The sequence below is a fragment of the Maricaulis sp. D1M11 genome (assembly GCF_047308265.1).
Classification (GTDB): domain Bacteria; phylum Pseudomonadota; class Alphaproteobacteria; order Caulobacterales; family Maricaulaceae; genus Maricaulis.
The window spans coordinates 55,503-167,630 of record NZ_JBKQWY010000005.1; the positions used below are offsets into that span (position 1 = coordinate 55,503).

Sequence of the window (112,128 nt, forward strand, 5' to 3'; positions counted from 1 at the left end):
CGCCCTCATACTGGTGCACAATCACCCGTCCGGTGATGCCACACCTAGCCAGGCCGATATCGACATGACCCGCAGCCTGATGGAGATCTGCCGGCCCTTCGATATTGTCGTCCACGATCATTTGGTGATTGGGCGAGAAAACACGTCCAGTTTCAAAACCCTGGGATTGATGTAGCCGCATGTATCGCTAGTGTGTCGCGATGATACGTGTCTTTGTCCTGTCCGCCCTCGCCGTCCTGATCGGACTTGTTACAATCGGTCTCCTGCTCGCCCGTTCGCCCGGACAGGTCGAGCACCAGGTGTTTTATGGCGGCCAGATTCTTCTGCCCGATGGCGAAACCGTGCAGGCCCTGCACGTCCATAACGGCCGGATCGCTGCACTGGGCGACGCCGACACCCTTATGAGATCCGTGCCCTGGGGGACACGCCGGATAGATCTGGACGGTGCGGTCCTGACCGCCGGACTGATCGAACCTCATACCCACCCACTGGCGACCGCCCTTCTGGGCGCGGCCACCGATGTCAGCGGGATTACCCATGCCGACCGCACCTCGATCATGGCCGAGCTCGAGACCGCCGCTCAAAGCTCCGGCCCCACACCCTGGGTCATCGCCTTTGGCTGGGATCCGGCCATGATGGATGGTCTGGACGCCCCAAGCCTTGCGGAACTGGACTCGCTGAGCCCCGACCGCCCGCTGATCATTCTCACCCAGATGATGCATGAGGCCTTCATCAATAGTGCGGCCATAGAGGCCGCCGGACTGACGGCGCAGACACCCGACCCGGAAGGTGGGCATTTTGATCGGGACGAGACCGGAGCCCTGACCGGACGCATAGTGGAGGTGTCAGCAATCCAGGCCGTTATGGCTGCCGCGCCCGAGGCCCCTGATGCCGCCTTGCGCTTCTTGCTGTTCAACGCGTTCAATGCCTATGCGGATGCGGGATACACCACGATTGGAGCAGCCTCCCTGGTCGGACGGGCGCGAGACCCGGTGGCGCTTTATGCCGCCGAGGCGCTCGCCGAACGGGCCGTCCTCAACACCGTGCTCTACACCGCTCCTGAGAACCGCCAGCACGCCCAGGACATGCTGGACACACCCGCACAATCCAACGCCGTGGTCCGCCTCGCCGGGATCAAGTTCTGGATGGACGGCTCCCCCTATGTCGGGGGGGCAGCACTGGCCGAACCCTATACACGCTCCCCCTTCACCGACACGGTGATCCATCTGCCTCAGGGGTGGCGCGGCTCCCTCCTGACGTCTGCGCAGGAGGCGCAGGATCTGATCACAGCGGCCAATGCGGGCGGATACCAGGTCGCCATTCATGCCCAGGGCGAAACCGCCATTGATGCGGCCCTCGATGCCATTGAAGCCGCGGGCGGTGGGCCACATCGCCTGGAACACCTCGCCCTGATCACCCCGGAACAGATCGAGCGCGCCAATGAGATGGGCGTGTCGCTGAGCTTTTTTATCGATCACATCCGGTTCTACGGTCATATGTTGCCGGATCTGGTCGGAGAGGCACGCACGGCGCGCTACATGCCCGTCGGTGCCGCGCTCGCCCAGGCCGAGACCGTGACCCTGCATGGAGATCATCCCGCCACGCCCATCAACGCGCTTCGCGTGATGGAGACGGCCACGGCGCGTCAGGCCCGGTTGGGCGGGCGGGTTTTGGCCCCCGATGAACGGATTTCGCGTCTGGATGCCCTGAACATGATGACCCTGTCCGCCGCCCGCCAGCTGGGGCTGGAGGATGAGACCGGGTCGATCGAACTGGGCAAGCGCGCTGATCTGACCTGTTTCACTGAAAATCCGCTCGACGCCGAGTTCGCTGACATCGACATCTGCGGCACCTGGATTGGCGGGCGCAAGACCGATACCCGATCCTGGTCGCTGCGCGCGACCGGACGAATGCTGTCTGCAGCGTGGGCGATGAGCTTTGGTTAGGTCGGTTCAATCGGCTGCCACAGCTCGATCTTCACGCCGTTCGGGTCCATGATCCAGGCGAAACGGCCATAGTCGAAATCCTGCGGCTCGCCCTCCAGCGCAATGCCCTTATCCGCAAGACGCGCCAGCATCGACTCCATATCGTCGATCATCAGATTGATCATGAAGGGATGGGATGAGGGTTTGAAATAATCCGTACCCGACTTGAAGCCTGAAAAAATGGTCCGCGCGCCCATCGGGAAGGCCCTGGCGCTGTCGGCATGCACAAAATCAGCACCACCATAATCATTGATGGTCAATCCGAGCACATCCTTGTACCAGGCCATCAACCCGTCCGGATCGACACACTGGAAAAAGACGCCGCCGACCCCGATCACATTTGCCATTGCCCACTCCCTATCTTTTCAAAGCAGATTAAGCTGTGAACCGACAGATTGCACGGAGAAACCACCATCATGCCCGCCACCTATTATTCGCATCTGGAATGTTCCGAGACGGGTGAGATCTTCGCCAAGGAGCAACCGCACAATCTGTCGGACACGGGCAAGCCCCTGCTCGCGCGTTATGATCTGATGCATGCACGCGAGGAGATTGACCGCGATGCTATCGCGGCCCGCCCGGGCGGGTTCTGGAAATGGCGCGAAATCCTGCCGGTGGCGCGGGATGAGGATGTGTGCGCGTTGGGCGAGATCGACACACCGCTGATCGAGACCCCGGCGACCGCCCGGGCGTCGGGCGCTACGGGCCGGGTCTGGGTCAAGGATGAAGGGCGCCTGCCCACCGGGAGTTTCAAGGCGCGCGGTCTGGCGCTGGCCGTCGCCATGGCGCACAGTTTTGGCATCAAGCGCCTCGCCATGCCCACCAATGGCAATGCCGGTGCAGCCCTTTCCGCCTATGCCAGTCGACTGGGCATGGAAAGCTATTGTTTTGCGCCGGACGACACGCCCGAAGTGAATATTCGCGAAATGGCACTGCAGGGCGCGCAGGTGTTCCGGGTCAATGGCTATATCCATCACTGCGGAGCGCTGGTCGGGGCCGGCAAGGAGGCCATGGGCTGGTTTGATGTCTCGACCCTGAAAGAGCCCTTCCGCATTGAAGGCAAGAAAACCATGGGGCTGGAACTGGCCCATCAGCTCGGTTGGCGCCTGCCGGACGCGATCTTCTACCCCACCGGCGGTGGAACGGGTCTGATCGGCATGTGGAAGGCATTCGACGAAATGGAGAAGCTGGGCTGGATCGGTCCGGAACGCCCTATGATGATCGCCGTCCAGGCCGAAGGCTGTGCGCCCATCGTCAAGGCCTGGAACGAGGAACAGCCCCATGCCGAGGAATGGCTGGATGCGCAGACATCGGCCATGGGTATTCGTGTGCCCAAGGCCATTGGCGATTTCCTGATCCTGCGCGCCTGTCAGGAAAGTGGCGGATTTGCCATATCTGTCTCGGAAGACCAGATCGAGACCGCCCGCACCCGCTGTGCCCGCGAAGACGGTCTTCTGCTCTGCCCGGAGGGCGCAGCCACACTCGCTGCGATGGAAAAATCAATCGCGGACGGGCTGATCGAGGCCGATGCAGAGTGCGTTCTGTTCAACTGCGGATCAGGCCTGAAATACGCCATGCCGGATACCTCACGCACGCTGGACCGGCATCAGGAGATTGATTGGGGGTCGCTGTGATCCCCAAATCCCCGTTCACTCATCTGCCGAACTCGCCCGGAATTTATTGGTGATGGGATAGCGGCGATCGCGTCCGAAATTCTTCGATCCGATTTTCACCCCCGGCGGAGCCTGGCGACGTTTGTATTCGGCGAAATAGAGCAGGTTCTCGACGCGCTTGACGGTCGCGGCATCAAATCCGGCATCAACCAGTTCGCGCGCGCTTTTTTCATCCTCGATGAGGCCTGTCAGAATGGCATCGAGAACATCATAATCCGGCAGGCTGTCCTGATCGGTCTGGTCTTCGCGCAATTCCGCACTGGGCGGTTTGGTAATGATACGATCGGGGATGACAACACCGCCCGGCCCCTCGCCCACACCCTCCACCTGTTCATTGCGCCAGCGCGCCAGGCGGAACACATCGGTTTTATAGACGTCCTTGAGCGCGTTATAGCCGCCATTCATATCGCCATAGAGGGTCGCATACCCCACAGCCATTTCGGACTTGTTCCCGGTGGACAGGACCATCGGACCGAATTTGTTGGACAAGGCCATCAGGATCACACCCCGGGCGCGCGATTGAAGGTTTTCCTCCGTCGTGTCCGGTTCGGTTCCGCGGAACGGTGTCTTGAGCACGCTGTCGAACCCGGCAATCACCGGTTCCACATCAATGATGTCATACCGCACACCCAGCGCCCGGGCGCAGGCCTCTGCATCGTCCAGACTGTCCTGGCTGGTGTATTTGGACGGCATCATCACGGCCCACACCTTGTCAGGGCCCAGCGCATCCACAGCGATCGCCGCGCTCAATGCGCTGTCGATACCGCCGGACATGCCCAGGACAACACCGGGAAATCCGTTCTTGGTGACATAATCACCCAAGGCCCGGCTCATGGCTCGCCAGTCGGCGTCCAGCCCCGTGCGCATCGGTTCGCGGGATGCGCCGTCGCACACCCAGCCCGTCTCGGTCCGCGTCCAGTGTGCAACGTCCATCTGCGCATCAAAACCGGCCAGCCGTTGGACTTCATCCCCTGCGGTATCGCGCGCAAAACTAGCCCCGTCGAAGACGAGTTCATCCTGTCCGCCCACCTGGTTGACGAAGACCAGAGCCTTGTCGCCCGACCAGCTCTCATACCAGCGCGAAAACGTGTCCCAGCGTTCTTGCTCGATCGAACGGCGCCAGGGGGAGCCATTGATGGAGATGAAGAAATCCGCACCCTGATCGATCAGGGCCTGGGGTACGTGAGGCAGCCAGATATCCTCGCAGATCGGCAGGCCCAGCTTCAGGCCGCGCCAGTTCACAATCTCCGGCAGAGGGCCGGCATCAAATACGCGTTTTTCGTCGAAGACCGCATAATTGGGCAGGTCGTGCTTGAACCGGAGCGCGAAAATCCGCCCCTCATCCAGCAGGGCCACAGCATTGTGGAGCTTGTCTCCCTCGCGCCACGGCGTGCCGATGAGAATGGCCGGTCCCTCACCTGCACTCAGCGGCGCCAGCGCGTCCAGGGCGGCGTGACAGGCGGTAATGGCCGCGCGTTTGAGCACGAGGTCTTCCGGCGGATAGCCCGTCAGAAACAGTTCGGGGAAGACAATGAGATCCACACCGCGGGCGCGCGCTTCCGCATGCGCAGCCTTGGCCATGGCAAGATTGCCCGCGATATCTCCGAGAACCGGATTGAGCTGGGCAGACAGGATGGACAAACGATCGCTCATGCCCGCCACTTAGTCCCAAGTGACGGGCGGCGCAAGAGATCGGGCAATCTCTAGCTGCCGTAAACGCGCTCGCCATCCACGGCCCGGGCGGCATCCAATGCGCGCAGGCCGGCGATCCCCGGGACCACGACCGGCGATTTATTGATCACCGAGTCGAGAAAGGCCGAGACATTGGCGCCCAGGCTGTCCTTAGCGCGTGGATCCTCGCCAAAGTCCGGATTGAGGTCGTGCGGCGTATTATTCACGAAGGTCTTGGCGACGAAATCAATGTCCAGCGTGCCGCTTTCATATTCGACATGCATGGTGCGCGCCCGGTCGTCATGGACCCGGCTGGAGGTCAGCTCGGCCACACAGCCGTTCTCAAAAGTCAGGACGGCCTTGGCGATATCAGGATGACCGAAACGGCCTTCATCCACCTCACCCTCGACACTCCTGACCGGCGCTCCGGCCAGCGCGATGGCCAGATCGAGATCATGGATCATCAGATCGAGCGTCACAGAGACATCGAGATTGCGGTCCGATGGCGGCCCCATGCGCTGGGCAATAATGCGCTTGGGTTGCTCGGCGACCCGCATCAGTCCCATCGCCTCGAACACGAAGCGTTCTTGGTGTCCCACTTGCAGCACGCAGCCATGGCTGGCGGCCAGGCCGACCATTTCCCGGGCTTCTTCCACACTCGCCGCCACAGGTTTTTCAACCAGGACATGACGCCCCCGCGCCAGCGCCGAGGCCGCGGCCTCGAAGTGATAGATGGCCGGGCTCGCCACAGTGATCACATCACAGTCGAGAATCAGCTCCCGCGCCGTCTCATAGGCGCGACCCCCAAATTTCTCGGCCAGCGCAGCGGCCTTGGCCAGATCCGGATCAAAGACCCCGACCAGTTCAGCCCGCGGCTCGGCCGCATATTTGGACGCGTGATAACCGCCGAAGACACCTGCTCCGACAACGCCCGCTTTCACACTCGTGATGTCGGATGTCATGTGCTCATTCCTGAATTTTGTTCGGTGCATACAGGAACCGGTTTCAGGATCAAGAAATTAGACCATCACCTCTTGTTACGCGGCATTGCGTGCCCAGCCGAACGCAGCGAGTGCTTGCACCTTGACGCGGGCGGTTTACCATCCCGGGCAAGAGGGGAGATCATCGTGTCTGACGCGAACGCGCATTCCAAGCCGGACCATTCCAAGTCGGACCATTCCAAGTCAGACGATGACACACCGCGCCTTGCAGGCCGCGGCAAAGCTGGCATGTCTGAGCCATCCCAAACCCCGTCCTCATCTCCGTCCAACCCGGGAACCGAGAACGAGGCTCTCGATGCGGTGACGATTGCTGCTTTCGATGTGGATGCCCGCATTTTCCGCACACTCTGGCACAGCCTCATCATGCCGCTCGACGTCGCCCATGACTGTCTGCGGGGTGATTTCACGCGCTATATCTCGCCGGTCCGGGTTTTTCTGGCGCTGTTCGGTCTTCAATTCACGGTGGCGGCCATGTTCGGCACCCCGCTGACGCCGACGGTGGACACGCTGACGCTCAATCTCAGCCCTGACGCGTTCGAGACCTGGTTGGCAGGCGTGCCACGCAGCGAGATCAATATCGCCCTGGACCGCTGGTTCGGTGCCTTGATGATGCCCATCATGATCCTGGCCTCCCTGCCCTACCTGGTGCTGTTGAAACTCTTTCGAATTCCGATCAGCTGGTGGGGGCATGTGACGCTCTATCTGATACCCACCAATGCCAGCCAGATCATCATGGTGGCCTTCCTCCCGCTGGGCATGTTTGACGTGATGTTCTTTCTGCTCGCGACGCTGATCGGCATGGTCGCCTTTTTCATGGTCCAGGGCCGCATGATCGCCCGCTATTATGCGCGCACCGCCTGGGGGGCGAGCTGGCGCATCACCCTTCTGGTTTTGCTGTTGCCCATATCCATGTTTCTCACTCTGCTGTTCCAACAGATCGCCATTGCGCTCATTCTCGATCGCAATTTCGACCTTTCGCTTCTAGAGCTTTATCTTCTCGAACTTGACCACGGAGACCCGCAATGAAATCGCGCGAAGTCCATCTGAACGCCTATCTGCAAGGCGAGCCCAAGCCGGAAAACTTCTCAGTTGTCGAGGCCGACCTGCCCGCACCGGACATCGGTCAGGTTCGAGTCCGCAACACCTATATCTCGGTTGATCCTTATATGCGGGGCCGGATGAGTGGGCGCCACACCTATATCGCCCCCTTCGCCATCGGTGCCGTCATGGAAGGCGGTGCTGTGGGCGTGGTCGCGGACAGCGAGTTTGATGGTCTCAATCCCGGCGATCATGTGATGTCGATGTATGGCTGGCGTGAAGGTTATACCGCCGCGGGCAATACGGTCATGAAGATCGACACGCAAAGCCTGCCGGAACAAGCCTATCTGGGCATTGCCGGTCTGACCGGGTTGACCGCCTATGTCGGGCTCAAGCGCATGATCGACCTCAAGGAGGGCGAGACCGTGTGGATGTCCGCTGGCGCAGGCGCTGTGGGCTCGGCCGGCATCCAGTTTGCCAAGGCCATGGGCGCCACGGTCATTGCCACCGCTGGCGGCGCCGAGAAATGCGAGTATGTCAAATCCATCGGTGCCGACCATGCCATTGACTACAAGGCGACGGATGATCTTGCCGCGGCCATCCGGGCTGTCGCACCGCAGGGTGTGGATGCCTATTTCGAGAATGTCGGCGGGACGCACTTCACCGCCGCTCTGGAGGTGCTGAACCCACGCGGGCGCATCGCCGCCTGCGGCATGATCCAGCGCTATAATGATGCCGAACAAGCCTCCATCACGGACAATCTCACCATGATTGTCGGCAAGTCGCTGAATATTCGCGGCTTCATCGTCTCTGACCACATGGACATCCAGGGCGATTTTGTCTCTGACCTCACAAGCTGGATGATGGCTGGCAAGATCCAGCCCGCCGAGACCGTGCTGGACGGGATTGATCAAGCACCTGCGGCGTTCATGGGCCTGTTTGAAGGTCGCAATACCGGCAAGATGCTGGTGAAAATCTGATCAATGGTGCGGGCCGCTTCGGCGGCCCGTTCTCGACGGGGGAAACGCGTGGATACTGGGATTGAGCAGGACCGCAAGGCGGCCCTGAACCGAGGCGATATGGAAAGCCTGACCGAGGAGGTTCTCGGTCTGAACTATCGCGGCATGCGTACGTTGTGGACGCTTGTGATCTTTCCCCGCCGAGTGTTCAAGGCATTCATGACCCGCGATCTGGTGCCCTATACGCCCCCTCTGCGGATCTGGCTGACCTTGATGAGTCTCGGTGTTCTGCTTTCTGTCCTGTGGGGTGGATATGGCGGCATGCTTCACGAGCAATTCATTCCCGCAGGCTCACCCCTCAACGCGTTCGACTACGTCCCACCCGAAGACAGTCCCGAATTGCCTGGCTGCGCCCGGCTCGACAACGCCATCGGCTCCTTTCCGGCAACGATCCAGAAGCTGACGGGCAAGTGTTTTCTCAATTATGCCGAGTCCTATGGCAACTGGGCCGCTGTCCTCCACGCCCCGTTGATTGGTGCCATCAGCCTGATCAACATTTTTATTCTGGGGTGGATGACCCGGGATGCCCACTGGCGCAGTCTCTGGAACATTGTGTTCGGCTTCCAGGTCGTCGCTTCGTTTGTAGGTGTGACAATTGGCACGATCTTGATGTCTCAAGGTGTGTCGCCGATGATCACACCGCTTATTGTGCCCCTCTCAACCCTCTATGTCTTCCTCCGTGGCGGTTATGGCATCTTTGCGTCGACATGGGTCGGGCTCGTGGTGAAGAGCCTGCTCTTCGCCTTCTGCTGGATGATTATCCTGATGCTGGGCAGCATGTTGATGACGACACTCGCCATGGTGGGGCCGTTGATCGTCATTTTTATCCAGTACGGCTAGGTCAGGCGTCTTCCGGTCGACGCGTCAGCCGACCAAACAGCCAACCGGCTCCAATCGCCGCGACAAGTGCAGATCCGGTCTGTCCCAGACCGATCTGGTCTGCACCCCAATAGACACCGAACGCGACCAGTAGAAGCAATGGTAGCAAGCGAATCGACCGAATCGTCATGTCTGTTTTCATGATTGGTTCACCCTGAAACATGTGGATTACTGGTCGCAAACTTCGGGCCGACACCCCAATTCGGGGGTTTTCCAAGGGAAAATGCAGTGATTCCGGCCGGAATCTCCTGATATAGCTTGCCAATCCACTCTCTTCTTGGCCTTCATTGTCCGGTCAATGAACTGGCAGCTGCCGAATGGTCGAAAGGTGATCGCTAGGCCCTGCTCAACAACCGGGGGGAACCCTATGAACAAGTCTGATCTCGCCAAGGCCGTTGCCGACAAGACCGGCCTGTCCCGCACCCAAGCTGGTGAAGCCGTTGATGCTGCTATCGAAGCCATCATCGATGCCGTCAAAGAAGATGACAGCGTCCAGCTGGCTGGCTTTGGCACCTTCCACGCCAAGCATCGCGAAGCCCGTGAAGTGCGTAATCCGCGCACTGGCGAAAAAATGATGTCCAAGGCCCGCACGCAGGCGGCTTTCCGCCCGGCCGCGGCTCTCAAAGACATCTAATCAGTCCTATCAGGGTTCTGATGAAGCGCCGCCCGCATACCGGGCGGCGTTTTTTATGGTGCAACAGCGTGACACAACACCAACCCTGTCTGACTTGAGCCCTGTCACGACACACAAACGGCCCGCTGCGAGAGCAACGGGCCGTTGTGTCTTCAATACCGGCTGGTGGCCGGGCCTCTAGGCCGCGTTGATCGTGTTATTGCGGCGCACGCGCTTGATCGACTCGGCAATCCGGAAGGACATGTCCAGCGCCTGATCGGCGTTGAGGCGCGGATCACAATGCGTGTGGTAACGCGATTCCAGATCGGCCTCGGTGACCGGGTTGGCACCGCCCACACATTCGGTCACATCCCGTCCCGTCATCTCGAAATGCACACCGCCCGGATGCGCACCTTCGGCGTAGAGCACCTCCATAAAGGTCTCCAGCTCGGTGAGGATCTTGTCGAACTCACGGGTCTTGTAGCCGTTATCCGTCTTGACGGTATTGCCGTGCATGGGATCAGAGGACCAGACGACCTTGCGGCCCGCTTGCGTGACCGCCCGGGCCAGTGCCGGCAATTTCTCGCCGATCGTATTATGTCCCATACGCGTGATCAGCACGAGACGGCCCGCTTCATTGGCCGGGTTTAGCGCATCGATCGTCGCCAGCAATTCATCCGGCGTCATGCCCGGCCCGCACTTCACCCCGATCGGGTTGGAGATGCCACGCGCATACTCGAAATGCGCACCATCGAGCTGACGGGTCCGCTCACCGATCCAGATCATATGGGCCGAGGTCGCATACCAGCTGCCCGTATTGGGATCGCGACGGGTCAGCGCCTCCTCGAACGGCAGGTGCAGGGCTTCGTGACTGGTAAAGAAGTCGACCGACTCCAGGGCCGGAGCACTCTCGGCCGTCACACCACAGGCCCGCATAAAGGACAGGGCCTCGCTGATACGGTCAGCCGTTTCAGCGTAAAGCTCGGCGGCAGGACTGTCCTTGACGAAGTCCAGTGTCCACTGGTGGACATTCTGCAGGTCGGCATAACCGCCTGACGCAAAGGCACGCAACAGGTTGAGGGTCGACGCCGACTGGTCATAGGCACGCAGCAGGCGCTGCGGATCCGGCTCGCGCGATTCCGGCGTGAAGGCGACGCCGTTCACACTGTCGCCGCGATAGCTCGGCAAGCTCACACCATCAATGGTTTCCATGTCGGACGAGCGCGGCTTGGCAAACTGCCCCGCCATACGGCCCACTTTCACCACGGGCTTGCTGGCTGCAAAGGTCAACACCACCGCCATTTGCAGCAAAACGCGGAAGGTGTCGCGCACGCCTTCCGTGGAGAATTCACGGAAGCTTTCCGCACAATCCCCGCCCTGAAGGAGGAAGGCCCGGCCGGCTGCCACATCGGCAAGCTGACGACGCAGGCGTCGTGCCTCGCCGGCAAATACGAGTGCCGGGCGATTGGCCAATTCCTCGGTGGCCCGCGCCAGGGCGAGCTCATCCTTGTATTTGGGCATTTGCTGGACAGGCCGGGCCCGCCAGGAATTCGGAGTCCACGTCATTTCAAGGCCGCTTTCATCATCTTGCAGCTTACTGCTCGGGCGGTGTCCATTTCTCCTTCATGGTCACCAGTTCTTCCGCACTCGTCGGGTGTACGGCACAGGCTGCATCATACTGATCCTTTGTCAGCCCCGCCTTAACGGCGATGGCGGCCAGCTGGATCATTTCCGGTGCATCCGGTCCGACAATGTGCACACCCAGCACCCTTTGGGTCTCACCCTCGACCACCAGCTTCATGAGCATACGGCTCTGCTGGTCTCCGAGGGTCTGCTTCATCGGGCGGAAGCTGGTCTTGTACACGTCGACGCTTGCATGTTTTTTGCGCGCATCCTCCTCAGACAGCCCCACGCTTCCAACGGGAGGCTGTGTGAAGACGGCTGACGCAATATCATCATGGTCGAAAGCCGTCGGCGTGTCACCATACACTGTTGCAGCAAAGGCAGCACCTTCGCGTATGGCCACCGGCGTCAGATTGACGCGATTGGTGACATCACCCACCGCATAGATGTGGTCAACGCTGGTTTTGGAATACTCATCCACACGAACCGCACCCTTGTCATCGATCTCGACGCCCGCAGCATCAAGCCCCAGACCCGCGACGGCGGGCACACGGCCGATGGCATACATCACGACATCGGTATCGATATGCTCGCCATTGGTGAGGTGGACCCGCTTGCTGCCGTCCTCGAGCTGTTCGATGCGCTTGAACACGGTGTTGGTCTTGATCTCGACACCGGACATCTCGATTTCCTTGTGAACATGCTCACGCACATCCATGTCGAAACCGCGAAGCACCGGACTGCCCCGATAGACCTGGGTGACCTTCGACCCCATGCCGTTGAAGATCTGGGCAAATTCGCAGGCAATATAGCCCCCGCCCGCAATCACAACACGCTGAGGCAGGCTGTCGAGGTGGAAAGCCTCGTTTGACGTGATACCCAGCTCATACCCCTCGATATCATCGGGCACATAGGGCGTTCCGCCGGTGGCAATGAGGATGGTCCGGGCCGTGACCGTCTTGCCGGAATTGACCAGGCGCAGGGTGTGCGCATCCACAAACTCGGCGCGATCGGAAATCGTTTCCACCCCGGCATTGCCCAGAATACGACCATAAATGCCTTCAAGCCGGTCGATTTCCTTATCCTTGTTGGCAATCAAGCTTTCCCAGCTGAAGGTCGTCTCCCCCACGCTCCAGCCGAAATCCTCGGCGAGCTTGAAGTATTTGGGAAATTCACTGGCATAGACGAAGAGTTTCTTCGGCACACAGCCGCGGATCACACAGGTCCCGCCATAACGAAACTCCTCGGCGATCGCCACCTTGCCTGCTCCGTGCTGACGCGCCATGCGGGCCGCACGCACACCGCCGGAACCGGCACCAATAACAAACAGGTCGTAGTCAAATTCGCTCATAATCTGTGTCCTTGCGGCAGGCCCCTCGCGTGAGGACGGAGGCCGTCAATCTGGCTGGCAAGCTGGGGTGTGGACCGGCGACATGGAAGACGCAGAACTTCACAATTCCATCACGCGCGCCTGATGATCCTCACCCACAATCACCACACGGGCCATGTTGAGGAACAGGCCGTGCTCGACAACACCGGGAAGATCCTTGAGGCCCACATCCACCGCGCTGGCATCGGGGATTTCACCACAGCCACAATCGAGAATGTAGTTTCCGCCATCGGTGATAAAGGGATCGAGCCCGTCACCCTTGCGGCGCAATTGCACGTCCGGCTTGCTGACACCGGCCTTGCTGAGGGCCTGATAGATCTGGCGCGCCGTGATGGAGAAGCCGAACGGGTCGACCTCCACCGGAAGCGGGAACTGCCCCAGTGTCGAGACCAGCTTGCTCTCGTCGACGATCACCACCATCAGATCGGACGCCCGGGCGATGAGTTTCTCGCGCAGATGGCGTCCGCCGCCCCCCTTGATGAGCTGGAAACGCCCGTCGACCTCGTCGGCCCCATCAATGGTCACGGCAATCTGGTCGACATGGTCAACATCGAGAAGCGGGATACCGACATCACGCGCCAGATCGGCGGTCTGATCAGAGGTGGGCACACCCTTGATATTGAGCCCGTTGCGGACCCGTTCGCCCAGCATGCGCACAAAAATCTCTGCGGTCGAACCGGACCCCAGACCCAGCGTCATGCCCTCTTCGACATAATCAAAGGCGGCGGCTGCCGCGTGAGTTTTCTGACGATCACTCATGTGTCCACTCCCCCCAGAAGCACATATTTCAGCTCGGTGAATTCCTCGACACCCCATTTACCGCCCTCGCGGCCAATGCCCGATTCCTTGACTCCACCGAACGGCGTTGCGGCCGAACCGACCATGGGCGCGTTGACGCCGATCATGCCGTAATCCAGGCCTTCGGTCATGCGATGCACCCGGCCAATATCGCGCGTGTACAGATACGCGGCCAGGCCGTAGGGCGTGTCATTGGCAAAACGCAGGATTTCGGCCTCGCTGTCCATTTTGTAGACGCTGGCCACCGGGCCAAAAATCTCGAAACAGGCCAGGTCCATCTCCGGTGTTCCGCCCTCGATCAGGGTCGGCGCATAAAAGGCACCGCCCAGCTCATCGACCAGAGAGTGTCCACCGGACACAATGCGCGCACCGCCATCCACGGCCCGGCGCACCAGCCCATCCACGCGCTCTACAGCCTGGGTGTGGATCAGCGGCCCCAGATCCGTATCCCCCGCGAAACCATCACCCACCTTGAGAGCGTCGACCTTGGTTTTCAGGGCTGCCAGCAGGTCGTCATAAATACCCGGCTGGGCAATGATCCGGTTGGCCGACACACAGGTCTGTCCGGAGACGCGGAATTTCGAGGCCACAATGCCCGCGGCCGCGGTGTCCACATCGGCATCATCCATGATGATGAAGGGCGCATTGCCGCCCAGTTCGAGAGCGACGCGTTTCACGCCATCTGCTGCCTGGCGCATCAGCAGCTTGCCCACCGGGGTCGAGCCCGTGAAACCGATCATGCGGACTTCGGGCGCGCCGGTCAGTACCGGCCCGATTTCCTGGGCATCGCCGCACACAATGTTGAACACGCCCTTGGGTACGCCTGCCTCCTCGGCCAGCTCAGCCAGAGCGAGTGCAGAGAGCGGGGTTTCCGGCGCAGGCTTGATCACCATGGTGCAGCCCGCCGCCAGGGCCGGAGCACATTTGCGGGTGATCATGGCATTGGGGAAGTTCCATGGCGTGATACACGCCACAACACCGATGGGCGCGCGTGTCGTCCAGCCACGTGAACCAGGAAACGGCGGCGTCAGGGTTTCGCCATGAATACGCTTGGCCTCTTCCGCCGACCATTCGATGAAGGCCGCGCCGTAGACGATTTCGCCCCGGGCCTCGCGATAGGTCTTGCCCATTTCCGCGGTCAGGATGGTCGCCAGATCATCGGCATGGGCGAGGATGAGATCATGCCAGCGCATGAGGATCTTGCCGCGCTCATAAGGCGAGACCTTTTTCCAGCGTTCAAACGCGGTCTGAGCGGCCTCGACCGCGCTGCGCGCGCCCTCCGCGCCCACATCCGCCAAATGTGCGATATCCTCACCCGTGGCGGGATTGTTGATCACCAGCGAACGCGGCCCCTCCACCCAGGCGCCATTGATATAGGACTGGTGGCGCAGAAGACGGGGTTCGGACAGTCTGGACGCCAGGGTGTCAGCGGTCAAAGTGGTCATGCGCATCAGTCCTTCTTGCTTTTGCGGGCGGTTTTCACCGTGCGAAAACGCTCGGCCCAGCCCTCTTTATTACTCTGTTCTGCCCGGGCCAGAGCCAGCGCGTCCGCCGGCACATCACGGGTGATGACCCCGCCCGACCCGGTAAAGGCCCCCGCTCCCACCGTGACCGGCGCGACCAGAGCCGTGTTGGAGCCGATGAACGCGCCCTCACCGACGACGGTGCGATACTTGTCGAAGCCATCATAATTGCAGGTGATCGTACCCGCGCCCAGATTGGCCGAAGCTCCGATATCTGCATCTCCCACATAGGAAAGATGGTTCACCTTTGCACCGGGGCCGATCTGCGCTTTTTTCACCTCGACAAAATTGCCGATCTTGGCGCCCTCGCCAATTTCCGCCGCCGGACGCAATCGGGCATAGGGACCGACCACCGCCCCCGAGCCCACACGCGCACCTTCCAGATGGGAAAAGGCACGAATACGGGCGTCTTCGGCGATCGTTACTCCGGGACCAAACACGACATGCGGCTCGATCACTACATCGCGCTCGATCGAGGTGTCCCAGGCAAAATGCACACTTTGAGGATCCTGCAGCGTGACACCGGCCGCCATCATCTCCTCGCGCTTGCGCGACTGGAAAGCGGCCTCGGCGGCAGCCAGGTCAAGACGCGAGTTCACACCGAGCACTTCGTCAGACGGCGCCACGACCACAGCGGCATCCAGCCCGCGGGCCCGCGCCAGCCCGACCACATCGGTCAGATAGTATTCGCCATTGGCATTTTCATTGGTCACTTCGGACAGGAGGTCGAACAGGAGCGGCGCCGGCGCGGCCAGCACTCCCGAATTAACGAGGCCAACGGCCAGTTCTTCGCGGCTCGCATCCTTAGCTTCGACAATCCGGTCAAGCCCGCCCGCCGCATTGGTGATCAGACGACCATAGGCCGCCGGATCCGACGGTTCAAAGCCCAGCACCGCCACAGATGCGCCTGCATCCAGGGCCTCAAAGACGCGCTCCAGGGTCTGTTCACGGATCAGCGGCGTATCGGCATAGAGAATGACCGCATGCCCCTGGAAGCCCTCAAGTGCCGCCTGGGCGGCCTGAACCGCATGGCCCGTTCCCTGGGGCGGGTCCTGGAGCGCCGTCAAAGTGCCCGCTGCTTCAGCCGCGACCCGCACGGCCGGAGAATGCGCGCCCCACACCGTAACGGTCTTTTCAGCGCCCACCTGTGCGCTCAGATCCACCACCCAGTCGAGCATGGGCCGGCCGCCCACGGCATGAAGGACCTTAACGGTCTTGGACTTCATGCGTGTGCCCTGGCCCGCGGCAAGGATGATGGCGGCACGTTTGGCGGTCATGGTGAGATTCCCTGATTAGTCGACGGCTGCAATTCCACGAGTCGGCGCTATAGCCTATCGGACAAGAAGACGCGACCATGGCAAAAGGCAGTCGCGATTGCACGGGGAAAAGGGCATGATATCCACGGACATGGCAGAGGTATTCAGTCAGGCCTCCATCGCTTTCGACCTGGATGGAACGCTGGTCGACACGGCACCGGATCTGGTCCGCGCTCTCAACGCGGTCATCGCCCCGCATGGCCTGTCCCCCATTCCCGTGGCGGATGTGCGCCTTATGGTGGGTCGCGGAGCCGGAGCGCTGATCCGCCGGGCGTTTGAGCGCCATGGACATCCACCGTTATCAGAGGCTGCCCTGACCGAGGAGATCGCGCGCTTTATCGAGATCTATAATGCCGACATCGCGGCGCAGAGCCGCCCGTTTGATCAGGTCGAGCCCACTTTAATCGCGCTGCGTGAGGCCGGAGCCCATCTCTCCGTTTGCACCAACAAACCCAGCCTGCTCGCCGACAGCCTACTCAAGGCGCTGGAGCTGGATCACTATTTCGAACGCATTCTCGGACCAGAGCGTACGCGAGCCAAAAAACCGGCCGCCGATCATGTTCACGACGCACTGGACCCGAGCCGTCGGTTCACGGCGCTGATCGGGGACAGCGAAACCGATACGCTGGCCGCCCAGGCCGCCGGAGTGCCCGTCATTCTCATGACCTATGGCTATAATGAAAAGCCGGCCAGCTCTTTGGGAGCTGACCGGCTTTTATCTCGGTTTTCCGAGGTCCCTCTGGCTCTCACCCAAATCTGGGCGGAACCGGACGGAAATTAGGCGCTGCGACGCTCGCTGCCCGTATCATTGGCGGCGCGACGCGGCATGCCATTGACCATGTTGGAGCGCACATCGGTACGAGCCGAGCGCATGGCCGGCATAAAGCCAGCGTCAACCAGGTCAATATTCACGTCGTAACCGCGCTCAGCCCAATAGGCTTCGATACGGGATTTGAGGCGACGGGCACCTTCCGGGGTGCAAAGATCGCTTTGCATAGACAAAACCTCCATAGCGGCCGGAACCATCCCGGCCGGGTACGCACTAAAGCGGATGTGAATTTGGTCGGGATCACGTTGTGCTGATCACCGGTCGGAGGGCTGATATAGGGAAGCGGCGTTTATGACGAGACCATGAAGGTGTGGCAAGTTGTCGCACCCCAAGAAAATGACAGCTGCGGAGCGCCAGCTACCAGTGCTTGACCCCACGCATTGCCCTGCGTATACGAGCGCCTTCCGGAATTGAGGGCGATTAGCTCAGCGGGAGAGCACCTCGTTCACACCGAGGGGGTCACTGGTTCAATCCCAGTATCGCCCACCATCTCTTTTCCGGCCTTTCTCACCCCAGATTGCAATCACCCCGCACGGCTCTACCGTCACGTGTCTGTCAACGAATCGGTGTCTACTGAAACCTTTCTCCAATCATTGAGGTGGTATCGTCCCGTCCGGGGTTCGACCTGGGTCCAAGGCAGGCCCTTAGCACGTGAACCGGATTTGACTTGCGACGCCGGGACGCAGGTTTTTCCTGCTCACCCCTCTTGTTTTGAGAATTATTCGCAATAAACTCCGGTCACATTCTGATTTCTGGAGCTTCCATGTCTTCCGCACGCTTGATTCTGGCCGCATCCCTTTTCGCGGTCGCCTGTTCCCCGGCCTCTGAAACCCCGTCTTCGACGGCAGACAGCGCGCCCGGTTCCGATGCCGCACCGCGCGTCGTCAATGTCTACAGTGCCCGTCACTATCGCTCTGACGCGTTCATCTATGAACTCTTCACCGAGCAGACCGGAATCGAGGTCAATCTCGTCACGGCCAGTGGCGATCAACTGATCGAACGTGTTCGTGTGGATGGTGAGCGCAGCCCGGCCGATGTGATCATCACTGTGGATGCGGCCCGTCTGCACCGGGCGGAACAGGCCGGCCTGTTCGCCCAGACGGACTATGCCAGCTTCCTGCCGCCCATCGCTGATAATCTGGTCGATCCGGACGGGTATTGGGTCTCCATGTCACTGCGAACCCGCGTCATCGCCCGTTCGACCGACCGCGTGGCCGAAGATGCGGTGACATCTTATGCCGATCTCGCTGATCCGCGCTGGCAGGGCCGCGTGTGTACGCGTGGTGCCGGCAGCCCGTATAACCAGTCCCTGCTGGCCGCCCAGATCGCTGAGAATGGCGAGGACGCTGCCCAGGCCTGGGCTGCAGGCATTGTGGCCAATTTCGCCCATGATCCGGTCGGCGGTGATCGCGACCAGTTGCGGTCCGTCGCCGCAGACGAGTGTGATCTGGCGATCACCAATCATTATTACTACCTGATGCTGGCCAATTCGGACAATCCGGCCGACCAGGCCGTGGCTGCCGCCACCACCCTGGTCTTCCCGGACCAGGCGGGCATGGGGGCCCATGTCAACGTGTCCGGCATCGGCATCGCCGCCAATGCCCCGCACCCGGATGAAGCCCGCGAACTGGTATCCTTCTTCTTCTCCGAGCCGGCCCAGCGAGCCTTTGCCGAGCTGACCAATGAGATCACCGTGGTCGAGGGCGTGGAGTGGGATAATGCCAATCTGGCAAACCTGCTGCCGTTCGAAATGGATGACCGCAATGTCTCCGAACTGGGGGATCACAATGAAACGGCCCAGCGCATTTTCGACCGGGTTGGCTGGCAATAGACCGTGACACCTCCCACCGGACGGCAGAACAGCTTTTCAACCGGCGGCCGGATGACGTTGATCGCGTCTCTGGCCGCTGGCCTGTGTGCGGCCCCGATACTGGCGGTCGCCTGGCTGGCGCTGACCCAGACGTCCGGTGATTATCTCGTCCATCTGGCCCAGACCCGCCTGCCACTCTATGCGTGGACCTCGCTCAAGGTCGGCGTGATCGCCGCCCTGGGTGCAGGTCTGATCGGAACTGGGCTGGGCTGGATCATCGCCCGGATGGAGTTTCCCGGCCGCGCCGTCCTCAGCTGGGCCCTGGTTCTGCCTTTGGCCGTGCCCGCCTATGTCGCGGCCTATGCCTGGCTTGATCTCAGCCATGTAGCCGGACCGCTCAAAGCGTGGAGTTTCGGCCTTTTCCCCACCGTTCGCGGATCCTGGGGGGCCGGTGCCATGTTCGCGCTTGTTCTCTACCCTTACGTCTATCTACTGGCACGCAATGCCTTCTCCGGTCAGTCCGCAGACATGTTCGACGCGGCGCGTACGCTGGGCGCGGGCCCCTGGACTGCGTTTCGACGCACCGCCCTGCCCCTGGCCCGCCCCTCGATTGCCGCCGGTATGGCGCTGGTCGTCATGGAGGCGCTAGCCGATTACGGTACCGTCTCCCATCTGGGCGCCCCCACCCTGTCCATCGGTCTGATGCGGGCCTGGAGCGGCGCTGGATCCCTGGTGGACGCCGCTCGGCTGGCCCTGGTCCTTGTGACTGTCTCGATGATCGTCTTCGGCCTTGAACGCGCCCAGCGCGCCCGCGCCCGCTCTATCCAGGCATCGGGCAAGCATCGCCCGCCTGTTCGCACGCGCCTGACCGGCCTGCGCGGATGGGCACTGACCGGCCTCGCCCTCCTGCCGCTTGTGCTGGGCCTTGTCATCCCCATGGCACGAATGGGCTGGCGGGCGCTGTATGAATTGCCGGCCCCCGGGCTTGTCGACGGCACATGGCACAGCCTGGTTCTGGCCACGAGTGCCGCCCTGATCGCCGCAGCCCTTGGTCTGGGCGCTGCCTATGCCCTGCGCGCGGGCAATCCCTTCGGTGTCATGGCCAGTCGTGCCGCGGGACTGGGATATGCCGTGCCCGGCGCCGTGGCAGCCGTCGGCGTGATGGTCCTCCTGTCGGGCCTCCAGAACCTGATCGATCCGGCCTGGCGCCAGCTGACAGGCGAGGTTTTTCCGATCCTGCTGACCTCAACCGCCTTCGCTCTGATTCTGGCCTATCTGTCGCGTTTTGCCGCCGCGGCGATCTCACCCGCCGAAACCGCCCTGGCGCGCGTGACACCCTCGCTGGATGGCGCTGCGCGGACCCTCGGTGCGAACCCGTCCAAACGCTTCTGGCGGGTCCACTGGCCGCTGATCGCGCCGGGCGCCTTGTCCGCCATGCTGCTGGTCTTTGTCGAAGTGCTCAAGGAATTGCCCGCCACGATGATCCTGCGGCCGTTCAACTTCGATACGCTTGCGGTCATCGCCCATAATTTCGCGTCTGATGAACGTCTGGGCGAAGCCGCCCTGCCCGCACTGCTGATTATTGTCACAGCCCTGCTTCCGATGATCGTGGCGGCCCGCTATCTCTCTTCACGGGATTTGGAAGGATAGATCACGTGGCCCAGATGCGCCCCGACACTGCTCTCATCACGGTACGTGGTGCCGCACGCGATTACGGGCGGGATGTCCCAGCGCTGATCCATGCCGACCTCGATCTGCACGCCGGCCAGATCTGCGCCCTGCTCGGTCCGTCCGGCAGCGGCAAGTCGACCCTGCTGCGTGCAATTGCCGGGCTGGAACGTCTTGATGGCGGACAGATCCAGTGTGGCGAGAGCCTATGGTCGGCACCCGGCATCCATGTCCCGCCTGAAGCCCGGCAGGTCGGCCTTGTGTTTCAGGACTATGCCTTGTTCCCGCACATGACCGCGCTCGACAATGTGGCCTTTGGCCTGACCGGGCCGGACAAGAAACACCGCGCGCTGGACGAATTGACCCGGGCCGAGCTGGGCGACAAGGCGCGCGCCTATCCGCATGAATTATCCGGCGGCGAGCAACAACGCGTCGCTCTGGCGCGGGCACTGGCGCCCAAACCGGACATCGTCCTGCTGGATGAACCCTTTTCCGGCCTCGACCGTCGTTTGCGGGCCGATGTCAGACGACGCACCCTGTCGGTTCTGCGGGCCTCGGGTGCCGCCGTGCTCTTTGTGACCCATGACGCCGAGGAAGCGCTGGAAACAGCCGATACGCTAGCGCTGATGCAGGCGGGGCAGATCATCCAGTCCGGCCCGCCCCAGCACGTCTGGTTCAATCCGGTGAGTGCCGATGCGGCGCGCCTGGTGGGGGATATCAATGTCTTGCCTGCGCGCGTCGACGCTCAGACAGTCGATACCGTTCTCGGACAGTTCGAAGCGGCAAGCCTGGATGATCAGAGCGCCGTCGATGTGTTGATCCGTCCCGAAGGGCTGGGGGTGCGCGACGGCGATCGTTTCTTAGTGATTGACCGGGCCTATGCCGGGGCCAGCGTCCGCCTGACGGTGGAAGACGAGACGGGCCACCTCTGGCACGCCATGGCGGCGCACACAGATGCGCCAGACCTGCGCTCCCGTGTCGATCTAGCGCTGGACACACGCTTTATGCGGATCGTACTGCGTCGCTGAACAGGCCCTTGAGCAACAGATCGAGATTGGCCTGCACGGTCACCCAGATACACGATCGCCCAGAAACACGATCGCCCGCATCTGACGATGCGGGCGATAATGTCGGCTCTCAGTCCTCCCCGACCGGGCCGGTAGTGCCATCGCTTAAGCGATTTCTGTTTCTTTTACAGACTTTTTGTCCTCAATGCGAGTCCGAGCGATCTCATCCGCGATCAAATTCGACGGACGGCCTTCTTTGTCAGACATATCAAGGATTTCGCCGAGCGTATTTTCCAGGCCAACCAGTTTGGAACGGACCCATTCCGGTTCATATGAGCCCTGGATCTCGCCAACGACATTGATAATTCCACCCGCATTGAGCACGTAGTCGGGCGCGTAGATCTTGCCGCGCCGTTGCAGCTCCGCCCCCATCTCGCGAGAGGCCAGCTGATTGTTGGCCGCGCCGGCAATGACTTTCGCCCGGATCACGTCGATCGTGTCCGGATTGATCACTGCGCCCAAGGCACACGGTGCGAACACATCAACGTCGAGACCATAGATTTCATCCAGGCCGACAATCGTCGCGCCGTGCTTGGCCTTGAGGTCCTGCAGACCCGCTTCATTGATATCGGTAATGAACAGCTCTGCACCGGCTTCAGCCAGGTGTCCGGCGAGGTAGGCTCCGACATGACCCGCAGCGCCCTGGATGGCCACTTTCACGCCTGACAGGTCAGACTTGCCCAGCCCACGCTCGACACAGACTTTCATGCCACGGAACACGCCTTCTGCCGTCACCGGCGAAGGATCACCGGATGCGGCCTTGCCTTCCGGCAGACCAACAACGTGCGCGGTGCTGCGGCGCGCATACATCATATCATCAGGAGAGACGCCCACATCTTCAGCCGTGATATACATGCCATTCAGGCTCTCGACCGCGCGTCCAAAGGCTTCAAACAGCGCGACCCGGTCAAAATGGCCCTCAGGCTTCATGATCACCGACTTGCCCCCGCCGATCGGCAGGTCCGCCATGATGTTCTTGTAGCTCATGCCCTGGGACAGACGCAGGACATCGGTCAGCGCCGCATTCGAGTCATCATAGGTCCACATGCGGCAGCCGCCACAGGCCGGACCGCTGGCCGTGGAGTGCACGCCGATAATGGCCTTGAGGCCGGTTTTATCGTCCGTGGCAAACAGGACGCGTTCATGATTGTCGAAAGCAACGTGTTCGAAAACGCTCATCTGTGCGAAGCCTCATCATGGGTGGGGCAGCTGTGCTGCGAACTCGGCGCACGGGATACCCTTTCCAAGCGGCGCAGACAAGCGACAGAAAACACCCAGAATTAGCGCGATTATAACAATTCTTTTATGCGGCAGCGCAGCATGGGTAGAATTTTTTCCTCAAACCACGAATTCCGCTTCAACCATGCATTATTTCGCCAGGAGGGGTGAGGAAGTGGCAGAAATTCCGGACCGTATTGATCGGCATGACGGACCGTTTCGGTCAGGGTCTTGTATCGCTTTGGCCCGAGGTGAAAGCGCTGAGCGTATTGTCCGACCAGAAGGGTGAGCTGCACATGGGGCAGGGCTGAGCGCAATCGCGCCTGCCAGAGCGGGGCGCATTCAGTGCGCGGCGGCAAATCCCCGCCCTTGTCATCAAGACCTGGAAAACACAGCCCCATGGGCAGGATGGCCAGCCGGGACGGGTCATAAAAGCTCGCCTCATCCATCTGCAGCCAGTCGCGCAATCGGTCACCGGAGGGATCAGTGAACGGCCGCCCGGAGGCATGGACGCGGGTCCCCGGAGCCTGACCAATCAGGAGAATACGTGCCCGTGGATCCAGTTGAAACACGGGCCGTGGATCATGGGGCATGTGAGCGGCGCAAACCCGGCAGCCTCGCGCCTCGTCAAGCAACGCGGCAATGTCCGCCTCAGGCGCGGCCAATCCGGTAGACCCCTTTGAACGTGTCCACATCCTCAACCGGCTTGCCCTTGCGCAGGATCGTCACCCGCCCGGCCCGGGCCAGACGCACCGCGGCCTGTCTGACATGACCAAAACGCTGATGGTAATTGTCCGGATCGATGGCCTTGGCGACATCGGCAGGGGCGATTGATCGTCCCTCTGGTGCGGCCCCGACAAGTTCAAGAATGGAGGCCTCAATCGGATCGATCTGGATATCGTCTGTCATTGCCCTGTCCTTCGCTCCTGGATGTGTGCCGCTTTTGAATGTGGGCCAGGCTTGGATCTAGTCCCGTCCCGCCGGGTCCAGCCGCGCTCTATCGACCTATTTGTTGACCTGATCAAGGCACGCGACAAGCCCGGCGCAATCAGATCAGATATCGGCGAGAGTGAAAATGCCCGATGGAGAGCTGAATGCGCCGCGATCATCGCCCCTACTGGATGCACAAGCTGTGGGAGGATTACGAGAATGCCTGGGCGCGGCACTTTCTGACACCGCATTTTGATGCCCTGGGCCGCAAACCCAAGATCGTCCAGCCCTGGCATGTGGAGGTTTTTGGGCCCAATATTCGCGCGGGAGACCATCTCCATATCATTGCCAGCCGCGCCGAGCCTGTCCGTCTGACCGTCTGGTCGCCCCAGGATCAGTCCGGCCAGATCACCCTGGGCGACAGCGTCTTCCTGGCCGGAGGATCACGCCTGCTGGCCGCCGGGAACATCGAGATCGGAGATGGCGCGCTCATCGCCCGTGCCGTCACGATCACCGATTGCGACTGGCACGGCCTGTATGACCGCATTGATCCGGCTCCGCCGTTCAAACCGGTCCGTCTGGGCCAGAATGTCTGGATCGGCGAAGGCGCCTTCATCGGCAAGGGTGTGACGATTGGCGATCATGCCGTGATCGGGGCGCGGGCCGTTGTGACCAAGGATGTCGAACCCTATGCGGTAATGGGCGGCAATCCGGCTCGTGTCATCAAACATCTTGATCCGGACGAACCCATGCGCACACGCCTGGACATGGCCGAACGCGAGGACGAGCTGGACCGGTTTTTCGACACGGCCTATCGCGAGGCGCTCAAACCCAATTCAACGCCGGGCTGGCTGCGCTCCCGCCTCTTTCCCCGTCGGGGCGATTGAGATACGCGGCCAGGCGCTAGAGCCCGAACAGGCTCATGGGCAGAACACCGATCGCGGCGCCCGTCATCAAGGTCGCCATTGTGCCCGAGATCAGCGCGCGCGGTGCCAGATTGAGGACGTCCTCGCGACGCGACGGGACAATCGCTAGCAGCCCGCCGGTCAGAATGCCCAGGCTGGCCACATTCGCGAATCCGCACAGAGCATAGGTCATGATCAGTGCGGTACGCGGCGACAGATCTCCACCGATCTCGGACAGGCGGTCATAGGCGATCACCTCGTTGAGCGCAGTCTTGAGACCCATCAGCGAACCGGCATCCACGGCCTCATTCCAGGGCACACCGGCAATCCACACGACCGGTGCAAACAACCAACCCAGGATGAGCTCGACACTAAGGGCTTCACCATTGGGTCCGGGGAACAAGCCGAGGATGACATTGACCAGGGCGATCAGCGCCGTGAAGACGAGCAGCATGGCCACGATATTCACAAACAGGCGCACCCCATCGGCCACGCCCGTGGTCAGGGCATCCATGGTGGAGTGATAGATAGTGGTGGGGATTTTCTCGCCGGTTTCCTCGGTGTCGGTCGCTTCTGGCGGCATCATCAGCCGCGCCAGCAGAACGGCGGCGGGAATGGAGATCAGCGAGGCCGTGAAGATATGCCCGGCCGCACCGTCGATCACATCCGACAGCTGGAAGACATAAAGCGCCATCACCGAACCGGCGACAGTGGAGAAACCGACGGTCATGATCAGGAAGAGATCCGACTTGCTCATCTCCGGCAGGCGCGGGCGGATGAGAACAGGGCTTTCCGTCATGCCCAGAAAGATATTCGCCGCCGCGCCCAGGCTCGCCGAACCGGACAGGTTGAGAATGCGCTGGAAGACAAAGGCAAAACCACGCACCAGGAATTCCAGAATTCGCCAGCGCCACAGAACCGCAGAGAGGGCTGAGAGCACAATCACCATCGGCAGGGCCTGAAACGCGAACAGGAAGGCATTGTCGGCTGTTTCCGGATTGACCACGAAGGGCGCTTCGGCGCCGGCCAGATAACCGAAGACAAATTGCGTGCCCTCATTGGTCACCTCTTGCAGCACGGCGACCATGCCGGTCAGTGACTGAAGAAACGCCCGGAAGGGCGCCGCTGCGTAAAGCAGCCAGGCGATCGAGATTTGCAGCACAATCGCGGCCAGTGTGAAGACCACCGGAAACTTCCGGCGTGGTCCCAAAACCCAGGCCAGGCCCGCAAAAACAAACAGCCCGGCCAGGCTGCGCAACTGCAACAGCAAGTCTTCCATTCAATATCCCCGGTAGAACTTGCGGGGCACCCTATTCCGGCTACAAGCCTCGCCGCAAGCACTTGCTACAACACGCACTGCCAGATATCTGATTTTGCATGAGCCAAAAGCCCATCACCACACCCTGCGTCAAAGTCTGCTTTGTGGATCCCAAGGCCGCGATCTGTGTCGGCTGTTTTCGCACAATGGAGGAATTGGGACGCTGGACCCGTTATAGTGAGGCAGAACGCTCGGCCATTATGGATGCCCTGCCCGACCGCGAGCAGGCCTATCTGGAAAGCCGGGCCGGATCGCCGAGCGCCTGACAAAATCTGAACAGACAAATCCTGAACAGACCCGCCACGGACAGAAAAGATCCCGCCATGCGTCGCATTATCGGACTTCTCGCGCTTCTTGCCATTCTTGTTGCCGTTGTGATGATCATTGTGCGCTTTGCCAATCCGGACGCGTTCAGCGACAGTGATACGGCCCTGCGTCTGGTCTATGCGGCCGGGCTCATCACCTTGATCGGAGGCGGGATTGTCGGCGCCTTTGCGTCCCGCCCCAGCGCCTCCATTCGCGACTTCGCGATCTGGGCCGCCCTGTTCCTCGTCGTTATGACGGGATATGCGCTGCGCCATGATTTCGCGCTGATCGGCAGTCGCATGGTCGGTGAACTGGCACCGTCACACGTCCAGGAAGACGAAAACGGTGTCCTGACCCTCTATCGGGCCGATGACACTCATTTCTACCTCGATGCACAGATCAGCGGCCAGCGTGTGCGTTTCCTGGTTGATACAGGTGCCACAATCGTCGCCCTGACCCAGGCCGATGCCCGCCGGATCGGCCTGGCACCGGAACGCCTCACCTTCAACAGAGCGATCAATACAGCGGCCGGGCAGAGCCTGGCGGCCGCCATCACCCTGCCCGAACTGCGCATTGGAACCACGGTCCTGCGCGATGTGGAGGTGTTGGTGATGCGTGACGGCGGGCGATCCCTGCTGGGCATGAATGCGCTCAATGCGTTTGACCGGATCGAGGTTTCAGGTCGCACCCTGACGCTTTATCCGCGCGGACGCTAACCCCAGACCGCCTCGCGGATCAGCATGCCGCCCACCAGCACCAGCCCGACCGCAAAAAAGCGCTTGAGCTGGCGCTCGGGCAGGCTGTGAGCGAGATGCGCGCCCACCGGGGCCACAAAAAAGGCGGAGCCGGCCAGAATGGCCAGACCGGGCAGGCTCACAAAACCCAGCGACAGCGGCACCGGGCTCTGGCCCCAGCCATTCACAATATATCCCACTGCGCCGGGCACACCGATCGCCACACCAAATCCGGCGGCGGTGGCCACCGCCCGGTGGATTTTCACACCGCACAGGGTCATCAGTGTCACGCCGAACACGCCCCCACCAATTCCCATGAGTGCGGACAAGGATCCGATGAGTGAGCCCAGACCGGCCCGCAGCACACCGCCGGGCATGCTCTCTCGCAGGCTCCAATCGGGACGACCGAAGAAAAACTGGGCCGAGAGAATGACCGCCATCGTCCCGAATATGCCGGTCAGCGCCCGCCCCGGTATCATCGCCGCGAGATAGCTGCCGATCAGCGTGCCAAGGATGATCCAGGGCACCCAGCCCTTCAGGATGTCGAAATCCACTGCGCCCTTCTTGGCATGGGCCGAGACGCTGCGCAGCGAGGTCGCCACGATCACGGCCAGGGAGGTGCCGATCGCCACATGCATGACCGGACCGTCCGAATAGCCCAGCGACTGGAAGGTATAATACATGGCCGGCACCATCACGACGCCGCCGCCAATGCCAAACAGGCCGGCAATCAGACCGGCAAAGGCTCCGGCCGCCGCCAGGGCCAGGATCAAGGGCAGATATTCCAACATGATGTGATTATCCCGTGGCCTTGCGCGCTTGATGCGCCGCAACATCCTCTGCCGCCTGACGCACCACGTCCAGCGCCTCATCCAGCACGTCGAGCCCGGCCCCGCGCCGGGGGGCTTTTTCCGAGAGGACCCGGCGCCATAAACGCGCACCGGGCAAGCCGGTAAACAGGCCGAGCATGTGGCGGGTGATATCATGCAGACGTGTGCCCGCACTCAGCTGTGCTTCGATATAGGTGCGATAGCGTTCCACGGCTTCAAACCGGTCCGAAACCGGATCGTGAGCCTCGCCGAACACGAGACTGTCAGCACGGGCCAGGACAAACGGGTCATGATAGGCCACACGGCCCAGCATGAAGCCATCGAGCGGCCCGCTTTCCCCAATCCCGTGTTCGAGGCTGTCCAGCCCGCCATTCAGGATGATTTCCAGATCGGGTCGCGCGGATTTCAAGCGGCGCACCAGATCATAATCGAGCGGCGGAATGGTCCGGTTTTCCTTCGGGCTGAGCCCTTTCAGCCAGGCCTTGCGGGCATGGACCGTAAAACTGGTGACCCCGGTCGCACTGACACGATCCACCAGCTCGAACAGCGCCACGTCCGGATCCTGCTCATCCACACCGATGCGGCATTTGACGGTGACGGGTACGCTGACGACATCCTGCATCGCCTTCACACAATCGGCGACCAATTGCGGCTCTTGCATCAAACACGCGCCAAACCGGCCCGACTGGACCCGGTCCGAAGGGCAGCCGACATTGAGATTGATTTCCCGATAGCCGAACGCCTCCCCGATCACCGCGGCCCGGGCCAGGCTGTCGGTCTCTGAGCCGCCCAGCTGCAAGGCGACCGGATGTTCCGCAGGGTCAAACCCGATCAAACGCTCCACATCCCCGTGGATCACCGCCTTGTCGACCGCCATCTCCGTATACAACAGGGTCCGGCGCGTCAGCACGCGGTGGAAGGCTCGGCAATGCCGGTCCGTCCAATCCATCATGGGCGCAACCGACAGGCGGCGCGACAGGGGCACGGCGTGCGCGGTCTGCGACGGATCAGATGAAATGTGCGGGCTCTGGGTCATGCCGGGAAAATAGTGTCTGCACGCGCGCATGCAAAGCCGGTCGGCAGTCACATGCTTTACCCCCGCATCTGATAGATCGCAAACCGAAACGCGAAATGCGACCGCCCCCTCGTCTGAGCACGCGCACCTGAGAAATAACAGCTCCGGGCTCAGAAACGACATTGACCCTGACGTTAGTGTCAAAGCGCTAGTCCTGCCTGCCATCAGTATCGAATGTTTCGAAGGTCGGAGACCAAACGACATGACAAGTAACAGTGTATGGCAAGGCAAGGTGGCCATCGTCACCGGAGGCAGCTCGGGCATCGGCAAGGCCACAACGATCCAGTTGCTGGCGCAAGGTGCAAACGTCCTCGTCACGGGCCGCAATGCGGAAAAACTGGCAGAAATGGCCGACACAAATCCCAATATCGAGGCCTTTCAGATCGACAGTGCCGACCCGGCCAGCGGGACACAGATCGTCGAGGCTGCCCTGTCCCGTTGGGGCCGTATTGATCTGATTGTGAACAATTCCGGTGCGGGCCAACCCCTGCCGGTCGAGGCGTACGACCCCTCGCTCATCGCCAACATGTCGGCGGTGAACATTGTCGCGCCGTCCCAGCTGGTGAACGCGGCGCATGCGGCATTGAGGGAAAGCAAGGGCGCCATCGTGAACATTGGCACAGCGGTGTCACGAAACGCCGCTCCGATGCTGGCCCATTATGGAGCAACCAAGGCAGCGCTGGAGCATTTGACTCAGTCCTGGGCGGTTGAACTGGCGAAGGATGGCATTCGGGTCAACGCAATCTCCCCCGGCCCGGTCAAAACCGGCGCCTTGACCGGAATGATGGGTCTGCCCGCCGAGATGGCCCAGCAGATTGAAGAACAGGAAGCCGCGCAAATCCCTCTGGGTCGGCGGGGCGTGACCTCCGATATCGTGCCCTGGATCCTGCGCCTTGGAAGCCCCGAGAACGCATGGCTCACCGGTCAGATCCTGACCATTGATGGCGGTTGGTCGCTGCGGGGCTGATCCGATGCGGACCGGGTGGCCGAACGCATCCATCCGGTCCGCCCTTGATTTTTGCCGGCCTCGTTGACACGTGTCGGGCTTTGCAGAGGATATCTGACATGCAGGCGAAGGAAGCTGCGGACCGGCTGGGGATCACGCAACGCATGTTGCGCCACTACGAGAAGGAAGGCCTTCTGGAGGTCGGGCGGGCGCTGAATGGCTATCGCAGTTATAGCGAAGCTGATCTTCGCCGGGCCGGCCGCATTCGCGATTTTATCGCGACGGGATTTTCAACCCGCGAGATCCGCGCCATGAGTGCGTGTCTGTCAGACGAAGGTACGGGCCCGTGTATCGAGGGTATCGAGAAGCTGACACAGAAGCTCGAGCATATCGAACGCCTCAGAGCGGAGCTGGACGAGAAACGAAGCGCTGTTCTTGCCAAGCTTGCCAATCTGAATGAAGGCTTGTCCGCTCTAAAATCGACGCACGACCTTACGACCGCTTGAGTGTTCGCCGGGCCATCCACAGATTGAGCGCCCCGTAACGACGATCACCGATCAAGCGCTTCAACCGCGGCAGAATGTGCGAGTCAGGTGTTGTCTTGTAGACAGCCTTGGGACGACGCGCCTGAACGGCCCGGACAATGGCGCGGGCCGTGCTTTGTGGACCCGGGCTGGATGCGTACATGTTCCGTGTGGCATTGCTCATGCCTTCGATCAGCGGATCGTAATCCGCAGGCGTATCGAGGGTCTCCATCGAGGCAAACGCGACCGCCTCGAACCCGGTCCTGACTGCACCCGGTTCAATCGCCACCACGTCGATCCCCAAATCCCGTACTTCCATACGCAGTGCTTCTGTCATGCCCTTGATCGCGTGTTTGGTCGCGGCATACCAGCCCAGGAGTGGTGCGGAGACATGGCTGACGATCGACGCCAGATTGATGATCTTGCCAGACTGCCTGTCCCGCATGTGCGGTAACACCGCCTGTTGCAGGCGGTGCATACCGAAGACGTTTACATCAAACTGGTATTTGAGCTGATCTTCGGACACGGCTTCGACGACACCATACTGTCCAAACCCGGCATTGTTCACCAGAACATCAATCCGGCCCTGTTCCGCGATGATCTGGGACACCACGCGTTGGACCTCTGCCGTATCGGTCACATCGAGATGGAGGGTCTGGGCACCCTGTTGCTGCAGATCACGCATCCGATCAACCCGTCGGGCGGTCGCATAAACGACATGGCCTTTCGCGAGCAGTTTTTCGGCCGCGAGATGTCCAAAACCATCTGACGCGCCGGTTATCAGGATCACTTGAGACTGTGTCATTGGGGGGCTCCTTCTGACTTCCAGATTACCCCGGACGCGAAGGCGATAAAAATCAGATCCCGCCATTTCGAAATCCATTTCTGCCAGACACAGATCCCGCTCTGATCGCTGGCATGATGCGCCTCCCGAGTGTCACCGGCCCGAACGATCGGGCCGGTCCACCCGTCTCATCGTTTCCGATGGATCAGACCCAGGATTACACCAAACACGCCAAACTGGATCGTGCTGGCCGTGGCTTCCACCAGCATCCAGGCCGGGATGGAGGGGGCGGCGTATTTGGCCGGCTCGGCGAGCACGATATAAGATGCGAGGAACAGGCCGAAAACGCCCGAAACCCCGATCCCGTCGCGCAGCGTGGCCCCATTGGGGAAGAACCGGGACATCACCATTCCCATAATCAGGCTCTGGACAAGCATGGCCGCAAATCCCATCGGCATGACCGGGTCGGGACGGGCAAACCGGATTTGCGCATAGTGATCTACATTGATCACAAAATGGGACAGGCCCTGGACACCAAATGTAATCGCCATAAAGGCGAGAGCCGTCAGGATCAGACGTAACATGGCCTATTCACCGCTCGCCCGTTTCCACAACGCCATCGGCGCTCCACCTGGATCACGAATAAAGGTCGCGATACCCGCAGGGCCTTCCAGGTTTTCCGCTATGACCGTCGCGCCATGGGTTCGGGCCTGAGCCACCGCGTCCTCCAGCCGGTCGACCTCGATATAGGGGACCCAACCGGTGATGCCGTCCACCGCATCACACGTGGCCGCAAACGGGGCGTCTGCCCCATCAAACAGAAATGTCATCGGGCCGATATCCTGGTCCGTCCAACCGAATGTCTGCGAAAGAAACTCTGTTGTTCGGGATCGATCAGATCCGACATTGTCGAACCATACAAAGGGATGTGCCATGCGCGCTCTCCATTTAACTTGCATTTTGCAAGTGAATTGTTATCGAGCGCACTTGTGATTTGCAAGTAAAAAAGAGGCACCCTATATCTTGGGCATGGTGAAACAGCCCAAACCGCCCTGGGCCGGATGTCCCGTCCGCTATGCTGCCGGGATATTTGGTGACAAGTGGAGCTTCGTCCTGCTCCGGGACATGCTCTTGCATGGCAAACGCTATTACGGAGAATTCCTGGCGTCTGAAGAAGGGATCTCGACCAATATCCTGGCCGACCGCCTGTCCAAGCTCGAGCTCGGCGGCATGATCACGCGTCACACCGACCAGGCCAAGAAAAGCAAGATCTGCTACCTGCCCACACCCAAAGCCCGGGCGCTACTGCCCGCCTTCCTGCACATGATGGTCTGGTCCACCGTGTATGATGAGGCCACAGAGGCCCCCGCATCCTTCGCGGCCGCGTTCAGGGAAGATCCCGAAGCCACTCTGGCGTGGTACGAAGCCGAGATCGACCGGGTCAACGAGACAGTGGGCCAGGCGCGCACACCCTCCTGACCTTATGGCCCTGAGAGCGAGGCCACCATTCCGGCATGAAACGGTCCCGGCATGAAAACAGGTCCGGCACAAAAAGGGCGAGGCACACAGCATGCCCCGCCCGTCTCGATGGCCGTCCCGTAACCGGAGGCTTTGTGACGATCAGTAGCGCGTGCCGACCACGTCCACCTGATCCAGCTCGTCGGCCAGTTCCGCAACCAGATCGCCCAGATCCAGGGCTTCTGCGGCGATATTCTGTTCGAGATAGGCGATCCGCTTGGTGCCCGGAATCGCGGCAATATCCTCACCTCGCGAGATGACCCAGGCCAGGGCAATCTGGGCCGGCGTCACTCCCCGTGCATTTGCAACGGTTTTGACTCGATCCACAATCCGCGCATTGGCCGCCAGGGCCTCGTCTGTGAAACGCGGATTATCGAGTCGCCAATCGCCCTCGTCCAGATCATCGCGTGAGGCGATCCGACCCGTCAGGAAACCCCGCCCCAGCGGGCTGTAGGCCACAAAACCGATCCCCAAACGGCGCACTGTGGGCAGGATTTCGGCCTCGACCTCCCGCGACCACAGGGAGTATTCCGTCTGCAGGGCGGAGATTGGATGCACGCCATGCGCACGCTCGATGATGTCCGGCGTGGCTTCGGACAGGCCGAGATAGCGCACCTTGCCCGCCTCAACCAGCTCCGCCATCGCACCGACCGTATCCTCGATCGGCACATCGGGATCGACCCGGTGCTGGTAGTAGAGATCGATATGATCGGTCCCCAGACGTTTGAGGGAGGCATCACATGCCGCCTTCACATAGTCCGGACGACCATTAATGCCGCGCCAGGACGCATCGGCCTGGCGCTCGATCCCGAACTTGGTCGCCAGAACGACCTGCTCACGGCGCCCCTTCAGGGCCTTACCCAATAATTCCTCGTTGGTGAACGGCCCATACATGTCGGCCGTGTCCCAGAAATTACAGCCCAGTTCCAGGGCCCGGTCGAGCACAGCGAGGCTGGATGCCTCATCCGTATCGCCGTAGAATTCGGACATGCCCATACACCCCAGCCCAACGGCGGGAACACTCAGGCCCTGCTGGCCCAGTTTGACGCTCCGCATTGTCATGCTTTGCTCCTTTGACGATGAAACGGATCAGATGAGACGGATCAGATGAGACGGTGGCCACCATCGACGACCAGGGAAATGCCGCTGACAAATCCGTTATCAATCAGGAAGGCGACAGCCTTGGCAATATCGTCCGCGGTGCCCACACGGCCGACCGGCAGAACACTGGCAAAATCACTCATGGCGGCCGCGGCGGCCTCTTCACCCATGATACCGCCCCAGACCGGAGTTTCGATCACGCCGGGCACAATCGTATTGACGCGCATCGGCGCCAATTCCATGCCCCAGACCCGGCCGGCCGCTTCGCTGGCCGCGCCGACGGAGGCAAAAATACTACCGCCCGGCAGCGGTTTCTGCGTCACCGTGCCGGAGAACAGTGTGATCGAGCCAGTCTTGGACATCTGCTTGATGCCATAATACACGCAATAGAGCTGTCCGAACTGTTTGGTGGTGACGAGATCCCGCGCCGCCTCAAAATCCATCTCCTGGATCGGAGCAAACATGCCTGTCGCAGCCGGTGTCACCAGGTGATCAAACGGCCCCACAGCCTGGAAGAAGGCCTCGATGGACGCCGGGTCCTTGAGGTCCATCACATATCCGCTCGCATCGCCGTCCAGTCCGGCAAGGGCGAAGTCCAGCTTCTCCTGGCTACGGGCCGAGACGATGACCCGGGCCCCCTGGCGCAGCAGACGCTGAGCCGTCGCCTGGGCGATGCCGCCCGTAATTCCTGTGATGACGACGGTTTGTCCCTGAAGAGTATTGGTCATTTCGCGCTCCTTTATGAATTGACCTGAGCGCTGCGGCAGGTAGGAAGAACCGAAACATTCACCAATGGAATAGATGGAAGTTCGAACATGACAGATCGGAATACCGATCGACTGAGCCTGCTACTGACCTTCAAGGCTATTCTCCAGGAGGGAACGCTGGTCGCCGCCGCCCGGTCAAGAAACCTGACCCAGTCCGCCATCAGCAAGCATCTCGCCAAGCTGCGCGACTGGTTGCGCGACCCGCTCTTCGTGCGCACGGCGGAGGGCATGCAGCCCACGCGCAAGGCCCTGTCGATGGTGGAGACGGTGGAGACGATCCTGCAGGGCACGGACCGCCTGGTGTGTCACGCCCCGTTCGACCCGGCGGCACTACGCGGCAATGCGGTGATCGCCACGACATCGGAAATCCGCAAACGCCTGCTCAAGGAATTGCTTCCCCGTCTGTCCCGCGAGGCTCCGGACCTGCGTCTCAGCCTGATTTCGCTGGAAACAGATTACTCCCACCAGCGACTGGCAGCCGGTCAGGTCCAGCTGGTATTAAGTGTGAACTGGCATGCCCCCGACACGCTGATGCAGCGCAAGCTCTATACAGACCAGTTCGTGTGCGTGATGCGGAAGAGCTATGCCGAGGAAATGGGCCCCCTGACACCGCAAAGCTATGCGGCCTCACGGCATGTCTTGGTTGCACCGCTCGGCCTGCCGCGCAGCCAGATCGACGACACGCTTGAACGCGATGGCCTGTCCCGACATATCCGGTTGAGCGTGCCCGATTTTCACGACATCAAACCCTGTCTGATCGAACATGGCGACATCATCACCCTGCCCAGCCATGTCGCGCATGACCTGCTGGTGGACGACGCCCTGATCGCCCGAACCCCACCCATCGTGACGCCGGAGATCGACTATTTTATGTTTTGGCATCGCAGTTTTGGACAAGACCAGACAAACCTGTGGCTTCGCGAGATCCTGTCGGAGCTGTTCCAGTCAGAGCCCTGGTATCTACCGAGTTCATGAAGTCTCTGCGGGAAGCTTCAAATTCTACAGACCGTGTTTAACCCATCTCAATTTGAGCGTGCTTTCCTGTTCATCGAGGGAGGCCCGTCATGGCAAAAGCTGTTTTTCACAAACACCAGCGCGTCTTTGTCCGTCCCGTCGGCACCTGGGCGCTGATCGAACACGTCAAGCCGCAATGGGTGAAGGATGTCGAGGAACCGGTCCGCATCTTTTATGATTGCGGCCTCGGACGCGATTTCACCACCGATGAACTGGCAAGCGAACAAAGCGACGCGCCCCAAACGGGCAGCTGGCGCCTGTTGCGCGCACGCAATAAATGGCAATCCGCCGAAGAATGCGCCCGCCATCCCTTCCCCGGCACATTCCCGGTCGTGGTGACCGACAAGATGGACTGGGGCGGATGGCGCGTGCCGGCCGCCGAGTATGATCGCGATCCCGACCGGATCGAGGCCCAGGCCCGCCTGATGACCCAGGCCCCGCAATTGCTGGATGTCGTTCGCAATCTGATCGCCCAGACCGAGGGCGATGCGGACCTTCCCGCCCCCCTGGCCGAACTCAGCGCCCGGGCGCGCGATATCCTGCGTGTCGTCGACACGCGCCCCCAACCCGGCAAGGCCGTGCCTCAAAGTAAGGCAGCGTGATCGAGAGTTTAAGAGCGTCCTAACGAATTTGATCGAAAACTGCGGATACGACTTCATTTGCCGGATCCGCAATGTCTCTGATTGAACAAAGAAACCGCTTCCTGTCCTTTGCATTTGCTGCATCGGATATACTTGTGGAGACGGACCTCGACGGTGTCTCTCTTTATGCGGCGGGTGCGGCAGGCATTCTAGGGGAACCCAGCCTGGATGCCTGTCAGGCCAACTTCATCGATCGTCTGGACCACACCTCCCGCCCCATCGTGCGTGCGCTGCTGCGTCGTGCCCAGGCCAATCGCCGGATCGGTCCCGCCCGGGTCACCACCCAGGGGCGTGAGGCCACGCTGAGCGGCTGGATGCTGGACGCGAACGAAGGGCGGATTCGCTGGACTTTGAGCTTCGATGCCCTCGATGCCCCGGACGAGCTGGAACCGGAACGGTTCGAGGTGTCTGCAGCGGATGCCCTCAAGGCGTCGCGCGAGCAGGGTCTGGACATGCGCATGTCCGTCCTGCGGCTCAAGGGCGCAGAAGGCCTGTCAAAACGGGTCGGTCAGGCCGCGGCGAGCCGCCTCTATACGGCCATCCAGGGTCTGGCTCTGGAAATGGTGGGGGATCACGGTGTCGCGCGTCAGGTGGAAAGCCTGCGATACGCGCTGATCCACACCAAGCGCGCTGATACGGACGGGCTGGTCCGGCAGGTCAAGGACGTGCTGGCCGCAGAGGGCATCGACGGCGTCACACCGGAAATCGAGACCGTGCGGGATGCACCGGATCTGGAACCGGGTCTGACGGTTCAGGCTTTCCTCCATGCCGTCAACACAGCCGCCGAAGACAATGGCAATCTGGACATACAGAGCCTGCAAAGCGTCGCCGAATCCATGATGGCGGAAACCACGCGTCGCATGGCCGAACTGCGCACCACGATCGCCGGGCGGGTGATGGAACCCTACGCCCAGCCGGTTGTCGATCTGACCACTCGCGAGGTCCACCATTACGAACTCCTGCTGCGACTGCCGGGCGGTACACCGCTGCAGGACGATGTGGGTTTTGCCGAAAGCACTGGTCTGATCTACGAAATCGACATGTCGATGACCGAGATCGCCATCTCCTTCCTGCGCGAGGATTTCGATCGCCCGTCCCTGGCCGTGAACCTGTCGGGAAAAAGCCTGTGCAATTCGGCCTTTGGCAAGCGATTCCTCGCCCTGTTGGCCGATGCAAAAATCGACCGTTCGCGGCTGTGTTTCGAGATCACGGAAACCGCGAACATCACCGCGACCCGCACCGCCAACACCATCATCCAGCGCATTCGGGAGCGCGGCCACGCCGTCTGTCTTGATGATTTTGGTGCCGGATCTGCCGGCTTCCACTATCTGCGTGATTTCGAGGTCGACCAGGTGAAGATTGACGGTCACTACATCCGCGAAATGAGCAATTCCCAACGTGAACGCGTCATTCTCCAGCATATGATCGGCATGTGTTCGGATCTGGGGGCGGAGACTGTCGCCGAGATGATCGAGACCGAGGACCAGGCCCGCCTACTCAAGGGCATGAATGTCACTTATGGACAGGGTTATCTGTTCGGTCGCCCGCAACCCCTCAAGGATCTGGCCAAACCCGGCGCAAATGCCGGCCGGGCCGCTTAGGAGGACAGATCATGGCCGTTGATTTCAGCCGCGTCCGCGTCCTCATCGTCGACGATAATAACCATATGCTGACCCTGATTCGAACCATCCTCCACGGGTTCGGAATCAAGCAAATCCTGGAAAGCCGAGATCCGGCCGATGCATTCGACATGGTGCGTTCAGACGCCGTCGACATCATCATCACCGACTATCAGATGGAGATCCTGGATGGGCTCGATTTTGTCCGTCTGGTGCGCACGGCGGACGACAGTCCGAACCCGCTGATCCCGATCATCATGCTGAGCGCCTATTCCGAGCGCTCGCGTGTGGTTGCCGCGCGTGATGCGGGCGTGACGGAGTTTTGCTGCAAACCCATCACCGCGAAGGAAATGTTCTCCAAAATCGCGTCAGTGATCAATGAACCGCGCCCCTTTGTGCGGATCAAATCCTATTTTGGCCCGGACCGTCGGCGTCACGAGGATGAGGGGTATAAGGGGCCGGAGCGACGCAAAGGTCGCAAAAAAGACAATGAGGGTGAGGAAAACTCGAGCGACGGGGGCGAAACGCTCGATATATCCACGGATTAATCCGCTCCTGCGGGGCTGGAACCAGCTTGTCTGGTCGACAGCCCAGCCGGGCACACCTTAACGTGACCACATGACTCGCACCGCCTCATCCAAGCGCCCGGACAGGGACAGCGCCACGCCACGCCCCTCGCCACAACGCGAGACCGGCCAGACGGGAACCACCCGCAGAAAATCGACAGGCGCCCTGTGGATCGGCTTGATCATGGGCCTATTCACCCTGGCCTATGGCAGTGTCATCCTGGTCAAGCTCAACCAGGAACATCAGACCTTCATCCGTGAAGCGGAAAGCTCCCAGGCCCGCGCCTCGGCCTTCCTCGCCGAACGTGTGGTTGGCCGGTTGAGCGAAGTGCGCAATGGCCTGGCCTTTGCCGCCGCCGATCTCAGCGACGCCCCGATTGTCCAGCTCCCCCGTCTGGGTCAGGGCCGGGTTGACGCCCTGGCGCTCAATGAGCGCATCGACCAGATCGGACTGCTTCTGCCCGGACAGAGCCTGATGTCAGCGGGAACCGAGCGCGAAGGGCTGCGTGACATAGCGGGGCGGGCGCTGGACCAGTCCGGCGGGATGATCGCCGAGATCCGAGACGATGCGAGCGCTTTCCTGGTGGTTACACAGCCCGTACCCCTGCGCAATGGCACAGTCGGCGCGCTCGTCGCCCGCGTGCCAGCCTCATCCATCCTGCCGGAATGGGGCGAAAACCGCGTCGTAGCGCTGGCGGATACGGACGGCCAGATGCTTGCCCTGCGCCCCTCCCTGCCCGGTGTTCGTCCCGGAGTACCGCTCGCCTCCCGCTTCGGACTGGAACGGGCTGACATCAACCGGCTGGTCAGCGGCGGTGGCGGAGCCACATCCCAGGCGCGCCTGGGCGACGACCAGGTCACATTTGCTGTGGCGCCAATCGAGAATGCCGGGCTGAACGTCTATGCCCTGGGCGGAATGCGCATTGACCAGAATGCCTGGTATCGCACCCTCTCCTTCTATTTCCTTCTGTTCATTGCCCCGATCTTCGTGGCTGGCGGCCTCTGTGCCCTGGTCTTCATGCAGATGAAGCGCTTGCGCGATACCCGAGAACAGCTTGCTGATAGTGAGGAACGCTTCCGCTACGCGATTGAAGGCGCACGCTGCGGCGTGTGGGACTGGGATCCCGAAAGCGAGAGCGTCTATATCACCGAGTCCCTAGCCCGCATGCTGGGACTTGAAAATGATATCCGCTGCACGACCCAGCAATTCCTGTCCCTGCTCACCCGCGCTGATCGAGAGCGCATGCGCGCGGCCATGCGCGGGGCGCCGTCAGGGGGTGAGGTGGATCTGGAAGTGCTCGCTGCCAATGCTCCGGTCTGGATGCATATGCGCGGACGCCCGTGGGCTGGCCCGGACGGTGTCCAGTCCAAGCGCATTATCGGGGTCGCGATTGATGTGACCGAGCGCAAGGGAGCCCAGGCCCGTGTCGCGGCCGCCGAGAACCGGCTGCGCGCCGCTCTGGAATCCATGACCGAGAGTTTTGTGCTGTGGGACAGTCGCAAACGCCTGATCCTGTGGAACCGCAAATTTCGCGATTTCTTCGATTTTGGCGAAGGCGCACTGAAATACGGCATGCCCTATGGCGATGTCGAAAAATCCGCCGCCCGGGCCATCGCCGCCGTGCATGGTGAAGCCGATGATGGCGCCTATGATATCGAACTCGCGGACGGACGCTGGCTGCACTATTCCGAACGCTCCACCGCCGATGGCGGTCTGGTCAGTGTGGGCGCTGATATCACCGAACTCAAACAGTCTGAAGGTGCCCTGCGCGAAAACGACGCGAAACTTCGCAAGACCGTTGAGGACGTCAAGAAATCCCAGGCCCGCATTGCCGAACTCGCCCGTAAATACGAGAGCGAGAAAATCCGGGCCGAACAGGCCAACCGGTCCAAGTCGGAATTCCTCGCCAACATGTCCCACGAATTGCGCACACCGCTGAACGCCATCAATGGCTTCTCGGAAATCATGTTGCGCGAAATGTTCGGTCCGCTCGGCGATGAACGATATGTGGGCTATATGAAGGACATTCTGGGATCGGGTCAGCACCTGCTGGAATTGATCAATGATATCCTCGACATGTCCAAGATCGAGGCGGGAAAGATGCAGCTCCAGCACGAGCCGGTCGAACCGGCCGACATGGTGGAGCAATGCCTGCGCATTATTCGCGGCCGGGCCGACGAAAAACGCCTCGTCCTGCGCACCGATGTGACCGATCTGCCGGAAATGGAAGTCGATCCGCGGGCGTTCAAACAGGTGATGATCAACCTTCTGTCCAACGCCGTGAAGTTCACACCCGAAGAAGGCCGGATCAATATTCGCGGCTTCCTCTCGGGTTTTGGCATTGTCTTCCAGGTGTCTGACACGGGAATCGGCATCGCGAAGGAAGACCTGCCGCGTTTGGGACGTCCGTTTGAACAAATCGAAAGCCAGCATTCCAAGAGCTTCCAGGGATCCGGACTGGGGCTGGCCTTGTCCAAATCGCTGGTGGAATTGCACGGCGGCACGCTGACGATCGAGAGCCAGCTGGGTGAAGGCACCACGGTCAGTTTTGTTTTGCCGATCAGTCCGGATCAGCCTCTTGCCAAGTCGCAGGTCGCTGAATTTGCCAATATTGCCCTGGACGAGCTGGATGCGCCGGACGAGTTTGTCGACGGCGCCGAACCGGCTGCGATCGGGCAATAAGTAGCCCCAACGACCGCTCAGCGGGCTCTGGCCATTGAGCCCGCCTCACTCGCTCTGACGGGTTTAATCACGTCCTGGCCCGTCGCGACGATGAGGAGGCGGTCCCCGGCGATCGCGAAAATGCGGAGGACCGTCGGGAAGCGGGCGGCCAGCCGCCTCAAGCACGTCCGCTCGGGTTTCCGCATCCAGACCGTCGAGCACGTCCAGAAGCCCAGCCTCGACACGACGTTCGCGCTCCGCTCGCACATCGCGAAGTTCGCCAAGCGCTGCCGCCACCCGGTCAGCATCAAAAGGCTCGGCGCGCAGGGCCTCTGACACGGACTGGCGGGCCGCCATCATGCGGTCCATCAGTTCGCGGTTTTCCGGCAGGTTCTCGCGCAGGCGACGAATGGCCCGGCGTCGCTCGGCCTCGGGCAGGGCCTGGACAAACCGGCGCAGATCGAAACCGCCGCCGCCCCCATCGACACCGCGCATGCGCACGTGACGGGGACCGTCATCGGTGGCACGATTGATCAGATAGCCCCCCAAAATGCCATTCACCAGAATGGACACCATCAGGGCGATGATCCAGGGCCAGGCTTTTGTCACGTATCCAACTCCACAAGCCAGTCGGTCCAGTCCTCGTCCAGACCGTAAAAGGCATCTGCATACAAGGTCTCGTCCAGCGTGTCGGTGCCTGTCAAGGCGCCCGAGGTCCAGCCGGCCGCCAGTCCGACCGCCAGAACACAGGCCGCCGCGACCGGAGCCCGCCAGTCGAACACGCGCGCGCGGGGCACGATCATCCGGCGTGACCGCACGGGCGAAGATATCTCGTCCGGCGCTGCCCCATCGTCAGGTTCCACACCGGACCGAACGGAAGTCCGGAAATCTCTCATAATGCGCGCCTGGAGCAGATCGCCCGGCTCCATCACGGCATGATCCAGCCAGGCATCCAGATCCGCCTCGTCGGTCCGGGCCTGCTCCGCCTCACCGGGGTTGGCATCCAGCCAAGCTTGCAGGGCCTCGCATTCCGCCTCGGGCCAGCGGGCCGGCTCCGCACCATAGGCAGTCAGGATTTCGCGCGCGCGATCCGGGGTCATAGGGGTTTCAGCCTGGGTCATGACATGCCCTCGTTCGGATTGAGAGGTGAAGCTGCAAAACTGCCCACAAGATCATCGGCCTCGCGGGCCAGAACCTGTTTCAGCTTGCGGCGCCCCCGCGACAGCAGGGATTCCATCGCCTCTACACTCACCGCCATGATCTCGGCGGCCTTGATATTGCTCATCTCCTGGAAATGCACCAGTTCGATGGCCTGTCTTTGCCGGTCCGGCAGGGCCCCCAGCGCTGCGACAACGCGCGCCCGGGTTTCGCTCTGCTCCATCACGGCCTCGGCCCCGACCGTCTCGTCGGCGGTTTCAGGGACACTGTCTGTGAAAACCTCGCGGCGTTTTCGCAACCGGTCATAACACGCATTCATCGCAATCCGGCCGATCCATGTCGAGACTTTCGCCCGTCCGACTTCGAATCGCGGCGCGGCCTTCCAGACACGCAGAAATGTCTCCTGCGCCACATCTTCCGCCTCGTGGGCATCCCCCAACATGCGCCGGGCCATGCCATACACACGCGGCAGATTATGGGCCATCAACATACGCGCGGCTGACTCATCACCCGCAGCGGTCCGTACGATCAGATCTTCATCTGTCAGCTCGGCCATTGTGCCCCGTTTCGTACTGCGCCTGACATTCACCATCGCCTGTGTTGACCCCTGCCCCGGGCGGCGGACTGGAAGGCGGGTGATCTGCCCCGCCTCCCGGCCCGTTTCGTCATGGCGATCATGGTCTGTCTCGATCATGATCCCGGTCTTTCAACCTAGTCACGCCACCAGAACCGGCGCTCCTGGCGTGATTCAACGGCCGCATCGAGTTCAGCCGCGCTGATCACATCATCCTCGTTTTCATCGAGATGTTCAAACAGGCGGTTCTCGCGGGCCAGGAATTCGGCCTGGGAAATCCGGCCATCCTCATCCGTATCTACACGGTGCTCGCCCGGACCGCCACGACCGCCGCGGCCACCACGGCGCGGGTGACGGTCTTCGCCGTCCTCAGCGCGCTGTTCCGCCAGTCGCTGACGCACGGGGTTCTGGTCGGCCGGATCGAGATAGCCATCCCCATTGCGGTCCATCCAGACGAACATCTCGTCCTGCAGCTGGCGAACCTCGGTACGTGTGATCGCATTGTCGCCATTGGCATCGGCGGCACGCAGCAACATCATCGCTTCGCCGCCACGATCACCGCCGCGACCGCCGGGTCCGCCATGGCCACCACGACCATGACCCTGGGCTTCTGCCACGCTGCCCAGTGCAAGGGCCGTCAGGCTCAAAGAGGCAATCATCAATTTCGTTTTCATCGCTTGGTCTCCTGAAGAAGGGTTTCACTGGCCCATTCACAAAGACAAACGCGTGGGAACCGACATTCCGTCCAAAAATATTCAGTGGTCCTGCAACCGCATCAATGCGGGGCGAGATGCCGCGCGAAAATCGCGCGCACCGCACGGCTGTGGGCATTGAGAACGTCGAGAAGTTCGCCCAGCGAGGCACAGCCCGCAAGCGCCGCCAGGCGTTCTGCAAATCCGCGCGAGGCCTGTTCGGGATCAAACCCGCTGCCATGCGCCGAGCGGATGAGCTGGGCCACCGACAGATAAAGGCGGGTTGCATCAACCAGCCGGGCACACTCCTCCTCGGGCAGATGACCCGCGGCCGCAAGACGCCGAAGCATGTCCATCGTACCGGTCGGGCGCTCATCGCCTGGCGCGCCGCATTCCAGAAGGCCGATCTGGGCGACAAATTCAATATCCTGCAGCCCACCGGGACGCGCCTTGAGATCCCAGCTGGAGCGGGCCGGCTTCTCCCGTTCCAGGCGTTGGCGCATATCATAACCATCCGCACGGACGGTTCGCGTCTCGCTGGCCCTGGCAAGCGCGGCACCCATGGCCGACATGACCCGTTGGGTCAGACCGGCCGGACCACTGACCACACGCGCCCGTGTCAGAGCCATCAACTCCCAGGTCCAGGCCTCGTCGCGATAATAGGTTTCAAACCGCCTCAGCTGCACCGCGACAGGTCCGGCCTTGCCCGAGGGGCGCAATTGCATGTCCACCTCGGCCAGGACGCCCTCCTCCGTCGGTGCCGACAGGGCGCTGATGAAACGCTGCGCAAATCGGGTGAACCAGGAATTGGCACTCGCATCATCCGCCTGGCTCGGCTCATAGATGAGCATCAGATCCAGATCACTGTCAGCGGACAATTCGCGCCCGCCCAGCTTGCCCATGCCCAAAACCAGCACCTCGCCCGGCATTGAACCATAACGTCGCTCGGTTTCCTGGCGCGCCACATCCACCATAGCCGTGATCGCCGCGTCTGCCAGATCAGCAAAGGCCCGCCCGGCCCGTTCCACATGTGCATCACCGGACAGGATTTGCGCGCCGATCCGTAATCGCTCCTCACGCACAACGCGACGGGCCGCATTGATGCGTGCCTCAAACCCGTCGACGGCGCCGATCTCGTGTTCCAGCAATGCCGCCAGGCGGCCCGGAGGATCCTGTGACACCGGTACCGAGAACCGGGCATCCATCATCGTATCGAGCAGATCAGGCCGCTGGGCCAGGCTGGTCGCCAGACGGGGGGCGAGCGTGAGAATACTGATTAGATCAGCCGCCATGGCCGGATTGTTGACCATCAAGGAGAGGGGCTGAACCCCGTAGGGCAGTTTCTCGAAAAAGCTGGCAAACCGCGCGAAGGCGGCATCCGGCTCGCCGGTCTCCGCCATGATGTCGAGAAGTACCGGGGCCAGGCGTGCCAGCAGAACGCGGGCGCGCTCATTGCGCACAGCCCGAATTCGACCACCGGCCCAGGCATTGAGCTGGGACCAGATCCGTTCGGGTCGCGAAAAGCCCAGCTGTGCCAGGGTGCGCAAGGTATCGCCATCAGGCTCGACGCCGCTCAGCACGAGGCTGCCTGCCTGGGAAGCCCGGCTCTCGGAGGCATCGAATTGGTCTGCGAAATGACCATGGACACGGCGCAGGAGCCGGGCCACCGCGTCATCAAACGCGGCCAGGTCCGAATACCCCGACAAAATGGCGATGCTCAGTCTGTCCTCATCGCGTTCGGGCAGGGATTGCGTCGCCTCGTCCTGGCGCATCTGGATGCGGTGTTCCCAGTCTCGCAATTGCAAATAGTCTGCGCTCAGGGCGGCGCGAACCGGTTCTTCCACAATCCCCACTTCGCTCAGGGCCGACAGTGCGTCCAGAGTGGCGGGGGTGCGCACCCGCATCTCCCGCCCCCCAAAGACCAGTTGCGGGATCTGGACGTAAAACTCGATCTCGCGAATGCCGCCCCGCCCCAGTTTGAGATCATGTCCGGCCGGCCGCACTTCCGCGCGACGTCCCACCGTCTGGATCTGCTGTGCGAGAGCGCGAATATCCTCAACCGCCGCGTAATCCAGCGTACGACGCCAGATAAAGGGCTGAAGCGCGGTCAGGATGTCATCCGACACCGCCGCATCTCCGGCCGCATGTCGTGCCTTGATCCAGGCAGCGCGTTCCCAGGTCTGGCCAAGCGCCTCGTAATAGTTCAGGGCCGCTGGCAAGGAGACCGCCACGGGGGTCGCACCGGGATCCGGGCGCAGACGCAAATCGGTGCGGAAGACATATCCGTCCGCGGTGAGGTTCTGCATGGTGGCCACAACGGACTGGACAAGTCGCGGCAGACGCTTGGCCGGGATCTGCCCTTCGGGCAAGGCCTGCTTTTCCGGATCATACAGCGCGATAATATCGATATCGGATGAATAATTGAGCTCTCCGCCCCCCATCTTGCCCAGAGCAAGGAGGCTGAGCCCCGGCAGGGGATTGCTCTCATCCTCAACCGGACAGACCCGTCCCTGGAGCGCGTGCAGCCGCACCTGCCCCAGCAAGGCGGCTTGCAACGCGATATCGGCGAACCGGGTCAGCGCAGCGGTGATGGTCTGCGTCGTCCACACCCCGCCCAGATCGGCCAGGGCCAGCAGAAGATGAACATCCGCCTTGGCCTGACGCAGGCCGCGATCCAGCGCCTCGACATCGGCGGCCGTGCGCCCCGTATCCCGGGTCTGGGCGCAAATCCCGTCGAGCAGGCTCTGCGCGCTGTGTCGGGCCGCACCGCGCAGGAGCCTCGGGCGCCGCAGCGCCAGGCGACCGAGATACGGAGCCGCACCGAAAATCGTCACCAGACGATCACGCCAGGGCTCCAGCTCGTCCTGAAGACCCGCCTCCAGCTGCGACCAGACAATCAGACCACCCTCGCCCGGCCAGGGCGGAAGGTCGGTGGCAAGACGGGAAAGGAGCGCGTCAGACATGCCAGACAGACTGACGTGATCCGCGAGACCGGAAAAGCAAAACCTCAGTGACGCGAGCTGGGAGTGGTCATCCCGCCTGGAGGTCGATCAGGAAACAGAGTCCGGGGCCAGCGGGAAACACAGAGCGGCTCGCAGACCCGGCCCATGCCCGGCATCAACAAGCCCGGGGCCCTCGGCGAGTTCAAACCGGCCATTCATCACTTCAGTGATGGCCTGGACCAGGGACAGACCCAGACCGGAACCGGGCAAAGTGCGAGAATTATCCAGACGAACAAAGCGCTGGGTGACCCGCATACGGTCTTCCGGCGGAATGCCGGGTCCGGTATCCGTCACAGAGAATTCCACATCCCCGGCCGCAGTCCGGCGCAACCGCAAGGCAACAGCGCCGCCGGCGGGTGTGTATTTCACGGCATTGTCGAGCAGGTTCGCCACGGCCTGGGACAGAAGCCCGCGATCCCCGATCATCTCCAGACCGCCCTCGATCTCGCTGGAGAATTCCAGCTCGCTCTCCTCACAGACCGGTTCGTAGAGCTCAGCCATATCAGCGGCAATCTCGGACGGATCAAGACGCACAATCGAGGCCCGGCTTTCCCCGGCTTCCAGCCGCGACAAGGACAGGATGGCGTTGAACACACCCAGCAGCTCGTCGGTGTCGGCGATGGCCCGTTCGAGGGCTAGTTCGCGGGTTTCCAGATTGCCCTCTTCCATGAGCGCCTGTTCCAGCCGGTTGCGCATGCGTGTCAGGGGGGAGCGCAAGTCATGGGCGATGGAATCGCCGGTCTGGCGCATGCGATGCATCAATTCCTCGACACGATCGAGCATGCCATTGAAATTGCCGGAGAGTTCGTCGAGCTCATCCCCGGTGTAATTACGCTCGACACGGCGATGCAGATCGCCCGCCTTCACGCCACGCGCGACTTTGTTGATCTTGTCCAAACGGCGCACGAAACGGCGGCTGACAAAAATCCCTGCAGCAATACCCAGAGCCACGGCCAGCCCGGAGGCCGCCAGGATGGTATTGGTAATCCGTCCGATCAGGCGGATCTCGTCATGCACATCAAGCCCGACAAACAGGCTGTATCCAGAGGCCAGCGGCACGATCCGCCCACGCCCGGTACGCTCATCCTTTTCCGTACTCACCTCACCGGCCGGTGGACGGCGATAGGTGAACTGGACACGTCCTTCCTCATCGGGCTGGGCATTGATCTGGCCTGAGAGATTGCCCGACAGGCGGCGACCGGAGGGCTGGGTCAGGGCATAGAAGTATTCGCCCCCGCCCACCGTGCGCTGGAGAATATAGCGATTGACCGCCGTGATTCCGCCCGCTTCGAACCGGGCTTCCACGGCCGCGATTTCCTCATTCACCGCCTCATCGGCGCGACGCAGGGTCAGCCCCGCCGATGCCGCATAGACAAAGGCGAGGATCAGAAAGCTCGAAACCGCAAACATGGCCGCCGACAAGAGCGTCTGACGGAAGGCGGTCGTGCGCAGAAAGGCCGGCCAGCGCTGGGTCACGTTGGATCAGGACTGGAGACGATACCCCGCCCCGCGAACCGTGTGCAGGAGCGGTCGGGCAAAGGGTTTGTCGATTTTCGAACGCAGGCGGGAGATGTGGACATCGATCACATTGGTCTGGGGGTCGAAATGATAGTCCCAGACTTTCTCCAGCAACATGGTGCGTGTCACAACCTGGCCGGAATGTTTCATCAGAAACTCCAGCAGGCGGAACTCGCGCGGCTGGAGGAGGATATCCTCCTCATCCCGCGTCACAGTACGGGCCAGCAAATCCATCTCCAGATCGCCGACCACCAGCTTGGTTCGCACGGCATCGGGATCACGGCGACGAGCCAGGGCTTCGACCCGGGCCAGAAGCTCAGCGAACGCGTAGGGTTTGACCAGATAATCATCGCCGCCCGCCTTGAGGCCTTCCACACGATTATCCACCTCACCCAGGGCAGACAGGATGAGGACCGGTGTCCGGTCTTCTTCCCCGCGCAGGGTTTCGACCATGGCCAGACCGTCCATGCGCGGCATCATCCGGTCCACCACCAGCACGTCGTATTCAGCGGCGCGGGCCATTTCCAGACCTTCCTCGCCATCGCCAGCATGGTCCACAACATGGCCGCTCTCGCGCAAACCCTTGCGGATATAGCTGGCGGCTTCGCGATCGTCCTCAACAATCAGGATACGCATGGCCAAGCTTCCTTTCCCTAGTTGTCTTCGTCCAGCTGCAGCGCGACATAGCGCTGGCCGGTGCGGCCCTGGACCAGAAGCAGAATGGCGCTTCGATCGGCCCGGCGGGCGGATTGAACGGCGTCGCGGAAATCATCGATATCTGCAACGGCCTCATTGCCCGCTTCCACGATCACATCTCCTGGACGCAATCCCTTACGGGCCGCTTCGGAACGCGGGCTGACCGCCTCGATCACGAGGCCCTCATCATTGGCGCCCAGGCCGCGCGCCTGACGCGTGGCATTATCAAGCGGTCCCAGCGTGACACCGAAGAAATCGGCGCTCTCACCGGCCTCTTCGTCGTTCGAACCCACCTCCGGCATGGCGTCGAGCGCGTCTTCCTCAGGGCGTGCGCCCAGCTGCACACGCAAAGTGCGCTCACGACCGTCTCGAAGGACACGGAATTCAACACTCTCATCGGCAGGCACATTGCCCACACGACGCGTCAGATCCCGACTGTCTTCCACCGGTTCGCCATCAATCGCGAGGATCACATCGCCCTGCTCGATGCCGCTGTCTGCCGCCGGACCACCGGCCACGAGCGAGAGCACGATCGCGCCCTGTTCGTCCTCGATACCCAGGCTTTCAGCCATGTCCGGATCGAGGTTTTGGATACGCACACCCAGCCAACCGCGGATCACCCGGCCATTCTCGCGCAGCTGTTCGATAATCTGCTCAGCCGTCTCGGCGGGAATGGCAAAGCCGATGCCTTCATTACCGCCGCTGGACGAAATGATCTGCGAATTCACCCCGATGACATTGCCGTGGAGGTCGAAGGTCGGTCCGCCGGAATTGCCGCGATTGATCGGGGCCGTGATCTGGATGAAGTCATTATAGGTCGAGGTCGGGGTTTCGCGACCCAGAGCGGAAACAATACCCTCCGTCACGGATCCGCCCAGACCAAAGGGATTGCCCACTGCGATCACCCAGTCACCCACACGCAGATTGGCATCCGGATCGAAGTCCACATGCGGGAATTCGACATCCTCATCGACTTTAAGAAGAGCCAGATCTGTCTGGGCGTCGAGACCGATAATACGCGCCGGATATTCCTCGCCGTCGGACAAGCCAATCGTAATTTCATCGGCCGTGGCGACCACGTGGTTATTGGTGACGATATAGCCATCACCGGAGATGAAAAAGCCGGACCCGATGGAGCGGCGCGTGGGCGTTTCCAGCTCCTCATCCTCGGGCTGTTGACGGCGCCATTCCTCGAATTCGCGCTCAAGCTCGGGGCGGAATCGCTCGGGAATATTGCCAAGCTCAAGATTTCCATCCTCATCCAGCCAGTCCGATTCCACCTGGATCGTGACAACGGACGGGCTCACTTCTTCGACCAGATCGGCGAAGGACATGGGCGCGCCCATCGGAACGGCAGCCGCATAACGCGGGGCATCCTGCTGGGCTTCGGCGCGCGGCAGGGTCTGCTCGACAAGCACACCCCCGGCAGCCACAGCAAGAACCAGGAGAGACACACCGCCCAGGCGGCTCAAACGATTGAGAGATGTCATATCGGGTTTGACCTCTTTTCCTACATGGCCGGACTATTGCCGGCTTCTGTCTGTTGATCAGACTGGCAGTTCGAAACTATCCATGGCCTGACACTTACATTACACGAACATTACAATGCGTAATTTTCCGTTCATGTGCGCCAATTCATTCAGTCGACAGAGCGGGTCCGGATAACGACCGGGCTGTGCAAGGTGCGATGCACCGGGCAGCGATCGGCCATTTCCATCAGACGGGCGCGCTGGGCCTCGTCGAGATCACCTTCGATTCGGATCTCGCGTTCGAAGATGTCGACATTCTTGTCCTGCCCCTCGACGCAATCCTCACAGTCTTCCGCATGTCCCTTCTCGTGCGAGACCGAGACCGTGATCGTGTCGAGCGGCCAGTTCTTCCGGTTGGCATACATGCGCATCGTCATGGAGGTACACGCCCCCAGCGCGGCATTGAGATAACCATACGGGGTGGGGCCACTATCATCGCCGCCAACCGAGCGCGGTTCGTCAGCCAACAGGATGTGGTCGCCATCGACCACGATATTCTGGTAGCGCCCCTTGCCCGTCTCCTGGACAATCGTCTGACCGGCCTTGCTGCGCGGCGGCGTGACGGAACCGCCATCATCGATATAGCGCCCAGCCCAGGCCGCGATCATATCCCCGGCATAATCGGCATCCTCACCCCGGGTCAGCAAATGGTCGGCCTCGTCAAGGCTGAGAAAGGTCTTGGGATGCTTGGCCGCCAGGAACAAGCGTGACGCATTATCAATGCTCACCGTTGCATCCATCGGTGCGTGGGCGATCATCAGCGGCCGTTTCAGAGCTTCGGCCGCCGCCTCAACGGAATGCCCGGCAATATCATCGAGAAACTGCTTCTTGATCGTGAATGGACGCCCAGCCAGCTTTACCTGGGCCACACCGGTTTCCTCGATCTCGTCCAGATGGGCGTCGAACTGGTGTTTCACATGTTCTGCATCCGACGGCGCACCCAGGGTGGCGACCGCCGTCACCGACGGGATTTTCCCGGCTGCGACAATCACCGCCGCTCCACCCAGAGAATGCCCGACCAGGAGGCGCGGCGCCTGCTCATGCTCGGCGAGATAGTCGGCCGCGCGCACCAGATCCTCGATATTGGACGAGAAATTGGTATTGGCGAAATCGCCCTGGGAATGCCCCAGACCCGTAAAATCAAACCGCAGAACAGCGATTCCCTGAGCCGCCAGGCGTCGCGATATACGGCTGGCTGCCAGAATATCCTTGGAACAGGAAAAACAGTGGGCGAAAATCGCGAAGGCCCGGGCCGGACCGGCCGGGCGTTCCAGGCGAGCGGCCAGGACATCCCCCTGGCTGCCGGTAAATTCGATGCGTTCAGACTGTGCCATGCCGGCCTCCCTGAGTGAGCTCTCACACAGAGTTAGGCACGCAACCCCGGATCGGCAATTCACACCGCCATGACAATGCCGTGGCAGGCCTAGCGATACTCGCTCGACGGGGATGTTTCATCTCCCGCCGGACTGTCCTCGCCTTGCCAAACACCACTTTCGCGCAGTGCCTCGGCGACCTCGGGTGGCATATAGGTCTCGTCATGCTTGGCGAGAATTTTTTCTGCAACAAAAGCGTCCGGCGTTTCCAGCCGCCCTTCCGCGACCACGCCCTGCCCTTCACGGAACAGATCCGGCAAGATGCCCGTGTAGCTGACCGCGACCGTGGCCACACCATCCGTGACCACGAACCGTGTTTCCTCACCCACCTGGGTGATTGAACCGGGTTCGACCAGACCACCAACCCGGACCCGCTCCCCCACTTGCGGCGGTTCAGATGCAAACTCGGTCGGACTGTAGAAGAACACCACGGCCCCCTGGAAGGCGAACAGACCCAGAGCGATGGCCGCAACGAGGACCACACCCGCAGCGACAACAGTAGCCAGTCGGCGATTGCGATGTCTCATCCATCCCTCCGTTCAAAAACGAGCATGTGATTATTGGCCGGCATCTCGATCACAGCGACACTCTCAAGACCGTTCTGGGCCATGAGATCGATCACCGTCTGGCGATCGCGCACGCCCCAGGCCGGATCACGTGACTTCAAACTCTCGTCAAACGCCAGATTGCTCGGCGCCGTGTCCGCCCCGTTGAGAAAGGGACCATACAGGCACAGTCGGCCGCCCGGGGGTAAAACCCGTCCGCCCTCGCGCGCCAATCCTTCAGCGACAGCCCAGGGCGAGATGTGGATGACATTGGCGCTGAAAATCGCGTCGATTGGCCCCAGCTCCTCGCTCCAACGCTCGGCGGATGCATCGATTTCAACAGACGGCGCGATCTGGCCGGGACATTCCGTCGACCAGGCGGTCTGACTACGCCGCGCCGCCTCATCAATATCGCTGGGTTGCCAGACAAGATCCGGACGTGCCCGACAAATGCTGACGGCATGCTCGCCGGTGCCAGACCCGATCTCGACGACACGGGCCCGGGGCGGAAGAAACTGAGCCAGGGTTTCAGCAATGACCGCACGATTACGCGCGGCGGAGGGGGATTGAAGGCGATCTCCCTCGGACAAGCGCGTTTCGAGTGCGCGGACAAGCGGTGTATCAGACATAATGTCGATCTATCCCCGTGGCTGTCGGGATACAAGGGACAGGGCTGGGCTTCGTCAATTTGCCGCAAGCGCAGGCTCAGGCGGCAGCGGCCGAGCCGCGGCGGCTTAGAACACCGGCAGCCTCGTCGTGACCGAGTGCGCGCATCAGGCGCGCGGTGATCTCCAGCCCCTCCTGGGCAACGGTCTTGTTTTGCCCCTCACTGTCGGCGATCAGATCGACCAGCAATTCCCCCGCCTCGCTCATCCGGGTCAAAGCGGCTTCGGCGGTGCGCTTTTGCGAGCTGGCGATCGCGGCGGCGTCTGCGTGTTCGCGTGTACGTTCAAGGAAGATCAACATGGCCTCGGCCTTGTCGACGGCGGCCGCGCTGGGCAATTGCGCCGGGATGATGCGCCCGGTCCGCCCACGACGGGGCTCAGGCAAGCCGGCATCCAGGCTCAGCGAAACCTTGTCGATGATCTTCTCGACATTGGTGGACGCCTCCGCCCGCAGGCTGAAGAGGTGACGCCCCCAACGACCATCCTTGCGGATCCCGAAACATTTGGTCATGCCGACCGAGTAATTCACAAACCGGTCAAATGTCGCAAAAAGGGCCTGCGCCTCATCCGGTGTGGACGGGGGCATATGCAGGCGCGCAGCATAAAAGCCGCAATCTTCCAGAACCTTGTCACCGACGGCGGCGAGTTCGGTTTTCGAGACGACCAGATCATCACCGCGCCGGCCGATCTTCTCGATCACCCGGAACACTTCCCAGGGGGCATCCATCCGGGACATCGCGATCAGCAAGAGCCAGACACCCGCTGACGGGTGTTCTTCGGTCAAGACCTCGTACGCCTTGTTCAACCGGATCGCCAGGCCGTCATCAAACTCATAGATCCGTTCCGGCATGCCGGAAATCCCCACCTCGAGCGGCTCGCTGTAACGCAGGAGCGAGATGGCATCATACAGCATGTCACGGCCATTCTTGCCGAACCGCTTCATGAGTGTGGTCATGTCCTTGGGAACGCGTTCCGCCGACTGCACCCAGGCCTCCAGGGCATCGGCACATTCGCGTCGGTGGACATGCCAGCTGGGATCATCCTTCGGCTTGCTCGACTTGCGCGCCCGTTCCACCGTGTCCTTGGCGAGTTTCTGGCCGAGCCAGCCCCACATCTTGGACAGATCATCCGGTGTAAACCGGAAACGAGAGGGCGGCTGTTCATCCTTGGGCGCGGTGAAGGGCTGCAACGGAGAGAGCACAAGGCCCTTCGCCTGGTCTCCGGCCTCGGGCAGCAATCCCTCTTCCAGGCCCTGGAGTATCCCGGCCAGGTCGGCCGAGGCCTCATCCTGCTTCGCGCCTGCCCGCGCCGCCGCCAACAATGTCTGTCGCATGGTCACAGTCATGCTGCGCCACAGGGTCTGTAGTTTTGCACGCTGACTAGGCGAGAGCTTGCTCATCTAAAACGACACTCTTCCACAACTGCCGAAATACTGAACAAGTAGGGTTAACGTGGGTTTATCGTTTAATCGAGGGCAAAATCAGACAGGCGCGAAGACCACCCAGTTCACTTTTGGACAGCTCGATATCCCCGTCATAGGCCTTGGCCAGGTCCAGAACGATAGACAGGCCTAGCCCGCTGCCCGGTGCCTGTTCATCAAGGCGCACACCACGCCCCAGTGCCTGAGCATAGCCGTCCTGCGACATGCCCGGTCCGTCATCCTCAACGATCACGGCAAAGTGATGCTCGTCCTCGGGCCGCGCGGTGACCTGAACCAGGCCGTTCGACCACTTGCAGGCATTGTCCGCCAGATTGCCCACCATCTCTTCGAGATCCTGCCGCTCGCCACGGAACACCAGACCTTCGGCCTGTTCCGCCTCGATCACCACACCTTCGCGGCCATAGATTTTCTTCAGGGTTCGTGTGAGGTCCTCGATCAGCGGGCCAACCTCGGTCCGCGCGCCAATCGCCTTGGCATGGGCGGCGGCCCGGGCCCGGCGCAGATGGTGATCCACCTGTTCAGACATGATCTGGGTCTGCCGTTCGACCAGCCCGGCAAACTCGCCACCCTCGGTCCGGCTCTCATTGGTGAGAACCGCGATCGGTGTTTTCAGCGCATGGGCCAGATTGCCGACATGCGTACGCGAGCGCTCCACCAATTCTTGCGAATGGTCGATCATGGCATTGAGCTCGTCGGCCAGGGGCTGAAGCTCTGCCGGATAACGCCCGTCCACACGCCGGGTGAGGCCTTCGCGGATCTCGGCAACGCTCTTGCGCATGCGCAGCACCGGTTCCAGACCAATCCGGACCTGAACAAACACGCCGGCCGCGATAGCCGCCGCGAACACAAAAAACATGCCCAAGGACGCAAAACCGAACTGCCGCACAGCCTGGTCGGCGGGGCGACGGTCTTCTGCGGCGATCACCAGGATCAGCCCGTCCTCGCCGGGCATGCGCACCCCCCGCACTACGAGGCGCAGGGGTTCTCCGTCCGGCCCTTTCAGAGAAGCCGTAAGCGTGGTTCCCGCCGAGGATAACAGCGTATCACGCATGCGCGGGGTCAGGTGCAGAGTCTCGTCCCACAGCGAGCGCGACGCCGCCAGCCGAAACTCGTCCACAGGGCTCTGCGCGCGCTGGATCTCCCAGTACACACCGGAGAAAATCCGTTCGTAACGCGGATCGGTCGGCGGGCGGCGCACCGTCCAGACCTGGTCCTCATCACGCTCCATCGTCGCCATGATGGAATCGGTGGCGCTGGTCAGTCGCTCATCCAGCGTCCCCATGACCGATTGGCGGAACAGAAAAGTCAGCGCGACCGCTCCGATCAATAACAGGATCAGAGCCCAGACGGCCGCGCCCGCAAACAGACGCAGCGCCAGGGAGTTACGGTCAATCACGAGGCTGCAGACGGTCCGTGCGGCACAAGGCGATAGCCCAGCCCCCGCACCGTTTCGATACGGTCAGAGCCGATCTTCTTACGCAGACGGCCGACAAACACCTCGATCGTATTGCTGTCGCGATCGAAATCCTGGTCGTAGATATGCTCGACCAGCTCAGTCCGCGAGATCACGCGATCCTGATGGTGGGCCAGATAGGAGAGCATGCGGAATTCATGCGACGTGACCTTGACCGGAGCCCCGTCGATAAAGACTCGGGCACCACGTGTATCAATACTCAGATCACCGCAATCAATCGTCGAAGTCGTGTGTCCGGCAGCGCGGCGCGTCAGGGCGCGCAAACGAGCCAGCAATTCCTCAGTGTGAAACGGTTTGGTCAGATAATCATCTGCCCCGGCATCAAATCCGGCCACCTTTTCGCTCCACCGGTCACGCGCGGTGAGAATCAGGACCGGAAAACCGCGCCCTTCCCGGCGCCAGCGTTCCAGAACCGAGACACCATCCAGCTTGGGCAGGCCCAAATCGAGAACCACCACGTCATAGGGTTCGGTATCACCGAGGAAATGGCCTTCCTCGCCATCCGTCGCGGCATCCACCGCATAACCGGCATCTTCCAGAGATCGCATCAGCTGGCGATTCAGGTCCGGATCATCTTCAACAATAAGAGCACGCATTCTCGTCCATTCCCCGCCTAGCCGCGGCGTTCGCGCAGGATACGGCCAGTGCGCGCATCCACATCCACAATCGTGAGCTGGCCATTGGCCTGACGTACACGAACCTCATAATAGGGATTAGACCCCTGGATGAGGTCGCCGTCCAGTACATCCCCCTGCGGATAGCGGCGGCGGACAATCGTCAAAATCTCGATATATCTCAGGTTACTGCCATCCTGAGCATTCTGTCGGGCCTCGCCACCGGTCGCGCGGGACGGCTGGATTTGGGCCGACAGCGCATAGCCCTTGTCCTGTGCCTGGGCCATTTCCGGCAGCACAGCCAGGCATGCAAGGCCGGCAAGAAGGGTTACAATCCTGATCATGGCACTCACACTGTCACCCCGCCCCTGAACCCGGGCTGAACGCCCCCTTAAGATTTCAGTCCGCCACGCGGATCAAATCCATCCTGCGGCGTCCAGGTCTCCAGGAAACGCCTCAGCGCCTCGTCGCTGGGCGGCAAGGCAATCATCAAGCGGACGAGCTGATCCCCCCGCTTTCCGTCTTTCCCTGCAATACCCTTGCCACGCAATCGCAAGAGCGCGCCACTGCTCGATCCGGCCGGAATTTGCAATTCCACAAGACCATCTATGGTTGGAACACGGACCTTATCACCCAATGCGGCTTCTTTGAGGCTCACGGGAAGATCAAGACGCACATCCTGGCCATCACGCGAAAAATAGCGGTGATCGGCAACGGATAACTCTATCAGGGCATCACCGCGCAACCCGCCCATGGGTGATTCATATCCCTGTCCGCGCAGACGCAGCACCTGCCCCTCTTCTGCACCGGCGGGAACGGTCACATCCACCGAACGATTGCCCGGGAGATCGACCCGCAGGCGCCCGCCCCGTGCCGCTTCCAGAAAATCCAGTCGCAAGACATGGCGAATATCCTGGCCCCGCGCCTGGCGACGCTGGCCGCCGGCCTGTTGCGCTCCGAAATCAGTAAACAGGTCAGAGAAGATATCGCCCATATCCTCAAATCGGCCACGACGACGCCCTGCGCCAAAACCGCCGCCGGGGCGCGCGCCAAACCCGGGTTCAAATTCGGTGAAACCCGCCTTGCGCATCTGGTCGTATTCGGCGCGTTTTTGCTTGTCCGACAGGACGGAAAAGGCCTGGGACACCTGTTTGAACCGCTCTTCGGCCGCCTTGTCGCCGGGATTGGCGTCCGGGTGCAGGGATTTGGCCAGCTTGCGATACGCACTGCGGATCTCCGCGTCCGTTGCCGTTGGCGACACGCCCAGGATTTCGTAGGGGTCTTGCATTCAGTCCGCTCGGTTTGAGGTCTCACCGTGCATGTAAGTCGCTTTGGCCCGTTGCGCAAAGCCCCGCCTTCAGCCGGGCACGCTCAGCGGCAGACATTGCAGTGTCTGGCGCATTGGCCACGCCAGGCTTGCTGACAGACGCGGCAATTCGCCATCGGGCCAGTCCGGCACACTCAGGGACAGTGTGATCTGTCCGGACCAGTCCGCCAATCGTTCATCCTCGATGATCAGCTCATCCCCCGCCACCGACCAGCGACGCTGCTCCCATGGACCGGTCGCCTCGACCTGCCAGTGCACCTCCTCCCGTCTGGGCGGCTCACCCAATCCGTCCGGCTCCAGACCTCGAAATCGCTCGAGCCAGGATAAACGCAGGCGATGAGCGCCAAGACGCGCAAGTGTCACGGCGCGCGGTAGATGCAGCATCTGGTCTACGTCCGGGTCAACCCACGCCTGGACCACAGCTCCCACTCGCAGCGACAGGGCCTGCCCCCGTTCGTCCGCAGACAGCGGCAGGGTCGCGATTGCCGGATCGAGCAGGACACACCAGTCGCCGACCGTGTGCGCACGCGGCACACTGCCGCCAATCCCCCTCACCCGGCGCGCGATCTCATAGGTTTGCGGCGCAACGAGGCGGGCCTCGGCAACATCCATGACCTCCCAGCCGGTATCGGGTGTTCCGACTGCCAGGCGTTGAACACCCGACAAGGCCGACAGGTCGTCATGAGACTCCAGAAGCCCCGCAATCATCTGCACGCGCACTGCCTCTCCGCGATCCCAGCGATCAGGCACGCCTGCGGGCACTGCATCGAGCAAACGCCCCAGCCGCGCCGGGCGTGCCAATTCCAGGCGCGGCTCGGTCTCAGTACCAACATGCGCCGACAGGGGCCCTAGCCAGGGGCGCGCATAGGCGGCCAGGACCGGGCCATTGCGAGGCGACCGGTCCAGATCCGGCAGATCCAGGCGCAAGATGACGGGTGTGGACGGCCGAACAGGCAGGGGGTCCCGCCCCGGCGCAGGGCCATGGCGCACCAAAGTTCGCGGCGAACGGGAGACCAGCTCGACCCGTCCCGACGCGGTGACCGAGCGTGTGCGCAGAAGATCACCATCCATCTGATAGTCCGCGCCGGCCTCAAGCTGGTAGATGGCACCGGGCCAGATCCCCGATACTGAAACCGCACGCCTCTGGGCCATTTGCAGGGCTGTGCGAACCCAATGCCGGGCCATTCCCGGATCGGCGCTGATAGCCAGGCGATAAACCGGTGCCAGACGCCGCTCTGCCGGACGGCCCTCATCTGACGCCGCCTCTGCCGACCGCTCCGTGAGACCGGAGGGTTGATAGGCCCGGCTTTCATCCCGATAGAACAGGGTCAGCGCTGCGGGTCGGTCGAGGGGCGCGCCATGCCGGATCTGCAGCCCGCCTGCCTCCACGCGCAGCGTATCGGGCCAGGGCTCGGCCTCGTCCGGCGCGCCGACAAACATAAGCCCCTCCGGTTGCTCCACCACATCCAGATCAAACAGCCGAACCAGCGGTTCCAGACTGGCCCGTGCACTCATTGGACGATCGAGCACATAACCGGCCACCACACCGTCCATCGCGCGCGTGTCCACCCGGTCGAGATCTGTAGTTTTTGCCAGGGCTTCGACCAGTCCGGACAGCGGCATCAGACCCGCGCGTCCGTTGAGCCAGTGGCCCAGCGCCCAATTGGGCCCATCGGACCAGATGTCCTCGCGACCGGGAAAGACGGGCCAGGGCCGCGCATCATACGCCCAGACATGCACCAGTTCGGGCGGGAGCATCGGCCCACCATAAACCGGCGAGACCGGGTTGCGGTCCGGTTCAGACCAATACCCCAGAAGGGCTTCAAGATAGTGGCGCTGGATCAGATCATCCCGCTGACCGTTGGAGAACCAGGGCAGTCGGCTCTCCTCACTCTTGGGATCGTAAAAGACATTGGGCTGATTGGCGCCCCGATCCACCGCCGGACATCCCACCTCGGTCAGCCAGATCGGTTTCGAGCGCGGCTGCCAGGCTGTCGGCCGAGCCGACCGAACCCCGCCAAGGCGATCATGATGGAGCTCACTCCAGAACGCCCGAACATCCTTGGCCCGCCAGATCCAGGCTTCATCCGCCCCATCGGTGATCACAGTCCGCAGACCGGCAATCCGGTCGTGCTCGCTGGCATAAAACCAGTCATACCCCTCCCCGGCCTCGACCTGTTCGGCCAGCGCGGTGCGGTCCGGTGGCACATCCCCGGGGCGTTGATCCGCGAGCGGGATGTAGAAATCGATCGCGACCGCATCAATCTCGGGATCGGCCCAGAGCGGGTCGAGATGGAAGATCTTCTCACCCTGCCCGTCCTGGACGCCATTATACTCGGTCCAGTCCGCCGCATAAGACAGCCGACAGGACGGACCGAGCAGACGCCGTGCTTCACCGGCCAGTCTTTGAAGATGAGCCACAGCGGGAAAACGATCGGCGGACCGCGACGTCGTGAGCCCCACCATTTCCGATCCGATGAGAAAGCCATCCACACCGCCCGCCGCCCGGGCCAGGGCTGCCAGATGCAGGATGAACCGCGAATAGGACCATGTGGCAGGCCCGCTATAATGCACACCGTCCGCACCTGCGGCGACATGGTCGGCCGTTACCGTACCAAAAAACCGATCCAGTGCTGCGGTGACGTCGGGGCCTGATGCGCGGATCCGGCCTCGCCAGGGAAAACCGTCCACATCCATCAGGATGAACGGATAGAGGGTTACGGCGTATCCACGCGCTTTCAGCGTCCGGATCAAATGAATGACGCTGGCATCATCGGGAGAGCCGCCATAGGCGGGACGGCCATCAATCTGGCGCACGACATGGGCATTCGCACGCGTTTGCCCCGAAACCAGCCAGGCCCGGGGCGCGGTCTGTTTTTGCCGGTTCTCGACGCCCGGCCGGATCTGGCACAGGCCCGCCTCCAGATCGGTTCCAAACCAGGCGATCACCAGCTGAACCGAGCGACAGGCCGGCAAATCCCGTGCGAGAGCATCCAGAGCGGTGAGCACATCGGCCTGACCGGTCGCTACGTGTTCATTCTCCGGAACCTCATGACCCGGCCCCAGGCACCGCGTGATACGGTCCGGCGCGTAGGCAAATTCCCCGGCGCCCGGGATGAGGTTCACCCCCCGGATCATCGCCTCCATCCCGCCCGATCGCGGCAAGGGGTGAAAGACCTCAACACTCAGATTGGGCAGGCGTTGACCGAACCGGTCGAGCGGCAAATCCTCGAACACGAGATAGGCCGTGTCGCGAAAAGCCGGCACCGCACCGGTCACATCCTGCTCGATTGCCTCGATCAGCGGATCCGCCTCCTGGTCAGGCGCGCCGGTATAGAGGCGTATGTTCAGCCCGGCCCGGTCCAAAAGGTCTCCATTGGCCCAGATCCGACCAATCCCGGCGATCTCGCCCTCACACAATCCCAACGCAAAAGACAGGCTGTACCGATAGGTGCGGGTTTGCGGCCCGCCGCCCTTTCCCCCGCCCTGTGTGTCGACATGTTCATGCAGGCGAGCCGACCAGATCACCTGGCCCGCTATCCGGCTGCGCCCATACACCCGGGCCATCGGCGCGCCCTCCTGTCCGCTCATCACATCGAGCGAGGTCAGTCGCGGACCCTCCCTGTCCGGCCCGGCATTGAGCTGGGACTGGGCCAGGCCCAGACCGGCCCCCAGTGCAAGCTGGGCGAACTGTTCAGCCGACGCCTCGCCCACAAGGGGCGTCGCGGCATGGATCAGAACCTCACCCATCAGCGCGCTCCCGTCACAGACCGGGGAGCGGGGAAAGCAAAGACCCCGTCCTCGACGATGACCCATCCCGGCGGCATCCGGGTATCCACGACGGATTTCTGCCACCACGCATGGATCAGGCGCAGCGGTTCGACCTGGCTGACCAGTGCGCAATGGGTCGGTGGGGCGCCCCTGTGCGGCGCAAGCAGGACGACATCCCCCGTGCGCGGCGCGCTGTCCGGCCGGGCCACCAGCCAGCGCCGGGCCGCATCGTGCAATCGCTCGGCCTCATCCGGTCCAGGCCATCGATCATAGGGCGGCGGTGTGACCGGTTCGGTGCCATACACCGCGCGCCAGACACCCCGGATCAGGCCCAGACAATCCGTACCCGCCCCCCGACAACTCGCCTGGTGCTGGTAGGGCGTGCCCCGCCAGGCCCGGGCCTCGGCCAGAACCGCCTCACGCAGTGCCGTCATGAACGCACCTGGCCTTTCGCGCGCCCGTCATGAGGCCCCGCACGTTCAGGTCCGGCAAACAGGTCGTCATTGCCCGATTGATAGGGGAAGCCACGAAAATTCAGCGCATTGGAGAAGCGGTCCCGGCAGATCCGGAAGCTTTGATCGCATCCCGCGGCAAATCCGGAATGGTCAGCAGGCACGCCACAACGGGCATCGCCGAGCCGGGCATCACAGGTGTGGCTATAAGTCCGTCCGCGCACCTGTTCCAGTCGTACGGCCGGGCCCAGCATGTCCGCCTCGAACCCGTCCGGGCCTTCGCGAATATCACCCAGCTCTCCGGTGGCCACACGCACCGCCCGCTCGACCTCATCCCATTCCGCACACCAGACCTCGATGCGCGCGCCATCCCACAAACCGGCCGCCAGATCGGCTGATGTGATCGCCGCATCACTCACACGCCCGCGCACCGGGGCCTGTCCGGCGGCCAGGCCTGACCCCGCATCCACCTCGCCGGTGGACAGGTCCAGACCCGGAACAAACCTGCACCCGTCATGCTCGAGAACACGGTCGTGATCAGTCCAGCCAAAGACCTCACCATCGCGCCGTGTCACACGCCAAAGCGCCACTGTACGAAACACGCCCGTAGCAAGCCCCGCGCTTTGGGCCGGGCTGGGAAGAACCGTCATGATGTCATCCTCCTATCCACGCAATTCCACCAGGGACAGACCGCTCACCCGCCCCGCTCCCCGGCCAACAGGCTGAATCTCCAGCTGGTCCACATCGAAACGCACGGGCAGGTCGAACTCGAAACTGGCACGGATCATCGCCCCGTCCGGCGGCGGGCTCGCGAACTCGACACGGCCGGTATGCGGCTCAAGCGACCAGCCGGTGTCCTGCCGCTGATCGTCGACATAGATCTGCACCGAAGAGGCGCGCGGCTTGTGAACGGGCAGGCGCAGCGGCGCGGTCGCATCTCCGGCCTCACGCACAAGCTGGACATACAGGCTCACCCCGTCCGCAACACACTGGTCGGCGCGATGCACAGACCCGGACAAGAGCGGGTCTGCAAACAGAAATCCGTGCAAACGCCCGCGGCGGGCATCAAAAAAGCGCACCAGATGATCGAGCGCCTCGGCCTCCAGCACACCCGGTCCGAACTGCCACTGGCGTACGGGATAGGCCTGCCGCGTTGACCGCGCCTCATGACCAGACGCAAGCGCGGTGATCCGGGTGTGCCAGAACGCGCCGCCTTGAGACCGGGCAGGCAGATCCATCTCAAGACGGACGGGATGAAAGGCGGGCGGCAGCAAGCCGGGCGAAACGGGATGCACGCTCACAGGAACCGGCTCCCGCGCCGCACGGCACGCGCCAGAGGCCGGGCCCACTCGCTCAAACCTGTCGGTGCGAACTCGGCCCCCGCCCCGTTCAGCAAGCGTGACAGGAGTTCATCGGCGGCCAGGCGGGCCAGATCGGCCAGGATCGTGTCGCGCATGCGCTCAAAACTCAGCTCACCGGATCGGGCTGCCGCCTCCATCTCCGCCGCCATGCGCTGGCCGGTCGCCTCAAACAGGCCTTCCAGTCGCTGGGCGAGCGCATCCGCCTCGGCCTCCAGCGCCTCCAGATCGGGTTCGTTCATTCCAACTCCTCCAGTGAAACCGGACCGCTCGAAACCAGCGTCAGGCTCAGCCCGTCCTCACCGCGCGAAGACAGGGCGTAATCGAGTGCGGTGATCAAACAGCGGGCCTGCACCCCCTGCCCGTCCGGCAGTGCGAACCACCAGGGCACGGCACGGCGCGAAAGCGCCAGCTGACGCAGGGGGGCGTCTGACCGGTCATTCAGGCCCACACCATCGAGACGCACAGTGAGCCGTCCCGGCTCGGTCACGCTCTCATGGGAGGCCCAGTCCTCGGGCGGACGGGCCAGGGGGCGCACGGGCATCGGCAGGGCAAAGGCCAGCCGGGCCTGCCGCACACCAGACAGGGAGATCCAGTCCTGGTCCGGCCGCATGCGGACATCAAAACCTCTCATCCCGCCCTCCGCATGCGCACATGCAGCCGCACGAGACCGCGTTGCTCGCGGCGCTCGCCCCGATCGAACGTGTCGGCATAAACCACCTGCCAGAAATCCAAATGCCAGGGCGCGGGCAGGATGGGAGGTTGACGCCCCAGACTCTCGCGCACCGCCAGGGTCAGCCGGGCGGCATCACGCCCCTCGCCCCGGCTCACCACGTCCAGTGTCAGTCGAAACTCGCAGCCCGGCCCGCCGGAATAGTCCAGCGCGCTTTCGCGCACCGCCCCCCAGCGCAGATAGGGCCAGGCGGTTAGCCGCCCGACACTGCGAGCCCATCGGACCGTGCCCCCCAACGCCTGGACCAGGCTGGCATCCTCGCTCAGCCGGGTCTCGATCGCCCCTTGCAGGCTTTCCAGCGCACTCACAGGCAGACCCGGGTCCAGGCGGACATGAGATCGCGCACGACCGGAGGCGGTGCCTGGTCGAGCGCTGCCCCTTCAGCCCAGGCGATGACCCATTGCTGCATCGCCTCGACCAGTTCGTCCGGCACCTGCTCGGCTCGCGCCCCAAAACCCGCGCGATAGGTCAGAACCAGGCCTTGGGTGGGGCGCAAAGGCGCGGGCCAGCAGGCATCGGCCTTGAGCACAAGACGGGCGCGGTGCGAACCGCTGTCCAGCCGGAACGGCCAGGGGGTGACCGGGTGGTCCTGCTCCTCCTCATCAATCAGGACCAGCTGCTCAAAGGCCAGAACCGGTCTGCGCGCGAGGCGAAAGGCTTCACCAAAACCGGACAGGCGGGCGTCCTGACCCCAATGATCGAGGCGTTCAACCAGGGTCTGTTCGATCAGGGCGAGTTGGCATTCCTGCTCGACACGCCGACGGGCGCTGCGTATCCAGTGACGGATGGGGCCGTCGAGCCGGTCATCGCTCAATCGAAGGCGATCACGGATCTGGCCCACGGTGACGGGCTCCACCGCGGGTGGAGCAAGACTGTGAAGGGACATGGGGATATGACCTCAAAGGGCCAGCCCGCCGGTCAGGCGCGTTTTGATGCGGTCCTGGCCTGGCTGGCCGGTCTGGCGCTCAGCGCCGGGGTGTCCTTGGCGATTTCCTACGCTTTGACCCTGATGGCGGCGGACGCCATGGGGTTTGATCCGGCGACCGCCAGCCTGGCGCTCTGGCCCGTCTGGATGACCGGCATGCTGGCCGGCTGGCTGGTCTGGCAAAGACCGGCCGAGGATCTGGTCCGGGTCCGCTGTCTGGGACGTGACCCGGTGCGTCAGTCTCGGGGCTTGCCGCAGGACCGGTCCGACACGGACACGGTGAGTGACCAGGCCGAACAGGCCCTGCGACAGGCCCTCGCGCGGGAACGGAACGAGACGGCTAGCTGACGCCGAATTTGAGCAGTTTCACCGCCTCGAAATCCTGCACCCCGCCACCCACACGTTTTGTGGTGTAGAACAGCACATAGGGTTTGGCCGTATAGGGATCACGCAGGACCGCCACGCCCTGGCGATCGAGGATGAGATAGGCCGCCTGGAAATCACCGAAGGCCAGCGCCACGGCATCATTGCCGATATCGGGCATGTCTTCCGCCTCGACTACCGGATAGCCCAGCAGACGCGACGTACCGTCCGCGGACAGGCCGGGCTGCCAGAGATACTGCCCGTCCGCATCCTTGAACCGGCGCACAGCCGACAGGGTCTGCCGGTTCATCAGAAAACTTCCGCGCGCGCGATAGCGGGTCTGAGGCGCATAAATCAGATCGATCAGAACATCAGCGGGATCGCTGGCGGCAAATCCCCCGGCCACCCCGGTGGCGACATAGCCGATCTGGCCAAAGGACTGACTGCCCTCAGCGGCCCGGCCATAATGCAACAGACCGCGCGGCTTGTTCACGCCATCGCCATGCAGGAAGGCCTGGCTTTCCTGGGCGGCAAACACACCGCGCACTTCTTCGGCCAGCCATTGCTCGACATCCAGGCTGGCATCCTCCAACAGGGTCTGCGTCGCGGCCGGCATGGCGTAGAGTTCGGCCGAGGGCAGATCGATCACGTCCATCACGGGTGTTGCGGTTTCCGGCCGCGCCTCGCTTTCCCCGACCCAGCCCGCGGCGGCCCCACCGCGCGAGACCGGCTTGCGGTAAAGCCCGCCCTCGACCGTGCGCACCTGCGCCAGACGTCGCATGGGCGAGGCTTCCGCGATCAGGGCATCGATCCGGTTTTCCGTCTCGACCGGCACGACATATCCGCCATCGCCGGGCGAGCCCGCCTCCAGCGATTTCGCCTCCGCCAGCCCCGAGGCATCGCCGCGCTGGAGATAGCGGGTGAGACCGGCATTGCCCGCAGTCGACACCTGGCGCGGTGGACGGGCCGCCTCCATCACCAGGCGATCCAGCGCAGATTTCTGCTCGGCCAGCCCCTTGTCGATGCGCCGCACCTGGTCTTCCAGCAGCGTATCGGCGCCATGACGCGCCTCGATCTCGGCCAGACGCTGATCATTGGCCGATTTGAAGGCTTCAAAGGTCGCCATCACCTCGCCCAGGGCGGTACGGGTTTCGGCATTCATCGGGGACATCTTGGTTTCCTGGGTCATGCGACCTCCTGTTCACATAGGGATGAAAATGACGGCGCCGGGACGGGAACGAGACGCGCGCCCGGCAAAAGCGGAAAAGTGACGATGGAGACTTCCCAGAGATCGATCTGATGGAGCGAGCGCCCCGGTCCGTCACGCGGGCTGGAGCGCCGGGTCTGGAAGCCGATCGACAATCCATCCACCGCTCCCGAGGCGACCAGCCGCGCTGCGGTGCGCGCGCGCGGACCGGCACACCCGATCTCGCCCTCCACATACAGCCCCTTCCGGTCCTCCTCGATCCGGGTCCAAAGCCCCACGGGTTCGGAGGGGTCGTGCTGGAACAGCATGGGGATGCGACGACCGGCCCGCAGCGTCTCGGCAAAGGCACCGCGCTGCACGATATCGCCGGACAGGTCGGCCACGCCGAACAGGCTGGCATGCCCCTTCAGATAAACGGTCTCACGCATGCCCGGCCTCCCCGCGGGCGTCCGGATCGGGCAAAACCTCCAGCCGGGGGCGGATCTCCAGATCCTCGCCATACCAGGGGGCCAGCCAGACGGTGAGCGCAGCCGCCATTTTACGGACCAGCGGGATCAGGGTCTGACGAGTGAAGGCGAGATTGGCCTCACGATAATTGGCATAGGTATTGTCGCCGGGCAGGCCCAGCAGCAAGGGCGGCACACCCAGCGCCAGCGCCATATCCCGCGCCGCCTCCTGCCGGGCACCGGAGAAATCCATCTCGGCCGGTGAGAGCCCCATGGGTTTCCAGTCGAGCCCGCCTTCCAGCAATAGCGGACGACCAGCATTGGCCGCACCGCCATAAATCTCCGCCAGCTCGGCCTTCAATCGATCGAACTGGTCGGGATTGAGCCGTCCCTCGGGCCCCGACAGGACCAGCGCCCCCGACGGTCGTGCCGCATTGTCGACCAGGGATTGCGCCCATTGGGTGATGGCGCTGTGCAAGGCCATCGCCCGTCCGGCAGGGCGCAGCGGAGACAGCCCGTACACATCATCTCCGGGGTGAAACAGTTTGATGTGGAAAACCGGGCTGCGCCCAGTCCGGCCATCACGCTCGAATACGCGTTTGGTGCGCCCGGCGCGATACTCCCAAGCGATGGGCCAGCCCTCGCTGTCCAGCTTCACCTGCATACGATCCGGTCGCAATCCATACAGCCCGGCCGGGCCCGCCGGCGGCTGGATCAGTTCGAGATAGGCATTTCCTGCCAACTGAAGATAACCATAGAGGTTTTCCCACAATTCCGGTCCGGACTGATCCGGATTGGGGCGGCTCAGCAGGGTGAGCACATCCCGGTGAGCACTCTCAAACGGGATGGCCGCCGCGCCTTCCGCGATAAGGCGGACGCAGCGATGGACAATCGCCTGACCGGTATAGGCTTCGACCGGCTGCGGATCAGACCGCCCCGGCCGTATGAGCGCCTGGCCCAAGATTGCCTGGCCGACAACCGGCGGCGCGACCCGCGCGCGCGATTTCATCTCCCGGCCCCAGAGCCGGTCGAACCAATGAGGCATCAGCCCCTCCCTTGTCGAAATGTAAAAGCGCTAGAGCTGGCGTAGGCGCGGATCACCGAGCGAGGACAGCATCAGCGCGTGCAGGGCCCACACCAGCGCATCCACACGATCCGGACTGCCCCGAGGCATGTCCGGCGCGCCAAAGGCACACATCTGATCCTCCAGCGCCGGAAAAGCCCGGGCATGTCGTATTCGATCACTGGCATAGAGTGCGGCGACAGGCTCGGCCCGTGTGCGCTTGCCTCGTGCGGCATGGACAAGCTGGACCGGTAAATCCGGGCTGGCTGTGCGCAGGACACTCGCCACCATATCGCCGCCCTGATTGGCTTCGGCGATCACCCGGTCGGCCTGCCACGCCTCGAACAGGGCGGCACAGCGCTGCGCCCACTGGTCCGGTCGGGCCGGGCCAAAACTCCCGTCTTCCAGAACAACCGCCCGGCGATGAACCCCCTCACCCCAGGCGCCCGCGACAATCAGACCGCATTCAGCGGCCCTCTCGCCTGAGGAGGCCGGCGGGTCCACAGCCACGACGATGCGATCATAGGCGGCCGGGATATCTCCGGCGCGGGCGCGTTCCATGTCCGACCTCTGCCACAGGGCATCGGGTGGATCATCGATAAGCTCCCCCAGCAATTCCTGTCGGGCGAGATGGGTCTGCCCATAGGCCGTATCGAGCATCTGGGTGAAACCATCTGCCAGATTGTGCGTATTCATCTGTGTCGACTGGTGGGTGACCGCCACATCGGGGGCCTTCACCAGACGTTTGAGCACCGGAATGGGGCGCGGCGTTGTGGTCAGCAGGATTTGCGGGCTCTCGCCCAGACGCACACCCATGCGGAGAATATCCAGCGTCGCCTGGGGTTTCGGCCAGGCCGCAAACTCATCGCCCCATCCGATGTCGAATTGCGGTCCGCGCAGACCGTCCGGGTCCTCGGCGGAGAAGACCTGGGCTACCTCGCCCCCGGGCCAGACCAGGCGCTTGCGCGACACCTCATAGCGCGGCGCATATCCGTTCCAGTCGAGACTCATCAGCCCGGACGGACCATCAATCATCACTTCGCGCGTGTCGGAAAAGGTCGGCCCGACCAGGGCAATCCGGTCAATCCGGCCCTGGGCGATCCGGCTCTTGATCCACTCCGCTCCGGTGCGGGTCTTGCCCGCTCCCCGACCGCCCAACATGAGCCATATATTCCAGGGCGGTTCCGGCTCGACCTGCCCGCCATGGCACCAGTGTATCCAGCTCTCCAGGTAGATCCGGCACTGTGCAGCATCCATCCGGGCCAGCCAGCGCGCCCGTTCGCAAGGCTCCAGCCAGGCGATCGAGACGGCGTTCGAGTTCCGCCCGGGGATCTCCCCAGCGCGGACGTTCACCCGGGTCGGGTGATGTATCTTTCGGGCCATGCATGTGTTTCTCCAGCTCGCGGCGGGTCCTGATCTGGGCCGACAGGGATTGGGCAATCTGACGCGCACCGCTCCAGTCACCCTTGAGCGCATGGGCCCGCGCGATCAGGAAAAAGCGCAGCCAGCTTTCATCCACGCCCGGTCCGAGCCCTTTGAGCGCCGCCTGACGCAGGTTTCGAAACCGGGTGCTCACAGCCCCCGGTGACACGCCCTGGCTGCGGGCAATATCGCGGACGGGTTCGCCCTTGAGACTTCGCAGCCATAACCCGGCCCACTCCGCCTCGCTCAGCCGCGCCCGCTGGGGCGGGGCCGTGTTCGTTTCCAATTCATCGACCATGCCCGAACTCTACCCCGCAACCGTACGGTGGGGATTGTTTGCGAGACAAAATGCTCAAGCCTTTGGGAGGATTGAGTCGATCTGTCCGAAGGGCGGGGATGAGCGGTTGTGGGCGCGCCCTAACACCCGGGGAGACCGGTCAGTCGGCCTCGCCGGGCCATTCGACAATGTGCTCATTCCAGTCGATGTCGTCGAGATCGGCGCCCTCCACGACCATGTTTTTCACCGACATTCCGGCTTCATGGGTGGAATTGGGATCGCCGGTGACCAGCGGATGCCAGTCGAACAGGTCCTTGCCCTCGCTGATGAGCCGGTAGGCACAGGTTTTGGGTATCCAGGGCAATTGGGGGATGGTGCGCGCCGTGAGGATCACGCAATCGGGTACAATGCGCTTGCGCTGCTCATAGTTACCGCAGCGACAGGTGGAGCCGTCGAACAATTCGCAGGCCACATCAGTGTCGAGCCGAAGCCCGGTATCTTCGTCTTCCAGCTTGATAAGACAACACTTTCCGCAACCATCACACAGGCTCTCCCACTCCTCGCGGGACATTTCCGAAAGGGTTTTCACTTTCCAGAAAGGTAAGGACATGGATATCGCCTGAATTCCGCCGTGATTTCACGAGTAAAGGAAACGACCTCTAAGCCCGGGACGAAACAATTGGAAGCCTTTCGAGCGGACCACATGGCCGAACGTGATCGGCGCGAAAGCCGTAAACGCCTGATTTTCTGGGGCGGCATCACGACGACCACGGCTGCATTGCTGATCAGCGCCATCTGGTTCTGGCACTGGGCCTTCCATGATCTGCCGACCGCTCCGGACGATGCGGCCAGCCTGTGGTCAACCCGGCGCGACCCTTCTGTCACGCTGCAGGACCGTCAGGGCGAAGTGCTGGCCGTGCGCGGTCCGCTCTATGCCCCGGCAGTGGCGCTCGACAGCCTGCCCGAGCATACCGTGCTCGCTTTTCTGGCCATCGAGGATCGGCGCTTCTACGAACATGACGGCATTGATCGTCGTGGCATTGCCCGGGCCCTGTGGCGAAACTTCCGCGCCGGCCAGACCGTGCAGGGCGGCTCGACCATCACCATGCAGCTGGTGAAAAACCTGATCTTGACCCCGGAACGCTCCATCCGGCGCAAGCTGCAGGAAATGCGTCTCGCCCGGGCGCTGGAACGCAATCTGACCAAGACCGAAATCCTGGAACTCTATCTCAACCGGATCTATCTGGGCGCCAATGCCTATGGCATCGAAGCAGCGGCCCGGCGCTATTTTGACAAATCAGCCAGCGAGCTGACCCTGGCCGAAAGCGCGCTTCTGGCGGCCCTGCCCAAAGCCCCCAGCCGTCTTGACCCCACAGCCAATCTTGCCGCAGCCCAGCAGCGCGCCGCACGTGTGATCGCCGCCATGGCCGATGCCGGCTACATCACCGAGGCCGAGGCCATCGGCGCCCTGGCCCTGCCCGCCGAACCCGTGCCCGGCACTATTATTCCCGCTGTGGCCAGCCGCTATGGTCATGTTTTTGACTATGCTATCGCCGAGGCACGCCGCCTGGTCCCCGAGGACATCCCCGATCTGGTGATCCGCACGACGATTGATCGCGAGATGCTGGAAGAGGGGCAGGCCGTGCTCAATGCCTTCATCGCGGAGGAAGGCGAGACATCCCAGGTCAGTGAAGGCGCGATTGTGGTGCTTGAACCCGATGGCGCCATCCGGTCCATGGTGGGCGGCCGGGAATATGTGGACAGCCAGTTCAACCGCGCCGTCCAGGCACAACGACAACCCGGCTCCGCGTTCAAACCGATCGTCTTTGCCGCAGCGGTGGAAGCCGGCGCCGATCCCTCGATGGCCGTCTGGGACGAGCCGGTCGATCTGGAAGGCTGGTCGCCACAGAACTTCTCGGGCAATTACAGAGGCCTGATCACGCTTCAGGATGCGCTCAAACGGTCCATCAACACCGTGGCCGCGCAGATTGCCGACGAGATCGGAATTCCCGCTGTCATTGATATGGGGCGTCGCATGGGTATTCGCTCTGACCTGCCCAACCTGCCCGCTCTGGCTCTGGGGGCGGGTGAGGTCAATCTGCTCGAACTGACCGGCGCCTATGCCACCATCGCCAATGAGGGCGAGCGTCAACGTCCTTATCTGGTGCTCTCGGTGTCCAACAGCCTGGGCGATGAGCTGTACAGGCATTCCGAAACCGCGCCCGTGCGCGCCATGTCCGTCGAGACGGCGCATGCCATGTCCACCATGATGCAGGATGTCATCCTGTCCGGTACGGGTCGACGAGCCGCCTTGTCCGATCGTCAGGTGGCCGGCAAGACCGGCACCAGCCAGTCATTTCGCGATGCCTGGTTTATCGGATTTACCGCCGACTACACCGCCGGGGTCTGGGTCGGCAATGATGACGACAGCCCGATGAACGAGGTGACCGGCGGCGGGCTGCCCGCGCGCATCTGGCAGGACTACATGACCCGCATCCATGCCGACCGTCCGGCTCGCGCCCTGTCGGCCAATGCGCCGCGCGTGCGCACTGAACGTGAAGATCGGCTCGCCGCGTTTTATTCCGAACTGTCGGGCCTGTTTTCCGACGTGCTGGAGGATGGCGCCACAGTGGATGACCCCTCGATGGACCGCTGAAGCAGCGCCTTCATCTCGGCAATTTCCGATTTGAGATCAGCAATCTCGCGATGAATGATCGCGCGGTCAGCTTCCGCTTCGGCTTCGCGCTCTTCCTCATCGTCAAAATGCTTGGCCTGAAGACTGTCGACAATAATGGCGATGAACAGGTTGAGGACGGCAAAACTCGTCAGGACGATGAACACAAGGAAGAAGAGCCAGGCCCAGGGATGGTGTGCGCGCACCGGATTTTGAACTTCCGTGGCCCAGCCTTCCAGCGTCATGACCTGGAACAGGGTGATGGCACTTTCCCCGAGCGTCCCGAAAATATCCGGATTGGACACGCCGAACAGCTTCACGGCCATCACGGATGAGACATAGAAGATCAGGGCCAGAACAGCGATGATCGCGCCCATGCCCGGAATCGCATTGAGCAGGGCTTCGACCACATTGCGCATTTGCGGCATGACGGAGAACAGGCGGAAGGCGCGCAGAATGCGCAAGGCCCGCAGGACCGAGAAGCCGCCGGCATCCGGCAGGATGGACACCGCGATCACGATCAGATCGAACCAGTTCCAGCCCGAATAGAAGAAGCGATGGCGGTAAGCGATGATTTTTATAAGAATTTCAATCACAAAGATCGTCACAACGACCTTGTCGACCATGGGCATGATGACATGGAACCAGGCCCCGTCATAGGGGTAGGTTTCCAGACCCAGCGTAATCGCGTTGATCACGATCAAGGTCATGATCGTGTTGCGGAATATGGTGCCTTCGATGAAGGTCGTCAGATGAGCGGTCAGACCGGTCTCCGCACGCATGCCGTCCCCTTTCCCATTGAAATTCACGGCCTTCTCGTATCGCCCGGTCTGTCAACTTGCAACTCGCAATGGAAGGGATTGTTAAAGCCTGACGCGTCTTATCACTGTTATGAAACAGGTTTGCGGATTTTTGGGGCTATGTGCGACGCTGGTGGCAACAGCGCCAGTTGAGGCCCGTGATGATGTCTTGCCCGGCTGGACACGGCATGGATCCGTCTATGACCGGCAGCCCCTTCCCCAATCCCGTCCGGGCGATTGTGCGCTGGTGTGCAATGGCGATGCCCGGTGTCAGTCCTGGGTGCATGTCCGGCCCGGCCTGGAAGGGCCCGAGGCGATGTGCCTTTTGCTGTCCACAACACCGACCGCAGTCCGCGCCCCGGGTCGAACCACCGGACTGGCGCAATCCATCGTGATTCAGATCGAACTGGCCGCCGAACGTCCTCCCAATGAGCAGGAGATCGAGGCCTTACGGGCAAGCATACGTCCGGCAGACCGGCCACCCCAGCGTCAGTGACCGCACTCAGCCCGCGTATTTTCGGCCAATGCGAACAATTTGAAACATTGCTCCTACCGGTTTTTAACAGGCCCTCACCTAGTGTGGTCGGCAGGAGACACGGGATAATCCCGGCCCGGATCGGATAAGGTGGACAATGGCTGTCATCACACGACTGAATCAACTGGAGGATCTGGCTCGGGAAAAATCCAGTGAACGACGTCGCGCGCTGTTGCGGGAAGTGACGGATCTGTTTTTCGAAACCCCGCCGGAAGAAGGCCAGGCCGCCGCAACCGAATTCGAGAATGTCCTGACGCTTCTGGCCGAACAAACCGCCGAGGAAGCCCGCCAGGAATTGTCCGAGCGTTTTGCCGACAGCCCCATGGCACCCCACGGACTCGTATTAAAGCTCGCCCAGGACGCTATCCAGGTTGCCGCGCCCATCCTCACCCGATCCTCCGTGCTCAGCGAGCAGGATCTGGTCAGCCTCGCGGATTCGGTGGACCAGTCCCATCTACAGGCCATCTCCAAGCGCGACACCGTGCCCGAACAGGTCTCGGCCCGGATCGTCCAGCGCGGCGATGACCACACCCTGGCCACGCTGGTGCGCAATGAAGGCGCCCAGCTGTCCCGGGAAAGCTTTGAAACCGTGACCGAACGCGCAGAACGCTCGCCGGTGATCCAGGGCCCGCTGGTGGAGCGCTCCGATACGCCAACCGATCTTTTGTCTGATCTGATGCTGACGGTTGAAAACCGCCTGCGCGAACGGATCCTGGAACGGTTCAGCGAGGTTGACCCGGCCGAGCTGGAAGTGGCCATGGCCAAGTCGCATGACCGTCTCGCCTCCCGCATGAAGGACGACAAGGCCCTGGCCGAGGCGGAAAAATTCATTCGCACCAAGGCGGTCCGCAAACAGCTGGACGGCAATCTTCTGGTGCGCCTGCTGCGCGACAAGGAGTATCTCAAATTCCAGGTCGGTTTTGCCGAGATGGCGGATATCGATGTCACAGCGGCCCGGCGAGCCATTGACCAGCCGAGCATTGATCCCCTGGCCCTGATCTGCAAGGCCGCCGGATTTGAGAAAGCCCTGTTTGTGACCCTCGCCATCCTGCGGCATGAAAACGCCCAGGACGCGTTCAAGGACGCCAAGGCCCTGGGCAGCCTCTATGATGCGGTGGATGCGGGGGATGCCGACCGGGCGCTGCGCTTCTATCGCATGCGTAAACAGATGGCCGCCTGACCCGCGCACCCGCTAGCGATAATTCGCAAACTCCGCTTCGATCAGTCGTGGATCATCCAGCCATTTGGCTTCGATGGCCTTGGCGGCCGGGTCCGGGAAGATATAACGCTGACCCGTTTCCATCCCGGCGAGAATAGCCTCGACGACGCTTTGTGGTGTCGCCAGCTCGATCTCGACTCCCTTGTTCATGTCCGTATCAATGGGACCGGGATACACACCGAACGCGGCGATCCCGTGATCGGCAAGCTCGGTGACCAGGCTTTGATGCGCCATGAAGAGCGCCGCCTTGGACGCACAATAATTGGCCAGACCGGGCATGCCCCCAAAGGCGCAGATGGAGAGGATATTGGTTACAAAACCCGGTGCGTTACGAGCCAGCACAGGGCAGAGGCTGCGGATCAGCTCGACCGGGCCGAAATAATTCACCGCCATTTCCTGCTCGAAATCACCCGGCCGGGCATCCAGAATGCCGCCGCGCAGATTGATCGCGGCATTATTGATCAGCCCGGTCAGATCCGGCATCAGCAGCGGCAGATCGCCAAACCTGTCAGGTTGCGACACATCCAGTTCCACAGGCTGAACCCGCTCGTCCGCAAAGGGAGACGCCTCCACCCGACGCATGCCGGCGTAAACGCGGTTAGCGCCGCGCGCCAGCAATCCCTCGACCAGGACCTGACCCAGCCCGCGATTGGCCCCGGTGACCAGAACCGTCTGCCCCTCAATCATGATCGGCCCTCCCGCCTTGCAAAATGGTAGCGCTAAACAGCAAGCCACAACGCGCAGATAAAGGCCAGTGGGCGGATCGGGCCATGCGATAATTTTGCCGTGATCGGGTGCGGCTCAATCGCCGGTCACGTCGCGGATCAGGCCGGGCAGATGCTGACGCGCCAGGTCGATCACACATTTGAGCCGCGAAATCTGTTCGGAGCCGGGCCGGTAGGTCAGATAGAGCGGGCGCCAGTGAGATTCCCATTCCGGCAAGACCCGGACCAGACGTCCCGCCTCCCGCGCCTCGCGCACCAGCAGGTCGGGAAGCCAGGCAATACCCTGCCCCTGTTCCGCCAAGCGTTGGAGGATAATGAAACTGCGCACCGCAACCGGGCCCGAGACCTGGACTGTTTCGGATACACCCTCGCCCCCCGGGGATGTCAGAAGCCAGCCTACGCGCGTGTCCGGGGCAGAAAAGACCAGGCAGGTCTCATTGGCCAGATCCGCGGGCTGTTTGAGATCGGCCAGCCCGGGATAATCGGGCGAGGCCACCAGAACCCGACGGTAGGCGCCCAGCTCGCGGGCGACCAGGCGATCATCCTGGACTTCCTGGATGCGAAAAGCGAGGTCAAACGCCCCCGACTGCATGTCCTCCCAGTCATACGACACGCGCATGGTCAGCCGCAGATCGGGATAGGCCGCGCGTACGATGGGAAAAAAGGCATCAGCGACAAAACCACCGAATTCTGGCGTGGCGGCGATATGGACCGTGCCATCCGTTCGCCCGGTCTGATCCAGCGCCTCATCAAACAGGCGCTCGCCCTCGGCAAGCAGGGACTGGATGCGGGGCAAGAGCCGTTCTCCCTCCGCCGTCAGCCTCACCGAGCGCGACTGGCGCAGGACCAGGACCACGCCCAGCCGGGCCTCCAGCTGGCTGACATGTTTGGACACAGCCGACTTGGCCAGCCCCAGCGCATCAGCCGCCGCCGTAATGGAGCCATGCCGCGCCACGGCCTGGATACTGACAAGTTCCGCATGATTTATCGTTCTCATTTTCAGAACCCAACGTTCTCAATCATCCCATTGTTCGACATTTCTGATCGATTACCTGTCTCACCGCAAGGGAGATGACAGACCGCCTCCCCACCCCAGCGGAGCGAGACGCGATGAAATGGACCTTCATTTCCAAACGCAAATCCCGCACGGACACAGACACACCCCGTGCGGCCAACAAGGATGAAAACCTCATGAAAATCCTGATCACCGGAGCCAGCAGCGGTTTTGGCAAACTGACCACTTTGAGCCTCCTCAAGGCGGGCCATGCCGTTTCAGCAGGCGTGCGCGATGCCAACGGGCGCAACAAGCGCGCCGCGGATGAATTGCGGGCCGCTGGCGCGCATATCGTGGAGATCGATGTAACCAACACGGAAAGCGTGGATGCGGGCGTGACAGCAGCGCTTCAGGCGCTCAACGGCCTGGACGTGCTCGTCAATAATGCCGGCGTCGGCATGTATGGCCTGCAGGAAGCCTTCTCCGACGAGGAGATCAAGCGGGTCTTCGAGGTCAATGTGTTTGGCCTGAACCGCGTGACACGGGCCGTCCTGCCGCATATGCGCCAGCAGGGTTCGGGTCTGTTGATCCACATCTCCAGCGTGCTTGCCCGGATCACCCTGCCCTTCTACGGCCCGTACAATGCAACAAAATGGGCGGTTGAAGCCTTTGCCGAGAATTACCGAACCGAGCTTTCCCCCTTCGGTATTGAGAGCGTCATGGTCGAGCCGGGCGGTTTCCCGACCGAATTCATGCAGGCACTTGTCCAGCCCAGCGACACCGATCGTATCGCTTCCTACGGTGAGTTTGCCGAGGCCCCGGCCGGTTTCGCCGCCGCCTTCGGGGAGGTTCTGGCCCAGAACCCGCAGCAAGATCCGCAGCTGGTGGCCGATGCCGTCCTCAAACTGGTCGAGACACCTGCCGGCGAACGTCCGCTGCGCACCCCGGTCGACATGCTGGGTCTGGCAGACGCGCTGGCCCCGTATAACGCCCAGCTGGAAGAGATCACCGCGGGTGTCTATGGCAATTTCGGGATTGCAGACCTGCTCAAGACCAAGGTGAAGGCCGAGGCCTGAGCCTGGAAGCCGATTGTGTCGCCACAAAAAACCCCGCCGGATGCGATCCGGCGGGGTTTTCATGTCAGATGGGCTGACGCCTATTCGGCAGCCTGGGCGCTCATCATCGCCGGCATCCAGCCCTCATGGGCGGTGCGCAGCGTGTCCAGCTCCAGCGGATGGGCGCCATTGACCGTGATCGCCGTGCCGCCGGTCAGACCGATCACCTGGACCGGAACACCATCCGCACGGGCATCGTCCATGATGGCGATCGCCTGGTCCTTGGAGGCTGCGATGAGATAGCGCGCCTGGTCCTCGCCAAACAGGAAACCATGCATGGGCACATCACTGCTGGGCTCGTGCGCCAGCTTGATACCCATGCCGGAGGCCAGGGCCATTTCCGCTGCGGCGACAGCCAGACCGCCATCGGCGATATCGTGACAAGCGGTCACGCGACCGGCGCGGATCTGACCACGCACAAAATCGCCATTGCGTTTCTCGACGTCCAGATCCACATGCGGGGCGCCGCCATCTTCACGGCCCTCGACCACACGCAGATAGATGGACGAGCCCATGGCCCCGGCGCACTCGCCGATCACCAGCAGGATATCGCCCTCGCCCATGCCGCCAAAACCGGCCCGCTTGGACATGTCCGGCAGAAGGCCCACACCGCCCACAGCCGGGGTCGGCGGAATGGCTACACCATTGGTCTCGTTATACAGGCTCACATTGCCCGACACGACAGGGAAGGAGAGACGCTCACACGCCTCCGCCATGCCTTCGATACATCCGACGAATTGACCCATGATCTCTTCGCGTTCCGGATTGCCGAAATTGAGACAATCGGTGATCGCGATCGGATCGGCGCCTGTTGCGGTGAGATTACGCCAGGCTTCTGCCACGGCCTGTTTGCCCCCCTCATAGGGGTTGGCCTGGCAATAGCGCGGTGTGCAGTCGGTCGTGATCGCCAGCGCCTTGTCGGTGCCGTGCACCCGCACCAGCGCCGCATCGGAGGGATCTTCCGAACTGGCCACCGTATCGGCCATCACATGACGATCATACTGGTTGTAGATCCAGGCCTTGGACGCCAAGTCCGGACTGGACATCAGGCTCAACAAAACCTCGCCCATATGACCGGGCTGGGCCACATCCTTGGCATCGATCTGCGCGCGCACTTCCGGCGCATAGAAGGGGCGGTGATATTTCGGCGCATCATCGGCCAGCGGCGCAATCGGGATATCACACACCGTCTCGCCCTTGTGCACCAGCACCATACGGCCGGTATCGGTGGTCTCACCGATCACCGCCACGTCCAGCTCCCATTTTTCGAAGATCGCCTTGGCCACATCTTCGCGGCCCGGCTTCATGATCACCAGCATGCGCTCCTGGCTTTCCGAGAGCATCATCTCGTAGGTGGTCATGTTCTCTTCGCGCTGAGGCACGGTATCCATGTCGAGACGGATGCCGATACCGCCCTTATCCGCCATTTCAACCGAGGACGAGGTCAGGCCCGCCGCCCCCATGTCCTGGATGGCGGCAATGGCATCGGTCGCCATGAGTTCGAGACAGGCCTCGATCAGCTTTTTCTCGACGAAGGGATCGCCGACCTGAACCGTGGGGCGTTTCTCTTCACTCTCATCATCAAACTCGGCGGACGCCATGGTGGCGCCGTGAATGCCGTCGCGGCCGGTCTTGGACCCGACATAGACGATCGGCTGACCCGGCTGGGCACCGCGCGCGTAGAAGATATTATCCGTCTCGGCCAGACCCACAGCCATGGCATTGACCAGAATATTGCCATTGTAACCGGCATGGAAATTGGTCTCGCCGCCCACCGTGGGCACACCAACACAATTGCCATAACCGCCAATGCCCGCGACCACACCATCCACGAGATGCGGGGTCTTTTCATGTTCCGGCGCCCCAAAGCGCAGCGCGTTCATCAGGGCCACCGGACGCGCGCCCATGGTGAACACATCGCGCAGAATGCCGCCCACACCCGTCGCCGCACCCTGATAGGGCTCGATGAAGGAGGGGTGGTTGTGACTTTCCATCTTGAAAATGGCCGCCTGGCCATCCCCGATATCGATCACACCGGCATTCTCGCCCGGCCCCTGGATGACGTTCTCACCGGTGGTGGGAAACTTGCCCAGATGCGCGCGTGAGGATTTGTAGGAACAGTGTTCCGACCACATGACCGAGAAAATACCCAGCTCGACCATGTTGGGCGCACGCCCCAGCCGGTCGAGGATGATGGCATATTCCTCATCATTGATACCGTGTTCGGCGACAATCTCGGCGGTGATGCCGTCAGCGTATTGGGTCATTGGATCACGCGCTCCCCAGCAGGCTTTCAAACAGGGCCAGACCATCCGTGCCGCCATGATCGGCATCCACGGCGCGTTCCGGGTGAGGCATCATGCCCAGCACATTGCCCTGTGCATTGACCACACCGGCGATATCGCGCGCGGACCCATTCGGGTTCTGACCATAGCGGAACACCACCTGGCCCTCGCCCTCAATACGGTCGAGCGTGTCGGTGTCGGCGAAATAATTCCCGTCATGGTGAGCGACCGGGATGATCAGGTCCGACTGGCCCTCATAGCGCGAGGTGAAGCGCGTATTGCCATTGGTGACGGACAGCGGAGTTTTCTCGCAGACAAATTTCAGGCCGGCATTGCGCATCAGCGCTCCGGGCAGAAGCTGGGCCTCGGTCAGGATCTGGAAGCCATTGCACACCCCCAGAACCGGAGCGCCGCTCTGCGCATGCGCGATAATGGCCGGCATGATCGCCGAGCGCGACGCCATCGAGCCACACCGCAGATAGTCGCCATAGGAAAACCCGCCCGGCACCATCACAAATTCCGTACCCTCGGGCAGCGCGGTGTCCTGGTGCCAGACCATGGCCGGTTTCTCGCCGGTCACGCGTTCAATAGCGTCATGGGCATCGCGATCGCAATTCGACCCGGGAAAGACGATGACAGCTGATTTCATCGGCCCGCCCTACACCATCTCGATCGAGTAGCTCTCGATCACCGGGTTGGAGAGAAGCTTCTGGCACATCTCGTCGACCCGCGCCTGCGCGGCAAGCGCATCATCGCCGCTCAGGTCCAGCTCGATCAGCTTGCCCTGGCGGGCCGCCAACACCTCGTCAAAGCCCATATTATTCAGTGCACCGGCCACAGCCGCGCCCTGGGGGTCAAGAACACCGGGTTTCAGATAGACGTGGATTTTGGCTTTCACGGGATCTCTCTCGCTTGCAGATATCAGGCGCTCGCTCGGACGGAGCTCAGGGCTCCGCGATTGAGTCGGTTGGCGCCGTTCTAGTGTGCACAGGCAGACCTGGCAATTGCTGCACCAGGCCCGCCTGCAGGATCAGGGTAAATCGCCCGTCGGGCAAGCGGGACTATTCGTCCTCGCCGTTATCCGTACCCGCGCCCGTATCATTGGCCGGAGCCGTGCCATTGGGCTTGATGATGCCCAGGCGACGGGCCACTTCGGCATAGGCCTCGGTGACATTGCCCAGATCGCGGCGGAACCGGTCCTTGTCCAGCTTCTGACCGCTTTCAATATCCCAAAGGCGGCAGCTGTCCGGGCTGATCTCATCGGCCAGCACGGTGCGCACCATGTCACCCTCATACTGACGACCGAATTCGAGTTTGAAATCGATCAGCTGAATGCCCACAGCGGCAAACAGGCCCGACAGATAATCATTGATCCGCAGCGTCATCGCCATCAGATCATCCATCTCCTGGGGGCTCGCCCAGTTGAAGGCCGCGATGTGTTCCTCGGTGACCAGCGGGTCTTCCAGATCGTCATTCTTGTAGCAGAATTCGACGATGGAGCGCGGCAGAGGCTGCCCCTCTTCCAGACCCAGACGCTTGCACATCGAGCCGGCGGCGACATTGCGACAGATCACTTCCAGCGGAATGATCTCGACCTGGCGCACCAATTGCTCACGCATATTGAGGCGTTTGATGAAATGCGTCGGAATTCCGATCCGGCCCAGCCCCAGCATGATGTATTCGGAGATCCGATTGTTCAGAACACCCTTGCCCTCGAGCGTGGCGTGTTTCTGATTGTTGAAAGCGGTCGCATCATCCTTGAAATACTGGACGAGCGTGCCCGGCTCAGGACCTTCATAGAGGATCTTGGCCTTGCCTTCATAAAGCTTCTTGCGGCGGGACATGGCGGTATCTCCCTGGCGCCCGCAGCTGGATCTGCCAGGCGGGGCGGAAATAAAAGGGCGGCCCGAATCAATATCCGGACCGCGCGTCGGGCGTGGAAAATATCCTCGCACAGCGATTGTCGCAATGGCGAGCTGCGGTGCGGCACCCTGTCTGTCGCCAGCACATTGATTTCGCGGCTGCACCAAGCTAACGAGACAGCCAGTCCTTATCTGTTGATCCGCTTTCAGGAGACCCGCCATGACCGGCATGGATGATCGCGAAAAAGGTTTTGAGAACAAATTCGCTCACGACCAACAGCTCGAATTCAAAGCCAATGCCCGCCGCAACAAGCTGCTCGGTCTGTGGGCCGCAGACCTGATGGGCATCACGGGCGATGAAGCCGAGGCCTATGCCAAGACCGTTGTCGTGTCCGATTTCGAGGAAGCGGGCGATGATGATGTCTTCCGCAAGGTCCGCGCCGACCTGGATGCCAAATCCGTCGAGCTGTCCGACCACCTGCTGCGCCATAAAATGGACGAGCTGATGGCCACGGCCCGCGAGCAGGTGCAAAACGAAGGCTGATCGCCGGAATTTCGCGCACACCGCACGAAACAAGCCGGACCGGGAACACCCGCGTCCGGCTTTTTCATGTCTGAACTCTGGCTGGCATCAACGATCCGGGCCTAGAGATCCAACTCGACACTGTCCGAGCCCTCGGCGGGACGGGCACAGCAGATCAGCGCCGTATCCTCCGTCACACCGGCCGCAGGCGGGCTGTCATAGGCCACCTTGCCCTTGAGCAAACCAACACGGCACGAACCACACGCCCCGTTCCGACATCCGCTCGCGGGCGTCAGGCCATGATTTTCCGCCAGATCGAGCAGGCTGCCCTCTTCAGGCGTCCAGCGCTGCTCCACGTCGGAGGCCTTGAAATGCACCAGAGCCTCCTTTGCAACCGGATCGGGCTGCGCCGGGGCGGTTCCGGCATCGGGCTGACGGGTCAGACTGGCCGGTCCGAAGGCCTCGGCGAAAATCCGCGCATCGGCCACACCCAACGTGCGCAGGGCGTCATAGACCGCCTGCATGAAGGGGGGCGGACCGCACAGATAGACCTCGTAATCATCCAGGGCCAGGGTTGCGCGAAGCAGGTCCGGCGAGATGTAGCCCGTCCAGTGGTCCGGCTCATCGAGGCCGGGTTCGTTGGTTTCAGGATGAGAGGTGACGCGCACATAGCGCACCTGTCCCTCGGTCTGGCGTGAGATGCGCTGGAAGGCGTTTTCAAAGGCTCGGTCGCGGGCATTCCGGGTGGCCTGGATCACCGTCAGGGGGCGCAGATACCGATTACGCACACTGTCGATCACAGCCTGCCGGGTCATCGACATCATCGGCGTGATACCGACACCGGCCCCGATCAGAACCGCCGGTCGCTCCCCCCGGGTCTCGAAGGTGAACGCACCGCGCGGAGCCCGCGCTTCGATGACATCTCCGACCTGGAGCTGGCGGTGCATCCAGCTGGAGACCTGTCCGGCAGGCCGGTCCGCCATCGCCTCCTCCCGCTTGATGGAGAGGCGAAATCCGGGCTCGTCCGGCGCGGAGGAAATTGTATAGGTGCGCACCAAGGCGTCGCCCGCCTCACCGGCCGGCACACGAATGGGCAGAAACTGGCCCGGCTCGAAACCGGGACGCACGGCGCCATCATCCGGTTCCAGATAAAAAGACGTGATCACCGAACTTTCCGGCACGATTTTCGCCACACGATAGGGGCGCCAGGTCTCGCGCAGACGCTCGGCCTCGGCCAGGGCCCGCGCTTCAGCCCAGGTACCGGTCAGGCTGGAATTGGGCGACATCTCCTCCAGCGCACCGCGCAAGGGCGAGGCCCCGGCAATACGGACCCGTTTTTTCGGTACAAACCGCCAGACCCGCTCGGCACCGCGAAAATAGGCCTGGTCAGGATCATCCCATTCCGCGTCGGCCTCGCCGGACAGGAAAAGCATGTCGCCACTGTCGAAATCGACAAACAACAGCCCGGCTCGCGGATGGGCATGCAGATTGCCCAGCGTGTTAAAGTGATAATTGCCGGTGAAATCGGGGATGATCAGCGCATCCTCCTCGACCTTCACAAAACCCGGGCGCCCGCCCCGGTGGGACACATCCACGCCCTCACGCTCAGGGTGGTCCTTGCGCGGCACATAGCTGGCTATGAAAAAAGTATCCGCGCGTTCGATCATGGCCCGGTCGGCGTCTGACAGCGCTTCGCCATATTGCGGCTCACCGGGCTGATAGGCATCCAGTCCCAGCATCTGCAGGCCGCGATCCTGGATGTATTGCGGACAATTGCCAAACGACTGATCGACCTGGATGCGCCAGCCATGGGCGTCGCGTCCGGTGATATGTCCGTTCATGCGGTTGCGACGCCGGGTGTGCAGCTCAATGCCCAGAAGACCAACCGCCTCGCCCTCTGCCAGAACGTCCAGGACAGGGTCTCCGGGCAAAGGATCGGGCGCGAGGGACAGGTCAGTCTTCTTGAGGGACTGGGCAAAGCCGGGCGAACCGAAGACCAGGCTGGCCCAGGGCCAGCCCTCCTGGTCGACTGCACCCAGGGCAAGAAAGGGCAGCTGGCGATAGAAGTCCCGATGCTGTTCGGGCAAGGCCTGACGGATCACGCGACGGCCGAAACGGTCCATCACCTCATCATGTCCGGTCTTCTTCTGAAAATAGATCTCACCGTCGTGAAAGGGTGAGCTCTCCAAAATCCATCCATCAAGTGCCATGCTGTCCTCCCTCAAAGACGTGAAGTGGCGGGGTTACGCGGCCAGACCGACCGGGGTGTTCGGCATGCCGACAAATCCCGGCAAGGCTTCGATCCGGGCCAGGAAGGCGCGGATGTTGGGATAGGCCTCCAACGAGACATCCCCTTCCGGCGCGTGAGCCGTGTAGGAATAGAGCGCGATATCGGCGATGGACGGACGGTCGGTGGCCACCCATTCGCGCCCCTCCAGATGGGCGTCGAGGCGTTCAAACACCCATTCGGCAACCGATTGGGCCTGGGCCTTGTCGAGACCGGCACCAAACACATTCACCAGGCGGGCCGCGGCCGGACCATAGGCGATCGGACCTGCAGCAACAGACAGGAAGCGCTGGATATGGGCCTGGGTTTCAATGTCGTCGGAATACCAGTCCGGCGCATATTTGCGCGCGAGATAGAGCAGGATCGCGTTGGAATCTGCGAGCACTGTCTCGCCATCGCGCATGGCCGGCACCTGACCGAACGGGTTGATGGCGCGGAAATCGGCACCGGATTGCTCGCCCTTGGCCAGGTCGACATCCACGACCTCGTGATTAATGCCCGCGAGGCTGGCGAACAGACGCACGCGATGGGCATGGCCGGACAGGGGGAAAGAATAAAGAGTGATGGCGTTCGACATGAGTGTCGCTCCTGTGATGGGCCCGGGGGAGGCCGTGTTGACACGCAGGAGATAGCGATCTTGAGTTGTCGTGATAATCAGGCATTATAGCGAATAATAATCAAACAAATCGTGATAATGCCATGGACATGCTTCAGAGCAATCGTACTTTTCTGGCCGTCGCCGAACAGGGCTCCTTCACCGCTGCCGCCAAACGTTTGAACGCATCCACCCAGCTGGTCTCGCGTCAGATCCGTCAGCTGGAAGAGGAATTGGGCGCCCAGCTCCTGCATCGGACCACACGCAGTGTCAGCCTGACGGAAACTGGCCGAGCCTATCTCACCGATGCCCGGGACTGGCTGGACCAGTATGAAGCGATGATTGCCGCAGTGCATTCTGCCCAGCAGGCCCTGAGCGGCAATATCCGTCTCACGGCACCGACCGGTTTTGGTCTCATGCGACTGGCGGCGCACCTTGCCGATTTTCAGACCCTGCATCCCAAAATCCGGTTGGAACTGGATCTGTCAGACCGACGTGTGGCCCTGGTGGAGGAAGGGTTTGATCTGGCCATTCGTGTGGGAACGCTGACCGATTCCAGCTTGACCATGCGCAAGCTGACGGACATGCCCAATATCGTGGTGGCCGCACCGGACTATCTGAAACGCCATGGCGAACCGCGCCATCCCAGCGCACTCAATACCCATAACTGTCTGGACAATGCCGGGCTTGTCGAACCGGGCTATTGGCGGTTCCAGGACCAGGGTAAACCCCTCTCCATTCGGGTGAGCGGGGATTTTGTCGGCAATCAGCCCCGCCTGCTCGCCGAAATGGCGCGCCGGGGTCTGGGCCTGGCCCGTGTGCCCTATTACGTCGCCAATGATGCCATGGCATCGGGTGCGCTGGTGGAGGTCTTGCAAGACTATGCCCTGCCCCCGCAAAGCGTCTATGCGCTCTATCCCTCACGCCGCAATCTGCCGCCGCGTATTCGGGTGTTTCTGGATTATCTGGCCGAGCACCTGCCTGTGCCGGAAGATGGTCGACGATCAGGCTAGGTCGACGCGCCGCGATCCTCGGTCACAAACAGCCAGCGATCAAACGCCTCGCGGATCTCCTCGCGCCCATAACGCATCGTCACGATCTCGAAGACCTGACCGGTCTCGCGATCCATCAGAACCAGAAAACCCGTCCGACCTTCCAGCTCGTCAAATACCTCGACAATGCCTTCCGCCTCGGCCCGTTCGCGCAGGCTGTCGCGCCGCCCCAAGGTGAAGTCGAACCGCACAAACTCCACGGATCGGTCCGCATAATCCTCGCGCACATCCTCGACACGCGGCTCAAGCACCCGGCACGCACTGCACCAGGACGAGCGGAACATGGCCGCAACCAGGCGCGGCTCACCCTCCAGGCTTTCCGCCTGTGCACTCGAAGTCCAGTCCGAACGCAGGAAGTTGGGCACCATGAACACGGCCAGGCCGGCTAGCAGGATCAGGGACACGCGCATGAAAGACACTCCGACAGGCCGGGCGAACATCGCCCGTAATCACACTTCATCTGACATGTAAGACCGCGTCCCGCTCCCGTCACCCCACATCTGATCACAGCTGTGTCAGACCGCGGATACAGGATCGCGGACAGAAGACCGGATTTACTCTCTCGCCTGGTCGATACCCTGTCGCCTAGTCGGAAAAGACCCGCGCGAAAATCGTATCGACATGTTTGAGGTGGTAGCCCTCGTCGAAACAGGCCTCGATCTGCGCGTCCGACAACAGCGCGGTCACACCCTCATCGGCCTTGAGATGCTCGACCAGCTTGCCGCCCTCATCCCAGGTTTTCATGCCATTGCGCTGTACAAGGCGATAGCTGTCCTCGCGCGAGGCCCCGGCCTGGGTCAAGGCCAGCAGAACACGCTGGGAATTGTGGATGCCACCATAGGCCTCGAGGTTTTCGCGGCAACGATCCTCATGCACGACCAGTTTCTCGATCATCCCCGCCGTGCGGTGCAGGGCGAAATCGAGATGCACATTGGCGTCCGGACCAATCCCGCGCTCGACCGAGGAGTGCGAGATATCGCGCTCATGCCACAGGGCGACATTCTCCATGGCCGGCACCACGGCCGAGCGCACCAGGCGCGCCTGACCGGTGAGGTTTTCCGTCAGGATCGGATTACGCTTGTGCGGCATGGCCGAGGAACCCTTCTGGCCCTTGGAGAAATACTCCTGCGCTTCACGCACTTCCGAGCGCTGCAGATGTCGCACTTCCACAGCCACATTCTCGATGGCTGAGGCGATCAGGCCCAGAACGGCGAAATAGTGGGCATGGCGATCACGCGGAATGACCTGGGTCGAGACCGGCTCCACCGTCAGCCCCATCTGTTCGGCCACATGCGCCTCAACAGCCGGATCAACATTGGCAAACGTACCGATGGCACCGGAGATGGCACAGGTGGCGATCTCGTCACGCGCGGCCACCAGACGGTCGCGATTGCGTTTGAACTCGGCATAAAAGCGCGCGAATTTCAGCCCCATCGTCGTCGGTTCGGCATGAATACCGTGGGAGCGACCGATACAGACCGTGAATTTGTGCTCCTCGGCGCGGGTCTTCAACGCGGCCAGGACCCGGTCGAGCCCCACCAGAAGCAGGTCCGCCGACTGTTTCAGCTGCACGGCCAGACAGGTATCGAGCACATCCGACGAGGTCAGGCCCTGGTGCACAAACCGGCTCTCCTCGCCGACATGTTCCGCCAGATGGGTCAGGAAGGCGATCACGTCATGCTTGACCTCGGCCTCGATCTCATTGATCCGGTCGACATCAAATTCGACATCCTTGGCTTTCCACACCGCATCGACCGCTGATTGCGGCACCACACCCAGCTCGGCCAGTTTCTCCGTCGCATGCGCCTCGATCAGGTACCAGATCTTGTATTTGTTCTGGTCCGACCAGATTGCGGCCATTTCAGGACGGGTATAGCGAGGGATCATGGCGCGAAGCCTCCGTTTGGGCAGGTGTGGAGAAGCGCGGGACATGCGCCGAACCGTTCAAAAGGTCAAGGGCGGGCCTCTTTCGCTCGGGCGGTATCGTGCCTAGATTAAGGCCATGGCCAAGGTATTTGACAGCATTGATGACCGCATTGCGGGCTTCATCGCCGCGCAGAAGATGTTCTTCGTGGCGACCGCCCCGTCCGGACCGGACGGACATGTGAATATGAGCCCCAAGGGCTATGACAGTTTCAAGATTTTGGGCCCCAATGAGGTGGCCTATCTGGATCTGGGCGGCTCGGGCGTGGAAACCCTGGCGCATGTGCGCGAGAACGGGCGCATCACCTTCATGTTCTGCGCCTATGACGGAGCGCCCAATATCCTGCGTCTCTATGGCACGGGTCAGGCGGTGACGTTTGAAGAGTCCGGTTTCGCCGAGAAGGCCGCCCTGTTTCCGCAGATCTCGAAGGCCCGCGCGGTCATCACAGCCCGCATTCACCGGGTGCAGGACAGTTGCGGCTGGGGTGTGCCCTTTTACGACTTCAAGGGCGAGCGTGATCAGCTCAAGCGCTATAATGATCATCGCACCCAGGAGGAGTGGGCGGCGCGGCGCTATGACACCAACGCCACCTCGATCGACGGCCTGCCCGGACTGGTCAAACCCGAACAGGCCTAGACGCACGGGCCCAGAGGAACGGGCCTAGACGAACGGGCGAGAGGGGCTAGCGCCCCTCGGCCTCGCCCACCGTGTCGAGCGCCTCGTCCATCACGACAGCAAAACGCACACTGGTTTCCACCGCATCCTGGAAGAAATCGAGCGTCATATTCTCGAACTCGTCCGTGGCCTGGTGATAATGCGGGTGGAAATCCACGCCCAGATAGATGATCGGTATGCCAACCGCGTGAAACGCGCCCTGGTCCGACAACATCGTCCAGTCCCCGCCCGGTTCGTCGGTGGGCTCGTCAAACCCCATCGGCAGCTCCACCGGGGCGTCTGCCGCCACGTGTTCGACCAGCGGTTTGAGCGAGGGATAGTGATAGGTGCCCACAGCCCACAGCTTGCGCTCGTCCGACATGGCGATCATGTCAAAATTCAGATTGAACGTGATGCGATCCTGATCCACCGGCGGATCCATGACAAAGGCCCGCGCGCCCTGCAGACCGCGCTCCTCGGCATCAAAAAAGGCCAGGATCACATCATGCTCAGGCGGGTTGGCCATGAATTCCGCTGCGACGGCCAGCACACCGGCCACACCGGAGGCATTGTCGTCAGCACCGTTATAAACGTCGCCCTCGCGAATCCCGACATGGTCATAATGAGCCGAGACCACCATCAAACGGTCACTGTCGGACGTGCCCTCGATCAGGGCGAGGATATTGATGCCGGTGTGAACCTGGCCGTCATCCACACGCAGGCGGTAATCAAAGGGGTGATCAAAACCCTCCCCCATCGGCCCCACCCCCATCGAGGTTAGGCGTTCGGTGATATAGGACCGCGCGAGGGCATTGCCCTCTGTGCCGGCCTCACGCCCGCCCATTGTATCACTGGCCAGGATCTGCAGATCGTCGAGCGCCTGCTGGGCATCAATTGTGGTGGCTTCGGGCGAAAGCGTTGTGTCGCCATACAGGCTGGCCAGATCGGCCGGTGCATCCGCTGACGGTCCACATCCCTCGGCCGTATTTGCACACGGCGGCGGTGTACAGGCCGCGACCAGAGCACTGGCCGCGGCTGCGATAAACAGACGGTGTTTCATCTCATCCCCATGAATTCCAATCTCTTCCGGGGAGGATGATCGCACGTTCCGGGCGCCCGGCCCAAGGGCGAACACACAGTCCTTCAAATGTTTAATGCGGTTTGCTAGCCACCCCAGCGGCTCGGTCGTGCCGCGGGCTCATCCACCAGCTCCGGCCAGTTGGCCTCGGAGCGTTCGAGATATCCGGGCACATCCTCTGCCCACCGGTTCTGAATGCGCGGCGAGAAATTGAGATAGAGCACGTCATCCACCACGGCATAGGCCAGCGGATCGGTTCGCGTCTTGTTGCCATGAGCGGCCGCATAGGCGCAGTGACCATCATAAGCCGGCGCATACCGCATCGGATCGGCCAGGAAGAGATCGCGATTGGCTTCGCTGGCAAACTGCCAGGTGACGCCATTGTATTGGGTGGTGATGGTTTCGAGCCCTTCCACCGGTGTCTCGCCCGTATGGTAGGACACGACATCATACCCGCCCACGGCCAGACCATCCCGGCCGACATATTGCGGACCGGCTTCGGCCACGCTCGTCATGACCAGACCCAGAACAACCAGATTGACCAGTCCCAGAACCAGTCGCAGACCGGCCTTGCTCATCATTGTAAAGCTCATTTCACCCTCCCGCCTGTGGCGCGCAGCTTGTTTCTCCAACGCCCCCGTCATATGTGCTGAAGACAGAAATAGACACACACATGGGTTCACGCTCTAGCTGGACCCGCGTGATCACCTGTCACAGCCGCGTGAGCCCGCAGACCGGACCTGACGCCCCAGCCCTGCCTAAAGCCTGAGAGGACACCATCATGCCCATGCCCGCCGACGAGATTATCGCCCTGATCAAGGCCGGCATTCCCGATGCGGATGTCGTGATGGAAGACCTGGCCGGAGATAATGATCACTGGAAGGCCACGGTCACCAGTGCGGCCTTCAAGGGCAAGCTGCGGGTCGCCCAGCATCAGCTGGTCTATGCGGCCCTGGGCAGCAAGATGGGCAATGAGCTGCACGCCCTGGCCCTTGAGACCCGAACACCGGACGGGGCCTGACGCCTAAGGGCCGCGCGCATGATCCGCCCCTCCTCCCTGGGTCTGGGCATTACCGGCCCGCACACCACGCCGCTCATCCCGGCGGACCAGACGCAGGCCCTCATCCAGGCCGCTCTGGACGCGGGCATTACCCTGTTTGATACCGGCCCCGCCTACGGACAGGGTGAAGGCGAAACGCGACTGGGCAAGGCCCTGGGATCACAGCGTCCCACCGCACTGATTTCCACCAAGGCCGGTATTACGGAACATCGAGAGCGGGATTTTTCAGCTGACGGCATCGAGGCTTCGCTTGTGCGCAGTCTGGAACGACTGGGTACGTGTTACGTGGACTGGTTGTGGCTTCATGGTCCCTCGCCCGACGAATTGACAAATCCGGCTCTTCTTGCGCGCCTCGCTGATCTCAAATCCCGGGCCATGATCCGCCATGTCGGCGTGTGCGGGCGCGGGCGCGAGCTCGACACTGCGCTGGAAATCGACGCCATAGAAGGGATCATGGCGCCCTTTCATGCCGGGCTGGATACACGCCAGCGCGCCCGGCTGCGCACGGCACACAATGCCGGGCTCTTTGTGGCCGGTATCGAGGTGATGGCCGGCGCACGTCGCGGTCACACCAATCCGTTGCGGCCCGCCGATTTGTGGACGCTGGCCCGACGGGTCAAGCATCGCCTGACCGGGCTTTCATCGCCCCCCCTCGACATCACTCCGGCCCAGGCCCTGGAGTTTGCGCTTGATGCGCAAGAGATCGACTGCGCCCTAACAATGACCTCACGCATCCCCCATATGCAGGCCAATGCACGCCTCGCTGGACTTGTGGGTCCCGGGGCGACTACCTAGCTGTTGGCCAGAAGACGAAGGAGTTAAGCCATGAGCGAAGCCGTTCAGGACAGCATTCAGAAAACCGTCGATTCACACGACGTCGTGCTTTTCATGAAAGGCACGCCGGTTTTCCCGCAATGCGGTTTCTCCTCCGTCGTGTCCCGGGTTCTGGACCATTTGCAAGTCGAGTATTCCAGCGTCAACGTGCTGGAAGACGACGCGGTTCGCCAGGGCATCAAGGATTTCTCCAACTGGCCGACCATTCCCCAGCTCTACGTCAAGGGCGAGTTCGTGGGCGGCTGTGACATCGTCAAGGAGATGTTCGAAAGCGGCGAGCTTCAGACCTATTTCAAGGATAAAGGCCTGGTGCCCGCCGCCTGATCCCGCCTGCTCCGGCAGGCTCAACAGGAAGGCCAAACCCATGACCCAGACACTCGACCGGCCGGTGCGTCAGCCCGGACCGAACCATCCCCTTGTGCTGGATGACACCTCCATCACCGTGCGTGTCTATGCGGCGGACACAGTGCTGGCAGACCGTGCAGACGCCCGCGAAGTGCGCGAGGCAGACTATCCCGCGGTGCTCTATGTGGACCGTAACGATATCGATATGAGCAAGCTGACGCCCTCAGATCGTACCAGCTGGTGCCCCTACAAGGGCGAGGCCACGTATTTCCATGTCCAGCGTGCTGACGGCACCCGCCTGGACAATGCGGTGTGGACCTATGAGACCCCGTTCGAACATATCCTCGGCATCCAGGGTCGGCTGGGTTTTTACACCAACCAGGTCACCGTCGAACCGATCGTCTAGACCGCGCCCGTGAGGCCGGTTCGGCTCCCTGGACCGGTCCCGCACGCTCCGGCTCGAGACTGACGCGCATGAAAAAACCCGCTGGCCGAAACCAGCGGGTTTTCCAATTTGGTGCGTCCTCGAAAACTTACGAGGAGTAGAATTCGACCACGAGGTTCGGTTCCATCTGAACCGGGTACGGAATTTCAGAGAATTCCGGCACGCGGGCGAAGGTCACTTTCATGGCCTTCGGATCCAGGTCGATATATTCCGGCAGATCGCGCTCGGGGCTTTCCAGGGCTTCCAGGACCAGGGCCATGGAACGGGAGCGTTCGCGGATCTCGATCACGTCGCCCGGCTTACAGCGGTAGGACGGGATGTTGGTCTTGACGCCATTCACCTTCACGTGGCCGTGGTTGACGAACTGACGCGCCGCAAAGACGGTCGGAACGAACTTGGCCCGGTAGACAACAGCATCCAGACGGGATTCCAGCAGACCGACGAGGTTTTCAGCCGTGTTGCCCTTACGGCGTGCGGCTTCGTCATAGGTGCGGCGGAATTGTTTCTCGGTGATGTCGCCGTAATAGCCTTTCAGCTTTTGCTTCGCCATCAGCTGAACGCCGAAATCGGACATCTTGCCTTTGCGGCGCTGGCCGTGCTGACCGGGGCCGTAAGGACGTGCATTGATCGGAGACTTCGGACGACCCCACAGGTTTTCACCCATGCGACGGTCGATTTTATATTTCTGAGAATGACGCTTCGACATTCTTCTCTCTCTATGTTCGACGCGGTCCGGCGATCTCCCGATTGAGATCACGATTGCAACGGCGGTATCCGCATCACCCGTATTGGCCTGCGCGGACGCAGGAAAGCGGGGTTTCTACTGTCTGCGCAGGGAATGTCAAGCGTCTGGCTGCACGCCACGGAGACGACGCGGGACGCAATACCGGCATCGACGAGGTCCGTCAGACCGCCGTCGATTCGCTTTCAATCCCTCACCCTGTCCGGCGAGGATCAGGGTCTCTGGGCATCCCGGTCCGAACCGCTTCCATCCATCACATCGTCAAGCTGACAGTGATGGAGCTGGTGGTCCCAGCGTCCCCCGGCATCCAGACAGGTGTCGACGGCCATCCAGTTTTCCGCATGGGGCCACACGCGAACCACGACAACAAACACGAGGATTGAGGCGGCAAACAGCCCCCATTTCACGCTGGACCTGATTTTCATGAATATCCCGGACGGGTGGCTGATATCGCTCACTTGAATGGCAGTCATAACGGGCTTGTCTTCACGCCACAATGGTTGGATTGTCGCAAACGGATAGTTGGAGTTGTCGCCATGTTTCGCCCCCGCCTCGCCATCCTCGCCGTCCTTGCGACAGGCGTGTCTGTTGCCATGAGCCTGTCAGGAGCCGTCAGCGCCCAGAGCACAGCACAGAACGCGGCACAGGGCGAGGTGACCCGGCAAACCCGGCTTGAGACCTTTGTCGACACCGCTCATGCGTCCAGCGATGCAACGGCGGTGAGTGCCGCGATGTTTGATGGTGAGACCCTGCTGCGCCAGGCCACGGGGCAGGTGGAGCGCAGAGGCCCTGCGGCGGACGAGACCACCCGCTTCCTGTCCGCCAGTGTCGGCAAGACCGTCACCGCCCTCATCGCCGCCCAGCTGGTCAATGAGGGTGTGCTGGATCTCGATGCTCCGGTCTCTCCCTGGCTAAGCGACGTGCCGGTCTGGCGCGAGGTGGCCCAGGCCGACCAGATCACATTGCGTCACTTGCTGAACCATTCTGCCGGAATTCCTGATTATCTGGAGAACTGGCGCTTCCATACCGCGCGGGGCGGGCGACGTGAGCAGGGTTTCCAGCCCGCCGAACTGATCGATTACATCACCGGCACCGAGGCCCAGGGCGTGCCCGGCGCTCATTATGCCTATTCCGACACCCATTACATTGTCGTGGGCCTCGTGCTCGAAGCGGCCACCGGCGAGACCTATGCCGATCTGGTTCGCACCCGCGTGATCGAGCCGGTGGGCATGGCCGACACGGAAAGCCTGATCGGACGCACTTATGACCGACTGGCGGTGGGGTATGATCGCGGCACGTTCGGCGCCCGGGCCACCGGTGAACCCGGCGAACTCAACGCCAATCTCGCCTGGGAATGGGCGGGCGGCGGTCTGGTGACGACACCGGCCGATCTGGCACGGCTCTATCACGCGCTGGGCAGCGAGCAATTTGCCGCAGAACGGGCTCTGATGATCGCCGAGCCCAACATGCTCAATGCAGAGCTTCGCATCGGCTACGGGCTGGGCGTGTTTGTGCGCATCTATGAGGATGAGGCCTATCGCCTGTTCCATGGCGGGGATTTTGCCGGTCACCGCAGCGCCGCCATTTATGACAGCCGCACGGGCCTCGCCCTGGCGGTGCAAGGCAATCACAAACGCCTGGAAGCGCCTGACCTGCTGCTGGAATTCAATGAAGACCTGGTGCGCGCACAGACGGCGTCAGACGGGCCGTCTGAGTAGGTTTCACACCCCTCATTCGATTTTTGAGGCCCCTCACCTGCTCGTTTTTGAAGCCCCTCACCCGCCTCGTTTCACTCGGCACCCTCTCCCCGGGAGGGAGAGGGTGACAAGAATCCTTCTCCCCCAGTGGGGAGAAGGTGGCGCGCAGCGCCGGATGAGGGGCGTGTCTAAAAACTGCGGATGAGGCGCGAAACAAACGAGCGGGCAAACAAAGAGCCAAGCAACACACCCCGACAAACACCCCCGACACACCCATTGCGTGTTGTGTGCACAACACCGTCAGTGCAGGCGAAAAACGACCTAATCCTCGCGCACGATGCGGGCCTTGCCGCGTCCCAGCGCCAGTGCCTTGACGGCGCCGCGGAAGGTGCGCACTTCCTGTTCGGTCCAGCGGCCGCGAATGAAGGCATTGCGCAGATTCTGGGTCATCAAGGGCGTCTTGTCGGGCGGATAGAAAAACCCGGCCCGCTCCAACTCTGTCTCGAAATGCACGAACATGCGTTCCAGATCTTCCCGATCGGCAATCTCGGACACGGGTTCGAACTCGACAGGCGCGCCCTCCTCGGCCGTCCACTCATAGGCACACACGGCCACGGCCTGGGCCAGGTTGAGCGAGGAGAAGGAGCGGTCCACCGGCAAGGTGATGATCGCATCGGCCAGGGTGACCGCCTCATTGGGCAGGCCTGATTTCTCACCGCCGAACATGACCGCCACCCGTTCTCCGGCCTGGCTCGCCGCGCGGATCTGGGACATGGCCTGACGGGCCGTCAGGACCGGTTTCTCCATGCCGCGCGGGCGGGCTGTGGTGGCATAGACACGGGTGAACCCGGCCAAAGCGTCCTCCAGTCGATACTCCACACGCGCCTCGTCCAATACCGGCGATCCGGCGGCCATGGTGACGGCCTTGTCATTGGGCCAGCCATCACGAGGATCGACAATGATCAGACGATTCAGGCCGAAATTTCCCATGACACGACAGGCCGCGCCGATGTTTTCGCCCAGTTGGGGGGTATGCAGGATGAAGGAAGGTGGTGTGGTCATGCGTCCGGATAGGTGATGGCGGTTAAACGGTTCTCGTCATCGAATTGCGGGTTCAGCCCCATCTCTTCAAGCTTTGTGATCAGTTCGACCCGCGGATCAGCCAGCGGATAGGTCGTCAGCACGCGGATCCAGTCTGCGGTTGCGCTGTCCAGTCCCAGATCGATAGCGGCACGCAGATAGGTCTCGCGATCATATTCGGGCACCGTGTCCTCTTCGGTCTCCTCGACCGCCAGATCGAGCATGCGGTTCCAGATATCATAGAGATCGCCCTGCGGCGTTCCCGCGTCCAGGATGAGCGCCACAAATTCACCGCAGGCATAATAGGCGTCGAACTCGCCGCGCTGTTCCGCGCCCTGCAGATTGCCGTTCTCCAGCGATGCCACACAGGTCTCCAAAGCGTTGGAAAAACTGTATTGCAGATACGCCGCCGCGCTGTCGCCCTGTTCCGCCATGATGCGATTGGCCATGGCATTGGCTGCGCCCTCATGGATCCAGCTGTCAAAGCTCTCCGCCAGCCGCGCGCCCTTTACGTTCTGAAAGAGGTGCACCGTCTCGTGGGCAAAGAACCACAACAGATAGGCATGGATAAACGGATCCTCTTCCCGCAGGGCCTCGCCTGACGACCGGATCATCAATTGCCGCCCCTGGACCCCGCCCTTGTTGGAAAAGCCCGGATGGTCATGCCCACCAAAGGCGAACATCAAGGTGGCCGGCGCATCCAGCCCATAACCCCAACCCGTTTCCAGACGGTCGAACAGATAGGCCATATCGCTTTCAAACCGGGTCTTGAGCCAGTCCGGCGTGCCCGGATCGATCAACCCGGCATAGTTTGGCGTGGTCTCGATATCCCCGTCGCCGATATAGACAAAACTTCCCCCGCCCAGCGACACATCCACCGCCTCTTCCGCGATCGAGCGACCATGGGCGATCATGGGGCGGAGCGAACGCACGGCCACGCCGGTCCGGGGCTGGACACCGTCAAACTGGTTGAGATCGCCCTGCATGGCCTCGATCGACTCCCGGCTTTGCGCCAGGAGCAGTTCGAACTGACCGGTAAACAGGACCAGCCCGCCATCAGAGAACGCGGTGAAATGCGCATAACCGGCATAGTCGAGATCGGGCCGGGCCTGAACATGGAAACGGGCGCTTGAGACCGGGCGGTCAAAGATCAGCGCATCCATGCCCGCGACACGTTCGACCGGGGTCTGGGTATCGATCGGACGCCAGGCCTCGGTGCGATACTCAGTTTGCGATCTGGCGAACACAAACACATCATGGGGCTCTGCAAAGCGATACTCGACCTCGAACTGACCCTCCCCCAGATCCGTGACAACCGCCGTTACCTGTGTATCTTCAATAAGTTCCAGGGATTGCGCTCGATCGTTGGACGCGGGCACACACGCCGACACCCCCACCATGATCGCCAAAAAGAGTGTCCGGACACCAGACTTCATCACCGCTTCCTTCAGTTCAGGCTTTTGCACTTCAATCCGGGTCTGCTATAGCGCGCGCAAAACAGGTTCCCAAATTAAGGACGTGAAACATGGCGAAGATCAAAGTCGATACTCCGGTCGTCGAACTCGACGGCGATGAAATGACCCGCATCATCTGGCAGATGATCAAGGACAAGCTGATCCTGCCCTATCTCGACATTGATCTGAAATACTATGATCTCGGCATGCAAAAGCGCGATGAGACGGATGACCAGATCACCGTCGAAGCCGCTGAAGCCATCAAACATTACGGTGTGGGCGTGAAATGCGCCACCATCACGCCGGACGAAGCGCGTGTTGAGGAGTTTGGCCTCAAGAAAATGTGGCGCTCCCCGAACGGCACCATCCGCAATATTCTCGGCGGCGTGGTCTTCCGTGAGCCGATCGTCATCTCCAACGTGCCGCGCCTGGTTCCGGGCTGGCAGCAGCCGATGGTGATCGGCCGTCACGCCTTCGGTGACCAGTATCGTGCGACGGATTTCCTCGTCGACCGCCCCGGCAAGCTGACCATGACCTTCGTGCCGGAAGACGGTTCCGAGCCGGTCACGCGCGAAGTCTTCGACTTCCCGAGCTCCGGCGTGGCCATGGGCATGTATAACCTCGACGAATCCATCAAGGACTTCGCGCGCGCCAGCATGAATTACGGCCTGCAGCGCGGCTGGCCGGTGTATCTCTCCACCAAGAACACCATCCTGAAAGCCTATGATGGTCGCTTCAAAGATATCTTCCAGGCGATTTTCGACGCTGAATTCAAGGATGCCTTCCAGGCGAAAGGGATTTCCTACGAGCACCGCCTGATCGATGACATGGTCGCTGCGGCCATGAAATGGTCCGGTGGTTTTGTCTGGGCCTGTAAAAACTATGATGGCGATGTCCAGTCCGACACCGTCGCCCAGGGCTTTGGCTCTCTTGGCCTGATGACCTCCGTGCTGATGTCTCCGGACGGCAAGACGGTGGAAGCAGAAGCCGCACACGGCACTGTGACACGTCACTACCGCCAGCATCAGCGTGGTGAGCAGACCTCCACCAACTCCATCGCCTCGATCTTTGCCTGGACCCGGGGTCTGGCGCACCGGGGCCGCATGGATGGCAATGAGCAGGTCATGGCCTTCGCGACGACGCTGGAAGACACGATCATCAAGACGGTGGAAGCCGGCTTCATGACCAAGGACCTGGCCCTGCTGGTCGGAGATCAACAAGGCTGGCTGTCGACGGAAGGCTTCCTCAACAAGGTGGACGAGCGCTTCAAACTGGCCATGGCCGAGACCGTCTGATCGGTGTCGTCAGAGCACAGAGACAGGGCGGACCAAGCGGTTCGCCCTTTTTCTTTGCGTGAACGGATCATTTTGTCGCAGGATAAAACCTTGGGACTATGAGTCGGGCGCCTTAAATGGGGTCGGCTCGCTTCAACCCCCGGTGGCTGAATGATCGATTCCATTACAATCTCCCCGGACCAGCGTGTCTGTGAGATCCATGTCAGCGGCGCGCTGAATCTCGATACCTATGCCCAGACACGCGAGCAGTTCATGGCCCTGCCCGGCTGGCACAGGGATATCGATTATCTGATGGTGTATCGTCGTGTATTCCTTGCGGAATTCACCCCTGAGGTCGCCGACCAGCTCATGTCACGTTTCGAGGCCTTTGACCGGGACGTTCTCGACGGCCGCCGCGTGCGCATGGCCTTTGTCTGTGCTGATGAAACCGCCGAACCGCTGATGCGATTTTGGGAAGCCCTGTCGGCCCAGCGTCGACCCGTGGACGAACGTTTCTTTCGATCGGAGACAGACGCACGGGCCTGGCTGCAAACTCCGCGCGCATAATCAAATACTGTAACGTCCCCAATCTGACGCATATCACGCTGCGCCGGGTGAATTCAGCTCCCCCTGAGTCGCCCGACGTCACTCAAACTGATTGTGTGTGTGAGGATAGAATGCATTACGAGATCCGCATTGATGCGGACGCGCGACTGATCCGATTGTCCGTCGACGGTCTGGTCAATGTTCCCGACTTTCTCAAAGCTTGTGAAGAGATATTCGAGCATCCCGAATTTGATCCACACTTCAATCGGCTCACCCATCTGGGCCGGGCCGCGCTTCTGGGCGAGATTACGCCTGAGGATATCAGAACGGTCGGACGACGCTTGCACGAGATGCAGCAACGCTTTCGGACCGGGGAACCGGTCCTCTCCGCCATTGTCGGAGAACGCGAGGAACACCGCCCTCTACTTCAGCTCTACGTTCTGGCCCATGGCGGGCATTCGCGAGTGACGGAACGCATTTTTGACCGGGTGTCAGATGCCCTGGCCTGGCTCTCGGAGGGCATGCCCCCCAAATAGGCTTGTTCGACTCAAGCCTGCGTGGAACACTCGCGCATGAGGGGATTGTGATGGAATTCCAATACACACTGGATCAGGAGCGTCGCCGGATTGTCTGGCACATTACCGGCCGCATGACCGTGGACGATGTTTTGGGCGCCTATGAAAGTGCCCTCACCGATCCGGACTGGTCCGCTGACATGGACCAGATGACGGTATTCTCCTCCATCGATCTCAGCGACATGTCCCCGGACCGCTGGCAGATCCTGATCAACGGCTTTGTAGCAGCAGACAAACGTCTCGGTGTACGCCCCGGCACACGTGCGGCGATTGTCATGGATGACGCCCTCCAGGAAGCGCTCATGACGTATTATGAGCTGATTTCGGAACCAGTGACGGTGACCGAGGAACGGGTTTTCACCACAACCACAGAGGCGGAAGCCTGGCTCGACACACCTCGTGATCGTGATACCATCTAAAATTGGTTCACATATGCGGTTTCACCTGTTAGGTGTTTATCCGTAAGAAAACAATATTATATTTACGGGAATGTCGATGAGCTCGAATCTGACCGGGGTCTGGTTTGGCGCCTACACCTATGCGGATGGGGGAAAACCGGTCTCCTTCATGGCCAATGTGGATGATGTGCGCGGATTTCTGTCCGGCAAGATCTCCGAAAAAAACACCTTCGCCGAGCCCGGGTGCGAGCGGCTTCTCGCCTGGCTGGATGGAAGTCATGACCAGGGGCTGGTGATCTTCGCCAAAACCTATGACGGATCGGGCGGGGTGAATCACACCGTGTCCTATACGGGCCGTTTGAATGGCGATGCCAGCCTGATTTCCGGCCGCTGGACCATCGGTCCCTATTCGGGCGGGTTCAGCATGTCGCGCCCGGTGCTCACACCGGATGAGGACGTCGCGCGCAGTGTCATCCCTCTGGCCTTCTAGGCGAAAGATCAGACCTGCTGGCCGGTCCGTTTCATGGTGACGAAGGTTTCGGCCTCAATCAGCCAGTTCAGCCCGTCGAAGCGCCATTTTGCAAAATAGCGGCCGACATAGCCGATCTTGAACCCGTCCTGGGTCCAGCCCCCCGTCCAACGCCCCTGTTCAGAGGCCAGTTGACCGTCCTCCGAGACGTCGATCCGGGCCGGCGCGCGTTTATACGTCACCTGATCCATGCCGTCGAAGATCTGTTGCCAGGCGTCCAGCTGGGCCTGGCGCCCCTGGATCAGAGGGGCCTCATCGCCGGGGACCAGAACCACATCCTCATGCAACAGCGCCGCAATGGCCTCCATATCCCGGACCGTCAGGGCTGAATTGAAGCTCTCACGACGCGCGGCGATCTCGCGAGCGGCCTGTTTGTCGCCAACCAGCTGAGTATCAGCCCCGGGACGCGCCATCATGCACCCGCCAGAACGGCCTTGATCGCCGCAAGGGCCTCGTCGGCCCTGGATCCATCCGGGCCACCGGCCTGGGCAAAATCGCCGCGACCGCCACCGCCCTTGCCGCCCACAGCGGCTGATCCCGCGCGGACCAGGTCTACAGCCGTGAAACGCTCATGCAGATCCGCACTGACACCGACGGCGAGCGCTGCCTTGCCGTCATTGACACCGATAAACACCGCCACACCGGACGCCCCCATGGAGGTGCGGGCCTCATCGACCAGGCCCCGCAAATCCTTGCCACCGACGCCTTCAACCACACGACCGATAAAGCTTACGCCGCCGATCTCCTCCGGACCGGCCGGCGCGGCTGAACCCCCGCCGCCCATGGCCAGCTGTTTCTTGGCTTCGGCCAGCTGTCGATCCAGCTTCTTGCGCTCGTCCATCAGGGCCGTGACCCGCGAGGCAAGCTCCGGAAGGGGCGTTTTCAGCGCATCGGCGGCCTGTCGGCCAAAGCCCATCTGTTCATCAAGATAGAGGCGTGCCGCCTCGGCGGTCAGGGCCTCGATCCGCCGTACACCGGACGACACCGCGCTCTCGCCGATAATCTTGAAAAGGCCGATATCCCCGGTGCGCTCGACATGTGTGCCCCCGCACAATTCCACCGAATAGGCCATATCCGTGTCAGCCAGCTCCCGGCCCATGGTGAGAACCCGCACTTCATCGCCGTATTTCTCGCCAAACAGCGCCAGCGCTCCCGCCTCGATAGCCGCTTCAGGGCTCATCGACCGGGTCGACACGGCGGTGTTCTGACGGATGATGGCGTTGACATCGGCCTCGATGGTCCGCAATTCCTCGGCGCTCACAGGCTTGTTGTGGCTGAAATCGAAGCGCAGGCGATCCGGGCCCACATACGAGCCTTTTTGCGTCACATGCTCGCCCAGACGCTTGCGCAGAGCCGCGTGCAGAAGGTGCGTGGCTGAGTGATTGGCTTTCGACTCGGCGCGTTTAGCGGCATCCGCCTCCAGCCGCGCCGTCTCACCGGGTACAATCTCACCACTTTCCAGCACACCGGCATGGACATGCAGATCGCCCGCGCGTTTCTGGGTATCATCCACGCGGAACACCGAGCCATTGGCAAAGGTGATCAATCCGGTATCGCCGGCCTGACCGCCGCTTTCGCCATAAAACGGGGTCTGGTCGAACACCAGCTCGGCGGACTGGCCCTCGCCCAGGCGGACCTGTTCCGCACCGTCAAACACGATGGCCTGCAATGTGCCTTCGCCGTCAGTGCCCTCATATCCGAGGAAATTGCTGGCCCCCGCGGCCTCGCGCACACCGAACCAGACCGTATCCGGCGCCTGCTGACCCGAGGAGAATTTGCTGGCACGGGCATCCGCGCGCTGTTTCTCCATGGCCGTTTCAAAACCGGCCTCATCAACGGTCATGCCCTTGGCGCGCAGCGCATCCTGGGTCAGATCGAGCGGAAATCCGTAAGTGTCATAGAGTTTGAACGCGGTTTCACCGGGCAGGGCTTCCCCCTCCGCCATATCTGCGGTGGCCTCTTCAAGCAGGCTCAGACCGCGACCGAGCGTGCGCTGGAAACGCTCTTCCTCGATTTTCAGCGTGTCTTCCAGCAAGGCCTGGGCCCGACCCAATTCGGGATAAGCATCGCCCATCTCGGTTTTGAGCGCCTCGACCAGTTTCCAGATCACTGGCTCACTGGCGCCAAGAAGATGGGCGTGGCGCATGGCCCGGCGCATGATGCGGCGCAGGACATAACCGCGTCCCTCATTGGACGGCGATACACCATCGGCCATCAGGAAACATGTGGACCGCAAATGATCGGCAATCACACGATGGCTGGCCAAGGCCTCACCCTGGGCTTTCACACCCAGCACGTCTTCCCCGGCCGCAATCAGATTGGCGAACAGATCCACATCATAATTATTGTGCTTGCCCTGCAGGATGGCCGCGATGCGCTCCAGCCCCATACCCGTATCGATCGAGGGTTTGGGCAGATCAATCCGCTTGCCGGGCTCCAATTGCTCGAACTGCATGAAGACCAGGTTCCAGATCTCGATGAACCGATCTCCGTCCTCCTCCGGGGAGCCGGGAGGGCCACCCCAGACGTCGGGGCCATGATCGAAAAAGATCTCGGAACACGGACCACATGGCCCTGTGTCACCCATGGACCAGAAGTTATCCGAGGTGGAGATGCCAATGATCCGGTCGTCCGACAGACCTGCAATCTTGCGCCAGAGCGTGCGCGCCTCCTCGTCCTCGGAATAGACCGTGATGAGCAGCTTGTCGGCAGGCAAGGCAAACTCCCGGGTGATCAGCGTCCAGGCGTGGTGGATCGCCTCTTCCTTGAAATAATCACCAAAGGAGAAATTACCGAGCATTTCAAAAAACGTATGGTGACGGGCCGTATATCCGACATTGTCGAGATCATTATGCTTGCCACCCGCGCGCACACATTTCTGCGACGATGTCGCGCGCACAGACGACGGGGTTTCCGCACCCGTGAAATAATTCTTGAACGGCACCATGCCGGCATTCACGAACAGAAGTGTGGGATCATCTTGCGGCACAAGCGGGGCTGAGGCCGCGATCTCGTGCTCATTCCGGCCGAAATAATCGAGGAAGGTCGAGCGGATATCGCGCAAGCTGGTCATTGGTCTAAAGTCCACATTGCAGGAACGGGGGAAGGCCCGTGCCTGGGTCGTTGATCCGGTACTGGTCACACGGGCCATGATGCGCCGGGTTTTCTCTTCCCCGCCCACGCAAACAGCCCCAGCCTATGTTGCATATCTTCGCGGAAGCACAAGAGAGGAGCTGTCATCGACACGCCTGCAGGCACGGCTATCTTCAGGCCCGGCGGCGGGTTCTTGACCAGGGGGGCTTGATGACGGGGCTCAACGAACCCAATCAGGCGTCGATACCGGCTAACTAATCCGGTGACCGGATCGATCGAACGACTTCGGCAGGCGCGCAAGCAGATTCGGCAACCGCGCGAACGATCCCGGCGAAACGAAACCGGGACAGTTCGGACTGCCCCGGTTCCAATTCGATGACACTTTTGGGATCTGATGAGGTGATCTGATGGTGCAATCTGATATCGTGAGCTGATTCAGTGCCCTAAACTGGCAGGCCCGTTTCGGCGACCCAATTGGGAACGCCGAATTCAGCTCATCCGGTCCAACAACTGAGGCTCAACAGATCAGGCTCAGCAAATCAGGTCAAACGGTTGAGCCTCACCACTCACTGCAATCGCCAGGACGCCAGCCAAAACGACTGAACGCCCCGACGCCTCGCACCAATAAGAGCGAGACTAGCTGGCCGCCGCCGCGTCATCATCCGCATCAGGACCGGTGAGCATCTCATCCGCGATCAACCCGGCATTTGCCCGGACCTTGCGCTCGATCTCCGCAGAGATATCCGTGTGCTCCAGCAGGAAACGACGCGCGTTCTCACGGCCCTGTCCGATACGTTCGGAATTATAGGAATACCAGGAGCCGGACTTCTCAATGACATCGCCCTTCACGCCGAGATCCAGCAATTCACCCATTTTGGAAATGCCTTCGCCGTAGAGAATATCAAACTCGACCTCCCGGAAGGGGGGCGCGACCTTGTTCTTCACCACTTTCACGCGGGTCTGATTGCCGATCACTTCATCGCGATTCTTGATCGCGCCGATTCGGCGGATATCCAGGCGGACGGAAGAGTAGAATTTCAGGGCATTACCGCCGGTCGTGGTCTCGGGAGAGCCGAACATCACACCGATCTTCATGCGGATCTGATTGATGAAAATCACCAAGCAGTTGGATTTGGAGATGGAGGCCGTCAGCTTGCGCAGCGCCTGGCTCATCAAGCGCGCTTGCAGGCCCGGCAGGCTATCCCCCATTTCCCCTTCCAGCTCGGCGCGCGGCGTCAGGGCCGCGACCGAGTCGATCACCAGGATATCGACAGCGCCGGACCGGACGAGCGTGTCAGCGATCTCAAGCGCCTGTTCACCCGCGTCAGGCTGGGAGACCAGAAGCTCGCCCACATCCACGCCCAGCTTGGCCGCATAAACCGGATCCAGGGCATGTTCAGCATCGACAAAAGCGGCCACGCCGCCCGCCTTTTGAGCCTCGGCCACGGTGTGCAGCGCCAGAGTGGTCTTGCCCGAGCTTTCCGGCCCATAGATCTCGATGATCCGGCCCTTGGGCAGACCGCCCACACCCAGGGCAATATCCAGACCCAGAGACCCGGTGGACACCGCCTCGATTTCCATCGCCGGTTTCTGACCGAGCTTCATCACCGAGCCTTTGCCGAACGCCTTGTCGATCTGGCTGAGTGCGGCCTCAATGGCCTTCTGCTTGTCGTTGTTTTCGTTTTTCACGAGTCGAATCGCGCCCTTGCTCATTTGCCCTTGTCCTTATTTCACGCCGCTAACAAGCGGGCAACTGCCACAACGCGTACCAGTTTTGTTCACGGAACACAAGCGGAACATTTATGGTTAACAAAACAGAACAAAGCGGAACATCCACTCGCCTAATCCCGATTGCGCCACCCGTTCGCCCCCAGTAACATGCTTGAATGTCCCTTTGGCACAGGCATATCGCGCCGCTCTGGAACCGGTTCCGGTCGCAACCCGAACTTCGCTCCCACACCGGAACGGGTGTGATGCTGATGAGCCTCGTGGCGGTCACGCTGGCCGCATCGGAGCGGCCTGACCCGGACGCCGGGCCTGTCATGATTCGCGACAGCGTCTCCGGCCTGGTGAGCCCGGCCTATCTGCCCGACCTCGATGCGGGCGGACCATTGATCGTGCTCACCCTGACCGGCCCGACCAGCCATTTCCAGACCCGGTCGGGAGAGCTTGTGGGCTATGAACGCGATCTGGCGACAGCCCTGGCCGAACATATGGGCGTGCCTGTCGAATTTCGGGTGAAACCGGATATCCGGGCCCTCATCCGTGCGTTGAATGTGGGCGAAGGCCATGTCGCAGCGGCCGGTCTGACCGCCACCGACGCCCGTCGGGCACAGGGGCTGAGGTTCGGCCCGGCCTACAAGCTCGTGCGGGAGCAGCTGGTCTGCCGCCGGGGCGGGGTTCGACCACGCCGCGCCGGCGCTCTCGCGGAGGCCTCACTCATTGTGCAATCGGGGTCGAGCTATGAGGAAACGCTGGAGACCCGACGCGTCGCGCTGCCCGAACTGACCTGGGACACCCAGCCGGCTGGCTCGGCCTTGCCCCTGCTCGAACTGGTCGATGCGGGGCTTTATGACTGTACCGTGGCCGATTCCCATCTGGTGGATATTGCGCGGCTTTTGATGCCCGAACTCTCGGTCAGCCTGAACCTGACCCGCGACCGTCCCCTGGCCTGGCTGGTCTCCCCGCGCGCAACGGGTCTGGAGGCGCGGCTGGAGGCGGAATTTGCCTGGGCCCATACCTCCGGCCTGCTCGATGAGCTGGACCATTTCTGGTTCGGCCGGTTTGGCGATTTCGACTATGTGGATGTCGCCACATTTGTTGAACGGCTCGACACCCGCCTGCCCCACTACCAGCCCTATTTCGAAGCGGCGGCCGAGGCCCATGATCTGGAATGGCAAACACTGGCGGCCCAGGCCTATCAGGAATCACACTGGGACCCCGATGCCGTCAGTGCGACAGGAGTGCGCGGCCTGATGATGCTGACCCTGCCCACTGCCCGGCAGATGGGCGTGGAAGACCGCGAAGACCCGCTGCAAAGCATTGAAGGGGGGTCGCGTTATCTGGCCAATCTGCTTGACCGCCTGCCCGATGACATTCCGCAAGAGGAGCGGATCTGGTTCGCCCTGGCCGCCTATAATGTCGGCATGGGTCATCTCTATGATGCTCGTCGGCTGGCGGAACAAAGAGGCCTGAACAAAAACAACTGGCAGGATATTGCCACCACCCTGCCCCTGTTGTCTGACCCGGAACACTATCCGACGACCCGCCACGGATATGCGCGTGGCCATGAACCCGTGCGGTATGTCGAGAAGATCCAAGAATACCGGATCATGCTGCTGGCCAATCAGGAGATCTGACCCGGTCCCGCCCCCGGTTCGGCGTGTGGCCTATTCCCCGGCCAGGATGGTTTTCACCTTCTCGGCCAGTTGCGGCAGGGTGAAGGGTTTGGGCAGGAAGGCAATCTCGCGCTCCTGCGACAGGGTTTCGGAGAATTGTTCCGCCGCATAGCCCGAGATGAAGACCACCCGGGTCTCGCTCAGCATGTCGCGCGCCTTTTCCAATAGACCCGGCCCGTCCAGTCCCGGCATGACGACATCGGAAATGAGCAAGTCGAAGCCCTCCTCATCATCCTCGAGAATCTCATAGGCTTCCTCGCCATCGGCCGCTTCAACCACGTCATAACCGCGCTTGATCAGAGTTTTGGCCGCAATCGCACGCACGGCATCCTCGTCTTCCACCAGCAGGATGCGCCCGCTACCCGACAGATCGGCGGGCGGAGCCTCGACCTGTTTGGCCTCTTCTTCCTGCTGGATCTCCTGGGCCTCTTCCGCACTTGGCGTATGTCCCGGCAGATAGATAGTGAATGTCGTCCCGACATTCACTTCACTCTCGGCGAAGAGAAAACCGCCGGATTGTTTGACGATGCCATACACCGTGGCCAGGCCCAGACCCGTCCCCTTGCCGGCTTCCTTGGTCGTAAAGAATGGCTCGAAAATCTTTTCCAGCGTCTCCTTATCCATGCCATGACCTTCATCCCGTACGGCGATGGACAACCAGTCACCCTCGCGCGGATTGGGAGCTCCGGCCTGGCGCACGAGATCGGCATCCACTTTCTGCGTGGTGATCACCAGCGCGCCACCGCCCTTTTGGGACATGGCGTCACGGGCATTGGCCGCCAGATTGATGATCGCCGTTTCCAACTGGCCCTTATCCGCCTTGATCATGGGCAGTCCACGACCATGAACGATGTCGAGACGAACGGTTTCCTCGACAATCTGACGCAGCAGCACTGAGACATCCGACAGCACATTGCCCACATCCAGCGTTTCCATCCGGAAAGTCTGCTTGCGCGAGAAAGCCAGAAGTTTGCGCACCAGACCCGCCGCCCGGGCTACGGTCTGATTGATCGCCTGCAGCTCGCCATAGGATGGATCACCAACGGGATGGCGATTGAGCAATTCATCACAGTTCAGGCGGATGGCCGTCAGCAGATTGTTGAAATCATGCGCCACGCCGCCGGCCAGCTGACCCACGGCCTGCATCTTGTTGGACTGGGCGACCTGACGCTCCAGGTCCTTCCAGGCGGTGACATCGATCACATAGGCCACACGCTTGCCGCCGCGGGCCGGCGCGAAGGCCAGCCGCACATACTGGACTTTCTCGGTATTGAGACGTGCCTCGGCCAGTTCCGTACCTCCGGCCATGGCAGCGTCAAAGGCCTCGGCGGCGCTTTCACCCTCTTCCCACTGGAAGAGCGATTTGAACTTCACGCCCGGAATGGCCTGGCCGCCGGACAGCTGGACCAGGGCCGGATTGATATCTTCGATGATCGCGGTGTCCGGATCCGCCATGTCCAGCCGCACCACACCAAAGGGAGCCGTGGCGAACATGTCATCTAGCGTGCGTCCGGCGGACTGGGACTGCCCCATCGCCTGGGCCACACCGGGCGGTGCGCCCGTCACCGAGAGGCCATACATCACACCGCGCGCCATGGGCGGTTTGCCGGGAATCCAGTCGACAACAATCGCCACCGGGCTTTCGATACCGTCGCGCGCCTTGAGGCGCGCATCGACCCGCGCCAGGGCGTCGCCGCCGCGCGAGTTGAGAACAGAGCGCGCACCATCACCGGCCAGGATGGCATCCAGGCGAGGCAAAGGCTCGCCCTCATCCAGGCCCAGCCAGTCACGCAATGTGTCATTGGCCATGGCAATCTCGCCATTGGCGCGAAGGGAGAACAAGGCCACAGGCGCATGTCGGCTCCAGTCCGCGGTCACCGCCTGGCCGGTCGCATCCTGCGATGTCGCGGGGATCAGACGCCAGAAGACGTGCTGGGCATCAAGCGGCCGCGCTTCCAGCGTGAAACTCTGCGTCCGCCCTTCTCCGATGGCCAGAGGCGGCAGGATCTCCGTGGCCGCTTCACCGCGCGAGGCCGCCCGCGCCAAACGATAGACCGCCCCATCGCCGCCGCCCGAACCGGCCCAGATCCGGTCAATTGTGGGCAGGCCAAAACTCTGGCCCAGACCAGCCGCCGTCTCTGCCAGGCTTTTGTAGGCCGGATTGCCCCAGCGCACACTGCCGCGGCGATCCGTGATCAGCACGGGATCGGACAGGGTGTCCATGGCCGTCATGGCGAGATCAGTGGCACTGGGCCCTTCCGTGCGTTCAGCCTTTTCGCGCATCGAACGCCCGGCAGTTTCACCTGCAGCAATCGCGTAGAGGATCAGGAAGGCAATCGCGGCCAGACCACACAGGAAGATGAAGCCGTTCCACCCGTCCTGTCCGGCTGCAAACAGGGCCACCCCCACCGCAACCGCGATGACAAAACAGGTAAAGAAGAAACCGATACGAATAATCGGTCGGGAGAAAATCCCGGTTTTTTCAGGCGTATGGGGCGTGGTGTCAGCCATGACAGGCTCCGGATCGAATCAGGCAGCAGGGCAGAAGATTACCCGGTCGGGCGATAGGTTGCGCGTTTTCCTTGCGCGAGGGTCAGGACATAGCCAATCACCTTGGCCACAGCCTGGAAATGTTCTGTGGGAATGGGTTCATCGATCTCCGCAGTCGCCCACAGCGCACGCGCGAGCGGTGGATCCTCGACAATCGGCACCTCGTGATCCTCGGCCACCTCACGGATACGCAGGGCCACATCATCCACACCCATCGCCGTGACAACCGGTGCGGAGGTCTCGCCCTGCTCATAGTGCAGCGCAATGGCGTAGTGGGTCGGATTGGTGATCACCACCGACGCATCGGGCACCGCGGCCATCATGCGTTTTTGCGCCCGTTCCTGACGCAATTGGCGCAGACGGGCCCGAACATGCGGATCACCCTCGGTATTCTTCAACTCGTCCTTGATATCGCGCTTGGACATGCGGTTGCGCTTGATGAAACTCTGTCGCTGGAAGGCAAAGTCCGCGATGGCGATCAGCGCATACACGACCAGCGCGGCGATCATCAGCTCGATGGCCGCCTGACGCACCACCGACAGCATGCCCTCAACTTCCAGCAAAGGCAGGCTGGCGAGCTGGTCCTTTTTGGGCCAGATCACAATGAAGGCTGCCGCCGCGACCAGAGCCATTTTACCAATCCCCTTGAGGAAATTGGCCAGACCCTGCGGTCCGAAATTGCGCTTGAATCCCTCAACCGGATTGATCTTGCTCAGCTTGGGCTGGATTTTCTCGCCCGAGACCAGCCAGCCGGTCTGCACAAGATGGCCGGCCAGTCCCGCAATGGCGATCACCAGAACCGGAAAGGCCATGATCAGCGTGGTCTGCCAGGCCATGGACTGCATCAATCCCAAAAGGGCTGACGGATCGGTGTTGTATTCATGACTATGCTGCAGGAAGGCGCGCAACATCCCGGCCATCGATCCACTCGCGGCCGGCAAAAGAAAGATCAGCAGGGCGAGACCGGAGGCCAGCACAAACCATCCCGGAATCTCCTGGGATTTGGCGACATCGCCTTTCTTGCGCGCCTCCTCCAGCCTTCGCTGGGTCGGTTCTTCGGTCTTTTCACTCTCATCCTGATCTTCGGCCATGGATCACACAAGCTCCGTTGCAAAGTTTTCCATGCGCGCCAGCCAGACCGTGCTCATGGCCCCCAGCGCGATTGCGAAGATGAACAGCCCCACCATCACATTCGACGGCATGGCGATGAAGAAGATCTGCACCTGCGGCATCAGGCGCGACAGCACGCCCAGCGCCAGATAAAAAATCAGGCTGTAAACAATGAGCGGCGCGGCCATTTGTACGCCGAGTCGAAAACTGTCCGCAAAGGCCTCCAGCGCCCACAAGGCCGCATCACCGACCGGCAGGTCTCCTGCCGGTGGAAAGACCGCGTAGGAATTCACCGCAGCCATCAGAAACAGGTGATGCAGTTCGGTGACGAAGATCAGCGTCATGAAGGTCAGATTGATGAACGTCGCCAGCAAGGCCCCCTGCTGCCCCTGTGAGGGGTCAAAGCTCTGGGCCATGGCCAGACCACTGGACTGACCGATCACCTGGCCCGCCACCGACGCCGTCGAGAGGAGGATCCGCGCCACACCGCCAATCATCAGGCCGATGAGCATTTCCTGCACCACCAGCCCGGCCACCGGCAGCGGGCGGGGTGGCATGTCGGGCAAGGCAGGCGCCGCGATCGGCGCGACTACCAGTGTCACCATCAGCGCAAAGGCCAGGCGAATGGGCACGGGCACGGATTGTTCGCCAAAACCGGGCAACAGCATGAGAATACTGCCCATCCGGGCG

At 61.8% G+C, this 112,128-nt stretch carries 115 protein-coding genes and 1 tRNA gene (2 of these 116 running past the window's edge); 42 read left to right on the forward strand and 74 right to left on the reverse strand.

Annotated elements, in window-relative coordinates:
* Positions 1-175, forward strand: the final stretch of a protein-coding gene (gene radC, locus RMQ97_RS09350; RefSeq protein ID WP_413660607.1) for a RadC family protein. 548 nt of this gene lie to the left of the window's left edge; 175 of the gene's 723 nt are visible here — the last part of the coding sequence; the start codon falls outside the window, past its left edge; it ends in the stop codon at positions 173-175.
* A 25-nt stretch (positions 176-200) separates the two neighbouring features.
* The gene (locus RMQ97_RS09355) at positions 201-1,946 is read left to right on the forward strand and encodes an amidohydrolase (protein WP_413660608.1); all 1,746 of its coding nucleotides are present in this window, start codon (positions 201-203) and stop codon (positions 1,944-1,946) included.
* On the opposite strand, the gene RMQ97_RS09360 is transcribed toward RMQ97_RS09355, so the two are convergent.
* Complete coding sequence (locus RMQ97_RS09360) at positions 1,943-2,332, reverse strand: VOC family protein (RefSeq protein WP_413660609.1); 390 nt, start codon at positions 2,330-2,332, stop codon at positions 1,943-1,945. The two genes, RMQ97_RS09355 and RMQ97_RS09360, sit on opposite strands and share 4 nt — an antisense overlap.
* A gap of 69 nt (positions 2,333-2,401) precedes the next feature.
* On the opposite strand from RMQ97_RS09360, the gene RMQ97_RS09365 reads away from it, so the two are divergent.
* Positions 2,402-3,619 carry a threonine synthase gene (locus RMQ97_RS09365; RefSeq protein ID WP_413660610.1) on the forward strand — a complete coding sequence of 406 codons (1,218 nt, stop codon included), beginning with the start codon at positions 2,402-2,404 and terminating at the stop codon, positions 3,617-3,619.
* 15 nt (positions 3,620-3,634) lie between these two features.
* Here RMQ97_RS09365 and RMQ97_RS09370 read toward each other — a convergent pair whose 3' ends face one another.
* Both RMQ97_RS09370 and RMQ97_RS09375 read right to left on the reverse strand, forming a co-directional pair.
* Positions 3,635-5,311, reverse strand: a complete 1,677-nt coding sequence (locus RMQ97_RS09370; protein WP_413660611.1) for an NAD+ synthase — start codon at positions 5,309-5,311, stop codon at positions 3,635-3,637.
* Positions 5,312-5,361: 50 nt separating this feature from the next.
* Entirely contained in the window at positions 5,362-6,291 is a 930-nt protein-coding gene (locus RMQ97_RS09375; protein ID WP_413660612.1) for a Gfo/Idh/MocA family protein, read from the reverse strand.
* Positions 6,292-6,456: 165 nt separating this feature from the next.
* Between RMQ97_RS09375 and RMQ97_RS09380 the strand changes: the two genes are divergently transcribed.
* Genes RMQ97_RS09380 through RMQ97_RS09390 form a run of 3 tightly spaced genes read left to right on the forward strand, consistent with a single transcriptional unit; the run spans position 6,457 to position 9,227 of the window.
* Complete coding sequence (locus tag RMQ97_RS09380) at positions 6,457-7,356, forward strand: DUF3667 domain-containing protein (protein ID WP_413660613.1); 900 nt, start codon at positions 6,457-6,459, stop codon at positions 7,354-7,356.
* Positions 7,353-8,348, forward strand: coding sequence for an NADP-dependent oxidoreductase (locus RMQ97_RS09385; RefSeq protein ID WP_413660614.1), 996 nt, complete (start codon positions 7,353-7,355; stop codon positions 8,346-8,348). Before RMQ97_RS09380 ends, RMQ97_RS09385 begins: the two co-directional genes overlap by 4 nt.
* A gap of 48 nt (positions 8,349-8,396) precedes the next feature.
* Positions 8,397-9,227, forward strand: a complete 831-nt coding sequence (locus tag RMQ97_RS09390; protein ID WP_413660615.1) for a hypothetical protein — start codon at positions 8,397-8,399, stop codon at positions 9,225-9,227.
* Position 9,228: 1 nt separating this feature from the next.
* On the opposite strand, the gene RMQ97_RS09395 is transcribed toward RMQ97_RS09390, so the two are convergent.
* Complete coding sequence (locus tag RMQ97_RS09395; RefSeq protein WP_413660616.1) at positions 9,229-9,396, reverse strand: hypothetical protein; 168 nt, start codon at positions 9,394-9,396, stop codon at positions 9,229-9,231.
* Positions 9,397-9,633: 237 nt separating this feature from the next.
* Here RMQ97_RS09395 and RMQ97_RS09400 point away from each other — a divergent pair, with 237 nt between their 5' ends.
* Positions 9,634-9,900 carry an HU family DNA-binding protein gene (locus RMQ97_RS09400; RefSeq protein ID WP_413660617.1) on the forward strand — a complete coding sequence of 89 codons (267 nt, stop codon included), beginning with the start codon at positions 9,634-9,636 and terminating at the stop codon, positions 9,898-9,900.
* A gap of 177 nt (positions 9,901-10,077) precedes the next feature.
* Here the strand turns inward: RMQ97_RS09400 and RMQ97_RS09405 are convergent, their stop codons facing one another.
* From RMQ97_RS09405 to glmU, 5 genes are all read right to left on the reverse strand, one after another.
* Positions 10,078-11,445, reverse strand: coding sequence for a class II 3-deoxy-7-phosphoheptulonate synthase (locus tag RMQ97_RS09405; protein ID WP_413660618.1), 1,368 nt, complete (start codon positions 11,443-11,445; stop codon positions 10,078-10,080).
* Positions 11,446-11,473: 28 nt separating this feature from the next.
* Entirely contained in the window at positions 11,474-12,853 is a 1,380-nt protein-coding gene (gene gor / locus RMQ97_RS09410; RefSeq protein ID WP_413660619.1) for a glutathione-disulfide reductase, read from the reverse strand.
* A gap of 99 nt (positions 12,854-12,952) precedes the next feature.
* A complete protein-coding gene (gene rpiA / locus RMQ97_RS09415) occupies positions 12,953-13,651 on the reverse strand; it encodes a ribose-5-phosphate isomerase RpiA (RefSeq protein ID WP_413660620.1) in 699 nt (232 codons plus the stop codon).
* Complete coding sequence (locus RMQ97_RS09420; RefSeq protein ID WP_413660621.1) at positions 13,648-15,135, reverse strand: NAD-dependent succinate-semialdehyde dehydrogenase; 1,488 nt, start codon at positions 15,133-15,135, stop codon at positions 13,648-13,650. Before RMQ97_RS09420 ends, rpiA begins: the two co-directional genes overlap by 4 nt.
* Before the next feature lie 5 nt (positions 15,136-15,140).
* Entirely contained in the window at positions 15,141-16,490 is a 1,350-nt protein-coding gene (gene glmU / locus RMQ97_RS09425) for a bifunctional UDP-N-acetylglucosamine diphosphorylase/glucosamine-1-phosphate N-acetyltransferase GlmU (RefSeq protein WP_413660622.1), read from the reverse strand.
* A gap of 130 nt (positions 16,491-16,620) precedes the next feature.
* Between glmU and RMQ97_RS09430 the strand changes: the two genes are divergently transcribed.
* Positions 16,621-17,310 (forward strand): HAD hydrolase-like protein, encoded by a 690-nt coding sequence (locus tag RMQ97_RS09430; protein WP_413660623.1) that lies wholly within the window; start codon positions 16,621-16,623, stop codon positions 17,308-17,310.
* Here the strand turns inward: RMQ97_RS09430 and RMQ97_RS09435 are convergent.
* Entirely contained in the window at positions 17,307-17,525 is a 219-nt protein-coding gene (locus RMQ97_RS09435; protein ID WP_413660624.1) for a phosphoglycolate phosphatase, read from the reverse strand. The two genes, RMQ97_RS09430 and RMQ97_RS09435, sit on opposite strands and share 4 nt — an antisense overlap.
* 247 nt (positions 17,526-17,772) lie before the next feature.
* Here RMQ97_RS09435 and RMQ97_RS09440 point away from each other — a divergent pair.
* The 4 genes from RMQ97_RS09440 (at position 17,773) to RMQ97_RS09455 (ending at position 21,864) form a co-directional block, all read left to right on the forward strand.
* Positions 17,773-17,847 (forward strand) — tRNA-Val (locus RMQ97_RS09440).
* 274 nt (positions 17,848-18,121) lie between these two features.
* Positions 18,122-19,189, forward strand: coding sequence for an extracellular solute-binding protein (locus RMQ97_RS09445; protein WP_413660625.1), 1,068 nt, complete (start codon positions 18,122-18,124; stop codon positions 19,187-19,189).
* 3 nt (positions 19,190-19,192) lie between these two features.
* The gene (locus tag RMQ97_RS09450; RefSeq protein WP_413660626.1) at positions 19,193-20,818 is read left to right on the forward strand and encodes an ABC transporter permease; all 1,626 of its coding nucleotides are present in this window, start codon (positions 19,193-19,195) and stop codon (positions 20,816-20,818) included.
* A 14-nt stretch (positions 20,819-20,832) separates the two neighbouring features.
* Positions 20,833-21,864 (forward strand): ABC transporter ATP-binding protein, encoded by a 1,032-nt coding sequence (locus RMQ97_RS09455; protein WP_413660918.1) that lies wholly within the window; start codon positions 20,833-20,835, stop codon positions 21,862-21,864.
* Positions 21,865-22,008: 144 nt separating this feature from the next.
* Here the strand turns inward: RMQ97_RS09455 and RMQ97_RS09460 are convergent, their stop codons facing one another.
* The 3 genes from RMQ97_RS09460 to RMQ97_RS09470 form a co-directional block, all read right to left on the reverse strand.
* On the reverse strand, positions 22,009-23,082 hold the full coding sequence (locus tag RMQ97_RS09460; protein WP_413660627.1) for a Leu/Phe/Val dehydrogenase: 1,074 nt from the start codon (positions 23,080-23,082) through the stop codon (positions 22,009-22,011).
* A 110-nt stretch (positions 23,083-23,192) separates the two neighbouring features.
* Positions 23,193-23,714, reverse strand: a complete 522-nt coding sequence (locus RMQ97_RS09465; protein ID WP_413660628.1) for a uracil-DNA glycosylase family protein — start codon at positions 23,712-23,714, stop codon at positions 23,193-23,195.
* A 58-nt stretch (positions 23,715-23,772) separates the two neighbouring features.
* Positions 23,773-24,030: a DUF3253 domain-containing protein gene (locus tag RMQ97_RS09470; RefSeq protein WP_413660629.1), complete on the reverse strand. Its 258-nt coding sequence runs from the start codon at positions 24,028-24,030 to the stop codon at positions 23,773-23,775.
* Between the two features lie 185 nt (positions 24,031-24,215).
* Between RMQ97_RS09470 and RMQ97_RS09475 the strand changes: the two genes are divergently transcribed.
* Positions 24,216-24,938, forward strand: coding sequence for an acyltransferase (locus RMQ97_RS09475; RefSeq protein WP_413660630.1), 723 nt, complete (start codon positions 24,216-24,218; stop codon positions 24,936-24,938).
* Positions 24,939-24,954: 16 nt separating this feature from the next.
* Here the strand turns inward: RMQ97_RS09475 and RMQ97_RS09480 are convergent, their stop codons facing one another.
* Complete coding sequence (locus RMQ97_RS09480; RefSeq protein WP_413660631.1) at positions 24,955-26,235, reverse strand: NupC/NupG family nucleoside CNT transporter; 1,281 nt, start codon at positions 26,233-26,235, stop codon at positions 24,955-24,957.
* 98 nt (positions 26,236-26,333) lie between these two features.
* Here RMQ97_RS09480 and RMQ97_RS09485 point away from each other — a divergent pair, with 98 nt between their 5' ends.
* Both RMQ97_RS09485 and RMQ97_RS09490 read left to right on the forward strand, forming a co-directional pair.
* Positions 26,334-26,540: a DUF1289 domain-containing protein gene (locus RMQ97_RS09485; RefSeq protein WP_413660632.1), complete on the forward strand. Its 207-nt coding sequence runs from the start codon at positions 26,334-26,336 to the stop codon at positions 26,538-26,540.
* A 57-nt stretch (positions 26,541-26,597) separates the two neighbouring features.
* Complete coding sequence (locus tag RMQ97_RS09490) at positions 26,598-27,296, forward strand: TIGR02281 family clan AA aspartic protease (protein ID WP_413660633.1); 699 nt, start codon at positions 26,598-26,600, stop codon at positions 27,294-27,296.
* On the opposite strand, the gene RMQ97_RS09495 is transcribed toward RMQ97_RS09490, so the two are convergent.
* Together RMQ97_RS09495 and dusA are read right to left on the reverse strand one after the other, a co-directional pair.
* Complete coding sequence (locus RMQ97_RS09495) at positions 27,293-28,105, reverse strand: sulfite exporter TauE/SafE family protein (RefSeq protein ID WP_413660634.1); 813 nt, start codon at positions 28,103-28,105, stop codon at positions 27,293-27,295. The two genes, RMQ97_RS09490 and RMQ97_RS09495, sit on opposite strands and share 4 nt — an antisense overlap.
* Positions 28,106-28,112: 7 nt before the next feature.
* Complete coding sequence (gene dusA / locus RMQ97_RS09500) at positions 28,113-29,210, reverse strand: tRNA dihydrouridine(20/20a) synthase DusA (protein WP_413660635.1); 1,098 nt, start codon at positions 29,208-29,210, stop codon at positions 28,113-28,115.
* A 211-nt stretch (positions 29,211-29,421) separates the two neighbouring features.
* On the opposite strand from dusA, the gene RMQ97_RS09505 reads away from it, so the two are divergent.
* The gene (locus RMQ97_RS09505; protein ID WP_413660636.1) at positions 29,422-30,186 is read left to right on the forward strand and encodes an SDR family NAD(P)-dependent oxidoreductase; all 765 of its coding nucleotides are present in this window, start codon (positions 29,422-29,424) and stop codon (positions 30,184-30,186) included.
* Between the two features lie 98 nt (positions 30,187-30,284).
* Entirely contained in the window at positions 30,285-30,671 is a 387-nt protein-coding gene (locus RMQ97_RS09510) for a MerR family transcriptional regulator (RefSeq protein ID WP_413660637.1), read from the forward strand.
* Here the strand turns inward: RMQ97_RS09510 and RMQ97_RS09515 are convergent.
* The 3 genes from RMQ97_RS09515 to RMQ97_RS09525 all read right to left on the reverse strand — a co-directional run bounded on the left by RMQ97_RS09515 (position 30,658) and on the right by RMQ97_RS09525 (position 32,408).
* Complete coding sequence (locus RMQ97_RS09515; protein ID WP_413660638.1) at positions 30,658-31,494, reverse strand: SDR family NAD(P)-dependent oxidoreductase; 837 nt, start codon at positions 31,492-31,494, stop codon at positions 30,658-30,660. The genes RMQ97_RS09510 and RMQ97_RS09515 overlap by 14 nt on opposite strands.
* A gap of 167 nt (positions 31,495-31,661) precedes the next feature.
* Entirely contained in the window at positions 31,662-32,057 is a 396-nt protein-coding gene (locus RMQ97_RS09520) for a hypothetical protein (protein ID WP_413660639.1), read from the reverse strand.
* A gap of 3 nt (positions 32,058-32,060) precedes the next feature.
* Positions 32,061-32,408, reverse strand: coding sequence for a VOC family protein (locus RMQ97_RS09525; RefSeq protein ID WP_413660640.1), 348 nt, complete (start codon positions 32,406-32,408; stop codon positions 32,061-32,063).
* A 94-nt stretch (positions 32,409-32,502) separates the two neighbouring features.
* On the opposite strand from RMQ97_RS09525, the gene RMQ97_RS09530 reads away from it, so the two are divergent.
* Complete coding sequence (locus RMQ97_RS09530; protein WP_413660641.1) at positions 32,503-32,952, forward strand: winged helix-turn-helix transcriptional regulator; 450 nt, start codon at positions 32,503-32,505, stop codon at positions 32,950-32,952.
* Positions 32,953-33,093: 141 nt separating this feature from the next.
* Here RMQ97_RS09530 and RMQ97_RS09535 read toward each other — a convergent pair whose 3' ends face one another.
* Positions 33,094-34,047, reverse strand: a complete 954-nt coding sequence (locus RMQ97_RS09535; protein ID WP_413660919.1) for an aldo/keto reductase — start codon at positions 34,045-34,047, stop codon at positions 33,094-33,096.
* A 47-nt stretch (positions 34,048-34,094) separates the two neighbouring features.
* Positions 34,095-34,820 carry an SDR family oxidoreductase gene (locus tag RMQ97_RS09540; protein WP_413660642.1) on the reverse strand — a complete coding sequence of 242 codons (726 nt, stop codon included), beginning with the start codon at positions 34,818-34,820 and terminating at the stop codon, positions 34,095-34,097.
* A gap of 87 nt (positions 34,821-34,907) precedes the next feature.
* On the opposite strand from RMQ97_RS09540, the gene RMQ97_RS09545 reads away from it, so the two are divergent.
* From RMQ97_RS09545 to RMQ97_RS09565, 5 genes are all read left to right on the forward strand, one after another.
* Positions 34,908-35,834, forward strand: coding sequence for a LysR family transcriptional regulator (locus RMQ97_RS09545; RefSeq protein ID WP_413660643.1), 927 nt, complete (start codon positions 34,908-34,910; stop codon positions 35,832-35,834).
* 89 nt (positions 35,835-35,923) lie between these two features.
* The gene (locus RMQ97_RS09550) at positions 35,924-36,475 is read left to right on the forward strand and encodes a hypothetical protein (protein ID WP_413660644.1); all 552 of its coding nucleotides are present in this window, start codon (positions 35,924-35,926) and stop codon (positions 36,473-36,475) included.
* A gap of 71 nt (positions 36,476-36,546) precedes the next feature.
* On the forward strand, positions 36,547-38,115 hold the full coding sequence (locus tag RMQ97_RS09555; protein ID WP_413660645.1) for an EAL domain-containing protein: 1,569 nt from the start codon (positions 36,547-36,549) through the stop codon (positions 38,113-38,115).
* 11 nt (positions 38,116-38,126) lie between these two features.
* Positions 38,127-38,681: a response regulator gene (locus RMQ97_RS09560; RefSeq protein WP_413660646.1), complete on the forward strand. Its 555-nt coding sequence runs from the start codon at positions 38,127-38,129 to the stop codon at positions 38,679-38,681.
* Positions 38,682-38,751: 70 nt separating this feature from the next.
* Entirely contained in the window at positions 38,752-41,382 is a 2,631-nt protein-coding gene (locus RMQ97_RS09565) for a PAS domain-containing sensor histidine kinase (protein WP_413660647.1), read from the forward strand.
* A 63-nt stretch (positions 41,383-41,445) separates the two neighbouring features.
* Here the strand turns inward: RMQ97_RS09565 and RMQ97_RS09570 are convergent, their stop codons facing one another.
* The 24 genes from RMQ97_RS09570 to RMQ97_RS09685 all read right to left on the reverse strand — a co-directional run bounded on the left by RMQ97_RS09570 (position 41,446) and on the right by RMQ97_RS09685 (position 65,169).
* Positions 41,446-41,970, reverse strand: a complete 525-nt coding sequence (locus tag RMQ97_RS09570) for a periplasmic heavy metal sensor (protein ID WP_413660648.1) — start codon at positions 41,968-41,970, stop codon at positions 41,446-41,448.
* Positions 41,967-42,482, reverse strand: coding sequence for a hypothetical protein (locus RMQ97_RS09575; RefSeq protein WP_413660649.1), 516 nt, complete (start codon positions 42,480-42,482; stop codon positions 41,967-41,969). Before RMQ97_RS09575 ends, RMQ97_RS09570 begins: the two co-directional genes overlap by 4 nt.
* Positions 42,479-43,213, reverse strand: a complete 735-nt coding sequence (locus tag RMQ97_RS09580) for an RNA polymerase sigma factor (protein ID WP_413660650.1) — start codon at positions 43,211-43,213, stop codon at positions 42,479-42,481. Before RMQ97_RS09580 ends, RMQ97_RS09575 begins: the two co-directional genes overlap by 4 nt.
* Positions 43,214-43,230: 17 nt before the next feature.
* A complete protein-coding gene (locus RMQ97_RS09585; RefSeq protein ID WP_413660651.1) occupies positions 43,231-43,767 on the reverse strand; it encodes a hypothetical protein in 537 nt (178 codons plus the stop codon).
* Positions 43,768-43,868: 101 nt separating this feature from the next.
* Positions 43,869-46,748, reverse strand: a complete 2,880-nt coding sequence (locus tag RMQ97_RS09590) for a bifunctional [glutamine synthetase] adenylyltransferase/[glutamine synthetase]-adenylyl-L-tyrosine phosphorylase (RefSeq protein ID WP_413660652.1) — start codon at positions 46,746-46,748, stop codon at positions 43,869-43,871.
* Positions 46,749-46,835: 87 nt separating this feature from the next.
* Positions 46,836-48,263, reverse strand: coding sequence for an ATP-binding protein (locus RMQ97_RS09595; protein WP_413660653.1), 1,428 nt, complete (start codon positions 48,261-48,263; stop codon positions 46,836-46,838).
* Between the two features lie 6 nt (positions 48,264-48,269).
* The gene (locus RMQ97_RS09600) at positions 48,270-48,941 is read right to left on the reverse strand and encodes a response regulator transcription factor (RefSeq protein ID WP_413660654.1); all 672 of its coding nucleotides are present in this window, start codon (positions 48,939-48,941) and stop codon (positions 48,270-48,272) included.
* Between the two features lie 17 nt (positions 48,942-48,958).
* Positions 48,959-50,491 (reverse strand): Do family serine endopeptidase, encoded by a 1,533-nt coding sequence (locus RMQ97_RS09605; RefSeq protein WP_413660655.1) that lies wholly within the window; start codon positions 50,489-50,491, stop codon positions 48,959-48,961.
* Between the two features lie 149 nt (positions 50,492-50,640).
* A complete protein-coding gene (locus tag RMQ97_RS09610; protein ID WP_413660656.1) occupies positions 50,641-51,864 on the reverse strand; it encodes an alpha/beta fold hydrolase in 1,224 nt (407 codons plus the stop codon).
* Between the two features lie 89 nt (positions 51,865-51,953).
* Complete coding sequence (gene ccmE / locus RMQ97_RS09615) at positions 51,954-52,430, reverse strand: cytochrome c maturation protein CcmE (protein WP_413660657.1); 477 nt, start codon at positions 52,428-52,430, stop codon at positions 51,954-51,956.
* Positions 52,427-53,077 carry a DUF938 domain-containing protein gene (locus RMQ97_RS09620; protein ID WP_413660658.1) on the reverse strand — a complete coding sequence of 217 codons (651 nt, stop codon included), beginning with the start codon at positions 53,075-53,077 and terminating at the stop codon, positions 52,427-52,429. The genes ccmE and RMQ97_RS09620 overlap by 4 nt, the downstream gene beginning before the upstream one ends.
* A 76-nt stretch (positions 53,078-53,153) precedes the next feature.
* Entirely contained in the window at positions 53,154-54,446 is a 1,293-nt protein-coding gene (locus RMQ97_RS09625) for a hypothetical protein (RefSeq protein WP_413660659.1), read from the reverse strand.
* A gap of 124 nt (positions 54,447-54,570) precedes the next feature.
* A complete protein-coding gene (locus RMQ97_RS09630) occupies positions 54,571-55,950 on the reverse strand; it encodes a sensor histidine kinase (RefSeq protein ID WP_413660660.1) in 1,380 nt (459 codons plus the stop codon).
* Positions 55,947-56,624 (reverse strand): response regulator transcription factor, encoded by a 678-nt coding sequence (locus tag RMQ97_RS09635; RefSeq protein WP_413660661.1) that lies wholly within the window; start codon positions 56,622-56,624, stop codon positions 55,947-55,949. Before RMQ97_RS09635 ends, RMQ97_RS09630 begins: the two co-directional genes overlap by 4 nt.
* A gap of 17 nt (positions 56,625-56,641) precedes the next feature.
* Positions 56,642-56,986, reverse strand: coding sequence for a PepSY domain-containing protein (locus tag RMQ97_RS09640; RefSeq protein WP_413660662.1), 345 nt, complete (start codon positions 56,984-56,986; stop codon positions 56,642-56,644).
* Between the two features lie 47 nt (positions 56,987-57,033).
* On the reverse strand, positions 57,034-57,930 hold the full coding sequence (locus RMQ97_RS09645; RefSeq protein ID WP_413660663.1) for a DnaJ C-terminal domain-containing protein: 897 nt from the start codon (positions 57,928-57,930) through the stop codon (positions 57,034-57,036).
* Between the two features lie 69 nt (positions 57,931-57,999).
* Positions 58,000-61,719: a glycoside hydrolase TIM-barrel-like domain-containing protein gene (locus RMQ97_RS09650; protein WP_413660664.1), complete on the reverse strand. Its 3,720-nt coding sequence runs from the start codon at positions 61,717-61,719 to the stop codon at positions 58,000-58,002.
* A complete protein-coding gene (locus RMQ97_RS09655; protein ID WP_413660665.1) occupies positions 61,719-62,174 on the reverse strand; it encodes a peptidase P60 in 456 nt (151 codons plus the stop codon). The genes RMQ97_RS09650 and RMQ97_RS09655 overlap by 1 nt, the downstream gene beginning before the upstream one ends.
* Positions 62,171-62,842 (reverse strand): DUF2163 domain-containing protein, encoded by a 672-nt coding sequence (locus RMQ97_RS09660; protein WP_413660666.1) that lies wholly within the window; start codon positions 62,840-62,842, stop codon positions 62,171-62,173. The genes RMQ97_RS09655 and RMQ97_RS09660 overlap by 4 nt, the downstream gene beginning before the upstream one ends.
* A 12-nt stretch (positions 62,843-62,854) precedes the next feature.
* Positions 62,855-63,493: a DUF2460 domain-containing protein gene (locus RMQ97_RS09665; RefSeq protein WP_413660667.1), complete on the reverse strand. Its 639-nt coding sequence runs from the start codon at positions 63,491-63,493 to the stop codon at positions 62,855-62,857.
* Positions 63,490-63,792, reverse strand: coding sequence for a phage tail tape measure C-terminal domain-containing protein (locus RMQ97_RS09670; protein WP_413660668.1), 303 nt, complete (start codon positions 63,790-63,792; stop codon positions 63,490-63,492). Before RMQ97_RS09670 ends, RMQ97_RS09665 begins: the two co-directional genes overlap by 4 nt.
* Positions 63,789-64,184, reverse strand: coding sequence for a hypothetical protein (locus RMQ97_RS09675; RefSeq protein ID WP_413660669.1), 396 nt, complete (start codon positions 64,182-64,184; stop codon positions 63,789-63,791). The genes RMQ97_RS09670 and RMQ97_RS09675 overlap by 4 nt, the downstream gene beginning before the upstream one ends.
* Complete coding sequence (locus RMQ97_RS09680) at positions 64,181-64,591, reverse strand: DUF3168 domain-containing protein (RefSeq protein ID WP_413660670.1); 411 nt, start codon at positions 64,589-64,591, stop codon at positions 64,181-64,183. Before RMQ97_RS09680 ends, RMQ97_RS09675 begins: the two co-directional genes overlap by 4 nt.
* On the reverse strand, positions 64,588-65,169 hold the full coding sequence (locus RMQ97_RS09685) for a hypothetical protein (RefSeq protein WP_413660671.1): 582 nt from the start codon (positions 65,167-65,169) through the stop codon (positions 64,588-64,590). The genes RMQ97_RS09680 and RMQ97_RS09685 overlap by 4 nt, the downstream gene beginning before the upstream one ends.
* 6 nt (positions 65,170-65,175) lie before the next feature.
* Here RMQ97_RS09685 and RMQ97_RS09690 point away from each other — a divergent pair, with 6 nt between their 5' ends.
* Positions 65,176-65,556 (forward strand): hypothetical protein, encoded by a 381-nt coding sequence (locus tag RMQ97_RS09690; RefSeq protein ID WP_413660672.1) that lies wholly within the window; start codon positions 65,176-65,178, stop codon positions 65,554-65,556.
* Here the strand turns inward: RMQ97_RS09690 and RMQ97_RS09695 are convergent.
* The 6 genes from RMQ97_RS09695 to RMQ97_RS09720 form a co-directional block, all read right to left on the reverse strand.
* Entirely contained in the window at positions 65,549-66,760 is a 1,212-nt protein-coding gene (locus RMQ97_RS09695; protein ID WP_413660673.1) for a phage major capsid protein, read from the reverse strand. The genes RMQ97_RS09690 and RMQ97_RS09695 overlap by 8 nt on opposite strands.
* On the reverse strand, positions 66,757-67,206 hold the full coding sequence (locus tag RMQ97_RS09700; RefSeq protein WP_413660674.1) for an HK97 family phage prohead protease: 450 nt from the start codon (positions 67,204-67,206) through the stop codon (positions 66,757-66,759). Before RMQ97_RS09700 ends, RMQ97_RS09695 begins: the two co-directional genes overlap by 4 nt.
* Positions 67,199-68,269 carry a phage portal protein gene (locus RMQ97_RS09705; protein WP_413660675.1) on the reverse strand — a complete coding sequence of 357 codons (1,071 nt, stop codon included), beginning with the start codon at positions 68,267-68,269 and terminating at the stop codon, positions 67,199-67,201. Before RMQ97_RS09705 ends, RMQ97_RS09700 begins: the two co-directional genes overlap by 8 nt.
* Before the next feature lie 30 nt (positions 68,270-68,299).
* The gene (locus RMQ97_RS09710) at positions 68,300-69,448 is read right to left on the reverse strand and encodes a DNA-packaging protein (protein WP_413660676.1); all 1,149 of its coding nucleotides are present in this window, start codon (positions 69,446-69,448) and stop codon (positions 68,300-68,302) included.
* A complete protein-coding gene (locus RMQ97_RS09715; protein WP_413660677.1) occupies positions 69,369-70,007 on the reverse strand; it encodes a hypothetical protein in 639 nt (212 codons plus the stop codon). The genes RMQ97_RS09710 and RMQ97_RS09715 overlap by 80 nt, the downstream gene beginning before the upstream one ends.
* 139 nt (positions 70,008-70,146) lie before the next feature.
* A complete protein-coding gene (locus RMQ97_RS09720; RefSeq protein WP_413660678.1) occupies positions 70,147-70,596 on the reverse strand; it encodes a YcgN family cysteine cluster protein in 450 nt (149 codons plus the stop codon).
* A gap of 93 nt (positions 70,597-70,689) precedes the next feature.
* Between RMQ97_RS09720 and RMQ97_RS09725 the strand changes: the two genes are divergently transcribed.
* Positions 70,690-72,642 carry a transglycosylase domain-containing protein gene (locus RMQ97_RS09725; RefSeq protein WP_413660679.1) on the forward strand — a complete coding sequence of 651 codons (1,953 nt, stop codon included), beginning with the start codon at positions 70,690-70,692 and terminating at the stop codon, positions 72,640-72,642.
* Here RMQ97_RS09725 and RMQ97_RS09730 read toward each other — a convergent pair.
* A complete protein-coding gene (locus RMQ97_RS09730; protein ID WP_413660680.1) occupies positions 72,564-73,442 on the reverse strand; it encodes an ion transporter in 879 nt (292 codons plus the stop codon). The genes RMQ97_RS09725 and RMQ97_RS09730 overlap by 79 nt on opposite strands.
* Positions 73,443-73,551: 109 nt before the next feature.
* On the opposite strand from RMQ97_RS09730, the gene RMQ97_RS09735 reads away from it, so the two are divergent.
* A complete protein-coding gene (locus RMQ97_RS09735; RefSeq protein ID WP_413660681.1) occupies positions 73,552-73,956 on the forward strand; it encodes a PAN domain-containing protein in 405 nt (134 codons plus the stop codon).
* 136 nt (positions 73,957-74,092) lie between these two features.
* On the forward strand, positions 74,093-75,175 hold the full coding sequence (locus RMQ97_RS09740) for a DUF2336 domain-containing protein (protein WP_413660682.1): 1,083 nt from the start codon (positions 74,093-74,095) through the stop codon (positions 75,173-75,175).
* A 12-nt stretch (positions 75,176-75,187) separates the two neighbouring features.
* Here RMQ97_RS09740 and RMQ97_RS09745 read toward each other — a convergent pair whose 3' ends face one another.
* Positions 75,188-75,901, reverse strand: a complete 714-nt coding sequence (locus tag RMQ97_RS09745; RefSeq protein WP_413660683.1) for an SDR family NAD(P)-dependent oxidoreductase — start codon at positions 75,899-75,901, stop codon at positions 75,188-75,190.
* Between the two features lie 114 nt (positions 75,902-76,015).
* Positions 76,016-76,936 carry a LysR family transcriptional regulator gene (locus tag RMQ97_RS09750; protein ID WP_413660684.1) on the reverse strand — a complete coding sequence of 307 codons (921 nt, stop codon included), beginning with the start codon at positions 76,934-76,936 and terminating at the stop codon, positions 76,016-76,018.
* A 113-nt stretch (positions 76,937-77,049) separates the two neighbouring features.
* Here RMQ97_RS09750 and RMQ97_RS09755 point away from each other — a divergent pair, with 113 nt between their 5' ends.
* Positions 77,050-78,009, forward strand: coding sequence for an SDR family oxidoreductase (locus tag RMQ97_RS09755; protein WP_413660685.1), 960 nt, complete (start codon positions 77,050-77,052; stop codon positions 78,007-78,009).
* 80 nt (positions 78,010-78,089) lie between these two features.
* Here RMQ97_RS09755 and purL read toward each other — a convergent pair whose 3' ends face one another.
* From purL to purC, 4 genes are all read right to left on the reverse strand, one after another.
* The gene (gene purL / locus RMQ97_RS09760; protein ID WP_413660686.1) at positions 78,090-80,315 is read right to left on the reverse strand and encodes a phosphoribosylformylglycinamidine synthase subunit PurL; all 2,226 of its coding nucleotides are present in this window, start codon (positions 80,313-80,315) and stop codon (positions 78,090-78,092) included.
* A 4-nt stretch (positions 80,316-80,319) separates the two neighbouring features.
* Positions 80,320-80,982 (reverse strand): phosphoribosylformylglycinamidine synthase subunit PurQ, encoded by a 663-nt coding sequence (gene purQ, locus RMQ97_RS09765; RefSeq protein WP_413660687.1) that lies wholly within the window; start codon positions 80,980-80,982, stop codon positions 80,320-80,322.
* Positions 80,983-80,991: 9 nt separating this feature from the next.
* Entirely contained in the window at positions 80,992-81,231 is a 240-nt protein-coding gene (purS, locus tag RMQ97_RS09770; protein ID WP_413660688.1) for a phosphoribosylformylglycinamidine synthase subunit PurS, read from the reverse strand.
* A gap of 163 nt (positions 81,232-81,394) precedes the next feature.
* Positions 81,395-82,177, reverse strand: coding sequence for a phosphoribosylaminoimidazolesuccinocarboxamide synthase (gene purC / locus RMQ97_RS09775; RefSeq protein WP_413660689.1), 783 nt, complete (start codon positions 82,175-82,177; stop codon positions 81,395-81,397).
* Positions 82,178-82,415: 238 nt separating this feature from the next.
* Here purC and RMQ97_RS09780 point away from each other — a divergent pair, with 238 nt between their 5' ends.
* Positions 82,416-82,739, forward strand: coding sequence for a DUF1476 domain-containing protein (locus tag RMQ97_RS09780; RefSeq protein WP_413660690.1), 324 nt, complete (start codon positions 82,416-82,418; stop codon positions 82,737-82,739).
* Positions 82,740-82,840: 101 nt separating this feature from the next.
* On the opposite strand, the gene RMQ97_RS09785 is transcribed toward RMQ97_RS09780, so the two are convergent.
* Positions 82,841-84,928 (reverse strand): pyridoxamine 5'-phosphate oxidase family protein, encoded by a 2,088-nt coding sequence (locus RMQ97_RS09785; protein WP_413660691.1) that lies wholly within the window; start codon positions 84,926-84,928, stop codon positions 82,841-82,843.
* A gap of 33 nt (positions 84,929-84,961) precedes the next feature.
* Positions 84,962-85,582, reverse strand: a complete 621-nt coding sequence (locus RMQ97_RS09790; protein WP_413660692.1) for a glutathione S-transferase family protein — start codon at positions 85,580-85,582, stop codon at positions 84,962-84,964.
* Positions 85,583-85,704: 122 nt separating this feature from the next.
* Between RMQ97_RS09790 and RMQ97_RS09795 the strand changes: the two genes are divergently transcribed.
* Positions 85,705-86,613, forward strand: a complete 909-nt coding sequence (locus RMQ97_RS09795; protein WP_413660693.1) for a LysR substrate-binding domain-containing protein — start codon at positions 85,705-85,707, stop codon at positions 86,611-86,613.
* On the opposite strand, the gene RMQ97_RS09800 is transcribed toward RMQ97_RS09795, so the two are convergent.
* Both RMQ97_RS09800 and purB read right to left on the reverse strand, forming a co-directional pair.
* Complete coding sequence (locus RMQ97_RS09800; RefSeq protein ID WP_413660694.1) at positions 86,610-87,062, reverse strand: thioredoxin domain-containing protein; 453 nt, start codon at positions 87,060-87,062, stop codon at positions 86,610-86,612. The two genes, RMQ97_RS09795 and RMQ97_RS09800, sit on opposite strands and share 4 nt — an antisense overlap.
* A 175-nt stretch (positions 87,063-87,237) precedes the next feature.
* Positions 87,238-88,539: an adenylosuccinate lyase gene (gene purB, locus RMQ97_RS09805; RefSeq protein ID WP_413660695.1), complete on the reverse strand. Its 1,302-nt coding sequence runs from the start codon at positions 88,537-88,539 to the stop codon at positions 87,238-87,240.
* 115 nt (positions 88,540-88,654) lie between these two features.
* Between purB and RMQ97_RS09810 the strand changes: the two genes are divergently transcribed.
* Positions 88,655-89,212, forward strand: a complete 558-nt coding sequence (locus RMQ97_RS09810; protein ID WP_413660696.1) for a pyridoxamine 5'-phosphate oxidase family protein — start codon at positions 88,655-88,657, stop codon at positions 89,210-89,212.
* A 46-nt stretch (positions 89,213-89,258) separates the two neighbouring features.
* Here the strand turns inward: RMQ97_RS09810 and RMQ97_RS09815 are convergent, their stop codons facing one another.
* Both RMQ97_RS09815 and RMQ97_RS09820 read right to left on the reverse strand, forming a co-directional pair.
* Positions 89,259-90,290, reverse strand: coding sequence for a M20/M25/M40 family metallo-hydrolase (locus RMQ97_RS09815; protein ID WP_413660697.1), 1,032 nt, complete (start codon positions 90,288-90,290; stop codon positions 89,259-89,261).
* Positions 90,291-90,394: 104 nt separating this feature from the next.
* Positions 90,395-90,901 carry a YHS domain-containing (seleno)protein gene (locus tag RMQ97_RS09820; protein ID WP_413660698.1) on the reverse strand — a complete coding sequence of 169 codons (507 nt, stop codon included), beginning with the start codon at positions 90,899-90,901 and terminating at the stop codon, positions 90,395-90,397.
* A gap of 188 nt (positions 90,902-91,089) precedes the next feature.
* Here RMQ97_RS09820 and RMQ97_RS09825 point away from each other — a divergent pair, with 188 nt between their 5' ends.
* The 4 genes from RMQ97_RS09825 to RMQ97_RS09840 are packed head-to-tail and all read left to right on the forward strand — an operon-like array spanning position 91,090 to position 92,953.
* A complete protein-coding gene (locus RMQ97_RS09825; RefSeq protein WP_413660699.1) occupies positions 91,090-91,329 on the forward strand; it encodes a BolA family protein in 240 nt (79 codons plus the stop codon).
* A gap of 18 nt (positions 91,330-91,347) precedes the next feature.
* A complete protein-coding gene (locus RMQ97_RS09830) occupies positions 91,348-92,163 on the forward strand; it encodes an aldo/keto reductase (RefSeq protein ID WP_413660700.1) in 816 nt (271 codons plus the stop codon).
* Between the two features lie 30 nt (positions 92,164-92,193).
* Positions 92,194-92,526: a Grx4 family monothiol glutaredoxin gene (gene grxD / locus RMQ97_RS09835; protein ID WP_413660701.1), complete on the forward strand. Its 333-nt coding sequence runs from the start codon at positions 92,194-92,196 to the stop codon at positions 92,524-92,526.
* A gap of 40 nt (positions 92,527-92,566) precedes the next feature.
* Complete coding sequence (locus RMQ97_RS09840) at positions 92,567-92,953, forward strand: DUF427 domain-containing protein (RefSeq protein WP_413660702.1); 387 nt, start codon at positions 92,567-92,569, stop codon at positions 92,951-92,953.
* A gap of 127 nt (positions 92,954-93,080) precedes the next feature.
* Here RMQ97_RS09840 and rpsD read toward each other — a convergent pair whose 3' ends face one another.
* Positions 93,081-93,698, reverse strand: coding sequence for a 30S ribosomal protein S4 (gene rpsD, locus RMQ97_RS09845; protein ID WP_413660703.1), 618 nt, complete (start codon positions 93,696-93,698; stop codon positions 93,081-93,083).
* Between the two features lie 248 nt (positions 93,699-93,946).
* Entirely contained in the window at positions 93,947-94,192 is a 246-nt protein-coding gene (locus RMQ97_RS09850; RefSeq protein WP_413660704.1) for a hypothetical protein, read from the reverse strand.
* A 78-nt stretch (positions 94,193-94,270) separates the two neighbouring features.
* Here RMQ97_RS09850 and RMQ97_RS09855 point away from each other — a divergent pair, with 78 nt between their 5' ends.
* Complete coding sequence (locus RMQ97_RS09855; RefSeq protein WP_413660705.1) at positions 94,271-95,452, forward strand: serine hydrolase domain-containing protein; 1,182 nt, start codon at positions 94,271-94,273, stop codon at positions 95,450-95,452.
* A 300-nt stretch (positions 95,453-95,752) separates the two neighbouring features.
* On the opposite strand, the gene RMQ97_RS09860 is transcribed toward RMQ97_RS09855, so the two are convergent.
* Positions 95,753-96,493, reverse strand: coding sequence for an RNA methyltransferase (locus tag RMQ97_RS09860; RefSeq protein ID WP_413660706.1), 741 nt, complete (start codon positions 96,491-96,493; stop codon positions 95,753-95,755).
* On the reverse strand, positions 96,490-97,947 hold the full coding sequence (locus tag RMQ97_RS09865) for a hypothetical protein (protein WP_413660707.1): 1,458 nt from the start codon (positions 97,945-97,947) through the stop codon (positions 96,490-96,492). Before RMQ97_RS09865 ends, RMQ97_RS09860 begins: the two co-directional genes overlap by 4 nt.
* Before the next feature lie 89 nt (positions 97,948-98,036).
* On the opposite strand from RMQ97_RS09865, the gene RMQ97_RS09870 reads away from it, so the two are divergent.
* The 5 genes from RMQ97_RS09870 (at position 98,037) to RMQ97_RS09890 (ending at position 101,248) form a co-directional block, all read left to right on the forward strand.
* Positions 98,037-99,260: an NADP-dependent isocitrate dehydrogenase gene (locus RMQ97_RS09870; RefSeq protein ID WP_413660708.1), complete on the forward strand. Its 1,224-nt coding sequence runs from the start codon at positions 98,037-98,039 to the stop codon at positions 99,258-99,260.
* Between the two features lie 150 nt (positions 99,261-99,410).
* On the forward strand, positions 99,411-99,806 hold the full coding sequence (locus RMQ97_RS09875) for an STAS/SEC14 domain-containing protein (RefSeq protein WP_413660709.1): 396 nt from the start codon (positions 99,411-99,413) through the stop codon (positions 99,804-99,806).
* Between the two features lie 110 nt (positions 99,807-99,916).
* A complete protein-coding gene (locus tag RMQ97_RS09880) occupies positions 99,917-100,321 on the forward strand; it encodes a hypothetical protein (RefSeq protein ID WP_413660710.1) in 405 nt (134 codons plus the stop codon).
* 50 nt (positions 100,322-100,371) lie between these two features.
* Positions 100,372-100,779, forward strand: coding sequence for a hypothetical protein (locus RMQ97_RS09885; RefSeq protein WP_413660711.1), 408 nt, complete (start codon positions 100,372-100,374; stop codon positions 100,777-100,779).
* A 76-nt stretch (positions 100,780-100,855) separates the two neighbouring features.
* The gene (locus RMQ97_RS09890) at positions 100,856-101,248 is read left to right on the forward strand and encodes a hypothetical protein (protein ID WP_413660712.1); all 393 of its coding nucleotides are present in this window, start codon (positions 100,856-100,858) and stop codon (positions 101,246-101,248) included.
* An 8-nt stretch (positions 101,249-101,256) separates the two neighbouring features.
* Here the strand turns inward: RMQ97_RS09890 and RMQ97_RS09895 are convergent, their stop codons facing one another.
* From RMQ97_RS09895 to recA, 3 genes are all read right to left on the reverse strand, one after another.
* On the reverse strand, positions 101,257-101,703 hold the full coding sequence (locus RMQ97_RS09895) for a nuclear transport factor 2 family protein (RefSeq protein WP_413660713.1): 447 nt from the start codon (positions 101,701-101,703) through the stop codon (positions 101,257-101,259).
* On the reverse strand, positions 101,700-104,360 hold the full coding sequence (gene alaS, locus RMQ97_RS09900) for an alanine--tRNA ligase (RefSeq protein ID WP_413660714.1): 2,661 nt from the start codon (positions 104,358-104,360) through the stop codon (positions 101,700-101,702). Before alaS ends, RMQ97_RS09895 begins: the two co-directional genes overlap by 4 nt.
* 656 nt (positions 104,361-105,016) lie before the next feature.
* Positions 105,017-106,093, reverse strand: coding sequence for a recombinase RecA (recA, locus tag RMQ97_RS09905; RefSeq protein WP_413660715.1), 1,077 nt, complete (start codon positions 106,091-106,093; stop codon positions 105,017-105,019).
* A 173-nt stretch (positions 106,094-106,266) separates the two neighbouring features.
* Here recA and mltF point away from each other — a divergent pair, with 173 nt between their 5' ends.
* On the forward strand, positions 106,267-107,739 hold the full coding sequence (mltF, locus tag RMQ97_RS09910) for a membrane-bound lytic murein transglycosylase MltF (RefSeq protein ID WP_413660716.1): 1,473 nt from the start codon (positions 106,267-106,269) through the stop codon (positions 107,737-107,739).
* 30 nt (positions 107,740-107,769) lie between these two features.
* Here mltF and RMQ97_RS09915 read toward each other — a convergent pair whose 3' ends face one another.
* The 3 genes in view from RMQ97_RS09915 to fliR are tightly spaced (at most 38 nt apart) and all read right to left on the reverse strand, a layout consistent with a single transcriptional unit that may run on beyond the window.
* The gene (locus RMQ97_RS09915; RefSeq protein WP_413660717.1) at positions 107,770-110,289 is read right to left on the reverse strand and encodes an ATP-binding protein; all 2,520 of its coding nucleotides are present in this window, start codon (positions 110,287-110,289) and stop codon (positions 107,770-107,772) included.
* A 38-nt stretch (positions 110,290-110,327) separates the two neighbouring features.
* Positions 110,328-111,419, reverse strand: a complete 1,092-nt coding sequence (gene flhB, locus RMQ97_RS09920; RefSeq protein ID WP_413660718.1) for a flagellar biosynthesis protein FlhB — start codon at positions 111,417-111,419, stop codon at positions 110,328-110,330.
* A 3-nt stretch (positions 111,420-111,422) separates the two neighbouring features.
* Positions 111,423-112,128, reverse strand: partial view of a flagellar biosynthetic protein FliR gene (gene fliR / locus RMQ97_RS09925; RefSeq protein WP_413660719.1) — the 3' portion only. 47 nt of this gene lie beyond the right edge of the window; the window shows 706 of its 753 coding nt (coding positions 48-753); its start codon lies beyond the right edge, outside the window; the stop codon is at positions 111,423-111,425.

Excerpts from the sequence above, each read along its gene's own strand:
- RMQ97_RS09355 (WP_413660608.1), top strand. The coding sequence starts at position 201 with ATGATACGTGTCTTTGTCCTGTCCGCCCTCGCCGTCCTGATCGGACTT.
- RMQ97_RS09360 (WP_413660609.1), bottom strand. The coding sequence starts at position 2,332 with ATGGCAAATGTGATCGGGGTCGGCGGCGTCTTTTTCCAGTGTGTCGAT.
- RMQ97_RS09365 (WP_413660610.1), top strand. The coding sequence starts at position 2,402 with ATGCCCGCCACCTATTATTCGCATCTGGAATGTTCCGAGACGGGTGAG.
- RMQ97_RS09370 (WP_413660611.1), bottom strand. The coding sequence starts at position 5,311 with ATGAGCGATCGTTTGTCCATCCTGTCTGCCCAGCTCAATCCGGTTCTC.
- RMQ97_RS09375 (WP_413660612.1), bottom strand. The coding sequence starts at position 6,291 with ATGACATCCGACATCACGAGTGTGAAAGCGGGCGTTGTCGGAGCAGGT.
- RMQ97_RS09385 (WP_413660614.1), top strand. The coding sequence starts at position 7,353 with ATGAAATCGCGCGAAGTCCATCTGAACGCCTATCTGCAAGGCGAGCCC.
- RMQ97_RS09395 (WP_413660616.1), bottom strand. The coding sequence starts at position 9,396 with ATGACGATTCGGTCGATTCGCTTGCTACCATTGCTTCTACTGGTCGCG.
- RMQ97_RS09400 (WP_413660617.1), top strand. The coding sequence starts at position 9,634 with ATGAACAAGTCTGATCTCGCCAAGGCCGTTGCCGACAAGACCGGCCTG.
- RMQ97_RS09405 (WP_413660618.1), bottom strand. The coding sequence starts at position 11,445 with ATGACGTGGACTCCGAATTCCTGGCGGGCCCGGCCTGTCCAGCAAATG.
- gor (WP_413660619.1), bottom strand. The coding sequence starts at position 12,853 with ATGAGCGAATTTGACTACGACCTGTTTGTTATTGGTGCCGGTTCCGGC.
- rpiA (WP_413660620.1), bottom strand. The coding sequence starts at position 13,651 with ATGAGTGATCGTCAGAAAACTCACGCGGCAGCCGCCGCCTTTGATTAT.
- RMQ97_RS09420 (WP_413660621.1), bottom strand. The coding sequence starts at position 15,135 with ATGACCACTTTGACCGCTGACACCCTGGCGTCCAGACTGTCCGAACCC.
- glmU (WP_413660622.1), bottom strand. The coding sequence starts at position 16,490 with ATGACCGCCAAACGTGCCGCCATCATCCTTGCCGCGGGCCAGGGCACA.
- RMQ97_RS09430 (WP_413660623.1), top strand. The coding sequence starts at position 16,621 with ATGGCAGAGGTATTCAGTCAGGCCTCCATCGCTTTCGACCTGGATGGA.
- RMQ97_RS09435 (WP_413660624.1), bottom strand. The coding sequence starts at position 17,525 with ATGCAAAGCGATCTTTGCACCCCGGAAGGTGCCCGTCGCCTCAAATCC.
- RMQ97_RS09445 (WP_413660625.1), top strand. The coding sequence starts at position 18,122 with ATGTCTTCCGCACGCTTGATTCTGGCCGCATCCCTTTTCGCGGTCGCC.
- RMQ97_RS09455 (WP_413660918.1), top strand. The coding sequence starts at position 20,833 with ATGCGCCCCGACACTGCTCTCATCACGGTACGTGGTGCCGCACGCGAT.
- RMQ97_RS09460 (WP_413660627.1), bottom strand. The coding sequence starts at position 23,082 with ATGAGCGTTTTCGAACACGTTGCTTTCGACAATCATGAACGCGTCCTG.
- RMQ97_RS09465 (WP_413660628.1), bottom strand. The coding sequence starts at position 23,714 with ATGCCCCATGATCCACGGCCCGTGTTTCAACTGGATCCACGGGCACGT.
- RMQ97_RS09470 (WP_413660629.1), bottom strand. The coding sequence starts at position 24,030 with ATGACAGACGATATCCAGATCGATCCGATTGAGGCCTCCATTCTTGAA.
- RMQ97_RS09475 (WP_413660630.1), top strand. The coding sequence starts at position 24,216 with ATGCGCCGCGATCATCGCCCCTACTGGATGCACAAGCTGTGGGAGGAT.
- RMQ97_RS09480 (WP_413660631.1), bottom strand. The coding sequence starts at position 26,235 with ATGGAAGACTTGCTGTTGCAGTTGCGCAGCCTGGCCGGGCTGTTTGTT.
- RMQ97_RS09485 (WP_413660632.1), top strand. The coding sequence starts at position 26,334 with ATGAGCCAAAAGCCCATCACCACACCCTGCGTCAAAGTCTGCTTTGTG.
- RMQ97_RS09490 (WP_413660633.1), top strand. The coding sequence starts at position 26,598 with ATGCGTCGCATTATCGGACTTCTCGCGCTTCTTGCCATTCTTGTTGCC.
- RMQ97_RS09495 (WP_413660634.1), bottom strand. The coding sequence starts at position 28,105 with ATGTTGGAATATCTGCCCTTGATCCTGGCCCTGGCGGCGGCCGGAGCC.
- dusA (WP_413660635.1), bottom strand. The coding sequence starts at position 29,210 with ATGCGCGCGTGCAGACACTATTTTCCCGGCATGACCCAGAGCCCGCAC.
- RMQ97_RS09505 (WP_413660636.1), top strand. The coding sequence starts at position 29,422 with ATGACAAGTAACAGTGTATGGCAAGGCAAGGTGGCCATCGTCACCGGA.
- RMQ97_RS09510 (WP_413660637.1), top strand. The coding sequence starts at position 30,285 with ATGCAGGCGAAGGAAGCTGCGGACCGGCTGGGGATCACGCAACGCATG.
- RMQ97_RS09515 (WP_413660638.1), bottom strand. The coding sequence starts at position 31,494 with ATGACACAGTCTCAAGTGATCCTGATAACCGGCGCGTCAGATGGTTTT.
- RMQ97_RS09520 (WP_413660639.1), bottom strand. The coding sequence starts at position 32,057 with ATGTTACGTCTGATCCTGACGGCTCTCGCCTTTATGGCGATTACATTT.
- RMQ97_RS09525 (WP_413660640.1), bottom strand. The coding sequence starts at position 32,408 with ATGGCACATCCCTTTGTATGGTTCGACAATGTCGGATCTGATCGATCC.
- RMQ97_RS09530 (WP_413660641.1), top strand. The coding sequence starts at position 32,503 with ATGGTGAAACAGCCCAAACCGCCCTGGGCCGGATGTCCCGTCCGCTAT.
- RMQ97_RS09535 (WP_413660919.1), bottom strand. The coding sequence starts at position 34,047 with ATGCGGAGCGTCAAACTGGGCCAGCAGGGCCTGAGTGTTCCCGCCGTT.
- RMQ97_RS09540 (WP_413660642.1), bottom strand. The coding sequence starts at position 34,820 with ATGACCAATACTCTTCAGGGACAAACCGTCGTCATCACAGGAATTACG.
- RMQ97_RS09545 (WP_413660643.1), top strand. The coding sequence starts at position 34,908 with ATGACAGATCGGAATACCGATCGACTGAGCCTGCTACTGACCTTCAAG.
- RMQ97_RS09550 (WP_413660644.1), top strand. The coding sequence starts at position 35,924 with ATGGCAAAAGCTGTTTTTCACAAACACCAGCGCGTCTTTGTCCGTCCC.
- RMQ97_RS09555 (WP_413660645.1), top strand. The coding sequence starts at position 36,547 with ATGTCTCTGATTGAACAAAGAAACCGCTTCCTGTCCTTTGCATTTGCT.
- RMQ97_RS09560 (WP_413660646.1), top strand. The coding sequence starts at position 38,127 with ATGGCCGTTGATTTCAGCCGCGTCCGCGTCCTCATCGTCGACGATAAT.
- RMQ97_RS09565 (WP_413660647.1), top strand. The coding sequence starts at position 38,752 with ATGACTCGCACCGCCTCATCCAAGCGCCCGGACAGGGACAGCGCCACG.
- RMQ97_RS09575 (WP_413660649.1), bottom strand. The coding sequence starts at position 42,482 with ATGACCCAGGCTGAAACCCCTATGACCCCGGATCGCGCGCGCGAAATC.
- RMQ97_RS09580 (WP_413660650.1), bottom strand. The coding sequence starts at position 43,213 with ATGATCGAGACAGACCATGATCGCCATGACGAAACGGGCCGGGAGGCG.
- RMQ97_RS09585 (WP_413660651.1), bottom strand. The coding sequence starts at position 43,767 with ATGAAAACGAAATTGATGATTGCCTCTTTGAGCCTGACGGCCCTTGCA.
- RMQ97_RS09590 (WP_413660652.1), bottom strand. The coding sequence starts at position 46,748 with ATGTCTGACGCGCTCCTTTCCCGTCTTGCCACCGACCTTCCGCCCTGG.
- RMQ97_RS09600 (WP_413660654.1), bottom strand. The coding sequence starts at position 48,941 with ATGCGTATCCTGATTGTTGAGGACGATCGCGAAGCCGCCAGCTATATC.
- RMQ97_RS09605 (WP_413660655.1), bottom strand. The coding sequence starts at position 50,491 with ATGACATCTCTCAATCGTTTGAGCCGCCTGGGCGGTGTGTCTCTCCTG.
- RMQ97_RS09610 (WP_413660656.1), bottom strand. The coding sequence starts at position 51,864 with ATGGCACAGTCTGAACGCATCGAATTTACCGGCAGCCAGGGGGATGTC.
- ccmE (WP_413660657.1), bottom strand. The coding sequence starts at position 52,430 with ATGAGACATCGCAATCGCCGACTGGCTACTGTTGTCGCTGCGGGTGTG.
- RMQ97_RS09620 (WP_413660658.1), bottom strand. The coding sequence starts at position 53,077 with ATGTCTGATACACCGCTTGTCCGCGCACTCGAAACGCGCTTGTCCGAG.
- RMQ97_RS09625 (WP_413660659.1), bottom strand. The coding sequence starts at position 54,446 with ATGCGACAGACATTGTTGGCGGCGGCGCGGGCAGGCGCGAAGCAGGAT.
- RMQ97_RS09635 (WP_413660661.1), bottom strand. The coding sequence starts at position 56,624 with ATGCGTGCTCTTATTGTTGAAGATGATCCGGACCTGAATCGCCAGCTG.
- RMQ97_RS09640 (WP_413660662.1), bottom strand. The coding sequence starts at position 56,986 with ATGATCAGGATTGTAACCCTTCTTGCCGGCCTTGCATGCCTGGCTGTG.
- RMQ97_RS09645 (WP_413660663.1), bottom strand. The coding sequence starts at position 57,930 with ATGCAAGACCCCTACGAAATCCTGGGCGTGTCGCCAACGGCAACGGAC.
- RMQ97_RS09650 (WP_413660664.1), bottom strand. The coding sequence starts at position 61,719 with ATGGGTGAGGTTCTGATCCATGCCGCGACGCCCCTTGTGGGCGAGGCG.
- RMQ97_RS09655 (WP_413660665.1), bottom strand. The coding sequence starts at position 62,174 with ATGACGGCACTGCGTGAGGCGGTTCTGGCCGAGGCCCGGGCCTGGCGG.
- RMQ97_RS09660 (WP_413660666.1), bottom strand. The coding sequence starts at position 62,842 with ATGACGGTTCTTCCCAGCCCGGCCCAAAGCGCGGGGCTTGCTACGGGC.
- RMQ97_RS09670 (WP_413660668.1), bottom strand. The coding sequence starts at position 63,792 with ATGAACGAACCCGATCTGGAGGCGCTGGAGGCCGAGGCGGATGCGCTC.
- RMQ97_RS09675 (WP_413660669.1), bottom strand. The coding sequence starts at position 64,184 with ATGAGAGGTTTTGATGTCCGCATGCGGCCGGACCAGGACTGGATCTCC.
- RMQ97_RS09685 (WP_413660671.1), bottom strand. The coding sequence starts at position 65,169 with ATGTCCCTTCACAGTCTTGCTCCACCCGCGGTGGAGCCCGTCACCGTG.
- RMQ97_RS09690 (WP_413660672.1), top strand. The coding sequence starts at position 65,176 with ATGACCTCAAAGGGCCAGCCCGCCGGTCAGGCGCGTTTTGATGCGGTC.
- RMQ97_RS09695 (WP_413660673.1), bottom strand. The coding sequence starts at position 66,760 with ATGACCCAGGAAACCAAGATGTCCCCGATGAATGCCGAAACCCGTACC.
- RMQ97_RS09700 (WP_413660674.1), bottom strand. The coding sequence starts at position 67,206 with ATGCGTGAGACCGTTTATCTGAAGGGGCATGCCAGCCTGTTCGGCGTG.
- RMQ97_RS09705 (WP_413660675.1), bottom strand. The coding sequence starts at position 68,269 with ATGCCTCATTGGTTCGACCGGCTCTGGGGCCGGGAGATGAAATCGCGC.
- RMQ97_RS09710 (WP_413660676.1), bottom strand. The coding sequence starts at position 69,448 with ATGTTGGGCGGTCGGGGAGCGGGCAAGACCCGCACCGGAGCGGAGTGG.
- RMQ97_RS09715 (WP_413660677.1), bottom strand. The coding sequence starts at position 70,007 with ATGGTCGATGAATTGGAAACGAACACGGCCCCGCCCCAGCGGGCGCGG.
- RMQ97_RS09720 (WP_413660678.1), bottom strand. The coding sequence starts at position 70,596 with ATGTCCTTACCTTTCTGGAAAGTGAAAACCCTTTCGGAAATGTCCCGC.
- RMQ97_RS09725 (WP_413660679.1), top strand. The coding sequence starts at position 70,690 with ATGGCCGAACGTGATCGGCGCGAAAGCCGTAAACGCCTGATTTTCTGG.
- RMQ97_RS09730 (WP_413660680.1), bottom strand. The coding sequence starts at position 73,442 with ATGCGTGCGGAGACCGGTCTGACCGCTCATCTGACGACCTTCATCGAA.
- RMQ97_RS09735 (WP_413660681.1), top strand. The coding sequence starts at position 73,552 with ATGAAACAGGTTTGCGGATTTTTGGGGCTATGTGCGACGCTGGTGGCA.
- RMQ97_RS09740 (WP_413660682.1), top strand. The coding sequence starts at position 74,093 with ATGGCTGTCATCACACGACTGAATCAACTGGAGGATCTGGCTCGGGAA.
- RMQ97_RS09745 (WP_413660683.1), bottom strand. The coding sequence starts at position 75,901 with ATGATTGAGGGGCAGACGGTTCTGGTCACCGGGGCCAATCGCGGGCTG.
- RMQ97_RS09750 (WP_413660684.1), bottom strand. The coding sequence starts at position 76,936 with ATGAGAACGATAAATCATGCGGAACTTGTCAGTATCCAGGCCGTGGCG.
- RMQ97_RS09755 (WP_413660685.1), top strand. The coding sequence starts at position 77,050 with ATGAAATGGACCTTCATTTCCAAACGCAAATCCCGCACGGACACAGAC.
- purL (WP_413660686.1), bottom strand. The coding sequence starts at position 80,315 with ATGACCCAATACGCTGACGGCATCACCGCCGAGATTGTCGCCGAACAC.
- purQ (WP_413660687.1), bottom strand. The coding sequence starts at position 80,982 with ATGAAATCAGCTGTCATCGTCTTTCCCGGGTCGAATTGCGATCGCGAT.
- purC (WP_413660689.1), bottom strand. The coding sequence starts at position 82,177 with ATGTCCCGCCGCAAGAAGCTTTATGAAGGCAAGGCCAAGATCCTCTAT.
- RMQ97_RS09780 (WP_413660690.1), top strand. The coding sequence starts at position 82,416 with ATGACCGGCATGGATGATCGCGAAAAAGGTTTTGAGAACAAATTCGCT.
- RMQ97_RS09785 (WP_413660691.1), bottom strand. The coding sequence starts at position 84,928 with ATGGCACTTGATGGATGGATTTTGGAGAGCTCACCCTTTCACGACGGT.
- RMQ97_RS09790 (WP_413660692.1), bottom strand. The coding sequence starts at position 85,582 with ATGTCGAACGCCATCACTCTTTATTCTTTCCCCCTGTCCGGCCATGCC.
- RMQ97_RS09795 (WP_413660693.1), top strand. The coding sequence starts at position 85,705 with ATGGACATGCTTCAGAGCAATCGTACTTTTCTGGCCGTCGCCGAACAG.
- RMQ97_RS09800 (WP_413660694.1), bottom strand. The coding sequence starts at position 87,062 with ATGCGCGTGTCCCTGATCCTGCTAGCCGGCCTGGCCGTGTTCATGGTG.
- purB (WP_413660695.1), bottom strand. The coding sequence starts at position 88,539 with ATGATCCCTCGCTATACCCGTCCTGAAATGGCCGCAATCTGGTCGGAC.
- RMQ97_RS09810 (WP_413660696.1), top strand. The coding sequence starts at position 88,655 with ATGGCCAAGGTATTTGACAGCATTGATGACCGCATTGCGGGCTTCATC.
- RMQ97_RS09815 (WP_413660697.1), bottom strand. The coding sequence starts at position 90,290 with ATGAAACACCGTCTGTTTATCGCAGCCGCGGCCAGTGCTCTGGTCGCG.
- RMQ97_RS09820 (WP_413660698.1), bottom strand. The coding sequence starts at position 90,901 with ATGAGCTTTACAATGATGAGCAAGGCCGGTCTGCGACTGGTTCTGGGA.
- RMQ97_RS09825 (WP_413660699.1), top strand. The coding sequence starts at position 91,090 with ATGCCCATGCCCGCCGACGAGATTATCGCCCTGATCAAGGCCGGCATT.
- RMQ97_RS09830 (WP_413660700.1), top strand. The coding sequence starts at position 91,348 with ATGATCCGCCCCTCCTCCCTGGGTCTGGGCATTACCGGCCCGCACACC.
- grxD (WP_413660701.1), top strand. The coding sequence starts at position 92,194 with ATGAGCGAAGCCGTTCAGGACAGCATTCAGAAAACCGTCGATTCACAC.
- RMQ97_RS09840 (WP_413660702.1), top strand. The coding sequence starts at position 92,567 with ATGACCCAGACACTCGACCGGCCGGTGCGTCAGCCCGGACCGAACCAT.
- rpsD (WP_413660703.1), bottom strand. The coding sequence starts at position 93,698 with ATGTCGAAGCGTCATTCTCAGAAATATAAAATCGACCGTCGCATGGGT.
- RMQ97_RS09855 (WP_413660705.1), top strand. The coding sequence starts at position 94,271 with ATGTTTCGCCCCCGCCTCGCCATCCTCGCCGTCCTTGCGACAGGCGTG.
- RMQ97_RS09860 (WP_413660706.1), bottom strand. The coding sequence starts at position 96,493 with ATGACCACACCACCTTCCTTCATCCTGCATACCCCCCAACTGGGCGAA.
- RMQ97_RS09865 (WP_413660707.1), bottom strand. The coding sequence starts at position 97,947 with ATGAAGTCTGGTGTCCGGACACTCTTTTTGGCGATCATGGTGGGGGTG.
- RMQ97_RS09870 (WP_413660708.1), top strand. The coding sequence starts at position 98,037 with ATGGCGAAGATCAAAGTCGATACTCCGGTCGTCGAACTCGACGGCGAT.
- RMQ97_RS09875 (WP_413660709.1), top strand. The coding sequence starts at position 99,411 with ATGATCGATTCCATTACAATCTCCCCGGACCAGCGTGTCTGTGAGATC.
- RMQ97_RS09880 (WP_413660710.1), top strand. The coding sequence starts at position 99,917 with ATGCATTACGAGATCCGCATTGATGCGGACGCGCGACTGATCCGATTG.
- RMQ97_RS09885 (WP_413660711.1), top strand. The coding sequence starts at position 100,372 with ATGGAATTCCAATACACACTGGATCAGGAGCGTCGCCGGATTGTCTGG.
- RMQ97_RS09890 (WP_413660712.1), top strand. The coding sequence starts at position 100,856 with ATGAGCTCGAATCTGACCGGGGTCTGGTTTGGCGCCTACACCTATGCG.
- RMQ97_RS09895 (WP_413660713.1), bottom strand. The coding sequence starts at position 101,703 with ATGATGGCGCGTCCCGGGGCTGATACTCAGCTGGTTGGCGACAAACAG.
- alaS (WP_413660714.1), bottom strand. The coding sequence starts at position 104,360 with ATGACCAGCTTGCGCGATATCCGCTCGACCTTCCTCGATTATTTCGGC.
- recA (WP_413660715.1), bottom strand. The coding sequence starts at position 106,093 with ATGAGCAAGGGCGCGATTCGACTCGTGAAAAACGAAAACAACGACAAG.
- mltF (WP_413660716.1), top strand. The coding sequence starts at position 106,267 with ATGTCCCTTTGGCACAGGCATATCGCGCCGCTCTGGAACCGGTTCCGG.
- RMQ97_RS09915 (WP_413660717.1), bottom strand. The coding sequence starts at position 110,289 with ATGGCTGACACCACGCCCCATACGCCTGAAAAAACCGGGATTTTCTCC.
- flhB (WP_413660718.1), bottom strand. The coding sequence starts at position 111,419 with ATGGCCGAAGATCAGGATGAGAGTGAAAAGACCGAAGAACCGACCCAG.